Raw genomic sequence first — 115,343 nt, forward strand, 5'->3', positions numbered from 1 at the left:
TAGCTTGAGGTGTTGGAGCGCAAACGGAATGCCGATTATGGTGACAAAGCATGCTGCGGCAGAAAGTACGTGACCGATAGCTAACCAAAGGCCTGCAAACACAAACCAAAGGACGTTACCAATAACGCCGAGCGGACTCGTGCCAATGTCCATTTCATTGGTCAATTCATCGCGTGAGATGGCCTCTTTACCGAATGGGAAAAAGGAAAAATTACCCATAACGATACACGCACGCCCCCAAGGTATTCCGATGATGCTAATAAAGGCCAAAATACCAAAAAACCACCATAGCAACCCCATAAATACGCCACCAAATACAAACCAAATGATGTTACCAAGTGTTCTCATTCTATTTCCTTTATTCTTGAATGTGATGATTCAGATACCTGAGAGCACCGTAAAACAAATCTAAACCGTCTGTTTTGTCAATGTGTGCTTTTGTGCCCTCATTCACCTGATTGATAGAATAATCGCCGTAGTCTTAACAGAGAATGAATGCCTTCCTTAATGCAAGTCTTTTTAGTATAGAGCGTAATACTCAATCAAGCATATAGCCAAGAATCGCATTATCTAGAGACAACTTTCTCGAGATATTGACAAATTTGCTCTGCCAATCGATGGCTGGCAATGTTGCGTGTTACTACTTCATCAGCAATATTTCCAGACTCAACGACGCCAAACCAATCGAGCAACATCGAATGGAAACCTTTACTCGTCAGCATTGGCGTCCAGTCTTTCAAATTGATTTTTTGCTCTTGGTTAGCTTGCCATAGTTTGCCTTCAACGAAGGAGTCGAACTCAACTGCCTTGTTTGCATAACAAGCTTGAACGCGCTCTGTAGTGATACCGAAGTGGCGATTCATCGAGGCGTGGAGCAAAGTATCTCCATGTTGCCACTGAATATCTAAACGCGCCAACTGACCACCTTCAAGTTGATGAGTTACATAAGCATCTTTTAGATCGGCTTTGGCTGTGACGTTAACGCTGTCTAATGGGTGAATAAAATCATCAAATATAAAGGTACGAACATCCCCCGGTAGTTGGTGACGGTTCTTTTCCCAGCGTAGCGACTTTAAGTCATATATGTTGCCTTGCTGCACTTGTGGCATATGTTGGTTGTAAAGTGGAATGTGACGACGGTTAAAGCCCACATAGAGTGGCTGTCTCTCTTTTTCGGCAATGTCGTACAGCTTTTCCACGTCATCAGCACTGTTCGCTAATGGTTTGTCGACAAAGGTTGGAATTCCATGCTGCAGAAAAAATGCCGCTATTTGAGGGTGTACGCTTGTTGCCGCATGAATCATGACGGCATCGACGCCAAAGTGTAGAAGTTGCTGGTAGTCTTGGCAGATCTCTGAGATTCGATACTGCTTAGCCAGGCTCTCAAGTGTGTTTGGGTTGCGGGTACAAAATACAAGTTCGATATTTGGAAGCTGAGTGATAACAGGAAGGTATGCTTTCTGAGCGATATCCCCTAGACCAATAATACCAATTTTCATCCTAGTCCTTATCTCGATGTATGGGTCGCGGACTGTCAGTATAACGCTTGGCGCGGCGATGAGTTTAAATACCTTGTTAGAAAAAGCCTGATTCACACTTTGAGCCAGGCTTTATTGAATGATTTAGGAAACGGCTCGGCAGGCTTTGAATATATCTAACTTGCTATCGTAGGCTTGAGTTTGTACATCCATAATGCCTAATAAAGAGTGGAACACGTTATCATGTGAGTATTGGCCTGCATTCTGTGCTTGTTTATACAAACAGTCGGTATTGATCTGCTTCGCTTGTTTAAAGCCCGAAGACAGCCACATAATCAAAGGAACGCGTTTTTGGAAATCTGGTGCAAGGCCATAAGGCATACCATGTAAGAACAATCCGTTTTCGCCTAGTGACTCACCGTGATCCGATATATAAATTAGCGCGGTATTATACTCAGACTCTAACGCTTTAAGTTTTTTGATGGTTTCTGCCAATACATGATCGGTGTAGCGTATTGTATTGTCATATGTGTTCACTATTTGTTCGATGCTACAGTTTTCGATATCTGCACGTGGACAGTCTGGTTTAAAGAAGGCGTTGTCTCTTGGGTAACGCTGAAAGTAGGTCGGACCGTGGCTTCCTATAAGGTGCATGGCGACCACTCGGTTACCGTGCATATCCGCGACTTCCTGATCAAAATGATCTAATAGCGCCATGTCGTAACAAGTTTGGCCATTACACATAGGGCTTACTTGCTTTCGATCCACTTCGATTTTCTTGATCTTGTGGGCTACTTCTTTATCCCCACCGTCATTTTCTTTCCAAATGAGGTCAACCCCGGCGCGCTGCATTATATCGAGAGCATTGTCCTGGTTATCCGCTTTGGTGCGTTCAAACTCGTTTCGCGTGAGCTGTGAAAACATACAAGGCACAGATACAGCAGTCGCGGTGCCACAAGATGCGACGTCTTGAAATGAGATAACATCCAATTTACTAGTATAAGGGTTTGTCTCTCGTGTATAGCCATTGAGTTGGTAGTTCTGCGTTCGAGCGGTTTCTCCTACGACAAAAACCAGTAGTGTTGGTTTGTGCTGTGCTTGCTGTACGGCGCTATCTGACTGCTTTGCATCTGTGCCGATTTCTCGATATGGCTCTGGCGTGGTGAAATATTTCTCCTTCACATACCCGGTCGCGCTGTAAACGAACTGGGTGGGTATGATGATTTTTTTTAGGTGGCTATTGTTGCGCCCTACAGATGCGTAGTCTTGATAGTACACGCTGGCAATGACGGCGATGACAGCTAGCGACGACAGCATCGATACTAATTTGGTAACAGAGAAGTACAGTAATTGGTGACGTTGAGATTGCAGCTTGACCTTAAAGACAATTATCGCTGGGATAACTCCCATAATCAGCGTCCAAATTACAGAGTGAGCACTCAGGTAAGAACTCGCCTCGCTCGAATCGGTTTCAACAATATTGGCAATCATTCCAGAATCGAAAAGTGTGCCATAGTTATAGCTTGCGTAGCTCACCATACTTGAAACAATGATTAAAATTATAAAGAACGGCTTGCCGATCCAAGGCCAACTAAATAAATTAAAAAGGAAATTGAGCGCGGCAAGAAAGAAAATTGGTATTGTGATAATAAATCCAATCTTGACATTATCTAAGTGTGTAAAGATGCCGATCAGTTCTTTATAAATAGGGATATTTACGACGAGAGCGAAATACAGCGCCAACAGGAAAGTAAAGGTAACGTAAGAGATACCTCTCTGTTGTAAATCATGTGTCTTCATAATGAGTGTCTTGAATAAAAATTAGAGCAAGAACGAAGCCCAAATAAAAAGGGCAAGAGTTAACGCAACAAATACTGCTGCTGAGCCAATATCTTTGGCTCTACCACTGAGCTCGTGCCAGTCATCGCTAACACGGTCGACAACCGCTTCTACGGCGGAATTAATGAGTTCGACGATCAATACCAAGAACAGGCTACTGATCATCAGCACTCTTTCGTATGTGGTGACAGGAAGGAAAAAAGCACAGACGGAAAGCACCAAGGCGAGAATCAATTCTTGTCTAAAAGCGGCTTCGTGTGTCCATGCGGCTTTCAATCCTTGAAATGAATAGCCGGTCGCATCCATGACACGGCGTATACCTGTTTTACCTGGCTTCAAAATATGACCTTACTATTTAAGCATTGGGATGGAACACATATCCCAGAGAGGTAACGAGATTAATCGTTACAGCGTGAAACATTTGTGAATAGAATCCATCGCGCGATAATTTAAGAAAAGTGCTTATTTAATCAAGATCGTAGACGGTATAGCCTTTGTGCTGGAGGCATTTACGCAATACGAGAGATTGAGTTTTGGTTGAATCATTTGTTCCACTCAAAGCACCAGCTCCAGCTCCTACAGCACCGCCGGCAGCAGCACCGACAGCCGCTCCACCTAATCCGTCTTCTAGCGCACCAGCTGCTGCGCCGATCAATGCGCCTGTAACTGCCCCATTAGTGGCTTCAGATTTCGCTGCCTCTGATTTGTCGACATTTTCTACATAGCCTTGGCAGTAAAGAAAGTCTTGTTCATATGTACTAGGGTCGACATTGGTCATGTCGACGACAGGTTTTTGGTTGTAGGCGCAAGCTGTAAGCGTAGAAGTAAGCGCCATAATCAGGATAAAAGATTTATACATGAGTACTATCCATTTAGTGTGTGAATCTTATGGATTAAATGTACACTGTTTTATTGTTGGGCTCTGTCGCTTGAGTGTATTGAAGTGTCGTCTTCTGTAAACGGGGTAGGAAGGTTAAGTTAACTGTCTGATTTTTTGAGGCTAAGTGTGAAGCAAGCTCCTCCAAGTGGGCTATGGCAAATCGAAACTTCTCCACGTTGAAGCTCCATTATCTGTCTGACAATCGCCAAACCGAGCCCAAAGCCGCTCGTCTTTTTGTTGCGAGATTCATCCGCGCTGTAAAATGGTTCGAATAGATGAGGCCAATGCTTTTCTTCAATACCTATGCCATCATCATGAACATTGATGAAGCAGCGGTGTTGATCGTGTTTTATCTCTACTAAAATCTGCTTATCTGCGTACCGCATTGCATTGCGCAGCAAGTTATCTAAGGCTCGCTTTAACAATTTTGGGTCAGCAAACGCGAGAACGTTTTCTGAGTTTACTTCTTGAAGCGAAATACCGAGCGTAGTCTCTTTTTGCCATCTCTGTCGTAACTCTTTGACTAAGTTGAATAGGACGACTTCTTCTTGAGTTTGTAATGCTGTGTCAGGACGCTCCATCTTTGCGTAGTAAAGCAATTCTTCAACCATTTCTTCCATCTCGTCAATGTCTTCGACGATACTGTAAACATACTTTTTCTGTTGTTCAGTTAAGGTTGAATCCGATAACAAATCTGCTTGCCATTGTAAGCGGAAGATTGGGGTACGCAATTCATGTGCAACGGCGTTAGTTAGCATTTTATTGCTAGTGATCAAGCGAGATACTTTATCGGCCATCGTGTTAAAGCTTTTGTTTAACGTCCCAACAGACTTAGCGCTTGAGGTACTAGCTCGAGCCTTGAAGTTACCTGAGGCAAACTCAACGGTCACTCTCTCTAGCTCTCGAATCCGACGGCTTAAGAACCAGATCAACAATATGCAATACAGAGCAAATCCAGCTAAAAAGAACAACCAAACGATATTGTCATCAAAGTTGGCAGCTTTAACCACAGGGCTATTCGGATTATCGCTCATTTTAAAGATAGGCGTGCTCGCATCTAGGCGGAACCAGATATCCCTTTCTTCATCGTAAGCGACGTTAACGGAGGTATCACTTTCAAACGCCTTTTTGATGTCTGTTGGAAGCTCTTCAAGCGTATGAGGCACCAACAAACGATGGCTTGATGTGGCAAATTGTTCCAACTGTTGTTGAGTATATTCTAATCCGTGTTCTTTATAGATAGGGTAGATCAGATCGTGAAAAGCTTGACCCTCATGCTCTTGTAATAGGTAGTCATAATCTGTGTTGATCTCATAAACTAAGAACTCGTATCCCCACAAGCTAGCCATAAACAGAATGATAAGGCCAACAAAGCTTTCCAGATAAATCCGTCTCATTATTCATTCCATGCATCAGGCATAAATAGGTAGCCTTTGCCGCGAACGGTAATGATTTTTTGTGGTGAGCAAGAAGCATCGCCTAGCTTCTTTCTCAGTGTCACTATGCGATTATCAATGGTGCGGTCTGTTCCATCGTATTCAATACCACGCAGTGTTTTGGTCAGCCACTCGCGTGATAGTGTTTTTTCAGCATGCGTTGCAAGAACCCACAACAAATCGAACTCGCCGTCTGTCAGCGCAATTTCTTCTTGGTTCATTACGCACGATTTACGCAATCGGTTTAAACACAGAACACCAATTTGTAGGCCGTTTTCGGACTCGGTAGGCGCCGCCTCTTTTCTTCTTAATAGCATGCGAATACGAGCCAGCAATACGCGAGGTTTGATGGGTTTAGTAACAAAGTCATCTGCGCCTATTTCTAATGCGGCGACATGATCGAAGTCATCATCACTTGCTGTCAGCATCAACACTTTGCCTTTGTAGCATTCTCGGATTTGACGACATACACTCAGACCATCTTGCCCGGGTAGCATCAAATCTAACAGCACCACGTCTGGTTGTGTGTCAATAATCGCATTGGGTGCGTCCGTCCCATTGTCGATACATTTGACCTGAAAACCTTGTTCAACAAAATACTCACCCAACATAGTTTGTAATTTGGGATCGTCTTCCACAATGATTAGAGATGGTTTGATTTGTTGTGCGTTCATTTAAGTGATGTATACAATATTTAATATCAATGGAACTTAAACAAATTTACGAATTATTTCAAATAAAGCTTTCTCAGAATAAGGTTATCGGATGAGTTAATTGGATAAAATTGCCAATTAATGATTTAAATCTAATCACCAATCACATTTCGGGAGATGTAAAAAGGCGCAACGTTTGCGCCTAGGTATGGAATCTTAAAGCGAAATTACCGCTTATTCGGTGGTACACACGACGCTGTTGTCGCTGCCAAAAACATTTGGAACGTAAGCATCAGCTTGTGGGTCATTTTCCCACTTCGCATCATCGAGCAAGTAACGGAACTGAACATTCTGCGCTTTAGGTAAGCGGGTTTTAAATTTAAACTGACGACTTTTCTTCACTAATTTCATCGGTTCTGGCTGCCAGTTGTTGAAATCTCCAGCAATTTGGACAGAGTCCCACTGATCTTTATCTAGCTCGAACGTGACTTCGACTTCATCTTTTGTCTTAAAGAATCTTTTTTTAAGCATTGATCTTTCCTTGTTCGTACAAAAACTGTTCTAACTATTACTCGTGTTGCATAATGATTTCAAGTTTTATCGAATTGTTGCTGGTATCTGATGAGGGGAGTATCCGAACGGTGAATAGCTCGTTGTGCTGGTTTCGTGTACTGAGGGAGCGTTAGAGAGAAAATTCACTAGCCTAAAATAGTCAAAGAACAGAGTTTGTTAGCGAGCCGAGAGTCCGTATCTTGAAGTCAAACCGTTATCATGTATTATCTTAAATCACCATTTTCCTTGATGTAGCTATGTTGAAGTTTAACCGTACATTGTTGACTGCGATAGTTTGCTTAGTTGCTATGCTTTTGAGTAGTGTCGCTCCTGTGGCGCAGGCTTCCGCTCAGATGAAAACAATTGAAGTACGCGATCTTATTGTTCAACAGGCTGCTCTGCACAAACAACTTGGCATCAATGACGACTGCGTAGAATCACATCACGATGAGTCAGCCATCAATAAGGCACAACAATCTCACACGAGTTGTAGCTCTTCCTGCATGGTCAAAATTCCCGCCAACTTATCTCAAAACGACTTACTGCTTCTTCCTTATAGCCTTGCCTTGATTGATAGGCCTCTAGTCGAAAAAGTAGTGACAGTGATCACCAAGCTTTATCGTCCTCCGATTGTTTAATTCCTCATCTCAAATTACTTGGGGTTTACCCCTTTTTACCAAATGAAATTATTTGGCATTTGAATGCCACAAGGAAATAAACAATGAAAAAACTACTTGCCTTATGTAGTGCACTTTTACTGACTTTTACCGCTCATGCAGCGCAATTTGAAGAAGGGAAGCACTACAAAGTTCTGGATGTAAAGAAAGCATCGAAACCTGTTGTGACGGAATTCTTTTCTTTTTATTGCCCACATTGCTACAAGTTTGAGTCGCTTATTGAGCGTTTAAAACCTGCTCTGCCAAAAGAGGCAAAGTTTGAAAAGGTGCATGTGGGGTTCATGGGCGGAGATATGGCGATTCCGATGGCCAAGTCCTACGCGACGATGGTGTCGCTTGGGGTTGAAGATACAATGATTCCTGCCATGTTTGCCCAAATTCATCAAAAGCGACAAGCGCCAAAAGACGAAGCTGAGCTGAAACAACTCTTCGTTGATAATGGCGTAGAAGGTAAGAAGTTTGATGCGGCGTACAACAGTTTCGCCGTAAACTCAATGCAGAAAGGTTTTGATAAGCAATTCTCTGCTAGCACGTTAAGAGGGGTTCCGGGTGTGGTTGTGAACAATAAATACATTGTTTTGGCCAACGAAATTCGTACTTACGACGAGTACAATCAATTAGTTAATTACTTATTGACGCTGTAACTGTAAATAGCATTGATGCTTAAAAATGGCGACGGTAGAGTCGCCATTTTTTATGCTTATCACACTCGTATTATCTAAGAACGCTTGTACATGCTTGAGTCGGAACACTAGTCATAAATATGGCATGCGGATAAAACAAGCTAGCAGCAGTGATTGCAACATTACATGGCTGAGCAATCGTGGTTTTAATCACATTGGTAAGCACAGCGCCTGTATTATTTACTGTTTGAGCGGCGGCTTGTTGTGCCTGGTAAGACACGCAACCTGTCGTTGCATTGATCATCGCAGTGCTAAACAAAAGTTTGCGAAAAAACATATTCATATCCTTTGTGAATGCTTTGAATTACTTATATGTGGATTGATTCATAAATGAAACAAAACAGTGTTCAAAATATGTGTGCATTCACGAAATGAACATTGTTTTATAAAAAGACGTTTTTTTGTGATCTTAGTACTGGACAGACCAGGTTATGAAACTAAAGCCAATCCGTGCATTACGATTACGCCGAAGGTCAGTTTGCTCCTCATTCCTTGATATCCCTTGGGCTCGGCGTCTTGTTCGACTTTCCTCACGAGCTTTTCTGCATACCAAACAGCAAGGTACCCAATTGCTAAGAGTAGGGTTGCGACTGCGTAATGTTTGTGGCCCTGCAGTAATGCGCCCCAAGCCAGTAAGACAAAAAGGTTGCTGAGAATTAATATATTTTGGCTAAGGCGATGGTAGTAATGCTCAATGCCATTACCCCAAAGGATGCCGGATAAAAAACTTAATATAACGGCGCTATATGCGATGAAAAATTGCTGACCACTTAAATTGAAGAGTGAGATGTCAGTGAAAATCAGCCCTAAACTAAACACAAATGGAACCAGGCCTAAGTAACCGAGTTGTAGCATGGTTGAGCGTGTTGTCATGGTCGTCACCTTATAATTGTTGCTCTATCATATTGGTAAGCGTAGTACTTGTCGGTGATGTGGAGCTTGGAAAAGTAGCAATAACTTTACCTTCAGAGCTAATTAGAAACTTGTAGAAGTTCCATTTTGGTTTTATGCCTGCTTGGTTAGTAATCTGGTTGAAGACTGGGTTCGCATCTACACCTAATACTGAAGAGCGAGCCATCATTGGAAAGGTTACCCCGTAATCGAGATAACAGACTTTCGCTGTGTTTGTTTCGCTTCCTCTATCTTGTCGAAAGTCATTGCTCGGGAAACCGATAACGGTGAAGTTTTGGTCTTTGTAAGTTTGATAGAGGGTTTCTAACTGTTCGAACTGAGGAGTGAAGCCGCACTGGCTTGCTGTATTGACGACTAGTAGTGTCTTTCCCTTAAAGCTTTCGCATAGATCGACTTCTTCCGTTGAGTTTAACAACCTTTGCTTACCTTGAAGAATATCAGGGCACTCAGATGCAAGAGCAAGCGAATTCATGGAGAGAAAGCTAACAAGAGCGGCGAAGTTCAGTAATCCTTTCATGGTGTTGTTCCCCTTGTTTTCAATAAGTATAACTACTTAAGTGCAAAGAGGATCGATCAAAAAAGCCGCACAAATGCGCGGCTTTTTTCTAGACCTGAGATCTGACTATGCCAGTTTCAACTCGAACTGGTTCAGGTACATTACCATGTCTTCAATCGTCAGTACCGGCATGTTGTGCAGGCGACCGAATGCTACGATCTCCGGTGCCTTTGCCATCGTGCCATCTGGATTGGTCACTTCACACAGTACGCCAGCGGGTTGAAGCCCTGCCATTTGCATCAGATCAATCGTACCTTCTGTGTGACCACGGCGAGTCATTACACCACCTGGACGTGCGCGCAGAGGGAATACGTGACCCGGGCGAGCAAGATCTTCCGGTTTTGCGTGCGGGTTTGCCGCCGTTTTAATGGTCGTTACGCGGTCTGCTGCTGAAACACCCGTTGTTACACCAACTTTCGCTTCAATAGAAACCGTAAATGCGGTTTGGTTTGCGCTGTTGTTGTTTACCACCATTGGAGGCAGTTCCAGTTTGTCTGCTTGAGCATCTGTTAAGCACAAACAAACGATGCCGCTACATTCGCGGATCATCAATGCCATTTGCTCGTTAGTGAGGTGCTCGACTGAATAAATGATATCGCCTTCGTTTTCGCGATCTTCATCATCAAGAAGCAGTACGCCACGGCCTTCTTTTAAAGCGATAAGTGCGTTTTCAACGCGAGTAATTGGGTCGCCGAATTCGGCAAGTAGTGATGACTGATTCATGGTTAACTCCTAAATTTCACCAGAATCAGGGCGGTATGAGAGATCGCCGTAAAATACGATCAAAAAGAAGTGCACCAGCATTCTTAGCGATCTGACTCGCTATGCTGGTGTATTCTTATTCTCTTTCATCCGGACTATAACCGTCGGCTCTGGCATCTCACCAGATCTGCTGACCTCGACGAATCGAGCGCTCGCGGGCTCACTTGAAAAAGTATACCGCCGGTGGGGAATTTCGCCCCGCCCTGAGAACAATTAAAAATGTACCACTTCATCCAAGTTGTGAAGAAGTGGAGCTAGGATAGTACTGCGAACTGAATAGCTTGGAAAGTCGATTCCATCTGTATGATGGAAAAGTGTGCTATCGACGGAAATAATCTGTGCGAATAAAGTGATCAATCTGCTGCGGCACGAAGGTGTTGTAAATCAGGCTCGTATGCGTTTGCTTCACTTCGATATGATCTTGCATACCGTCCAGTCTTGTCTCTTCTACGGTAACGGTACCGTCCGACATGGTGTTGTCATTACGGATCAACAATGGGCGAGCGCCAATCGGCATCGTTCCTGCGATACTGCCGAGTTTTTGAGGGAAATCCCAGGCGTCATCATGTTTGTTTAATCCGTGGTGTGGCGAATTGCCTAAAATTGCACCCAATCCGAGATCTTGAATTCGGCCTACAATGGACGCGCCTTTAAGAGGCGAACCGATAGCGACAACATGAGAGATTAAGTTAGTGCTCGGTTTTCTGTTGGCGAGATAGCGCTTAATCATCAAGCCTCCCAAGCTGTGTCCCACGAGCACGTTTGTGGTCAGTGGATTAAGCGAGTGATCAATAGAATCAAACAGTGAAGACTCATCGATAGCAACAGTGTTATAGCTGAGTACTTGCGTTTCGTATCCGAGTTTTCTCAGCTTTTGGCTAAGAGGCTGCATGACCAGCCCATGCATATAAAGACCATGTAAGATGATGATTTTCATAATACCTCCTAGATTTATGACGTCGTAGATATCCTACTCTAATTGACAAGAAACTACTTGTGCTTTGTGGTGCATATTTACGTTTTGCTGCAAAGTTTGACTGCTGTAGCAAGCGACTCAGCCCAGTAAATCCTGTACTTGTTGTTGCAATTGATGACGATTTAAAGACGCAGGACTTAACACTTCACCGATAACAACATCCACTTTTGACCAAAAACGAGTCGGTCGTTTTGTGAGAGCATGTCCGCCTTTGTGGCTGAAAAAAGAACCCCAAAGCCCTTTTAACGCCATAGGGATGACAGGAACAGGGTTACGTTCAAGGATTTTCTCTACACCAGGGCGAAACTCACCCAATTGACCGTTAGACGTTAAACGACCCTCAGGGAAGATACAGACAACCTCACCGTCGTTAAGTGCTTGTTCAATCTGCTCAAATGCTCGTCGGTAAGTGTCGGCACACTTACGTGGAGAACAGATCGGGATAACACCGGCATGACGGAATACATATTTAAGAACAGGTAGCTCGCTGATGGACTTGTCCATCACAAAACGAACCGGGCGAGTAGAGGTTCCCATCAAAATCAATGCATCGACATAGCTAACATGGTTAGCCACGATTAACGCAGCACCTTGTTCAGGAATATGTTGGCGCCCCTTTACGGACACACGATACATACAATGGCTGAGTAAATAACTGATAAAGCGTTGTGTGAATTCCGGTACTTGACGATAGACATAGACTGCCACGAAGAAGTTACCTATTGCCATCATGGCAAACAGTTCCACAATAGAAAGCTCTAGTACGCTGAGTACAACGATCGAAATCAAAGCAGACACCACCATAAACAATGCATTCATGATGTTGTTAGCAGCAATGGCACGTGCACATTCCCCTTTGTTTGAACGCGATTGGATGAACGCATAAAGAGGAACAATAAAGACACCGCCGCTTACACCAACAAGGAACAGGTCAATCATGACGCGCAGATGTTTGGATTCAGCAACGAAGCTTTGCACATCATAAAAGTGCACCGGAAGCGATGGATAACTCGGGACTGCCCATAGCAAGTCGACGCCAAACACTGTCATTCCAAGGATACCGAATGGCAAAATACCAAGCTCAACGTGGTTGAAAGAGAGCTTTTCACACAACCAAGAGCCTGTCGCGATACCAATGGAAAACAATGCCAACAGTAAAGAAACGACAGTACTGTCTGCAAACAAATGTTCGCGTGCGAAGTTAGGGAATTGAGTTAGGTAAGTCGCACCCATGAACCAGAACCAACTGATGGCAAGAATAGACATCCAGATGCCTCTCTGTTTTTTTGCCACTTTTAACGTGTTCTTTAAACCAGAAATCGGTTCAAATTTCGCTTTGTCATTCGATTGGCTAGGCATCGTTGGAATATTCACGCTGCTCATGAACCCAAGCAAAGACAAGGCAATCACGGTACAAGAAGCAATCAAGGTACCATTAGGAATGGCTAGCAGCAGGCCTGCGCTAAGCGTACCTATAAGAATCGAAAGAAACGTGCCCATTTCAACCCAAGCATTTCCTTTAACAAGCTCATTTGGTTTGAGCGCTTGTGGTAACAAGGCGTATTTCACGGGACCAAAATAGGCCGATTGAGTGCCTGTCATAAACAGCAGAACCAGCATCAGCATGGCACTTTGGGTGGCAATAGCGGTTGCTGCGCAAGACATGATAGCTAGTTCGATGAGCTTTAGACGTCGGATTAATTTGGCTTTGTCCATGCTGTCAGCGACGGCACCAGCATGCGCTGAGAATAGAAAGAAAGGTAGGATGAATAAGCCTGCCGCCAAATTAACGAATAGATTGACAGATATTGGTAGGTTATCAATTTGGCTGTATGTCACCATCAATAACAGAACGTTTTTGTAGATGTTGTCATTGAGTGCGCCAAGGCATTGCGTCACAAAGTAAGGAAAAAAGCGTTTTGAGAAAAACATGCTGGCTCCGATTAAACAAAGTCGAATGAGATGGGAGCACTTTATGCTCAATGAACGATTAAACCAGCTTTCTCTTTCAAGTGACGTTGTATGCCACCAAAAGTAACGAAATTCGTTACTTTCATTTCCATTCGTTTATTGAGTTACTAATTCCGAGACTTCTGAGCAGGTTTTCTTTCCCATGGTTCAAACAGAGGGAACGTCCAGCGACGCATCGCAATAATCAGAGAGGTGCCGTGCTTTTCGTCCATATCGAGAGAGCTATCACTTTGGCAAGCCTGATAAAACTCATCGATGACCTTTTGCAGTTTCTGTTGTAGCTTCTTGTTGGTTGGTACACTCATCAATCCTGTTGCCATGGAGAACTTTTCATCTTCACCAGAAAAGTAGCTTTGAAAAAAGGCGTCTTGAACTTGCTGCTGGAAGAACCGTTGAATAGGGCCGCCCATCTGCCACTTAAATGTCGGAGATATACGCAAACGAATTTTGTTATTTGGCTGCAAGTCGATGATGTTCAGCCGATCCAAATGAGCAAGCTTTTGCACCAGTTCAAACTCATTGAAGGTGTATTGCTGAACGATTTGCTCAAACTGATAGCCATTTACAACACAGATTGCCACGAGTAGCAGGGCTTTATCATCAACCAACTGCTTTTCTTGCTCTAACGTTAGCGACTCTAGACCTTTATTGTGCGCAGCCGCGATCTTAAACAGTTCCGCCATTTCTAAACCAATCAATTGGCAAATGCGTTCTAAGCGTTCAAGACTAATGTGTTGACCTTCAGCGAGTAAACGTTTGACGCTTCCTTCACTTAAATCAAGGTGTTGTGCAACATCGGCATAATGCAGCCCAGCTAACTTTAGTTGGCGTTTAAGCTCTTTAATTAACGTATAGCTTTCTGACATTTACGCTGTTACCTCGTCGTGTAACTGCTCTAGGTACGTTTGCATAAAGGTTTTGCGTTTTTGCGCTTCGCGTCTTGCTGACTCTGTGTTCATGGTTTCAGCGATTTTGAATAACTTGGTTTGAAAGTGATCCAGAGTGAATTGTTTATCGTTAAGTTCACGTTCTTCGGCAAATATATCGCTGTCGTTGTAAAGTTGCGCGTTAAATTGAGTGCTGACTTGAATGCATCGCGTCACGCCAATTGCGCCTAAAGCGTCCAGACGGTCGGCATCTTGGACGATTTTAGCTTCCAACGTATTTGGCCTGATGTTTGCGCTAAAGCTGTGTGCCTCTATCGCATGAGCAATGGCATCATGATATTGCTGCGGATAATCGATACTCTCTAAAAATGCGACCGCTTTTTTGGCTGCGATGATTGAGCTCTCTTTGCGATTTGGGTGATCTTTCGGATAAGTAAAGCAATCATGCAAATAGGCAGCCGGTAATACAATCGCGATGTCTGCACTTTCTTCTTTGCAGAGCTGTTTCGCTGTTTTGACCACGCGTTTTACGTGTTTAAGATCATGAGCTGCATCCACTTGCATCTCTTGCTGCATAAATTCCAAAAATTGCGGTTCTATCTGGCTTAATGACGTCATGGTTCATATCTACAACTAAAATGAAGTCAGAAGTATGCCCAACGCTTAGAATAATTTCCAAGTGCGATGGTGTAATTGAGATTCAGCCACCAGAACCTTGTGCAACGTTTGGTACTGAGCCGTTTTATATGGCCTTTCAATGTGTTCAGCGGTTTATGAGACAAGAATAGACAGAGCGAGCAGTGATGTTTACCAGTAGAAAAAAGGCCTGACGATGTCGTCAGGCCTTTTTCTTTTCGCCGATCTTTTTAGCGTTTGAACGTTACTTGCTCTGCTTGTTCAAGATGAATATGAGTTGTCGCAGGCTGTGTTTCTGCGATCACTTTACCGTGACGAACAGAGTAGCGAACCGGCACTTGGCGACGTACTGCGTCAAAACCATTTTCTGCGGGAAGAATCAGTAAACTACCTGGTTTGCCTTCTTCAATGCCGTGCTTGTCTTGAATGTTCAGTGTACGTGCTGAATTGGTGCTGATCAGATCCAGTGAGTTGTTGATTTGGTCGTAACCCATCACCTGACACACGTGCAGACCCATATGCAGCACTTGCAGCATGTTTGCAGTGCCTAGTGGGTACCAAGGGTCAAATACATCATCGTGTCCAAAGCAGACGTTGATGTTGGCATTCAGCATCTCTTTCACTCGTGTTACGCCGCGACGTTTTGGGTAATCATCAAAACGGCCTTGTAAGTGAATGTTCACCAATGGATTTGCCACGAAGTTGATACCGGACATGCGTAATAAACGGAACAGGCGAGATGCGTATGCACCGTTGTAGGAACCCATCGCTGTGGTGTGACTGGCCGTGACTTTATTCCCCATATCAAACTTGTGCGCTAATGCTGCCAGTGTTTCAACAAAGCGAGATTGCTCGTCATCGATTTCATCACAATGCACGTCGATCAGGCGGTCGTATTTTTGCGCTAACTCGAATACGTAGTGCAGCGATTCAATGCCATATTCGCGTGTGAATTCAAAGTGTGGAATCGCGCCAATCACGTCCGCACCTAATTTGACGGCTTCTTCTAGCAGCTCTTTGCCATTTGGGTAAGAGAGAATTCCTTCCTGCGGGAAGGCGACGATTTGGATATCTACCCATTCTTTCATCTCTTCACGCACTTCTACCATCGCTTTTAGGGCAATTAGGGTAGGGTCTGAAACATCGACGTGGGTACGAACGTGTTGTACGCCGTTTGCTATCTGCCATTTTAAGGTTTGTTTTGCGCGCGCTTTCACGTCTTCAATCGACAGCATTTCTTTGTGCTCAGCCCAACGTTCAATACCCTCAAACAATGTGCCAGAGATGTTCCAGCTAGGCTCGCCTGCGGTTTGAGTTGTATCTAAGTGAATGTGTGGCTCGCAGAAAGGCGCAACCGCCATACCGCCTTCAGCATCGATGATGTCACCGTTATGACTAAGCTCCACATCGTTGCTTTCAATGCGCTTGAATTGACCATCTTCAATCAAAATTTGCTGCAGACCTTCTTGTCCTTTTAGCGTTACGTTTTTGATCAGTAGTGTTGTCATGATGGTTCCTTACGCTGGCTGTGTAGCCAGTGCTTTTTTGTTAAGAATAGGATTAAGAATCAGGAAGCTAATTGCGCCGCCAAGTACAGCGTTAATCGGCACTACGCCAGGCAGGAAGTGTCCCGCACCAACGCCAATCACGACAGCGATAATGCCAGCCCAGTTAACGTTTTGGAATTGGGCGGCTTCAAAGTTTGCGTAGCGTTTACGGTTCGTGAAGAAGTCAGCGATGATCACACCGCCAATCGGTGGAATTGCCAAAGATAAGAAGGTCAGCCAGCCAACAAAGTTATTGTAGAGCCAGAGAGCGCAAAGTGTGCCAACAAGACCGTTCGCCATTGAGGTGTATTTACTTGGTAAGCCTGTGATGTTGGAAAATCCAAGACCCGATGCGTAGAGCGCGTTGTCGTTGGTCGTCCAGATGTTCAAGCCAAGAACGATGATAGCTGGAATAAGAAGACCTTGCGCGATCATCACTTCAGAAATGTCTGATTGACCCGTCACCGACGCACCTGCCGCGCCAAAGATAAACATTAACGAGTTACCGATGAAAAATGCCACCATGGTGATCATCACGGCGCTGCGCGGCTTTTTACCAAAGCGTACGAAATCCGCCGTTAATGTACCAGCACTGACAAAAGAGCCGACAACCATCGCGAGAGCTATTGAAAAATCGAGTGGCTCGGTTGGTTGAACTTGTTGTAGTTCGCCAATACCACCAACGCTATTTACTGCCTCGATGACAGAGTAGCCGCCAAGTAGTGCAATGGCAGGAACGGCGATTGCTGACAACACCATCAGTGCGGAGATGCCAAAGTAAACGGTCGCGGTCATGAGCAAACCGGAGACGAGGATCAAAGTATTGGTATCGATGCCCGTTGCTTTGTGCACCGGAATCGCAAACATCGCGACACCAACTCCAAACCACCCAACTTGAGTACCGCCAAGAAGAGCAGAAGGAAGCCAAGAGCCTTTAGAACCAAAAGAGAAACGAGCAAGAAGGTGAGTAGAGAGACCAGTAGAAGCGCCGATGTAACCGAGGAAAGAAGTGTAAATACCGAGGATTAGGTTACCGATGAGAACAGCGAGGAAAAAATCATTGAAGGAGAGCCCAGTACCGAGAGAACCCCCAGTCCACATACTTGCGGAGAAAAAAGTGAGTCCTAACATCACCATTGTAAGTGATGCCACGCCTTTTCTGGCCGTGTTGGGAACTGGTCCAAGACTGTAATTATTGTCTCCAGCCATTATTACCTCCGCACATTGAAACATTAAATTATAGCACCTGATTTCAGGCAAACGGCGCGTATTATCGTGATGTAAATTTAATAGTCAATGATAAAATTGCAATTTAAACGTTTGCTTGATTTTTGTTGTGTATTTTTTCTTTTAATAACAATAGTTTGATTTTTAAATTCTAAAAGTGAAAAGTTTGGTTTTACGTGTTTTCTATGATTTATAGACAGATTTTCTATGTGAAGTTAATGTTTTGAATTGCTATTTGTTTTTATGGATTAAATTTATCTATAACTCTGAATTGTTCAGTCGATTTCTATGAAAAGAAAACGTTTTCATGATGAGGTTTTTGGTTTGGACGGTATTTGTTCTTTTCTTGGGTATGTTTTCTTGGTTTTATTTTATGTAGGTGATTTATTTTTGTTGAAGCTGACATTTCTAATGGTTTGTTGGGCGAATATTTGAATTTTATAAACAGTAAACAATCTGTTGTGGGCAAGAAAAGTACAACCGAGCTCGGTCAGAGGATAAGAGGGCAATAGCCACATAAAAAAATAGCCAACCGCAAAGAGTGCGATTGGCTTATATACATGTGAACAAAATCAAGTTCACTAACAACGTCAGTTGGCTAGGTGACCCTCGGCTTAAGAAGGGTCGATTTATATAATGCAGTTACTGTGCCAACTTTAATATGCCCTAAAATACGTAGTTTCTGTGACATGCGTTGCTTAAAGTTTGAGTATGTTTGCAATTTGCAACTGCGTTATGCAATTTGACTCTATTATGCTAATGATTGATTAATAAACAATGAACCTTTTAAAGCATGACTAAACTCGCCGTTCCTAAAAAGGCGAAAAAACCAACTACATCTGTCACTGTTGTTAGAATCACCGAGCCAGCCAAAGCGGGGTCCAATTTAAACTTATCCAGAATAATGGGAATCAGCACACCAAATAAAGCTGCGGTAATAATATTGACGATAATGGCCAGCGCGATGGTTCCCCCAAGAACCGGAGATTGAAACCACAATCCGGCGAGCCCGCCGATGATTAACGCCCAAGCAATGCCGTTCAGAGAGCCAATACCCAACTCATTTTTCAAAAGCTTGAAGCGGTTACCTGGGGTGATCTGATTAAGCGCCATCGCACGAATCATTAGAGTGAGCGTTTGGCTGCCAGCAATGCCCCCCATGGATGCAACAATTGGCATGAGCACCGCCAAAGCCACCACCTGCGCAATTACATCTTCAAATAGTCCGATAGTGACAGAAGCCAAAATCGCAGTAAGCAAATTGATGCCTAACCAAACACCGCGCTTTTGCGAGCTTTTTAATACTGGCGCAAACAAGTCATCGCCTTCATCCATACCTGTACCCGCCATCAAACGTGCTTCGTAGATTTCACGCTGTGTACTCAATGCAAACTGCCAATCGACTTCACCGATCAGTGTTTGGTCTGCATCAGTTACAGGGAGAGCGGGCAGTGTGCTGTGTTCTAATGCCTCTACCGCTTCAGGAAGCATCATTTTACTGTCTAGCACCGTCACAGCCTCAATAATGAGTGTTTTTAAGCGAGTATCGGGGTCACCACGTAAGATATCGAAGTAGTTGACCGTTCCACGATACTGTTTATTACGATTAATCAGATACACCTGTTGAGGCGTGTCGTAGCTATAGCGCTCCATTAACTGCTTAGCTGTCCCAATCGTAATGTTGAAGGGCAGGGTGATGATCTTACGTTCAGCCCAGTGGCCGAGTTCTTCATCAGCATACTCGTTTGCTTGATCGTAAAGTTCCAACTCATCTTTTTCTATCAACGAGAGCGCTTCGCTGATGATCGACTCTGGCAACGAATCGGCCCATTCGATGAGCGACAAGTTGTCGAGTTTAGCGAGAGTTAGCTTTAGCTCGACTTCAGATAACGCATTGATGATAGAGAAACGTACGTCCGCACGCATTTCCGTTAACACGTCGATATGTAGCTCTAGTGGTAAAGCTCGCCATAAGCGAACACGATCGTCGATTGGAAAGGCTTCTAGAATCAGGGCAACCGCGCCGGGCTCGAGGCCCGCTTCAATAGATTCATTGAGCGTTGCGACTTGATCCGCTTCTTCGGCTTGGCCAATTTGCTGGATTAGAGTGGAGAGATCTTGAAACTTGCTCACCGAGTACCCCGATAGTTAATTCGTTTTATGGAAGTATGGCATGTTATTGAGATGCACAACTATGCACCTTAACCTTGCTCAAGGTACTTGAAAGTAACAGAAAAACAATAGGCTATTCGCTGTTGATGGTGAGATATGGCTGTACCAATTGGCGAATGTTCACTTTTGCGCCAATACGGGCTGCCAGCAAGTACATTCCGCCGATTTTTCTGTGTAAAAATAGGGCATCTGCTGGTGGAGTATGCCAGTATTCTTGCTCCATGCTTAGAATGGTGCCAGCCTCGCGAAGCTTTTGTGCTAAGCCGCTGGCTTTAAAGTCATAAGGCTCATCAACTAACATCGGTTCACATGCCATTTTCACTAGATCGAGAATCGCTTGGCGTTGGTCTGGAAGGATGGTTTGGCTGAAGAAGCCTATTTGTTCAAGCGCATTATTCAAGCCTTGTTCGTCATTGTTAACGACAGATGCGAAAGCTTGGCGATAACCAGTGCTGAACCGCTCGCTGTACTCTCGAGTGGCCCCGAAATCTAGCAAGCCGATTTGACGAGTGTTTTCGATATATAAGTAGTTGGCGAAATTTGGGTCGGTTTGTACCATCTTAAATTCGAACAGCTCTCGAAACAGTAATTCGAGTAGGCTGTGCATGACAAAATCTCGCGTACTCTGATCATAATGTTCGATTTGCTCAATCGGGCTACCATCAATGAATTCCATCGCGAGAACGGAGTCTGAGCAACTTTCAGTATGAACCTTGGGCACCACAAAATGAGGGTGCTCCTTCAAAGCGTCATGATAACGAATGGCAAATTGTGCCTCTCGTGCGTAATCGGCCTCGTCATGTAGCTGCTTTTTCGCTTCTTCGAGTAATCCTTTGTAGTCGACAGACTCGGGAATCAACCCAACGACCTTGAGCAGTGTACCGACATTATCGACGTCGCTATCGATACTTTTCCGTATGCCCGGATATTGCACTTTGACGGCTAGGTTATCGCCCGCATCGCTGTAGGCTTGGTGCACTTGTCCTATTGATGCACTGGCGATTGGTTTGAAGTTAAATGACAGAAACTCAGCTTTCCAATTCGTTCCCAGCGAACTTTCCATTACTGCGTTGAGTTGTTTTGCAGGCATTGGGTCTGCGTTGGAACGAAGACGGGAAAGAATATCGGCAAGTTCAGGTTCTAAAACATCACCAGCATCCATTGATAGCATTTGACCAAGCTTCATTGCAGCGCCACGCAGGTGAGCAAGTTGGTCAGTTAAGCGCGCGATGTTCTGTGGCGTCAGCAAGAGGTCTTTCGCTTTTGGTTTGTTGCCTTTGGCTATCTGCTTCGTGCCTTCTGCAATCACATTGCCTGCGACACGGGTAGCAAGTGAAGCGAACTTGCTGAATCTTGAGATGCGATGGGTAGGTAGGCTTCTTTCCTTTGCCGACATGAATCTTCTCCGCTATTTACTAACTAATTGTTATACGGGAAAAGGATATGTTTGGATACAAATGAAAAGAAAACCGCCAGCGTAACTGGCGGTTTGCGAGTTTAGATAGAGTAGAAGAAGTACAGTTGAGACTTCATTCGGATGATGATCCCGCGAATCACATCTAAGAAGGCCATGAAGCCTATCGGTTTTTCACCGCTGATCCATGCGAGGCCAACAGAGCCAACAGGGATGTCGTAGCCTTCTGGCTCATCAATCTTAAGACGAACAAAGTGGTGTTTGTTCTGTAAGTTCTTTCCAGTGGTGACACGTACGGAATCATCGAAACCCAGTAGATTACCTTGTGACTCACCTGTTGCTTCAACAATGCCTTCGACGGTCGCTGAGAAGATCTTACCTGGGTAAACGGACGAAGAGAATTCCGCTGGCTGACCCGGTTTGATGTTACGAATCGCCTGGTGGTTCACTCGCATTAGTACGTACTTTTCGTTGGTGTACATGTTGATACGCGGCATCATTGATACACGCTGACCTTCACGCAGGATAAAGTTGGTGACAAAGCCATCTGTTGGGGCATGAACTTTTGTGCTATTCAAATCCCATTGCGCTTTTGCAATTTGCTCTTTCGCTTGGCGCAGTTCGGCTTGTTTGGTTTCAACTGCAAGTTCCGCTTTATGAATCGCCAGTTTTGCACGGGAAATATCGACTTGTTTCTTCTTGATTTGAGACTCAAGGGTCAACACGTTGTGACGTGCCATATCAACCGCACTCGATTGTTTGTCGATATCGCTTTCCGTGATGGTGTTGTGCACCACTCGGTTTTGCTCAACATAACGATCTAGCATTTTTTTCTGCAATTTGTAGTCAACTTTCGCCGCTTCCAACTGGCTCTTTGATGTTTCTAGATCTTGCACTAGCGCTTCGTGGTTAGCTTCTTCAATCTCGATGTCGCCTTTTGCTGTAGCTAATGCTACGCGAGCAGAATCAGCGGATACGTTCGCTTGATTTAATGCGATTTTGTATTGCGTTGGGTCAAGTTCATAAATGAGCTGACCTTCTTTAACTTGCTGATTCGGCTCAATGTAAATGTGGTCAACTTTACCTTTTACATTGGTTGAATCTGGACGCAATTGGATGTGTGGTGACTGCACGACAGAACCGCCGGATAAATCCATCGGGGTGAAGTTAATCAAACCTACCCAGACGAACATCAGCCAACTCAAACCGCCAAGATAAGCGAACGATTTGGTTGCTTTGTTCCAAGGCATGCCAACCAAACGCAGCAGATAGATGAAGAGAGCCCATACCGCTAAACCTTCTAACATTATGCTTCCTCTTTTGGCTGTGTTTCTGTTTGCGGTTTACTTTTCCATGTATCACGCAGATTGATGATGGCTTTTTCCATATCAACAAATGCAAAGATCACGGCTAGCACCCAAACCCAGTGCCAGACAAACCCTATCCAGGTCAGCGCAGTGATGAGCCCTATCTGATGATGGTCTTTGCTGTGTGCTTTATTGATAGGCAATTCATGGATTTTCCAAAAGCCGTAACACGCGCCCGCGACACTCGCAATTAAAACGACAGCAGCGACAACATGTAACGCCGTATCTGCGCCTGTACCGACAAATGGGACACTCAGTAAACTCATTAAACACTCCTCTATCAAACTGTTGGCGTATTGTGATCTGAATTTGATTTGCGGCTTTCTTTGTGACAGATTCAATCACTATAGGATTAAATTTGATGTAATTGGTTATGAAAACGGTTCGGTTTATTCGCGCGATGGGCATTCTAAACATGCATAACCTCGCGTTATCTAAATACAATTTGGACTCGGATGAGTTAGGAATCCCAGTATCGGTGTTTCGTAACCCAATGACACTGATCCCGCTAAAAGCCGTTGCGGAATGGTATCGTTGTGTTGAACAAGCCAGTGCTGACCCGGATGTGGTGTTGAGTCTCAGCCGGGGTATTGAACTGCAAAAGCTAGGGCCAGTGGGACGCTGGTTATTCTCCGGCAATGATTTAGCCAGTACCATTCGGCGAGTGAATTATGGTGTGAGCAATCTACAATCAGGGGCGTTTTTTGCTGGCGAACAGTCGGGTAAAATCATCAAATGGACTTACCACAACCCGTTTATAGAAACGTCAGTAAAGGTGCACGATAGTATCCGCTGTGCGGTATTTATGATTAAGGTGTTACGCGAATTTCTTGGCAAAGATTACCAGCCTTTACGTGTCAAGGTTTCAGGCTCGAGAAAAAATACTGAGCGATACCGGGAATATTTCGGCTGCGAGGTGGAATGGAGTCAGCCAAAAACAGAGATATGGATCCCGGGAGATGACCGATTAGCCTCCCGCCAAGTGAGCCATCGAGAAGACAGCCGTCTAGCGATGAGTTTTTCCGACTTGGATGATTTGCTTAATATGCCCGATCCAGAAGACGAGTTGAAAGTGATTTATGAAGTAGTGAACTACAGCAGCCATTATGGATTGCCAACGTTAGAGCGCGTGTCTTCTCTGCTTGATTTATCTGAACAGCAGTTTCAACGTCGTTTGCATAAATTAGGGCTCAATTTTTCGACGGTTTCTGGCTATGTATTGAGTAATATTGCAGCTGGTTTGTTGAGTAAGCGCGTGAGTATTGATGACATTGCCACGCGCCTTGGTTACACCAATGTGGCGAGCTTCAATCGTATGTTTAAGAAACATCGTGGATTAACGCCCAAGCAGTATACGGGAAGATTAGAGAAGTAGTGCTCCACTTATCTCTATGAGTACAAGCAATAAAAGCCCTCAAAGTTGAGGGCTTTGTTATTTTTTTGTGTCGTTTTATGTGGTGGCTATTTCTTAGGACGCCAACTTAGTGCACTTGCAACAGCGCCGATGGCAATTACATCCTTTTTTTGTTCGCTAAGTTCAGGGAGCATCTGTACCGCAATGGTACCGTTCGTCTGCACAGCGGCAATTTCTTGTGTGCCTTCCTTAAAGCTATAACCCAATGGAATGTCTACCGCCATCATGGCGTCAGGACTAGTATGTACAGTTTCTACATTAAATTGGGTGCTACCAATACGCACTACGCCTGTCTCTTTTTTCTCAAAGCTGATGTCGATGAGAGCGGATTTTGGCTCCATCGCAAACTCACCGACTTTTTTACCATCTTGAGTAATGTCACAGGTGTAAGGATCATTCCCACCAAAATCGACGCCCATGTAGTTAACCGACATACCGCCTCCAGTGCAGTTCAAAAGCCAAGTTTCCCCGCTGTCGATACGAGTCACTTCTGCGCCCATTGAACCTTCTTTGAAAGAGATACGGTTAAACCAACTTGAGTTAGAAGCACTGCGTGAATACTTGCCTTTGTACTTACCAGCAAAATCAAAATGGCCATCCGCACCGAATCCCCAAAAATCACCGTCGGTTTTGATCAGCATTTCTGGTTGTGCTTTTACGGCATCAGTACGATCCATGACGGCTAGGCCACCACAACCAACAAGGAGCAAGGGAGCGAATAAAATAAGTTTCTTCATGTTTTTCATTGTTTATAGCTTGGTTACATCTAGGGTTTGGTCGGTGAATTGGATGTTCTGAATGTCGTACAACTCGTCAGTGCCTGTATTTGGGCACTCAACAGAAACGCTCTTTGCTTTGATAACAGTACATTCCGCCAGTTTGTGTGGCACGATATAGGTGTTGATACCGCCTTCACCATAAATGCTGTTGTCTTTGCTGTTGCCTTCAAAAGTATTGTTTTGATCATTACCGATCACATTCATCGCGTCGTCGCCAATGATCTTCACTTTTGTTAACCACTGAGATTTGTAGGTGTACGCTTCTATCAAACCGTCTTTGTTGGGAGCCATACGGAAGGTAGGTACTGTGCCTGGATTTGTCTTTTCTGTGTAGAGCTTGACGCCCGCAGAGTCGATATTCGCGGTATATTGCAAGTATCCGTGGAATAAGCCACTGATCCAATCAACGGCTTGTGGATCTTGGGTTTGCATTTCTTCACGCGTTAACGCTTGGTAGCCATCTAAACCATGTCCGTTTGCTTTTGCTACACCCATGTAAGCTTCAAAAGCGGCAGCAAAATATTCGTGAGAATATGAAGGGCCCGTTTGTTTAACACTTTCAGGATCGAAGTCGTCCGATTTCCAATCGTCCCAGTCATACTGAGTAGGGCGCCACACCGTCGGTTTGCCCGATTTAATATCGTTATAGATTGTTAACGCATGAGCTTGAATGTCATTTTGCAGTGCCGCAGTCTCCGTGTTAGGTGCAATACCTTGCGCTTGGACCAAGTGTAAAATTTCTTCAAAAGCGGCGTCTCGTTCGGCTTTTTTGCCAAGATTGGCGCAGTAATCGGCAAAATTACTCATGTAATGGCAATCGCCTTCAACTGTCAGTTCTCGATACATTAAAGATTGGCTATTCCTTAGCCAGTTTGGTGTTTCTTTACTAGTTACTAATGTTGACGCGATAGATGTGACAAGTGTATCCATATCATCTTCGCTAAGTACCATCATGCTTACAACAAACTTTTCTAGAGAACTCGTATCAAAAGAGTGTGCTAAGCCCGAGTTTGCAACTGCATCGTTCAATTTGTCTTGGCGAATCAGTTCGTTGATAAAGATTTTGGTTAACATCTCATCATTCTGTTCGTCGTTTTCGGTCAGCATTAGTGTGGCATCACGCTCGGCTAATGTCTTAGCGATACGAGACTTGTCAGCACCGTACTTAGAGTCTGGTTGGTTTGTGAGAAGGTGTTGGATGATTTTGGCTGCACGAAAGATTTTTTCATTATTCGCACCGTCATCAACAGCCACAATGTGAAATGTATCGTTGTTGTTTGCTTCGGAAAGGGAGATTTTCACATAGTGGGTGAAGCCCGAATCAGCAGCCACTTTTAACTTGGTTGGAAACTCTGTAGAAACGACAGTTGGGATTGTGACAGTGCTCAATGTTGGCATTGGTGGTGGTGGAGGTGTTGTTTTCGATGGTTTCGGATTAGATTCACTGCCGCCACAAGCAGTTAGACTTATCGCGCAGAATATGGCTAAAGGTGTTAATTTGGAATATCTCATTTCATGTTACTCGTAGACTTTATTAGAGCAAGAAACTTAGAAGCAACATAAAGTCCTGTCTATATAAGCAAACTAAGTCATATATGTTGATATTGTTTTTTGGTAAGACCTATTATTCGATACATTTAAAAATATAGTGGATTTTTATTCCGAATTTTATTTTCTATGTGAAGCTATATTCTGATAATGAATAAAACCTCAGGTTATTGCATGGTTTTAGGGGTATAGAATGATTAGGATTATCATATATGTATGGTTTGTAAGCGTATGTAAGCCTGCGTTTTTTTAAAATTATCATTTAAGTAGGTTGCGCAGTATAGGACGAGCGATATACTCCCTCCATCATATTGGTGGAGTAAATGATTCATGGTGGGTAATACAATCTTACTGGTAGAAGACGACTCAGAGATTGCTCGATTAACCAAAATGTACCTCGAAGCCGAAGGGTATACGGTAACTGTCATCGATAACGGTCAAAATGCATTAGAAACGATTAAGGGGCTCAAGCCGGACCTAGTACTGTTAGATTTGATGTTACCAGGAAAAAATGGCGCAGAAATATGCCAAGAGGCGCGTAAGTTTTATCATGGTATTATCATTGTTTTGACTGCGACCGATGATGAAATGAGCGAGGTGAGCTTATTTAAGTTTGGTGCTGATGATTACCTTACCAAACCGATAAAAGGCAATATCCTTCTCGCCCGTATTGAAGCAGCGTTGCGTCGCTATTGTCGTCAAGTTGATATCGTTGAAGAAGAAAAGCTGAGCCGATATGGCATTAGTCTTTGTCTTCGTCGCTCCCAGGCATTTTATTTGCAAAAAGATATTGGTTTAACGAGTTCTGAGTTTGAAATTTTAGAGCTCCTGATGCTGAATGTCGATAAGCCAGTATCTCGTGAATCATGTTGCCGTCTTGCCCGAGGCATTGAATACTGTATTACTGATCGTTCGATTGATATGCGTATATCCTCGCTAAGGAAGAAATTCTCCAAGGCTCATATCCATACGGCTACCATTAAAACCATACGTCACCACGGCTACATGCTGACAGGTAAATGACGCATGTTTTCCCTGTTTACTCGTCTATATGTGGGGTTAGTAACTGGCCTTGCGCTGACTGTTGCTTTGTTTCTCTTTATGGGGGAAGAGTACATGCGCAAAACAGAAGTCGGTGTTTTTTTGAGTGACGGTGCTTATTTTGTCGATCAATACATTGAGCAACGAGGCACTCCGGATTCTCTCTACAAGAAGTTAACCGAAAACGGCAAGCAAGATTTCTTTATCTTTGATTTAACATTGGTTGAAAACTGGGACGGATCACCGCCTTGTCGAGATTGTAATCTGCTGTACCGTATGCAAGGGATACCTGTTTATCTTATTGATGGCAGTACCTATGCTGCGGTATTCCCTTTGCCTAACACTTCGAAGAGTTTAGTTTTCAAAGAAAAAACGGACTTCTTTAGCCCACACGTTGATTGGAATGAAGATTCTGAGATTGTATTTATACTTACTCTACTTTTGGTTGTTGTATGCAGTTTAGGCATTATGGTTTACATACCTGTACGACGTCTTGACCGCCAAATTCGGCAACTAACGGCTGCGCAACAACAATTTGGTTCTGGTGAGTTGAATACGCGAGTCGATCTAAAGCAATTTTCGCAACCCGTGAAAGAGCTCGCCCAAGGCTTCAACTGCATGTCTGAAGAGATTGAGAGACGAGTGCGCCAAACACACATCTTTACTCAAGCTATTCCTCATGAAGTGCGCACTCCGCTGAGTCGTATTCAGCTAGCGACGGATTTAGCTCGACGCACGAGTGGTGAAATGCAGGCAGAGTTACATGACGATATTGAACGATACGTTGATGTAGTGACGGATTTAACATCCGACATCGTCATGCTGTCTCGCTTGAGTGTGAAAAACCACTCATGGATCGATTCTGTTGAAACCATGGAACTGCCACTTTGGTGTAAAAGCCGCATGAATTACCTAGGCTTAGAGTCCGCCATGTTGAGAGCAGAAAATGAACTCGCGAACCAATTGATTCACTTTCAGCCTACTTTGGGTAACCTTGTCCTCGATAATTTACTGCAAAACGCCAAGCGTTATGGTGAGTCCTGCGTTGAGGTGACGATTCGAACGGTAGCGGATTGCTGGAGCATCGATATTGAGGACGATGGTCCGGGCATCCCTGAGGCGATGCGAGAAGAAGTATTTATGCCATTTTCGCGCTTAGACAAAAGCCGCAACGCCGACATGAAAGGCTTTGGTTTAGGGCTTGCCATCGCTACCAGTGCAGCGCGGCAACTGGGGTGGGAGCTTTCTGTCGGCGAGAGTCACTTAGGCGGCGCACGTTTTACGGTGTTTATTCCTGCCAACGATTAGAGTAGGCTCTGCGGTAGTCTGGCTCAGCGATACCTGCATACAAATCGTCACAAGCTTGCAGTGGACCTACGACGGTTCGGTAGGGTAGGACACCTGCCCAAACAGGAATGTCCATGTCTTCCGCATCGTCGTTGACGCCAAAATTGCTGATTTTCACTGATGCCTCCGTGAGCGGGATACGCAGTAGCATGGTGGCTTTGAGTTCTTTTTCATTACTCAAACGGATTTGTTCTGTTCTCCCCGGAGCGATCTGTTCAATAAAGTGATTCAGCAACCTGTCTTTCTCTTGGTTATCTTCCACCACCTCAAACTGGCCAAAGACCACAGCACTGCGATAATGCGCACTGTGGTGAAACGCACTTCGAGCCAATACCCAACCATCAAACAAAGTAAAGGTTAAGCACGTTTGCACTCCTTGTTTGAGTGAGCGTAACAGTCGACTGTTGTTGGCACCATGGATATACACGTAATCATCGACACGCCATGCCAGCATAGGGATGACCACAGGGCCTGACTCGTTGGTTATCGCAATATGAGCGATTAGGCTTTCATCTATGATGGTGTGCAGTTTGCTAACATCAGAGACGGCTTTATGTGCGCCTTTCTTAATTTCCGTTCTATTGGTGTTGGATAGCATTTTCTCTCCTTGTTTACTCACGATTATGAGCCATTGATCCTCATTCTTTGATTGCAATGTAGCGTTTAACTGGTAGCTTAAAGAGAGCCACTTTTAACTAATGGATGGATCCAGTTTGTCTTTGATTGATATCGGTGACCTACATTTAAAAGACAGTGAAGGAACGCGTCAGCAAGCGTTGTTTTTGGCTATTCGCAAGAAAATTGTTCAAGGACTGTGGGTGAAGAATGGGAAGCTGCCTTCTACGCGGAAGCTTTCACAAGAGCTTAATCTAAGTAGGAATACCGTGATTTCTGCCTACGAACAGTTAGTGGCGGAAGGGTACTTGAACAGCCAAAAAGGTTCTGGCTTTTATGTTGCCGTAGAACTGCCAGAGCAGTACTTGCCTGAACCTAGTTCAGTTCAGAGAGACTCATCACCGAAAACCAACTTTGACATCAACCGCGCATTTGCACCGGGTGTGCCGGATTTGGACGCATTTCCGATGGTGCAATGGCAAAAGTTACTCACTCGCCATATGTCTCGTACTTGCTTGTTGGGGAATCAAGATATTCAGGGTAGTTGGGCATTGCGCTGTGCTTTAGCTGACTACCTCGCATCAAGCCGTTCAGTGAATTGTTCTCCAGAGCGCATCATTATTACCTCTGGGGCGCAGCAAGCGTTGTCGATTGCGACGATGGTAGTGCTCAAACAAGGTGATAAGGTTCTGATGGAGCAACCAGGTTACGCGCAAATGCGGAAGTTGATTCAATTCCAGCAGTATAAATTTGAGCCTTTATTCGTCCGAGAGAAACTAGGCTTTGATGTGGAAGCTGTGACCACAAGCGATGCCGATGCCCTGTATATCACCCCAAGCAATCAATATCCGATGGGCACCACACTCAATACTGAGCAAAGAGGGAAGATCATCAACTGGGCAGTCGAACAGTCACGTTGGATCATCGAAGACGATTATGACAGCGAATTCCAGTTTGCTCATCGTCCCTATACCAGCTTACAGGGGCTAGCAGCTCAAATGGGTCGAGATGATCGTGTGTTGTATGTGGGTTCCTTCAGTAAAGTGATGTTTAACGGATTGCGGCTTGGCTACCTTGTAGTTCCTGAACGTTTAGTAGAGCAATGCTTAGTGGTTAAGGATGCGTTAAGTGGTGATTCGCCGACGCATACACAAGAAGCATTGGCAGACTTTATTACTGAAGGTGGGTTATTACGTCATATTCGAAAAATGCGTCGACTGTACAAAACTAAGCATGAACAGATGCATGTATCCATTCAACAGCATTTTGGCGACCGTGTTTGCGTCGTTAGCCAAGCGGCGGGGCTTCATGTTACGTTGAAATGGCAAGACGGTATGGATGAGCAGCGTTTTATAAAACTAGCAGAGCATGAAGGGATCATCTTGCGACCTTTGAGCTATTATGAACCCCCAGATTTTCAAGCACGTCACTGGCATGGTGCCGTGCTTGGTTACGGCAATATCGCGTTAGAGAACATAGACGCTGGTATCCAACGTTTAGCTCACATATTTCGAAATGGGAAGCGATGACTATTCAACTACACGTGTTTGTCGCTTATGTCGCCACTGTTTCCAAGGCAGTAAAAGTAGAGTAAAAATGCCAAGTGCATAAAACATTGACCAGCCTAAACATATAAAAACACCGGTACAAAGCAGTAGGGACAGTCCCGCAAGTGTTTTACCAAATCCTCGAAGCAATTTGAAAGCGGCTAACATCGCCAACATGTAAACCAGAACGAATACACTGTTTGCGAGTTTTAGGAAAAACTCCAGATCGAGCTGTGATAGGGTTCCGATCACACAAGAGATCAATAATATACCGCCAACTAATATGGTGGCTGAGAAAGGGACACCACGACGCGAAATCTTGGCTAGTGGACTAGAAGGACGATGTTCCCGAGCTTGAGCCCAGACCATTCGCGCTAGGCTCTGTGTGTATAAGTTAACGCTCGCGAAACAAGCGGAGAAACCTATCAAGCTGATTATCCATTTGGCTCCATCGCCTAGTAGTTGGGCACTAAGCCAGGGGATGGATGCGTTATCAAATTGAGCGTTACCATACGCGCCAAATTTTAAAATAACGACAGAGCATGCCCAATAGGTAGCCCCTGCTACAAAACAACCGACCACAATGGCAATAGGGAAATCTCTTTGAGGGTTTTTGAACTCTTCCCCCATATGGGCAAAAGCCTCTATGCCAACAAAACACCAGAACATCACGCCTAACGCTGCGGTAATAGGCCAAATTGACTCTTGTGTGATGGCGGGCATCACAAGATCGGCGCTGTTAACGTCGCCTTTCCATAAAAATGCGCCAACAAGTGCGAAGACACTCAAAGCAATAAGAGTTTGTAAATGACCTGATGATTTTGTGCCCATCAAGTTGACGAACACAAGAAGTACTACCGTGAGAACTTGTGCAAACAGATTGTTGCTAATAGGCTCTGGCAATATTTGTTGTAGGAAGCCTGCGGCGAGTGCAATCGCGGCCGGAACCCCTACCGGAATGACACTAACAAATAGCCAAGCGACACTACTTTCCAGCTTGGCGTTAAAGGCTTTGCGTACAAAAAAGGCTGTTCCGCCCGCGTTGGGGTATCGTTTACCCAGTTGAGCAAAAGTCAGCGCAATAGGACAAATCGCGATGAACAATAAAATCCAAGCCCATAGTGAAAAATAGCCAGCTATACCTGCTGCGATAGCCGGGATCATAAACAGCCCCGTTCCCATTAATGTGGTGGATAACTGTGCGATACCTGATGTGAGTGAAATGTCTTTTTTGAGCTCTTCCATGCGAATTGATTCATCCAATGTTATGAGGCTTATTACGAAAAAGCTTATAGCTTCTGATTATTTCGTTTTATGTGTTTAAGCGATGCTATTTATGTGTTGAGTGTATAAGGTGGGAATTTGATTTCAATGTGTTATCTATTTTCTGTTGAAATGGATAACAGCACTCATCTCATGCCCGCCAAATAGCATATCCAAAATGTTAATAACAAAATGATTTACTAAACCGTCAATATGACGGTTGTTTTAAATAATTCCAACAAAATGTTGGTTTCTTATGCAGTTAGAATCGGTATAGAATGAGAAAAATAAGGAAAGCTTGGTAACGGTATGGACAAGTTTGATCATAAGATTGTGGATCTGCTCAGGCACAACGCTCGGCTGTCGGTGACTGAAATTGCGGATAAAGTAAACCTTTCTCGTTCTGCGGTAACGGCCCGTATTCGCAAGCTAGAGCATGACAAAGTGATTCTAGGGTATCACGCTGAAATTGCGCCTTCGGGTGGGGATTCGATTTGCGCCTATTTTGCCTTAAAGTTCGATAAATCAACCTCTACGTATTATTGCGAATCATACGCGGACGAATTATACAAAATTGATGGCGTAAAATGGTGTCATGCGATCAGCGGTGAGACGGACATGATGGTTTTTGTCGAAGTGCCTACTATGGCTCGCTTGAATGAAATCAGAGATCAAATTCAACGATATCCAGAGCTTCGAAACCTGATGACTCATACCGTCTTAGCTGAATTCTTTAACACGACTGGGAACCTGTTTGTGAAGTGACCATGAATGGATGCCATGTTGAAAACCCTTCTGAGCGAATATGTTAAACAACATTAATTTGAATCTACTTAGATCCTTGCATGTACTTTTAGAGGAGTGTCATGTCAGCCGGACCGCAGAACGTTTGCACATTACGCAGTCTGCCGTCAGTCGACAGCTTGCACAATTGCGCGATCTGTGTGGTGACCCACTGCTTATTCGTCAAGGTAATCAACTGATACCAACGCCACGAGCAATAGCGTTAAAATCAAAGCTTGATGCATTACTGGCTGAGTTTGACCATTTACTCGATGACCAACCTTTTGAGCCGCGGCAGTGGCAAGGTGAGCTTGTTATTGCTTCTAGTGACTACGTGGCGCAATACGTATTGCCCGATATTGCCTCTCACTTGGGTGAACAAGCGCCACAGTTAGATATGGCGTACCGACTGTGGCAACCCAACTTTCTTGATAAACTTCATGAGACGGGCATCCATATCGCGTCTTCTATGTATCCAGAAAAACCACAGAGTGTGTCGAGCGTTAAAATTGGTGAGGATTCATCAGTTTGTTTGATGAAATCTTCTCATCCGTTAGCAAAGCAGGACCAGATCAGTATTGAAGACTTGATTTCATATTCACACATTAAAGTGACTGGCGGCGGAGACAAAGATTCCTACACTGATTTAGCATTGAAAGAGCTAGGGCACACCCGCCACGTTACCTTTAAGGTTCCATTCTTCTCTGCTGCGATCAATCGCTTAGTTGCAAGTGAGCACCTGATGGTGGCTCCTGAACATATTGCCGTTAACCTCGCTAAACATTGGGACGTAACCCATAAAGCATTACCACTCGAAACACCTATTCATCAATATTGGTTAATGTGGCACCCCAAATACGACACGGATCCTGCGCATAAATGGGTGCGAGAAGAGATTCGCTCAGTAATGCAAATCTCTGAGTATTCCATTCGCTAATACGTACACCGTTTAGCTATGACTTGAAGTCATGATTAGTATGAATAACTTTGATTTCTAATTATACCTCTTCCGTTGATAGAGTGAGCTTCAAAGAGGGGAGATTCTTATGACACTAACAGTTTGGTTATCACTTTTTACCGTGTGTTTATTAGGGGCTATGTCACCAGGTCCCAGCTTAGCTATTGTCGCTAAGCACTCGTTGGCTGGTGGACGTATCAATGGATTAGCTACGGCTTGGGCTCATGCGTTTGGCATTGGTATATATGCGTTTATTACCTTGATTGGGCTCGCTGTTGTTTTGCAGCAAAGCCCGATGCTGTTCAAGACGATTAGCCTTGTGGGTGCGGCATATCTTGCGTATTTAGGGTTTAATGCTTTGCGTTCAAAAGGTGGTGTGGCTGCGAAGTTGGAGTCAGGTGAGGAAACAACGGTAATCCAGTCTGCGCGAGAAGGCTTTTTTATCTCGATTTTAAGTCCCAAAATTGCTTTGTTTTTTATCGCATTATTCAGTCAGTTTGTCGCGCTCGGTAATGATTTGAGTAATCAGATGATCATTGTTGCCACGCCGTTTGTTGTGGATGGGCTTTGGTACACCTTTATTACCCTAGTGCTATCGAGCTCTAAAGTCGTTGACAGAATTCGCTCTAAGGCAGTGTTGATTGATCGTTTGTCAGGGGTAGTACTCATGCTGCTGGCTCTTAGAGTGGTCGTAACGGTATAGACAAGCTCGCAAGACAGAAATACTAAAAGCAGCCCGTGTGGCTGCTTTTCAAAAAAGCACCCTGCCATTTTAAGGACAGGGTGAAAGCAAGAAGTTTCTCAGGAGCGGTCGGGGGAGAGAAACTCATCTAAATCTTATTTACTTACCGGCGAACCTCTTCAAATTCACCTTCAATCGCATCTGCTTTACCTGTATTAAACTCATACTCTTCGTGCATTTCTCTCTGCATTTTCTTGACGCGCTTTTCAATACGTTTACCGGTAATTAATGCTGCGATGGTCAACGGAATCGCAATGATCAAGCTAAATACTAACGTAAAAAAGCCGGTAATCAGTGCTAGTGCAGTTACAATAATCCGATTCATAATCATGACCTCTCTGTAATTTATGTGCTCAGATTAATGCTGTGAACATGAACAAAACATGAATGCTGACGTTCACTTTGTCCGGAGAGTGTCAAATGAATGAAACGAAAAAACGCCTGAGGGTGATCAGGCGTATAAACGGGGAAAAATATTAGTAATGCGCATGGCGCTTATTATTTAGAACAAATATGAGATATTGTCCGCTACGCTATGTGGTTAACGTTGTGGAGCAAAGTTCACCTATCGAGGGAATGTTTGGTAACGAACACCCATCATTTGTTCCATACAGTGCACAACTTGGCAGCTGTAACCGAATTCGTTGTCGTACCAGATGTAAAGTACACAACGCTTGTCTTGTGCGATAGTCGCTTGACCATCTACGACGCCTGCATGACGAGAACCAACTAAGTCAGTTGATACAATTTCTGTTGAATCGGTGTAGTCAATCTGTGCCGAAAGCTCAGAGTTCAACGCCATTTCACGCAAGTAATCGTTCAGTGAATCACGGTCTACGTCTTCACCTAAGTTTAGATTAGCGACTGCCATAGAAACGTTTGGTGTCGGTACGCGAATCGCGTTGCCTGTTAGCTTGCCTGCAAGCTCTGGCAATGCTTTAGCAACTGCTTTTGCCGCACCTGTTGAAGTCAGAACCATGTTTAGTGAAGCACTACGTCCGCGACGGTCACCAGAGTGGAAGTTGTCGATCAAATTTTGGTCGTTTGTGTATGAGTGCACGGTTTCAATATGGCCAGAAAGAACACCATATTTATCGTTCAGAGCCTTAAGGACTGGCGTGATTGCATTTGTTGTACAGCTTGCCGCAGAGATGATGGTGTCATCTTCTTTAATTACCGACTCATTTACACCGAATACAACGTTTTTGATGTCACCTTTACCTGGTGCTGTTAGCAGTACTTTCTCTGCGCCTTGACACGCTAAGTGTTGGCTCAGGCCTTCAGAATCACGCCAAACACCTGTGTTATCAACAACTAGCGCGTTATTGATACCGAAAGCTGAATAGTCTACTTCGCTTGGGTTATTTGCGTAGATAATTTGGATGTAGTTGCCGTTAACGATCAGTGCTTTACGCTCTTCATCGATAACAATACTACCGTTGAACTGGCCGTGAACTGAGTCACGACGCAGCAGGCTAGCACGCTTCTCCAAATCGCCTTTTTTACCGCCACGAACCACAATCGCACGTAGTCTTAGTGGGTAACCTGGACCACTTTTCTCAATGAGAAGGCGAGTAAGTAGTCGACCAATGCGACCGAACCCGTAAAGAACCACATCACGCGCTTTCAGTGAAGAATCTGCGTCGCGAGCGCCATCAAGTGCAGTGATAAGGAAATCGTTTAGAGAGCTTGTATCGTCATGTTCATTCCAGTACATAGTTGCCAATTGGCCAACATCGACACGGCATGAAGAAATGCTCATTTCACAAAGCGCTTGAATAATAGGCATCGTGTGCTCAAGCGAAAGTGGGTTACCGGTATAACGTCTTGCAACGCGATGAGTTTTGAGAATGTCTATAGTAGTAGCATTAATAAGCGTTTTACCAAACAGAACCACTTCGATTCCTTTTTGACGATATAGCTTACCAATTAGAGGGGAAATAGATTCAGCAATCGTTTGGCTAGTTTGCCAGTCTTGGAGATATTTCTCTGGACTCATTGTTGTATTAGACCTTTCACGTTTTGGGGGCTAACCATACTCTCTGCTGTTGCCTCTTCGGCAGCGTGCAAGAGTGTGGTGGGTTATGTAATCGGGTTGTAATAGTTATGTGTGCGGATTCTAAGGTCGGAGTCCTTATTCTGCTAGGAAAATTAAATCCAGTGTAAAACACTACTTAAGGGGACGTTAGTGGTGGATTAATGTGACTAAAGCAGTGGTTTTCACGTATTGACATTTAGAAAGTAACTTACTTTTTTTGCGATGATAACGTTTGCTTTCAAATTAGTTTTGTTGACAAAAATGGATATTTTGCATTTTTGTGTGATTTGACTCGATAAGGCAACTCAATAGGTAAACATACAATAGATGATTTCCTGAAAAGTGATGCGACTCTTATTTGTGAGTGAAACTTTATTGTTTGCATCCAACTTTAAAATCAAAAAATATGACTTGAATCACAATTGCCACTTCATTAGCCGATGATAAAACACTCACAATAACCATAATCTAGGTAGGTGAATGTTGTTTGAAAGTAACAATGTCGTATATGCCTTTCAATGCAGGAAACTAGTCTAATATTAAATAAACGGATGAAATCAACCATTAGGCTGATGGATGTTGAGATTATCAATAAAAACACGCTTAGCACTCCTCGCACTATTACCCGCTGTGGTAATAGTGGTGTTTGCAGTTCAGCAGTTTTCTGATAATGCGTTGCGCGTGAGCCGTCTCAATCAAACGGTTAGCAATATTCAAGGTTTCCAATTGATATCCAAGGCCTCCCACTTTATTTACTCCATAGAGAAAGTACGCCGACAGCCTGATCTTCAAGTCTCTGCAGCCATTAATATTGAAGAACAAGGTGAAGTTATTTCTTCTTTGCATCAAAAGTTTGTGAGTAACCCTAATACTGCTGAGTATGCTGATGAACTGAAAGAAGCCATGCTGGGGGTATTGTCAGGTAGATTGAGTGAGATGGACGACCTGGGTGATTGGGCATTTCAACAGCTCCAAAATATGTCGCGCTCTTTGTTGCAAAATCATCAATGGTATGGCAGTGACGACGGCATTCGCATGCAAAATTTTATTGCCTACCTTGCTCAGCTCTCTTTTTGGACACAGAAAGAAGCTTGGCTGACGAACCGTTTAGTCCAAGACCCTGAGAGTCGGCTAAGTCAAAGTATGTTTTATCAGGCGATTGACCGACAGCAGCAAAATTTGGATGCGTTTTTAAACTTAGGTGGGTCATACGAGCAAGTGGATAAATTGCTTGGCTTGTTTACTTCGCCGAGATATCAGAGAAACTTGGCGTCTCGCGGACAATTAATGTCAGGAGACATGTCACAAAGTGACTACGCCGCATATTTAAAAGAACTCGATTTTCGTGTGCAGCGCTTACAAGTGCTCATTGATGGGTTCACCAAACAAACTGAGCAGTCGCTTCTCACGCAGGTTCATGAACAAAAGGCCAATATAGCGGTGATCAGTTTTGGCGTTGCCTTAGTGGTTATCCTGCTTTGTTGGCTCGGATTTAGTACTTGGTTCCGAGTTAACAGCAAACTCGATGCGATCATTCACACTTTAAACGCGTTGATCAACTCCGAAGAGAAGCAAACAAAAGTCAAAGTTGATGGAAGTGATGAACTGACCATTTTTGCTCAGCAAGTGAATCGAGTGGTTGAAGAAATGCAGAGACAAACTGAAGAAATACTGCATGCAAAAGAGTCAGCAGTATCGGCTAATCGTGCAAAATCTGTGTTTCTTGCCAACATGTCACATGAAATACGCACGCCCCTTAACGGGATCATGGGCATGACAGAAATACTCTCTCAAAGTGAGTTGTCTTCGCATCAACAAGAAGTTGTTGATGACATTGACTCCTCATCTCAAACACTGCTTACTTTACTTAACGATATATTGGATCTCTCTAAAATCGAGTCTGGACGATTGGAGCTGTCACTAGTAGAAGCGGATATCCGAGAAGTCGTGTATCAGTCGATGATTTTATTCCAATCCAAAGCAACATCTAAACAGCTAAAGTTAGGTATTAATTTAGCTGAAAATATCCCCATTCGCGTGATGGTCGATGATCATCGTGTCAAACAGGTCGTTACGAATCTGGTATCGAATGCGGTTAAGTTTACCGAAAGTGGGCATGTATGCGTTGATGTTAGTTATGAGGAGTTACTTGAGAAAGAACGTGGAGTGCTGAAGTTTAAAGTAGAAGATACCGGAATAGGCATTGATCAAGATAAGTTAACCACGATTTTTGAACCCTTTACTCAGGAAGATGAAGGAGTGTCGAGGCAATTTGGCGGTACAGGGTTGGGTTTGGCAATTTGTTGTCAGCTTGTGTCGATGATGGGGGGCAAGCTCGTAGCAACATCTACAAAAGGAGTGGGCACATGCTTTGAATTCTCGATTGAGGTTGAAGCAATTCCGGTGTTTGGCTGGCGTTCGGAGGTGATTAATAAAGGGCTTTTGATCTGCTCAAATTACGACTACGCCGACCAAGTATTAAAAGAGTGTCGCTTAGCGAAAATCAACCTCTTTGGTGTTAATAATGTGAATGAAGTGCAAGCGATAAATGATGACTTTGATGTCATATTTCTGTGCCACAGTAACGACGCTAATACCGATGAAATCTTGGATAATCTATCATTTAATTACGATCTTCGCCGTGTGATTATTTGCCAGCATCATTTATCCACTCCCTACGAAAATGCAGAAAAAGTACATGCCGTACTCACATTACCTTTCCTTGGCAATCGATTTAAGCATGTCATTGATGATTTAGCTAAGGTTGAAAAGACTATATCAAGTGACAATGTCACCAATAATGTTGTCAGCTCTGAATATCGAGTGTCGCGCTCTCATCGGAGGATCTTAATTGCGGAGGATAATTTGATGAACCAGAAAATAGCGAGTTTTTTTCTGGATAAAGCAGGTTATGACTATTTGATAACAAGCAACGGTCAAGAAGCGTTAGAAGCCATCACAAAGGGAGAAGAATTCGATGCAATTTTAATGGACTGCATGATGCCCGTGATGGATGGACTGACCGCGACGAAAGAAATTCGTCGTTGGGAAAAGAAAGCAGGACGCGAAAAAACGATGATTATCGCACTCACTGCGAGTGTTTTGGAAGAAGACATCCACAACTGTTTTGCGGCAGGCATGGATGCTTATTTACCTAAGCCGTATAAATCGAACCAGTTATTTGAGCTCTTTAGTGAATTAAAACTCGCCTAGCTAACATTTCAACTTAGACAAGGTGTCAAAACGATAAAGCCCCACTTCAGGGGCTTAGTTCTGATTATTCATTGTTGTGCGTTGGCTTGACCGCCTGCGAGTTTGCGTATGGTTTGGCGATAGGTTAGGTATGCGGAAACACCAGCTAACAGGTTGCCGATACAAGCGCCTAAGAGTAAACCTCGGATTCCATCCATTTGAGCGCCAACCCACAAGCACGGTAGGAAAAAGACAAACAAGCGCAGCGCTGAAATGGTGAGTGCGGTGTAAGATTTGCCTAATGCATTACAAAGAGAAACCATTAGCATACAAACCCCTAATGAACCCAAACTGATCGGCACTATCAGTAAATGCATTTCCAAGACTTGCTCCACTTGCACATCACTTGTCATCAATAATGCGAGTGGGTTTGCGACGGCAAATGTAATGGCAGCAATCAAAAGTTGGAAACCTAGAATGAATTTTACGGCAATGCTGACGAGCCTTTGGATATCTTCATAGTTCTTTGCTCCAAGTAAGCGTCCAACCATTGGAGGCATAGACATTGTCAGCGCCAAGACCGAAACGATAGCAAAGAACTCATAGCGTGAACCAAGCGCCCAAGCGGCGACTGCTGCGGTTCCAAAGCTTGCCAATAATTTTGTTGCTAGCATGGAAGACAACGGTGGCAGCAGTTGGCTAATCATCGCAGGGCCCATAATGTTACCGATAGATGCAACACTTTTGGCTACGTTAAGATCTTGCCATTGTGTCGTTGCCCAGTGATTCTTCTTCACGCGAGGAGCTACGACTAAAATACCAAACCCAAAAGCGACGATGGTTGCTATTGCCGCTCCGTTAATACCCAAGTCAAACGTGAAAATAAATAGCGGATCGAGTACAAGGTTCACGCCGCTGGTTATCATCATCATTGTGCCAGGTAACATTGTATTGCCATTAGCTCGGCAGATACTGTAGTAAAAATACAAAACCGCACCAGTCCATGAGCTTAATAACCACCAAGGCCAGTAACTGTCGATTATCGGCATAACAGATTCTGGAGCGCTTAATAGAGCTAAAATGGGGTAGCGCAAAAGCCAAATTAGCCCGCCAAAAATAGCGACACCAATTGAGCCGATCATCAATACCAATCCGCCAAGTTGTTTGGCATACCGACTTTCATTCGCCCCAAGAGCTTTAGAAATGACCGCTGTCGTTGCGATCCCTAGACCGACTTGAATGCCGATAATGACCATTTGCAAAGGCAGAGTGAAACCTTGAGCGGCTAACGGTAAAACGCCGAGCTGACCGATAAACGCGCTATCCACAAGCTGAAAGCTCATTAAAGACAGAACGCCAAAAAGCATTGGCCAGGTCATTGTAAATAATTGTTTTGCAAGCGTTGGTTGTGTACTTGTCGTAGTTGAAGACATAGAAAGCTGAATGCGTTAGGAATAAGAGTTAGATTGATTGTACACGGCGGTTAGTTTAGAGACAAAAATAAACCCCGAGGAAGATATTCTTGCTCGGGGTTCGAAAATCTAGCTTACGCGTTTATTTTTTGCCGCTAGTTTGCTTGTCTTCTTCAGTCAGCTCACGAATGCGACGGCTGATGTCACGACGTGCTTTAGAGATCTCAGCGCTTTTAATGATGTGGTCATCAACACGATCTTCATAGTCTGCTTTCATATTTTTGATGATTGCGACGATTTCATCGTGAGTCATTTCTGGTTTGATGTAGTCTAGAAGGTTTTCTAGAAGATCAACACGTTTACGGTTATCACGAACTTTCTTCTCGTTATCAAGAAGCTCACGTTTTAGTTTGTTTTTACGACGAGCTTGGTTAACGATTTCAAATACGCTACTCATAGTTCTCTTTCCTAATTTTATGAATATCTTCCTCGATTAAAGCACAACATCCAGTGGCATAACAGTCTTTAGATCAATAGCAATGCAGAGTTGAACATTTCTCAACCAATTGCGCTGTGTCCATATAATCGTGCTGCTTTCTTCGAGTTTTGGCCAACATCGTAGAATCCATCGATTCATTGTCATAACGTGGCCTTCACTATATTATCAACACCATTGAATGCAAAATGATGAACTTGATATGGACTCTGGTAACACTGCGGAGCAAGTAAATAGTCAAGATAATGAGCAAGTCACTCGCTCTGTGGCTGAAAAGTTAAAAACGGCGTATATCAACTCACGCGAGCAACTCGAAATCATCGAAGTTGAGCTTAATCGTTCAAAAATAATGATGGTCGACCAAGATGGCAATTTGACGAGAGTGCCGATTCTCTCGGAGCATTGATACCTGACCCTATTCGTAAGGGGTGTCAGGTCTTACGCTATGCTTTAGCCTGACACCAACACCTGAACCGCTAACGCTTCTTGCACTGCTGTGTGAATTTATGGCGTATGATTTCGAAGCGATTTAGGTACAAAGTCAAATGCAAAAATAATAAGGAAATGCATTATGAAAGTTGAGCTAACGGCAATTGAAGCACGAGTTATTGGTTGCTTGATCGAAAAAGAAGTCACTACCCCAGATCTTTACCCCCTCAGCCTAAACGCATTAACCAACGCGTGTAATCAAAAAAGCAACCGTGATCCCGTGATGTCACTCTCAGAGTCAGACGTACTCGATGCCGTTGATGCTCTTATTGAGCGCAGGCTCGTCAGTGACGAAAGTGCGTTCAACAGCCGCGTCAGCAAGTATCAACACCGTTTCTGTAATACGGAATTTGGTGATTTAAAGCTGACAGAGCAGGAGAAGGGCATTGTATGCTGTATGCTTTTGCGCGGTGCTCAAACACCTGGGGAAATTCGTACTCGTACTAATCGTCTCGCGACATTTCATGATGTAAAAGAAGTGGAAACGGTCCTTGAGCATTTAGCAAGCGAAGAGAAAGGACCATTAGTGGTCAAATTACCACGTGAGGCTGGTAAGCGGGAGTCGCGTTATATGCATTTGTTCTGTGGTGATGTTGATGCGTCCGAACTTGCAGCGCCTGTGTCTGCTGCAAGCTCGAGCTCCGATCGAGTAAGCCAGCTAGAGCTCGAAGTCGCTCAGCTGAAAGAAGAGCTGGATGAATTAAAAGCTAAGGTTGAGTCACTGCTTTCATGATGGAAAATACAACGCAGCGTTGGAGTGTCTACCTGATACGAAATAACCGCAACGCGTTGTATTGTGGTGTTACCAATGATGTTGAACGAAGATTCAATCAGCACCAAACCGGAAAAGGAGCGAAAGCTTTGAAGGGAAAAGGCCCTTTGGTATTGGAATGGTCATCGGATTTTGAGTCAAAGACGCTTGCCATGCGAGCAGAGTACTATATTAAGCAACTAACTAAAGCGAAAAAAGAGCTGCTCGTTATGTCAAAAGCAAATATTGTCGTCGACGAACATCAACAAATGATGTTAGAGATAGTGGCACTCTGATAAGCCCTTGCTACGCAAAGATACACGGAAACCGCCTATGTCACATTGGCGGTTTCTTTTTGTTTTTGGAGTACCATGTAGGAATAAACTGACGCATAATGGGCTGGTGTTCTGTTTACAGGTCCTGAGTATGAAAAGCGCGAAATGTCTCTACGTCATCGAGACAAAGGAAGCGACTCAATGTACTTTATTTGCATCCACTCAGACCAAGAACCAATTTACTATTGAAACAGGCACTAAGAGGAAGGTAGATTACAAGAGTATAGGATGACTCGGCTAGGTAATGAATAGAGCTGAATTAGGCTCATAAAAAAGCTAAAAGAGCAGTAGATGAAAAAAGCGTTAGTATTCTCCCTGATTTCAATGGCCGCTTTTGCGCCGAATGTGCAGGCCACCCAAGTTCTTAATGGGTATTGGGCATATCAAGAGTTTTTAGACCAGTTTCCACAACAGAAGCAGTTAACTAGTGCGTTGGCTGAAGTGGTAAGAGAAACCCCTGTACCCGTAGCAAAAGACAAAAAGCGTCCACTGAAAATTTCTGTTGTTTATCCAGGGCAGCAGATCTCTGATTATTGGATTCGAAACATCGATGCGTTTGAAAAACGCCTAGATAAGCTTGATATCGACTATCAACTAAATCAAGTGTTTACTCGTCCTAATGCAGATATAAAGCAGCAAAGTTTGTCTTTAATGGAGGCGCTGAAAAGCAACTCCGATTACTTGATCTTTACTCTAGATACCACAAGACATCGTAAGTTTGTTGAGCATGTCTTAGATTCAAAGAAAACCAAGTTAATTTTACAAAATATCACCACACCTGTTAGGGATTGGGAACATCATCAGCCGTTTCTTTATGTTGGTTTCGACCACGCAGAAGGAAGTCGTGAATTGGCCGTTGAGTTTGGCAAGCGTTTCCCTAAACATAGCCACTATAGTGTTCTCTACTTCTCAGAGGGCTACATTAGTGACATCAGAGGCAACACTTTTATCAACCAAGTGAACCGCGATAATCAATTTGAACTACAATCTGCTTACTACACCAAAGCAACAAAGCAATCTGGGTATGAAGCTGCAAAAGCCAGTTTGGAGAAGTATCCGGACGTTGACTTCATTTACGCGTGTTCTACCGATGTAGCATTAGGTGCTGTTGACGCTCTTAAAGAGTTAGGTCGTGATGATGTCATGATCAATGGTTGGGGCGGCGGTTCAGCAGAGTTAGAGGCGCTTTCTAAAGGGGAGTTAGACGTTACCGTTATGCGTATGAACGATGATACAGGTATTGCAATGGCTGAGGCCATTAAGTGGGATTTAGAAGGAAAGCCAGTTCCCACCGTTTACTCTGGTGATTTTGAAGTCGTTACCAAATCGGACTCTCCAGAAAGAATTGAAGCATTAAGAAAACGTGCATTTAGATACTCAGATAATTGATGACAACTACATCAAAAACAAGAAAGCGTCGCTCACTGTCGACGCTTATTACCAAAATAATTATTCTCGTACTTGCTCCGATCATTCTAGGCATCTTTGTTCAGAGTTATTACTTCTCGAAGCAGATTATTTGGCAGGAAGTCGACCGAACCAAGCAGCAGACCTCTGCCCTGATCCTGAACATTTTTGATAGCCATTTTGCAGCGATTCAGATTCATCACAACAGCAATTCGAAAAGTGATGTTGTATTGGATTTTTATACAGAACGTGATGAAGAGGCACTCAATTACTTTTTCATGAGTATTGACCAGAGTGATCCTTCCCATACACCGGAGTTTCGTTTCCTAACCGATCATCAAGGTATTATTTGGGACGATGGCAACGCGCATTTCTATGGCATCAACAACCTGATACTTAGCCGACTTGCCAGTCAAGTGACCTTTAGCAACAACTGGTATTATCTACCCTCACAGACCCCGATGGGAACTCGCCATCTGTTACTTCGTCGCGTACCCGTTTTACAACCTAAAACCGGTGAAGTGATGGGGTACTCTTACAATGTTGTTGTTTTAGATAATAACTTTGGGTTGATGGAAAGGCTAAAAAATGAAGGCAACGTCGACAATGTTGTGTTGGTCGCTAACAACACACCATTGGCAAGCTCATTAGTAGGAGATGAGGCTTATCAAATATTTGACGTACTCAAACGACGAGAGTCCCAGCACAAGCTTGACCAATTATTGATCATCAAAACCCCTATTGAGGTAAATGCCGCCGAGACTGACTTGTGCTTGCTTACTGTGCAAGACAATCAGAGCGTGGTGACATTGCAAATCCAACACCTGCTAGCAATGCTAGCCTCAGTTATCGGTATGGTCATGATTGCGCTAATGACTAAAGAATGGATCGAGAATCGAGTAGTTGAAGAGTTAGGATCCCTGATGGCATATACCCGCTCGGCTCGTGAAGAAAAAGGATTTGAGCGTTTTGAGGGGTCAGATATTGAGGAATTCGATCATATTGGTTCGACACTAGAAAACACTTTTGAAGAGCTTGAAGCACAAAAGCGCTCTTTCCGCGACCTGTTTAACTTTGCGTTATCACCTATTATGGTGTGGTCTGAATCGGGTGTGCTTGTCCAAATCAATCCGGCAGCACGCAAAGAGTTAGTCATGGAAAACGATGTTGAAACCATGCACCCAGTGTTCAAAGGTTTCAAAGAAAAGTTGATGCCACACCTTCGCATGGCGGCTCAGGGAGCTACGTTGACAGGCGTTAATGTGCCAATTGGAGATAAAGTATATCGCTGGAACTTATCGCCGATTCGAGTTGATGGAGATATTAGCGGTATTATTGTTCAAGGTCAGGATATTACCACGCTAATTGAGGCGGAAAAACAGAGTAACTTGGCGCGCAAAGAAGCAGAGAAATCTGCTCAAGCCCGTGCCGACTTTCTGGCTAAAATGAGCCATGAGATCCGAACGCCAATCAATGGAATTTTAGGGGTTGCTCAATTGCTAAAAGACTCTGTGGAAACAGAAGAGCAGAATAACCAAATTGACGTACTTCGACATAGTGGTGAGCACTTACTTGCTGTTTTGAATGATATTTTGGACTTTTCGAAGATTGAGCAGGGTAAGTTTAATATCCAAAAGCACCCGTTTTCTTTCACTGATACAATTCGAACGTTAGAAAACATTTATCGTCCTATTTGTGAAAGTAAAGGCGTCAACCTTGTCATTGAAAACAAAATAGATCCCAATGTTGAAATCTTTACTGACCAAGTTCGTCTGAACCAAATTTTATTCAACCTAGTCAGTAACTCAGTAAAGTTTACGCCCTCGGGTAGCGTGCGCTTGCATGCTGAACTTGAGCAGTTCTATGGCGCTGACAATAGCGTGCTGGTCGTGGAAATTACGGATACAGGTATCGGCATCGAGTCTGACAAACTCGACCAAATGTTCGAACCTTTTGTTCAAGAAGAAGCAACAACGACTCGAGAATACGGCGGCAGTGGCTTAGGGCTGACCATTGTGAAGAGCCTCGTCGACATGCTGGAAGGTGATGTTCAAGTCCGCAGTCAGAAAGGCTTAGGAACGACTTTTGTCATTACAATGCCAGTGAAAGATCGTGAGCGAGTACTCACCCCTCTTGATTCGAGTTTGCGAGTTAAGCCAGGTGAACTATTTGCAGAGAGTCTCAAAGTGTTGTTGGTAGAGGATAACCATACTAACGCATTCATTCTAAAAGCGTTTTGTAACAAGTACAAAATGCAGGTTGATTGGGCGAAAGATGGGTTAGAAGCAATGGAATTCTTAAAAGATCATACTTACGATTTGATACTGATGGACAACCAACTTCCGCATCTTGGTGGAATTGAAACGACCAAAGAGATCCGACAAAAGCTAAAACTAGGCACGCCAATTTATGCGTGTACTGCTGACACCGCGAAAGAAACCAGTGACGCCTTTATGGAATCGGGTGCGAATTACGTGCTTCTCAAGCCGATTAAAGAAAATGCGCTCCATGAAGCATTTGTGGATTTTAAGCAGCGGTTCTTAGTTGAGCGAACATAAGGAATTGGCTCACTACGAGATAACCCAATTATTCATTATCTGAAAAGCACAACACCATGACAGTGGGTTGTGCTTTTTTGTATCTGACCCTTTTACTCTTATACAAATCAGACTTTATTGGTCTCGACGTTTGTTGTGTACATCGCTGCATTTCAAGTTCAAACATAGTGTTGTGTTACTTAGATTTCTGCCCCTTCACTGACACACCCAACGTGATTTCAATCACAAAAAGATATTTACTTAGCGTGCTAACTATTTTATATTACTTAGCACGCTAAGTAATTGAGTAGATCTTATGATTCAAGACATCAACAGTTTGCGAGACCTTTCTCTGGCTGAAAAATTATCTCGTGTTGCTCGTTTGTGGAAAATGGTTGCAGATCGCGAGTTAGAGCCTTTAAACCTAACGTATCCGCGTTGGACTGCGTTATGGAAGCTTTATCGAATGGGTGACAACATCAGTCAGAAGCATTTGGCTGAAGCGCTTGAGATCGAGTTAGCGTCGTTGATGCGAACATTAAAATTATTAGAAGAGCAATCTCTGATCGTTCGCCATTGCTGTGAACACGATAAGCGAGCACGTATTGTTAGCCTCACAGAAGAGGGGAAAACCCTACTAAAGCAAATGGAGGCTCGAATTCTTCAAGTTCGAAGCAAGCTCCTAACGGACATCAACGACCAGGAACTTCAGCAGCTTTCATTGATTCTTGATCAGATTGCTCACAATGCGCTTGATTCACTTAGCGAATAAGTCAGAAAACCGAATAAAAAGAGAAGTAAACGCCTATGACTCCAGATCAAAAATTCGCACGTTGGATCAAATATTCTTGCGTCGCGTTTGTCCTTGTCTTTGCCTATTTTCTAGTTGCAGATCTCGCCATGCCGTTGACGCCTCAGGCAATGGCAACGCGTGTGGTAACTAAAGTGGCCCCCCGTGTGAGTGGGCAGATTACGCATCTTTATGTTGCCAACAACCAAGAAATAAGCCAAGGCGATCTACTATTTCAGATTGATCCCCAGCCTTATCAGCTCGCCGTAGAAAAGGCTCAACTTAACCTTGAGCGTGTGATTCAAAACAACGAACAACTTGATGCTTCTATTGCTGCGGCAAAAGCAGACGTTGAAGCGAGCAAAATCGTGGCGGAACAAAAAGTTCGCGAAGCAAAACGTCTTAATACTCTGTTTCACCGTAATGGTACTTCGCAACAGCAGCGCGATGACGCACAGAGCAGTGCAACGGCAGCTAAAGCGAACTTACTGGCCGCACGTGCTCGTTTAAAAGAGTTGGAAGTAAACCGCGGTGATTTAGGCGCAACGAATGTGAATATCCGCGTGGCGCAAAACCAGCTAAAACAAGCGGAACTTAATCTGTCTTACACTCAAGTCTCGGCGGAACATGATGGCGTTGTCGCTAACTTGCAGCTGGAGACGGGGGCCTATGCGGCAGCTGGTACACCTCTTGTCGCTTTAGTCTCCGATGACGTGGATATCATTGCCGACTTTCGTGAAAAGAGTTTACGACACTTTAATCAGAACAGCCGTGCGTTAGTGGCTTTTGATAGCTTACCTGGTGATGTATTTGAAGCTCGTATTACGAGTGTGGATGCCGGGGTCAGCTCGGGTCAATTCGATGCGGATGGTCGCTTAGCAACACCAACTGACTCAAACCGTTGGGTGAGAGACGCGCAGCGCTTACGTTTACATTTAGCTATCGATGAACCTCAGCAGCGCGCATTTCCAGCAGGGGCACGAGCAACCGTGCAGTTGTTGCCAGAAAACTCATTATCTGGTTGGTTAGCGAGGTGCCAGATCCAATTCTTGAGTCTTCTTCATTATATTTATTAACGAGGAGGCGATATGAAGTTATGGGACCACCCCATGTCGGAAAACGACTTCCGTCAGTGTTTGCGCATTGCAACTGGTGCGACCATTGGTTTCACTTTATGTAAAGTATTTGGTTGGAACTATGGCGTATTCTTTACTGTAACCCCGATGCTGTTACTTGGAATGGTGCCAGTCATGAGTCTACATGCCGCACGACAACTGATTTTTTCAGCGGTTGTGTGTGGATTAGAAGTTGGTGTGCTTGGTGGGTTATTTGGTGGGCACCCAGGCATGATGACAATCATTGCATTCGGGTTGTTCCTGTATAAATTCGCCTGTATGTCAAAAGGGAGCTTATTCTTATTTGGAGCGAACAGCGTACTGAGCTTAAGCATCATGCTGCACTTTGCGAGTTATCCAACCACTGACTTAAATGACCTAATCTTTAGCAATCTGCAAGCGAATGTTATTTCAGTGATCGTTGCTTATGTGGTGACATTTTTGATTCCCGATGCGGAACCTCGTCAGCCACCAGCGAAACCGTCGCAGCCTAAACAGAGTCATCGCATGCGTCATGAAGCCCTTATGGGGGCGAGTATCGCTACAATGTCTTTCCTTGTATTCCAGCTATTTGACCTCAGTGACTCTATGTCTGCTCAGGCGACAACCTTACTTTTATTGTTTCCTATGCATTGGAACGGTGCTTTAGGGTATGCGCGAAAAAGAGCAATGGGGACCTTGATGGGGGTGACCTTTGGTATTGTAGGACAACTTGTATTATACGATTGGTCGGATACCTTATTGTTTATCGTTCCATTGCTTTGGATTGGGGCTATGATGTTCAGTTATATGCACGTGAAAGAGTCTAGCGGTTCGGGAGCCGGATTTGGCGGCTTAACCACGTTAGGTATTCTTTTCGGCCAATACCTTACTCCGGATGGTGACTTAATGTTCAGTGCGCTGTATCGCGTGAGCAGTATTTTGTTTGCTATTGTTGCGACGCTGCTTGTGACCTATACGGTTCACAGAATACTCAACAGCTTTGAGGCGACGCGCTTTAGCGAGCAGTAAGTTCAGACGTTACTGGTTAGAAAGGATTGCTCCAGTAACTCTGTTTTTAGTTCGTGAGTCATCTCAATGGAACTAGCAAACTTAATTCCAACTACCCATCCCTTCACCAATTTCTTAATGTTGGCAATGACACATCGATTTTCTTCTCCGATATAGTGGCTTAACGGGCATTCGATGGTAACACTCTCACCCACGTTGAATTCGGGCTCAATCAAGGTTGATATACCAACACCTGCTAGAGAGAAATCGATAAGGCTACCGTCGTAGACATTCCCTGCATGAATAACGTTACAGTCCATTTGCAACTTGTAACGCTCATGTTCCCGAACTGGTTTGGTTGCAAATGTTCCTGGAATGCGGATAAACAAAAGGGGGGATGGTCGAACGGTCGTCGTCAGCACGCTGGACTTAAACGCAATGACATGGCCTAACTCCGTATCTGATACACCACGCACGATGACATCGGCGTTGGGGAGTTTTCTCATCACTTGCTCTTCAAGCAAACGCATTGGTATATCAAGAATCAAATAAGCATTTTCTTTCATCCCAAGATAGGTGGTGGAATACGTATATTGATCCTTAGGCCCAAATTCGAAATTAGTAGAAAGTTTCATTCCCGGTTTGAGAAACCTATGCAGTTCATCTTTAGTATGAGTGGCTGGCATCACATTGGCGTTTTAATTTTTAGTTAAGCTGAGGCTATCAAAACGCCATTTTGTTATTCAAGATAGTAAGGCATAAGTTTTTGTAAAATCATCGCTATCTGTGAAGTGGTGGGCGATAAGTTTGGTTCATTCCACCTTTCATAAAGATTTGGCTTGCCACAATACTGCCGCATGTGACCAACATCAGCGCTAACCAAGTGAGAGAATCTGGTTGTTCACCAAAAATTGGAACGGCAAGAAGTGTCGCGACGACTGGAGTTAATGAACCAAAAGCAGCGCTGGCTTCGGCACCGATGATCCTAATTGCATAAATGAAAGTGAAAGAAGCGATTAAACCTGCGCCAACACCTTGTAGCATCGCGTGGCCAAATAACTCCTCCCATGGCCACTGGCTGAACGGTGTTACCACCAAATAACTGTCTACCCACCCGAAACCAACGGCGATGATGAGCAGAGCCAAAGACGCGATTGCAACGAATCCTGCACAGACGTGTGCATTAAGATTGGCGACACGAGCGCTGATGGTGAAAGCAGCCCACATGATGCTGCCAGTTAGAAACAGGATATGCCCTTGCAACTGAGACCAGTTGTACTCTGCGCCGCTATTCGAAAGAAGAAAAACAAAAATGCCTAACAACACCGTAGAAAGCCCGATTAAGCGGTGAGCACTCAGCGACTGTTGATAACAAAGTACCGCGATAGCAGAAACAAACAATGGCAAAGTGCCAGGTACTAATGCACTGCCGTGCGCCACGGGAGCGAAATGCATAGCCGTTCCGACGACCAGAAGATAGGGAAGGCCGCTTCCAACCACAACACTAACCAGGTAGCGTTTAGGCACGACGCGCAGCGACTGTTTATGCTTAATCACAAATGGTAATAAAATTATACTTGGGATTAGAAAGCGAACTAACGCGATATCGGCTGGCTGCAAGGCAGAAATTGCGCCCCCTTTTAAAGAAATAAAGAAACCAGACCAAAGCAGTAAGGTCGTTAATATAGCTGCGTATCCCAAGATCATTATCGAAATGTCCATTTGTAAATGATGTGTTAATTGTTGAATAAAACTCTTGCCAAAGGGAGGCAAAGTTTGACGTAATTAGGCTTGATGTTGGTGATAAATTGCGTATAAATGTTAATTATTAGTGATTAAAGGCACGGAAGAATAAATGGATAAAATTGACAGGCAACTTATCAACCTAATGCAGAAGGATGCCACTTTGACAACTGCAGAACTTGCTGACCAAGTAGGGCTATCGGCATCACCTTGTGCAAGGCGCATTAAGCGTTTGGAGCAGGAAGGTGTAATTAGTGGTTATCGAGCTATTGTGTCCAGAGACACCGTAGGCATCGCGATGACTGTATTTGTTGAAGTGAGTTTAAATAACCACCAAGCTTCTTCGATTGATGAGTTTGAACATGCCGTTGTTGAGATGGATGAAGTGATCTCATGCCATGTCGTATCAGGGGCCTATGATTACCTGTTAGAGGTGGTCAGTAAAGATCTCGCTGGTTATGAAACATTTACTAGAAAGTTACAGCGATTAGAAAATGTGAAAGATATTCATACCCACCTGGCGATTAGACAAGTGAAAGGAAATGGCAGTTTGCCGATTTATGCATAAGAAAGATGAAATTTTTCGATAGACTTAAGATTGCCCACTATCATCGAAAGCGATATAGACAGTTTGGTAAAGACAGAGCCCGAACTCTGGGATGGGCAGATAAGCATAGTCAGATCAGCCGTTTTGAGGCGTTGTGCCGAGGGTTAACGTTAGACGGTTCAAGTATTTTAGATATTGGGTGCGGCTACGGAGACTTGTTAGCGTTTATCGAACTTATGGGGGGGCTTCCTCAAAGCTATATTGGCATTGATCAGCAAAAACAGTTTATCTCTGAAGCCAGAAAACGAGATTTTCGTACGCAAAGTAAGTTTATATGTGGCGACTTTTCAACGTTGGTATTGCCTCGTTGCGACTTTGTTTTTGCTTCCGGATCATTGAACTATCAATCCACCAACCCAAATCACACCATTGAAATGATTGAGAAAATGTACCGAGCGACAGAGAAAGGTTGTGTGTTTAACTTGTTGGATGAATCCAAACTACCCAGCATGAAAATGTTAGCGTCGCACAATAAAGAAGGTGTCTTTCGCTATTGTCGGTTGCTGTGTCCGAATACACGATTGATTGAGGGGTACTCCGAGCACGACTTTACGATTGCCATGATCAAAAAAGCGGAGTCCGTTTCCTGACTCCGCCTTATAAATTCTTAAGCCTTATTAGTTTTTGTATTGTGAGATTTCACAGTTACCTGTGTATCTATCAACCTTGAATGAGAAAGCGGCTGAATGGTATTCCCTCCCATCACTCCATATTGTTTCTCCGAAGATTTTACACAGATCCAAATCACTGATTGAACCGAACTCTTTTACGTGCCTAACTACTGACAAAAACTTGGCTTTGGTAGCATTAGGACATTCCCTGTTACTTAATCGATTGATAACCATGTTTGTAGCATCATCTCCAGCCAAATGTGACTTTTTATTAAATTTTATTAATGGCTAAACTAACCAAAAAATGTCCATAAGTAAAGCATTAATGTGACGTATGTCTCTATAAATTGATTGTCTTGGTCATGGTTTAGTCAAGTTTGTCAAAGGGAACAATCCCATTATTTACATTTGATATCATTCACGACTAAGGAAAGATAAAAAGCACGAATAACGTCCAATATTGGAGTGAAAAACCAACATCGTCTATTCAAAACTGGCTCTGTTTTTACTTCGAAACATCTTGAGCGTATTGAAGCGCTCGAGCTTCTTTATCATAGACTTGTGACAGAGTTTGATATTGTGAAGAGAGGCGCTTGTAATCTTCAGCAAGTTCCAAAGCGTTGGTGTTATACCATTCCGCAGTTATTTGATTGGCTGTTTTGTTTGACTCGCGGCACTTCTGGGCCAGTATCTCCCACCCATTTGCTGACCATTGGGATTGTGTGCTCAATTTAAGCAGCTGATTCGCTTTAGTTGTGAGCTCTTCTTTGTATTGAATCGATGCTTTTAATTGCGCTTTGAACACATTTTGGTTCGACTTGGCACGCCAAAGTCGCACGAGCTCATGCAGTGAAAAGGTTTCGGACAATAACTGACGCTGTTTATGTTCGGTCAAAAGTGTATTGAATACCTCAACATGCTGATTGTAATTGGACTCTAAACGATTGAATTGGGTAAGATTGTCATTCCACGACGATGGGTTACATTGAATATTGGCGTGCCCCGTTATCGGGAACAGAAGAAATAGTAGTATCCAATTGAGTCTGTTGATCATTATTGCTCGCGTTAGTTGACCTGCTCTTTTGAGTATATACCCAAATTTCTACGACATGCGTGCTGCTGGTGGGATAAGAATAAAGAATGAAAAGGAAAAGGGCATGAAGAAAATTCTCGTCGCATTGATTGTCATGCTGTTGCTCGGCGGAGCGGGGGCTGGATACTATTTCTTCTTTATGCAGAAAGATGAACCTGAAGCACCAAAGGCTACACAAGTCGAGCAATCGTCACTGCAAAAAGAAACATCCAAACCGATTCTGGATTTAGAAGCCGTTCCCCCGGAAGTTACCGAGTACTACGTTATTGAGCGTCGTGTCAATGTTTACAACAAGCCTAACCCTAATGCTTTAGTTGTCGATACGCTCTATAAGGGAGAAAAAGTATCGGTGTTAGAAAAAGTAGATGGGTGGTACCGAATCTCCGGCTATCTTGTCTATGAAGAGGGTGGAGAAGAAAAAGCCGAATGGTTGAATGCTGAAGGGTTATCGGATGCAGAGCCAGTTATTAAAGAGCAAGAGCGCTTAGAGATATTGGATGAATACCTACAGAAGTCGGATGATTTAAAAGTTCACTTGGATATTTTCCGTAAGAAAACACAGCAATTGTTAGACGATGAAACCTGTGATCCGAGTGATTTTGAGGAGCTCGGAGGCTGGGTTCGTTCTGTGACGTTCAAAAAGCGCAACGTTTACTTCATCTATTGTGGCGGTTTGGAGCAAGAGAACAAGATCTACTTAGATGTTGATAAGGGCGATATTTTTTATCGATAACTCACCACCAATTACACTAGTTTTCTAAAGACGTTTTGATAAATGCAATAACGATGCAAACCTGAAATCAGAGATTTATAACTTTTTAGTTGTGAACCATAATCAATAGGAATACTATCAACGAGTCAAGTGACCTAACTTGGCTCTTTGTGTTTTTAGTGAGTTCCTATGCCTTGGATTTACCTTAGAAAGTTGATTTTGCTGCTATTTGCAATGGTATTGCTACCAGTGCATGTATCTGCTGCGCAAATCGACCACAAGGCTCACGTACCGCACTTTTCTAAGCTACAACCTTTTGTAGCCGTAAGTGTATCGCCAAACTCTTCCGTCGATTTTTCTGAAGTTTCAGAAGAAAGCTCTCAATCTCCAGTATCTGAAGGCCATGCAAGTCTCGATTCCGTTGCTTTGTTTAACTCTCAGCGCTGGACGTCTTACTTACGGGAAGGGTTTGATGACGAGCACGTAGATTTTGTCGGCGATCTCACTACTCCGTTTTACGCTGATGCGGGTTACGCATACAGCTTGATGGACATTAACTGGCGTCACAACCAGTCCACATTTTATCATTTCACAAGCGATCATCGCATTTCTGGTTGGAAAGAGACCAATGCCATGTACGTCGCACTCAATAGTCAGTTTTCTGCCTAAACACCATCTATTTGCACCATTGTGCACTCTTAGCACGACGATTGTATTCGACAGGACGTGAGCGTTCTGAGCATTTCATACCCTGAATTTATTCTGGGAGCATCTGTCGTGTGTTAAGCCTTATTATTAAAAGCTTCACTTCATTGTGAAGGGATGATGTTTACATGAAAAAAACACCAAAGCAGCAAAAGAACAGAAAGCTGATGAATCACTACTCAGCTTGGAAATATGTCGTATTAATCACGACAGTCATTATTTTAACCCTAAGTGCTATACCAACTTGGTTTGGTGAACAGCCTTCTATCCAGTTGACGTTTGCGGATCAAAACAACAGCGAAATGTCGGTTGTTCATCTGAATCAACTGCTAAAAACCAACCATATTTCAGCCGACAAAATCATCGAAAAAGACGGCAAAACAACCATTGTATTCGATGGTGAAGATGCGCAAAGTAAAGCTCGTGCGTTGTTAAACAAAGAGCTAAATAAAGACGACAGCATCACTTTCTCATACGTATCGGTTGCGCCAGAATGGTTAAATGAGATGGGCTTTAGCCCAATTAAGCTCGGTCTTGACCTTCGTGGTGGCGTTCAGTTCTTGTTGAATGTTGATGTGAATAAAGCGTTTGAAGAACAACGTGATGCGTTGATTGATGAAATCAAAGCGAATCTGCGTGATCAACGTGTTCGTGGTGTGCAAGTTCGAGCAGAAAGCGGCAACCGAATTACGGTAAACAGTGACAGCGAGCAAGCATTGTCGGAAGTAAACAAGTTCTTGCGTCAAAACTACCCGGGCTGGATTTCAAAAAGTTCATCTCGTGGCTTTGTGCTTGAACCGAGTGAACAAAATATCCAAGAATTTCAATCGTCGACTCTTCAACAAAACCTGAAGATCATGCGTGGTCGTATTGAAGAACTTGGTATCACAGAAGCACTAGTGCAACGCCAAGGTAAAGAGAGCATTCGAATTGAGCTCCCTGGTGTACAAGATCCTGCTCAAGCGAAAAACGTTATTGGTGCAACAGCAAGCTTGGCGTTTTATGAAGTGAAAGATGCGAGCCAAGCACACAGCAGCCAAGATCTTGTTCTTCAAGATAATGACGGTCGTACTGTGATTTTGGCAAAACGACCAATTCTAACGGGCGAGCACATCGTGAACGCTCGTGCTGGTGTCGACAAAATGGGCATGTCAGAGGTAAATATTTCTCTTGACCACGCTGGTGGTAAGAAAATGAGTGACTTCTCAGCAACTCACATCGGCAAGCCAATGGCGACCGTTTACCGAGAGTACAAAACAAACGATCGCGGTGTAACTGAGCGTAGTGAGCGCGTTATCAGCGTCGCAACTATTCAATCTCAACTTGGTAGCCAGTTCCGTATTACTGGTGCAGGTAGCATGGACGATGCACAGCAGTTAGCGCTATTACTTCGAGCGGGTTCACTAACTGCGCCGGTTACTATTGTGGAAGAGCGAACAATCGGTGCTTCTCTGGGTGCAGAAAACATTGAAAACGGTTTTGCAGCACTGGCTTTAGGTATGGGTTTAACACTGACCTTTATGGCACTTTGGTACCGCCGCTTAGGTTGGGTAGCAAACGTGGCGCTTTGTGCCAACATGCTTTGTTTGCTTGGCTTAATCGCCTTGTTACCAGGAGCGGTTCTAACGCTTCCGGGTATTGCCGGTTTAGTGTTAACCGTCGGTATGGCAGTGGACACCAACGTTATTATTTTCGAACGTATTAAGGACAAAATGCGTGAAGGTCGCAGCTTCGCTCAAGCGATTGACCTTGGCTTTGACAGCGCATTCTCGACCATCCTTGATGCCAACATTACTACCATGATCACCGCCGTGATTTTGTACGCCATCGGTAATGGCCCAATCCAAGGCTTTGCCTTAACACTCGGATTAGGTTTGTTAACCAGTATGTTTACAGGCGTATTTGCCTCTCGAGCAATGATCAATTTAATTTGGGGCCGCGATGCCCGTCGTGATGTGAGGGTTTAATCATGGTCGAAATGCTAAAACAAAATATTCGTAAAATTCGCTACTTTACTACGCTAGTTTCCATCATTTTAACGGTGATCGCGATCGTCGCTCTAGGCTTTAAAGGGTTGAACCTAGGTTTGGACTTCACTGGCGGTATGGTGACAGAAGTAAAGGTAGATAAGCAGCTAACTAACCATGATCTGCTTGACGTTCTGCAACCAAAGCTTGGTGAATCTGCGTCAGTGACACGCTCTGGTGAAGATGGCCGTTGGGTGATTCGTTACTCTGCGCCGGAAGATGGACAAACGTTGCCAAGTGTAGAAGAGGTGTTGAAGCCAATCTCTCACCAAGTTGATGTTGTCAGCAACAGTATAGTTGGCGCTCAAGTTGGCCAAGACTTGTTTGAACAAGGTGGCTTAGCATTGTTGATTTGTGTGTTGAGTATTCTCGGTTACTTGTGTTTCCGTTTTGAGTGGCGTTTGGCCAGTGGTTCACTGTTTGCTTTGGCCCATGATGTGATCTTAGTGCTTGGTTTCTTTGCAATTACTCAAATGGAGTTCAACTTAACCGTTTTTGCAGCGGTGTTAGCAATTTTAGGTTACTCATTGAATGACTCGATCATCATTGCAGACCGAATCCGTGAGCTGTTGATTGCGAAACAGAGTTGGAAAACAGAAGACATCAATGATCAAGCTGTTATCGCGACGTTTTCACGCACTATGGTGACATCTGGTACGACATTGATCACTGTTGGTGCATTATGGATTATGGGAGGAGCGCCTTTGGCTGGTTTCTCAACCGCCATGTTTATTGGCGTTCTGTCGGGTACATGGTCTTCGATTTCGATTGGTACTGTGCTGCCGGAGTGGTTGAAACTGGAGCCGAAACATTATCTGCCTGTTGAGATCGACGCTGCGCCATAGCATCGTTCTTTTAAGGTAAAAGTGCTTGCGCCACTCATCTTGAGTGGCGCTTTTTTGTGCTTATTTCACGCGCATCAAGCGATGTTTCACAAGTCCCAAATCGAACTCTAAGACTTGTGAGCGCTTCATTGCTTCGACTTTATTCAACATCGACTCTTGGTAGCCTTTCTTCTTCATCCACTGAAGAGGTACAGAGAAAGCATCTTCATTAACGACATAAGACTCGCCTTTATGCTCACCGCTATAGACGTTCACAACCCAAACTCGGGCTTGAAAGTCCAATACTTCACCCATGACTTTAGCGATTTTATTCAGAATATTTTTCATTGTTTCCAGTTTGCCTTAGCTTAGTAGCAACCAGACACCAACTCCCATCATTAAAGTGCCTGCGATACGGTTCATTAGGCGTACATTCTTAGACTGACCTAATACGTGTTTCAACCCTTTACCACCAGTAGCGTACAGAGACATGCAAATGAACTCAAACAGTAAAATAATGGAGACAAGTATGATCAGTTGCGGTGCAAGTGCTGCGTTTTGGTCTATAAAAGGCGGTAAAAGAGAAATCATAAATGCCCAGCCTTTTGGGTTTGCGATTGCGGTAACGAAGCCTTGCATGATAAGTGCGATATTGTCACTCTTTGGTGTTTCTAAGTTGTCGACATTAATCGCAAGTTTCCCTCGCGACCGCCACATTTCAACTCCAAGATAGAGTAAATAACCGCCACCAATGAACTTTAACGCGATAAACATCCAAGGATAATTGAGCATAATCGCAGCGATACCTAACACCGCAGAGACTGACACCAGCGCGACACCGAGAAGTTCTCCTATCATCATCCATAACGTGCGACGATAACCGATACTCATACCTAACGTTAGGGCGAGAGTCATGCACATACCAGGCGTGATTGAGACAAAAAAGAAAGTAGGGATGAACATACTGAGCAATGCAAGATTCATATCTGTTGATGATTTAGTGATTAAAGAGAAGCCACAAAGATAGTGCAAAGTGGAAAAGGATGCTACTACAAAGCGAACGATTACTTTCGCTAGTAGCTAGTTGATGTTCTTCGAATATATAAATTTAAAATGAAATTATATTTTAATCTATGCGTCATAATAGTGCGTATTGCACCAATATGAGACAAGCTCTTATATCATTTTTAGATTAAATATATTTAATTTATTATATTTTATCGGTATTAATCATCACTGTATTAAAATAATCGAATTGATAACTAAATTATCATTAAATGCAGTAATTAAATGATATGTTTGATAATTATTTTTACTGATAATTGAATTATTATTCTAATCTCAAGTTTGTTGTAATCATATAGGCTTAAAATTCAGATCTTAAATCATGACATAATGTAACGTCTACCATTCTGTATGTAAGTGCATGATATTTAATAATTATGTTTCTATTTCTGTTGGTGTGGCTTTTGTGGAAGTGTGATTTAAAACAATGACTTATGTAAAATTAACCATTTTATAACATTTCACGGGTAATGAGATCTAAATCAATCTTATGCAATTGGGTGAGTTTTTTATTTGAAATGTAATATTTCTAGGTTAACTTAAAATAAAGGCAGCACGGGATTGGTTGTCAAAAGAATAAATAAACACGTCAGTTGGTGAACTATTTCATCAGTGTATTAAGTTTGCTTTTTAAATGCCGTTAAGAATGGAGTCTTCAATGAAGAAAGTCGCTTTGATCACTGGATCAAAAGGCGGAATTGGTTCTGCTATTTCCTCTCAATTAGTCAATGACGGTTACCGTGTAATCGCTACTTATTTCACAGGTAACTACGAATGTGCGCTGGAGTGGTTCAACAGCAAAGGGTTTACCAAAGATCAGGTTCGCCTTTTTGAGTTGGATGTAACAAACACGACAGAGTGTGCAGAGAAATTGGCGCAATTGCTTGGGGAGGAAGGAACCATTGATGTTGTTGTCAACAACGCAGGAATCACACGTGATGGCGTGTTTAAAAGGATGACTGCGCAAGCTTGGAATGATGTCATTAATACCAACCTCAATAGTTTATTCAACGTTACGCAACCCCTCTTTGCTGCAATGTGCGAAAAAGGCGGTGGTCGTGTCATCAATATCTCTTCAGTCAATGGTCTTAAAGGGCAGTTTGGTCAAGCAAACTACTCGGCGGCGAAAGCTGGGATGATCGGTTTCTCTAAAGCCTTAGCATACGAAGGTGCTCGCTCGGGTGTGACAGTTAATGTTATCGCTCCGGGTTATACGGGTACGCCAATGGTTGAGCAAATGAAGCCAGAAGTGCTGGAATCCATCACGAACCAAATTCCAATGAAACGTCTTGCGACACCAGAAGAAATTGCAGCATCAGTGAGCTTCTTGGTCAGCGATGCGGGCGCCTACATCACCGGAGAGACTTTGTCGGTGAACGGCGGCCTATACATGCACTAAGGAGAGAAGATGATGGAAAAAGTATTTATCGTAGCGGCGAAGCGTACTCCAATTGGTGCTTTTGGTGGCAGCCTGAAAAATACTTCTGCTGGCGATCTGGCAGCAGTAGCGATTAAAGGCGCGTTGGAAGCGGCAAGGTTGCCTGGCGACAAGGTTGACGAAGTGATTGTTGGCAACGTTGTTGGTGCAGGTCAAGGAATGGGTGTTGGCCGCCAAGCGGCACTGTTTGCGGGGATTCCTGAATCTATTCCTGCATATGGCGTAAACATGGTTTGCGGTAGTGGCATGAAAACGGTCATGGATGCCGTGTCCCATATCCGTAGTGGCGATGCTGAGATCGTTGTTGCAGCGGGTGTTGAAGTCATGTCTCAGATTCCGTTTGCTGCACCAAGCAGCATTCGTGATGGCAACAAAATGGGCAATCTGGAACTGAAAGATCTGCTCGTAGCGGACGGTTTAACCGATGTTTACAACCAATATCACATGGGTGTGACGGCAGAAAACGTAGCAAAACAAATCGGCTTAACTCGCCAGCAGCAAGACGAATACGCGCTGTCTAGCCAACAGAAAGCGGTAGCCGCTATCGAAGCTGGCAAATTTCAAGACGAAATTGTGCCAGTGGAAGTAAAGCAACGCCGTGAAACCGTGATGTTTGATACGGATGAATACCCAAAAGCGAACGCGACAATGGAAGCCTTAAGCAAGCTACGTCCTGCTTTTGACCGCGAAGGCACTGTGACTGCGGGTAATGCATCAGGCATTAACGATGGCGCGAGTGCGATTATCGTGGCGTCTGAAAGCGCAGTTAAAGCGCATGGATTAACGCCGCTTGCTGAGATCGTAAGCTATGCGCAATCGGGTCTTGATCCGAAGATCATGGGCCTAGGTCCTGTTGAGTCGGTCAATAAAGCACTCGAAAAAGCGGAACTCACAGTAAATGACATCGACGTTTACGAGTTAAACGAAGCATTTGCAGCGCAAGCACTTGGCGTGATTCATCAGTTGGCGGAAACAAACCAAGTTCCAGTTAACGCGATTCAAGATAAAGCGAACTTTAACGGTGGTGCTATCGCGCTAGGACACCCGCTTGGTGCATCTGGAAACCGAATCTTAGTCACGCTGGTTCACGAGCTTCATAAACAAAATGGTCAATATGGCGTTGCTTCACTTTGTGTGGGCGGCGGCATGGGCACGGCTGTGGTTGTAAAGACAGTTAAGTAATTATTTAAACGGACATTTTTAATTCTTTCTCTAGGAGACAAACCATGTACACAGATTTCTTCAAAACATTTAGCGATCAAACTGAAAAAAATCTAGAACCTTACTTGAAGTTCAACAAGCTAGTGACAAAAAACGTAGAAGTGTTGACCGAGCTTCAATTGAACGCCATTCGCACATACAGTGAAGTGGGTCTAAACCAGATGAAAGCAGCGACAGAAATCAAAGACGTAACGTCATTGACTGCTTTCAACAGTCAGCAACTAAGCGTACTTACTAAACTTTCTCAACAAATGATGGATGACAGCAACAAGCTTCAAGCGATTGCAAAAGAGTTCAAAGAAGACGTTGAGAAAATGACTTCGGAAAATCTAAAGACTGTTACTCCAGCGTAATTTGTCCGATTCTCGCCGCCCCTAGATTTGGGCGGCGTTGTTTTTTCCGAATATAGGAGTAAGACTATGTTTCAACACTTCTTTTCGGACTATCTTGTGAAGCTTCAGGAAACCAATCATCAGTGGTGGCATGATTTCGAAGTGAACAAGGCAGTCGTGAACTCTCCTTTAAACAAGGCCATGCAAGAAGTGAACTTTGAGGATACTGCCAAACTGTTCGAACAAGCTGCGAATCAGCCTGCTGCGATTTTAAAGCTGCAAGCACAGTGGTGGGAACAGCAGCTGCAAATTTGGCAGAATGTTGCATTGGCAGGGAACCAAGCACAAATCGTCGAAGCTGAAAAAGGGGATAAGCGTTTCTCAAACGAAGCGTGGCAAAATGAAGCCATGTATAGCTTCATCAAACAATCCTACCTTTTATTTAGTAAGACCTATCTGGACACCATCGAGTCTTTGGAAGGCTTAGATGAAAAGACGAAAGAACGTATTATTTTTTTCTCTCGCCAAGCCATTAACGCCCTTTCTCCTTCCAACTTCATCGCCACTAACCCAGAGCTTTTGAAGCTGACACTTGAGCAAAACGGTCAAAACTTACTGGCAGGCTTAGAGCAGTTGAAAGAAGACGTTGAGTCGAGCGCAGACATTTTAAAAATTCGTATGACGAATAACAATGCATTCCGCGTGGGCGATGACGTTGCGACGACACAGGGCAATGTGGTTTTTCAAAACGAATTGTTTGAGTTGATTCAATATCGACCTCTAACAGAGAAAGTGAATGCGACGCCGCTGCTCATCGTCCCACCTTTCATCAATAAATACTACATCCTTGATTTAACAGCAAAGAACTCAATGGTTCGATGGTTGTTAGAGCAGGGGCACAGTGTATTTATGATGTCTTGGCGTAACCCAGGCAAGGCACAAGCGCACATAGAGTTTGGTGACTACGTGACAGAAGGCGTAGTGAAAGCCGTCGCTGCAATTGAAGATATAACAGGACAAGAGCAAATCAATGCGGCTGGTTATTGCATTGGTGGTACTGTTTTAGCAAGCACGGTTGCGTACTACGCTGCAAAACGTATGAAGAAGCGCATTAAGTCTGCCACTTTCTTCACCACATTGCTCGACTTCTCTCAACCAGGTGAAGTCGGCGCGTATATCAATGACACCATTGTTAGTGCAATTGAAGCGCAAAATAACGCAAAAGGGTATATGGACGGCCGTTCCTTAAGCGTGACGTTTAGTTTACTGCGTGAAAACAGCTTGTACTGGAACTACTACGTCGACAATTACTTGAAGGGTAACAGTCCGGTTGATTTCGACTTGTTGTACTGGAATAGCGATAGCACCAACGTCAGCGCTGCATCTCACAATTTCTTGCTTCGCGAGCTCTATTTAGAGAACAAGCTGGTGCAAGATAAAGGCGTCAAAATTGGTGGAGTGTGGATTGATCTAAATAAGATCAAAATTCCTAGCTATTTTGTGTCAACGAAAGAAGACCATATTGCGTTATGGCAGGGAACTTACCGTGGTGCGCTGAACACAGGTGGCAACAAAACGTTTGTCCTCGGTGAGTCTGGTCATATTGCGGGCATCGTGAACCCGCCAGCTAAAAATAAGTATGGTTATTGGTTGAACGATAATTTGGATGACTCTGCTGATGAGTGGTTGAATAACGCGGAACACAAAGAGGGATCGTGGTGGACACACTGGAACGAGTGGTTACTCCAATTCAACCCTAAAGAGCAAGTTGAGCCTTTCCCTATTGGCTCAGAAAACCATCCGGTTATTGATGAAGCGCCAGGACAATACGTCAAACAGGTTCTGCCAGTAAAAGAATCTTAAACAACTCCCTATAGCAGTAAATCTTAGCGGCCTTTATGGTCGCTTTTTTTATGTATGATTGCTTGTTTATTTATTGTTGGCAGTACCATTGAGCAATAAATAAAAAGCGCCGAGCATTTGCTCGGCGCTCAGTGTCAACAAATAGGCTAGTTGACGAGTAGAGATGCGTTACGTTACACCTCTTTATCCTTACCAAATGACAGCAGCCAGAGAGAGATTGCTGCTACCGCCACAAAGCCGGAAAGAATAATCACTGGCATAGCACTGTAGCCAAGGATATGCCAAATTACAGATTCTAATGTACTCATGGTAAGTCTCCTTAGTGCCAGCCTTCAACGCCGCTCATGTCTGGTAGTTTGTGCGCAATACCTTTGTGACAGTCTACACATGTTTTCTCGCCTGAAGCGAGAGCGGTGGAGTGTTGTTCTGCCGCACGTGATCCTTGCTGAGAGTAATCCATGAAATCAAACTCATGACAGTTACGACATTCAAGAGAGTCATTCTTCTTCATACGTGCCCACTCTCGCTCTGCGAGGTGTCCACGACGCTCTTGGAACTTCTCTGGCGTATCGATCGTCTTCGTTACGAAGTGTGCAAATAGCTCTTTAGATGCCTGTACTTTACGAACGATCTTATCCGTCCATTCATGAGGAACGTGACAGTCTGAACAAATCGCACGAACACCAGATCGGTTGGAGTAGTGAATTGTTTCTTGAATTTCAGCAACGATCGGCGCGTGACAGCCAGAACAGAATTCTTCTGTGTTGGTTGCTTCCATACCTGTGTTGAATGCGCCCCAAAATAGAAGGCCACCAGCGAAGCCTAGAAATAAAACCACACCAGCGGCAGCTTTACTCGGGCTCGACAGTCTCTTCCAAAACGCTTTAAGTATTTTCATAAGTAACCTCTTAGTACTCGCGTTTCAATTACTGAAGCGAATCGACTGCCTTAAACTCGTTTTCCACTAGTGGTTTTGCATCCGTTTGTGGAACGTGACATTGCAAACAGAAGTAACGACGAGGAGACATATCTGCCAGTACCGCATCTTCTCTGTTTACATAGTGCGTTACGCTAATTTTAGTCGCACCTGACTCTTTTGCATTTTTCCAGCTATGACATGCAAGACACTTGTTAGCATTTAACGAAATTTCGTAGTGACGAATGCTGTGTGGGATCAACGGTGGTTGATAAACATAGCTGTCTTCAACGATTTGATCTTTAGGGAAGTCTTTGAACTCGTCTGCTGGACGCGTATCTTCCAATTGAGACATTCCACGTAAAGATTCTAGACCACCAATACCACCAGGATTATCCAACTCAGCTTGCGCAATGCCTGTCACTAACGCACCTACAGATAAAACTGCGACAAGTAATTTTTTCATCATTTCATCTCCGCCTTTATGGCTTAAATTCTTTATTAGGCCGCCATAATGACGGCCGTAGCATTCAGTATCTGAAGGTTAAGCAATCTTAGTGATTTTGACTGGGCACTTCTTAAAGTCTGTCTGTTTAGACAGTGGATCAGTCGCATCTAGGATAAGCTTGTTAATCAAAATACGTGCATCAAAGAACGGTACGAATACCAAACCTTTTGGCGGACGGTTACGACCGCGAGTTTCAACACGAACGCGTACTTCACCGCGTTTGTTTGCCATGAGTACTTCTTCACCACGACGAACATTGCGTGCTTTTGCGTCTTCTGGGTGCATGTAACACACTGCGTCTGGTACTGCTTTGTATAATTCAGGTACACGACGAGTCATGGTGCCTGTGTGCCAATGCTCAAGAACACGACCAGTACATAACCACATATCAAATTCATCGTTCGGTACTTCTGGTGGCGCTTCGTATGGCGCGGAAATGATCTTCGCTTTGCCATCAGCATTGCCGTAGAAGTCCCAACCAGAACCTTCTTTTGCGTATGGGTCTGAACCTTCTTTAAAGCGCCACTGTGTTTCTTTACCATCAACAACAGGCCAACGTAGACCACGTACTTGATGGTAGCGGTCGTATGGAGCCAAATCATGCCCGTGACCACGGCCAAATGTTGCATATTCCTCAAACAGACCCTTTTGGACATAGAAACCGAAGTGGTGAGCATCGTCATTCAGTTCACGAGCTTCTTCGATAGGGAATTTGTCGACGTTACCATTGCGGTAAAGTACGTCGTACATTGTTTTACCACGGTATTGAGGCGCTTTCGCTAGAAGCTCTTCAGGCCACACTTCTTCCATTTTGAAGCGTTTCGAGAACTCCATTAGTTGCCAAAGGTCCGATTTTGCTTGACCGACTGTGCCCACTTGTTGGTACCAAGCTTGGGTACGACGCTCTGCGTTACCGTAAGCACCTTCTTTTTCAATCCACATTGCGGTAGGAAGAATAAGGTCTGCTGCTTGTGCTGTTGCTGTCGGGTATGGGTCAGACACAACGATGAAGTTTTCTGGGTTGCGGTAACCTGGAAGACGTTCTGTGTTGATGTTTGGACCGGCTTGCATGTTGTTGTTACATTGAACCCAGTAACAGTTCAGAACGCCGTCATTCAGCATACGGTCTTGCAATACGGCGTGGAAGCCAGGTTTTGGTGGAATCGTACCTTCTGGCAGTTTCCAGATGTCTTCTGCAATCTTACGGTGTTTAGGGTTAGCAACCACCATGTCCGCTGGCAGGCGGTGAGCAAACGTACCAACCTCACGAGCGGTACCACATGCTGATGGTTGGCCCGTTAGTGAGAATGGGCTGTTCCCCGGGGTCGAGATCTTACCGGTTAGTAGGTGGATGTTGTAAACCAAGTTATTCATCCATACACCACGAGTATGCTGGTTCATACCCATCGTCCATAGAGACATCACTTTCGTGTTTGGATCCGCGTATTGCTTCGCAAGCTCGATAAGCTTCTCTTTCTCAACACCAGAGATTTCAGATGCTTTTTCTACTGTGTATGGCGCTACTGATTTCTTGTACTCTTCGAATGAGATAGAAGTGAGTTTGCCAGAGTTCGGGTTCTTCGCTGCTTTTTGTAGCGGATCATCGTCACGTAGACCGTAGCCGATGTCAGTGTCTGCTTGAGTGAAGTTCGTGTGTTTGTTCACGAAGTCCCAGTTTACTGCATCGTTTTCGATGATGTAGTTTGCGATGAAGTTAGCAATTGCAAGGTCAGACTGAGGATTGAAAATGTAGCCGTGGTCTGCCAACTCAAATGAACGATGGTAGTAAGTAGAAAGCACGTTCACTTTAACGTGAGGGTGGCTTAGGCGGCGGTCAGTAATGCGAGTCCATAGAACCGGGTGCATCTCTGCCATGTTTGAGCCCCAAAGAACGAAAGCGTCTGCGTTCTCGAAGTCATCGTAACAACCCATTGGCTCATCGATACCGAATGCGCGCATGAAACCTACAACGGCAGAAGCCATACAGTGACGAGCGTTTGGATCAATGTTGTTTGATCGGAAGCCTGCTTTCATTAACTTTGACGCAGCGTAGCCTTCCATTACTGTCCATTGGCCTGAGCCAAACATACCTACGCTTGTTGGGCCTTTTTTCTCGAGGGAAGCTTTCCATTTCTCAGCCATGATGTCGAAAGCGTCATCCCAAGAGATAGGTGTAAATTCACCATCTTTGTGGAATTTGCCATCTTTCATTCGTAGCATCGGTTGAGTTAGACGGTCTTGACCGTACATGATCTTAGAAAGGAAGTAACCTTTGATGCAGTTCAGACCTTTGTTTACTGGTGCTTCTGGGTCACCCTGTGTTGCTACCACTTTGCCGTTTTGAGTGCCAACAAGAACAGAACAGCCTGTACCACAGAAACGACAAGGTGCTTTGTCCCATGTGATTTTGGTTTGATCAGAGCTTGCAATCAGGTTGGCTGCAGATGCTGGTAGTGTCACACCTGCGACAGCAGCAGCTGATGCAGCCGCGTTTGCTTTCACAAACGCACGTCTTGTCATTTTCATACTTCACCCTCGATTTGGGAATGTTGTGTTCCAGTGTCTTCTTCATCCGTTTCTTCAAGCCCAGTTTCGATTTGGTGATAAACCAATACCGTGCTTAAGACGTTCGGTAAATTATTAATGGCATCGATAGTGTCTGTGATGAAACCTTGGTTCTCAGTTTCAAGTACGACGATAATCTTGCCTTCAGGACTGTCACCATAGATTTCCGCATTTTCGTGTGCTTCTATCTTTTGTTTGATTTCGTCCAAATGTTCCGGCAGCACATGTACTACCAAACTTGAAATATGCACTTCATTTAGTGACATATAGCTCTCTCATTTATTTTTATTGCCTTTGGCCGACGACATTCGGCTTAGGCTGTTGTATTGCTCACATTGATGGATGAAGTCGGGCACACTGAAACACAGGCGCCGCAGCCGTTACACTCATCAAGGTCTAAATTGGGTTGTGCTACTTTCCCCAGTTCTAATTTGAACTGAATTGCCATCGGGTCGCACATATCCCCACAGCTTCGGCATTCGACATTTTGTTTTGCTAAGCAGTTATCGTTGATACTTGCTTTTGCTTGCCAAGGTTGTTCTGTTTCTGGCAAGAAAAGGGGCTCAGGACAGGCGTTTGCACATTGATAGCAAAATGTGCATTCATCGATGGAAAAATCGACCGAGGGGAATCCGCCATCACTTTTGGTTATAATCTTTGTTTCACAGGCCTCAATGCATTTACCGCAGCGAGTGCAATCGTCCGTAAACTGTTGCGGTTTAGTTAACCAAGGCAAACGTACGGCGTTGTCGGGGTGCGCTTTTCTTGCAAAGAGTCTTCTTCTGGAAAGGTCTACCACTTAGTCACCTCGAAACTTGGAACCCAAACTAAGCATAGTCCACAATTTTCATTAATAAACTGTCATTTAAACTAACGAAATTGTAGTTTTTGACATATTTGTATAAATACCTCTTAGGGGGTAAATGGTATGCAATATTGTTTTGGATCAATAAATTCCGTCGCAGGTGATCACATATTGATAAAGTTGAAAGGTAATGGGTTCATTGCACGTACAAATAGGATTGTTAATGGGCGAGGAACTCAGATTGTTTAAAAATGTGAAAAAGTCGGTGACGCGCACGATTGCGTCCGCGATGCTTCTTATTTTGCTGCTCTCAGTCGCTACGACTGGTTTTGCGATTTTTACGTTAGCGTCCAGTTTGAACGATGCTGAAGCCGTCAATGTTGCTGGCTCGATGCGAATGCAAAGCTACCGTCTGGCGAATGATATTCAGGTTAAATCTGTTGACTATTCTTCACATATTGACGCATTTGAACATTCGATATATTCACCTTCAATGAAAGCGCTTCAGCATTGGTCTGTGCCAGAAGACATCACTCACGATTACTACCGTCTTATTATCAGATGGCATGAACTCAAGGCGGTGCTTAGAGGAGACAACCCGGCAGAATATCAACTCCTAGTGGCCGGTTTTGTTGAACAAATCGATGAGTTTGTATTTAAGCTACAAAGCTTTTCGGAGCAAAAACTGATTAACTTAGCCTGGATCGGCGGGTTAGGGTTGGGTGGCATTCTTTGTGTCAGTATGTTTGTCGTTCATTTTGTGCGCCTCGAAGTTGTTCGGCCTCTGCGTGCTTTAGTTTTTGCTAGCGAGCAAATTAAAAATCGCTCATTTAATATATCGCTCAATGTATCTAGCGATAATGAAATGGGAATACTGACTCGAACCTTTAATCGGATGGCGACAGACCTTGGTAAGTTGTACCGAGGATTAGAACAAGCGGTTGATGAGAAAACACGTAAATTGCAGCATGCCAACCAGTCTTTAGAGGTGCTGTATGACTCGTCAAAAGAACTCACGGCGTCGCGTATTAATCAAGACAATTTCCAGGCGATTTTGCAGCATATCGTCAGTCTTGAGGGCATTAAAGCGGTCAAACTTGAAATCGAGCAGCTGGGAGAACCGAGCTGGATATTGATGGAAGGAGAAGAATGCTGCCAAGATTGTGATGAAGATTGCCACGGTAAAGCCCTGATGCTAGATGGTGAGCACTTGGGCTATTTATATTGGAAAGCAGGGTTACCTTGTCCGAACGAGGCTCTTATTGACAACTTCGTGCAGATTTTATCACGCGCCGTGTATTACAATCGGGCGCAGCGCCAAGCAGAACAAATTCTGCTGATGGAAGAGCGAGCCACTATTGCTCGGGAGTTGCATGATTCATTGGCTCAAGCACTCTCTTACTTGAAAATTCAGGTCGCTTTGTTGAAGAGAAGCGTAAAGAACTTGCCTGACGAAAAGGCGATCGCGCAGGCTAATCAAGTTATTGCCGAGCTAGATACGGGCTTATCTGCCGCTTATACGCAGTTACGCGAGTTACTGACGACGTTTCGTCTTACGATTAAAGAGGGCAGTTTTGGCCAAGCATTGCAAGACATGGTTGAAACGCTCAGTGAACAAACTGCTGCGGACATTACGCTAAAAAATAGACTTTCATCAACTGAACTGGATGCACATCAGCAGGTTCATTTACTACAGTTGATAAGAGAAGCGGCAATTAATGCTATCAAACATGCGCAAGCAGATAATATTCACATTCAATGTCTCGATAATGATGGAAAAGTCACAGTAACCGTTAGCGACGATGGAATAGGCTTTGAACATCAAGACGAAAAATTAAATCATTACGGTATGAGTATCATGCAAGAGCGGGCCGCTAGACTGCATGCCGATCTTCACATCGAAGCATCGATAAACAAAGGTTGTACCGTAAAATTAGAATTCCAACATAGTAAGGAAGTAAACAGTGACAGTGTGTAAAGTAATGCTGGTGGATGATCATCCACTCATGCGAAGAGGTATCCACCAGCTTTTAAGCTTTGAGCCTGAGTTTGAGGTCATTGCAGAAGCAAGTAATGGCGCGGATGCAGTAGCGAAAGCGCATGAGCTGGAACTGGATCTTGTACTTCTTGATCTTAATATGAAAGGCATGTCTGGCCTTGATACTTTGCAAGCACTGCGTGCAGATGGCTGTGAAGCCAGAATTGTCATTCTAACCGTTTCGGATAGCCCAGCAGATATAGAAGCAATAGTTCGAAGTGGTGCCGATGGCTATTTATTGAAAGACACTGAGCCTGATGAGTTGGTTGAGTTGCTAAAACAAGCACATCAAGGGGACAAGGCATACAGCCAAGAAGTTTCTAAGTATTTGAGTGAACGTTCAGAGCAAGAGGACGTGTTTGATACACTGACCGATCGTGAATCGCAGATCTTAAGAGAGGTGGCAAGAGGTTTCCGCAACAAGCAAATTGCCGATCGTCTTTTTATCTCTGAGTCTACGGTTAAAGTACATATGAAGAGTTTACTTAAAAAGCTACAAGTTCCTTCTCGTACTGCAGCAACCGTCCTTTATCTTGAGCGCTTTGGCGACATCAAATAACATTGTTGGATTTGAATCTGTAATAATAAATAAAATCAACCAGTTATATTGATTCTGACGAATAAAAAAACCGCCTGTTAGGCGGTTTTTTTACTTGTCTGGGCGAATAGAGTACAAGTCACTGTTGTGCTTACCACACTCCAAATAGTACTGATAAGCCACTTTTTTGCTTTCAGCAATGACTCTCATGCAGTGCATTTTCCCCTGTTCAAAATATCGAATCTCATATTCTACACTGGTATCAAGTTGCTCAGCGGCTGCCATACTTCGCCTCCATAAACCATCCAAAAAACATCCATGCAAATTATATGCCGTTATAGGGAGCGTCGTTCGGTACGTTTTTTAGCCGATAATTGCGCTCTAACTCACTTTTTTGCGGATAGCTGTGATCAAAAAGTTAATTTCAAACTCTATATATTATTAAGGTGGCAATCAATATTTGTCACACTGGTGTAAGTTTGCCGCAATACTAAGTGATACAGGTTGAGTATAGAACTTAATCAACAGAAAAGGGAATACGAATAAGTGACTAAATTAAAGGATGTATCTAATAATGCGCTTCGTTATGGCCTTCTATTTTGTTTCGTATTTCTGCTTGCCGGTTGTGCGAAAAAGTTTTTATACAGCAATATCGATTGGTTCGTGCTCGATTACTTAGAGGACTATGTCTCGTTGCAAGGGGAACAAGAAGTCCTAGTGGAAGAGCGCTTATTATTGTTGGCAGACTGGCACAAGAAAGAGGAGTTACCATTATATATCGAACATTTAAAAGACCTTGAGAGATTAAAAGCGAGCGATATCACCTTAAATTACTTACAAAAAAATCGAGATAGAATGCGAGCGCATTACGATAGAGTGGTCAGCAAAGCAGCACCAGATCTTTTTGCGTTAAGTTTGCAATTAACGAAAGAGCAAGAACGCGAGTTTTTGAGTAATGTACAAGAACATTATCAAGAGCGAAACGCAAAATATGCCGATAAGACAGAAGACGAAGTGCGTGAAATTATTCTGGATAACACTGAAGAGTGGATGGAAGAATGGCTGGGGAATCTATCAGGAAATCAGCGTCAATTAGCTCAAAGATTTTCTCAGCAAGTTATTTTAAACAGCCCTTTATGGAGAGATTATCGAGCCACGGTATATCAAGAGCTCGAATACTTGTTCGACAACAAATCTAATGTTGTGACTTATCAAGATATATTTATGCGACTCTTGTTCGAGCCAGAGAGTTATTATAGTGAGCAGCTTTCTCTGAATATTGACTCTAACTTTGCATTGGTTGATCAACTGACATTAGATGTTTCTCGTTCGATGACCGATAAGCAATGGCGTCATTTTCGTGAAAAGGTTAAAGAGTGGCGAGTATTGGCTGAGGAACTTTTAGATTAAATTCATGCTTCAATGAGCGAAAGCAAAGCGCAAAAGCCTTTCTTATCAAAAAATGATTCAAAGCAAATTCTTATTGAGCTAAGAGCGTAACATAGCGTGAGGTTTGATGAGGCAACGTCAGCTTATCAATGCGTGATAAGGCCTCATCGTACAAAACAATGAGAATAAATATGAAACATTTAGTTGAAAGATTTCTTCGATACGTCACGTTTGATACCCAATCCAATCCACATGTGACGCTTTGCCCAAGTTCACCTGGTCAGCTTGTGTTTGCTGAGTTACTTAAAAAAGAGATGATCGAGCTTGGTTTAAGTGACGTGACTTTGGATAAAAATGGCTACTTGATGGCTAAACTGCCAGCCAATGTTGATTATGAGGTTCCTCCTATCGGCTTCATTGCCCATATGGATACCGCGCCGGATGCATCTGGCAAAAACGTAAAGCCGCAATTCATCGAAGATTACCAGGGTGGCGATATTGCATTAGGGTTGGGGGATGAAGTGTTATCTCCCGTGCAATACCCAGATTTACATCACCTACATGGCCACAATCTTATTACTACCGATGGCACTACATTACTTGGCGCGGATAACAAAGCCGGTATCGCAGAGATTCTTTCCGCGGTAGCTCTGCTACTGGAAAACCCAGACATTCCACACGGCGACATTTGTATCGGCTTTACTCCGGATGAAGAAATCGGTCGTGGTGCAGATTTGTTTGATGTTAAAAAATTTGGCGCGAAATGGGCATACACTATAGATGGTGGCCCGCAAGGTGAATTGGAATACGAAAACTTTAATGCAGCAAACGCTGATGTAATTTTTCATGGTGTTAGCGTTCATCCAGGTACTGCAAAAGGCAAAATGGTCAATGCGATGAACTTGGCTGCGAAATTTCAAGTTCAAATGCCCCAAGATCAAACTCCGGAAACAACCGAAGGTTACGAAGGGTTCTTCCATCTAAAATCGGCAGAAATGGGCGTTGCACGAAGCGAGCTAGGTTACATTATTAGAGACTTTGACCGTCAAAGACTTGAGGATCGAAAAGCCTTTATGCAGAAACTCGTCGATGAAATGAACACGGGTTTACGCCATGGTTCTGTAGAGCTAAAAATAAAAGACAGCTATTACAATATGAGAGAAATGGTTGAGCCTTACCCTCATATCATTGAGCTGGCAAAGCAAGCGATGGAAGCGTGTGATGTGGAACCGATTATAAAACCTATTCGTGGTGGTACAGATGGTGCTCGTTTATCTTTTATGGGTTTGCCGTGCCCGAATATCTTCACCGGTGGTTTTAACTTCCACGGAATTCATGAGTTTATTTCTGTTGAAATGATGGAAAAATCAGTACTCGTTATTGTCAAAATTGCTGAGCTCACAGCGAAAAAACACAGTTAAAAGACTACGTCGAGACCTCTTGCAGATTTAATAACAAAATAGCCCAGATCTTCCTGGGCTATTTAACTATTAAGATGGAATACTAGCGCACGTCTTTGTCTTCAATTTCAATGTCTTCTAGTGGTAACCAGTCGACTTTCACACCCGCTTGATCGAACATATCTTGACTGACTTGGATTTTATCTCCCCAGCGAGATAAAAAGTCTTCAGACTGCTCAGGGCAGTGTACGTGTGAGATCCCTGTTTGAATGATCTTTGCCGCGCAGTTAGGGCAAGGAAAATGCGTTACCCAAATATCACATCCGTCTAAGTCACGTTTTGAGAACAAAATTGCGTTCTCTTCCGCGTGCAGTGTTTTAAGGTATTTCAACTCGCGCTCATCGGTGTCGACACTGTCAGAAACACCATGCGGATAGCCATTAAATCCAACAGATACAATGCGATTCTGTTTAGTAATAACGGCACCGACTTGTGTTGATGGGTCCTTACTCCAAGACGCCACTAGTTCTGCCATCTGGTAAAAGCGTTTCGCCCATTTAGAAATCATAGTCATCCTCTCTGTCGAAGGCGTTGAATTAATTGAATGATAACCCATTTATATTAAAAAAATAGTCAAAATCGGGGTCTTGAGTATGAAGGCGTCACTTTTTACCTTTTTAGCCACAAAACGTTCTTATCTTGAGCACTGAATCTCACTTTACGCCCGAATACAATACTCCCGTTAGTGTTTCCACGCACACGCTAAAATTCGCGATCTCCTAAGGCGTATATTAAATGTTTATGATTGAGTTGTATGTATATTGCTCATTGAATACCACTGTTAACTAAATTACTTTATTTTCCTTTTGTTTCTCATGTTTACATTTAGAAACACCTTGGGCGCTTTTCAGTGAAGTTTTCAGTGGCAGCAAGGAGTAAGGTTGATAGGAATTCAACAATATCCTGTTCTATAAAGACGGTAAATACATGCAAAAGAAACCACTTGTCGCACTAATGGCGGCTACAGCAATCCTCGCTGGATGCGGGGAAGCTAATAATGCCCAAACGAAAGGTCAAGCGCCTCTCGTAGTGACTCAGGATGTCACGGTTATCGACTACCAACCGAGCAAGTCTTATATCGGTCGCATTGAAGCAGTAGAAGATACCAATATTACCGCGCAGATTTCTGGCTACTTAAAAGCTCGTCACTTTGAAGAGGGGCAAATGGTAGAAAAAGGGCAGCTCCTTTACTCTATCGAGCCATCTTCTTTTGAAGCCCAAGTCGCGAGTGCTAAAGCCGCATTTGCACAAGCTAAAGCGGCGCTAAAAAAAGCCGAATTAGATCATACTCGAGGTAAAAACTTGTTGCCTCGCGGTAGTATCTCTCAATCTGAGTTTGATGCTTTAACAGCTGCACTTCTTGGTGCGAGAGCAGAGCTAGAAGCGGCAAATGCTCAACTTAAACTTGCTGAAGTTAACCTTTCCTATACTCAAATCCGAGCACCTTTTAGCGGACGTATTAGTGATACCAAAGTGAGTACGGGTGATCTGGTTTCTCCGTCATCTGGCGTGCTGACAACTCTGGTGAGTTTAGATCCAGTTCATACCTCATTTAGTGTGAGTGAGCGTGAGCGTTTAGCTATGGGTATGGATCAAGTAAAAGGTGATGGCTCGGCTGAATCAAACCGCGTTGAAGTTCAGCTTGAACTGGAAAATGGACAGTTTTTTGAGCATCTTGGTAAGCTTGATTTCTTAGGTAATCGTATTGACACCAAAACGGGTACGATTGCTATGCGCGCGCTAGTGCCAAACCCAGAGCAGAAGTTACTTCCGGGTCAACACATCAAAGTGAACTTGAGAGATAAGAACACGAAAGACGTTATTGTTATCCCACGACGTGCCGTACAGACTGACTTAGAAGGTGACTTTGTGATGGTGATGGCTGAGGGAAGTGTGGCAGAGCGTCGTAACGTCGAGCTTGGCCCTCAGGTTGAACAAGGCATTATCATTCGAGAAGGGCTCGATCAGGAAGATACGGTTATTACACAAGGCCTACAACGTGTGCGTAATGGTGTAGAAGTGCGCCTTCAAGCACCTGCTGAAGATAAGCAGTAGGGGGCACTATGTTAAGTCGTTTCTTTATTCAGAGACCTAAATTCGCGCTGGTTATTTCGATCATATTAACGCTAGCCGGCGCGATCTCACTGGCGATTTTGCCAGTGGCTGAGTATCCACAGATAAGCCCGCCATCAGTAAGCGTTTCGGCTTACTACACTGGCGCGAGTGCGGAAGTTGTCGAGCAGGCCATTGCGGACCCCATAGAGACCTCAGTCAACGGCGTTGAGGATATGATATACATGTCTTCAAAGAGCGCGAACGATGGCTCTTACAGCCTAAACGTCACGTTCGATGTTGGCACCGATCCAGATATGGCGCAAGTTAACGTGCAAAACCGCGTGTCACAGATTGAGTCAAAACTGCCTCAAGAAGTTCGCATGGTTGGTGTGACGGTGAAAAAGCGTTCACCTGACTTGCTGATGGTACTTAACTTCTATTCACCTGATGGCAAATACGATGATCAGTTCTTGATTAACTACATTAACTTGAATGTAAAAGATCAGTTGGCTCGTGCGAAAGGTATCAGTGAAGTTAACGTGATTGGTGGTGGCGAATACGCAATGCGTGTTTGGTTAGATCCTGAAAAAATGGCCAACCTTAAGCTAACCACGTCAGACGTATACGCCGCTTTGGCTGAACAGAACGTTCAAGTTGCGGCAGGGCGTGTAGGTGCAGCACCATACAACAATCCGCAAGAAGTTCAGTTTAACCTTGTGACCAAAGGTCGCTTGGAAAGCGTGAGTGAGTTTGAGAACGTAGTCCTTCGAGCTAATCCCAATGGCTCTACGGTTTATCTGAAAGATGTTGCTCGCGTTGAACTAGGCAAAAAGTTCTACGATGGTAACGGTAAGTTCCGTGGCCAGGACGCGTCAATCGTTGCGTTGTCTCTTCAATCGGATGCGAATGCGTTAGAAAGTGGTCAGGCCGTCATGGAGCTCCTTGAAGGCTTGAGCAAAAACTTCCCAGAGGGAATGGAATACGAGACCAGCTACGATACAACCGTGTTCGTATCTGAATCGATCAAAGGGGTAGTAAAAACACTGATTGAAGCGATTCTATTGGTGATTGCTGTAACTTACTTGTTCTTGGGTAGTGCGCGTGCAACGTTGATTCCTGTTGTCGCGATCCCCGTTTCTCTGATTGGTACGTTTGCCATCATGCAGGCAACGGGCTTCACCATTAATACGGTTACTTTGTTTGGCTTGATCCTTGCGATTGGTATCGTGGTGGACGATGCGATTCTGGTTATCGAAAACGTCGATACTACCATGGCGAAAGACCCAAGCATTTCACCGCGTAAAGCGACGTTGCTAGCGATGAAAGAAGTAACGGGACCAATCATCACGTCGACCTTGGTTCTACTTGCGGTATTCATACCCGTCGCCATGCTGCCAGGTATCACCGGTATCATGTATCGCCAGTTCGCTTTGACCATCTGTATTTCGGTTGTGATTTCATCCATCAATGCATTGACGCTGTCTCCAGCACTTTGTTCTCTGGTATTGAAGCAGGGTGGGGGCAATACCGCTAACTGGTTCCAGGCTTTCAACAGAGGCTTAGAGCGCATCACTACGCGTTATGGCCAGATCGCTGGTTTCTTGGTGAAGAAGTCTTTACTGCTCGTGACGTTCTTTATAGTTGCTATCGCAGCGGTCACTTTCTTTGCGAAAACCACCTCTACAGCGTTTGTTCCTCAAGAAGATAAAGGCATTTTGCTGGTTAACGTACAGCTACCAGATTCAGCCTCTTTATCACGTACTGAAGAAGTCACCAATGATTTAATGAAAATGATCGGTGAAGAGCCTGGTGTGGATGGTGTGACGGTTGCGAACGGTTACTCGTTTATGACAGGCGCAGCAGCATCAAACGGTGCTTCTGTATTTATCAAATTGCATGACTGGGATACTCGTAACTCGCTGCAAGGAGAGCACGCTGCTAATGCTATCGCGGCACGTATTAACGGGCGAGCGGCGACAGAGTTACCTCAAGCGGTTGTTTTTGCGATGGGACCACCGGCGGTTCCAGGTATGGGCGCTGCGTCTGGTTTTGAGTTTGTGCTTGAAGACACGCTAGGGCGAAGTCGTACCGACTTGTCGATGGTCATGGGAGAAATGATCCAAGCGGCTAACCAAGCGCCTGAAATTGCCTACACGTTTAGCACGTTCCGCGCGAATGTTCCGCACTACTACGTTGATATCGATCGTGAGAAAGCGCAGCAATTAGGTATTTCGCTGTCGTCTATTTTCCAAACCTTGCAAGGCAACTTAGGTTCGCTTTATGTGAATGACTTCACCATGTTTGGTAAGAACTTCCGCGTAACCATGCAAGCTGATAGCCAGCACCGTAGCAGCATGGAAGATCTAGAGCGTTTCCATGTTCGTTCTTCGAACGGTGATATGGTTCCGTTAAGTACGCTAGTGAGCTACGAGCAAGTGTTTGAGCCTGATGTGGCATGGCGTTACAACATGTACCGCAGTGCTATCATTCAAGGCCAACCAGCTCCGGGTTACTCTAGTGGTGATGCGATTGCCGCAATGGAACGCGTTGCTGCTGAAGTTCTTCCGCAAGGGTACACGTATGAATGGACAGGTATGGCTTATCAGGAAGTGCTTGCGGGCAACCAAGCCATTTATGCGTTTGCGCTGGCTTTGATATTCATTTACTTGTTTATGGTGGCTCAGTATGAGAGTTGGAGTATTCCACTGGCTATTATTTTGGTGGTCCCAGTAGCAACGTTAGGTTCCTTCCTTGCGTTGAATCTAACTGGCACGCCGCTTAACTTGTATGCCCAAATTGGTCTTGTCTTGCTCATAGCCTTGGCGGCGAAAAACGCAATTTTGATTGTGGAGTTCGCCAAGCAAGAGCGTGAAGAAAAAGATGCTGATATCGATAGTGCAGCGGTTAAAGGAGGCACGTTACGTTTCCGCGCTGTGAATATGACATCTTGGTCATTTATCCTGGGTATCTTCCCGCTTATCTTTGCCGCTGGTGCGGGGCACGTGAGTCAAAACTCACTCGGCGTGTCGCTGATTGGTGGTCTATTGTGTGTGCTTCTAGCAGGTACATTCTTGATCCCAGGCTTCTACGCCCTGGTGCAAAGGCAGCGTGAGAAAGTTCATGGCGGCAACACCAAGCTGGTTCCTCTTGATGATGAATAATCACATCCGAAGTGCGCAGTAAGCACGAAGTGACAATTGAAAAAAAGCCCGAAGCGATGATTGCCTCGGGCTTTCTATTTTGAAAAGGGTTATTTTAGCGCAGTTTTGAATTGTGCAACGGCTTCATCCATATCATGAGCTTGAGCAGAGACAGAGTTCACTTCGTGCAAGCATTCCTGAGCGGATTGCATGTTATTCTCAGATATTGCGTTTAGCTCGGTGATTGAACCGCTAACTTGGTTCATAACGATACCTTGTTCTTCAATTGCTGAAGCTATGCGCTCCGAATTACCTTGAATTGAATGCATGTCAGTGATGATCTGCTGTAGGCTAGAATCCAGTTTTTCAGAAGCATTAAGTGTTTGTTGCCCTTGATCGTTACATTGATCAATATCAGCAACAACTGTAGACATTTGAGTTTGAATGTCTGCAACGACCCGCGTGATTTCCTCTGTGGATTGATGAGTTCGGCTAGCTAGGGCGCGTACTTCATCGGCGACAACTGCAAACCCGCGGCCTTGTTCGCCTGCTCGCGCGGCTTCAATTGCTGCGTTGAGAGCTAGTAGGTTGGTTTGCTCTGCTATTTCTTGGATGATGTTCACGGCACCACCAATTTTATCTACATGCTGATTCAGCGAGCCAATCGACTGCTGGCTGTTTGATAAAATCGTGGTTAGTTGACCGATGTTGGTTACCGTCGCCTCAACAACTCCTCGACCTTGTTCGGCATTATTCGCTGCCTGATGTACGCCTTCTACCGCAACTGATGTGCTTTCAGAGATTTCACCTATTGTGGCAACCATTTGCTGAACTGCCGTCGCCATTGATGCAGTGTGGTCAGTTTGAGTGTGGAATTGCTCCATAACGCCTTCTAACTCACGATGCATATTATCGGTACTTGCAGTGAGTTGCGCCGATTTTTCTTGGGTACTACTAATTAGATGCTCAAGCTTATCCAATAGGTCATTGAGGTGATGACTGATATCAAATAGCTCGTCTTGACCTTTCAAATCAGATCGAAGTCCCATATTGTTCGTTTCGCTGATACTTCGAATGGTGCCAAGTAAGCTATTCACTCGCGTATTGATTGAACGTGAAATTTGCCAAATCAATGCGAAAATAACGACTAAGATCAGAGCTGTAATGACCTGCTTTATGGTCGACATTTGTTCATCACGTTGTGCGGCAGCAGAGCTAAGGGCTGTGGAAAAGGTTTCAAATTGCTCTTCTACGGCATGAGATAATGCGCGAGTTTCACCGAGTAGGCCTTTGTCATAAGCAACCCCAACAACTTGCTTTTGGGCCGCCAATTGCTTACCTGTTTTGATAAGCTCAGGAGCATATTGCCCCTCAAGCAAGTCACTATTGAATAGTCCTGCTTTTACCGCAGAGTCAAAACGGACTAATGCCAATAACTGCTGGTGGTCTGAACGTTGTTTTGCTTCTAATAGTGCTTGTTCGTAACCAGCGAGAAGCCCACTCTTTGAATCAAGCCCGTATCGTTGGTAAGCGCTGACCAGATTCTGAAAGCCCCTTTGGTATGCGAGCAAGTCTTGCTTAAATTGTTGACTGGAAGGTAATTCATTACTCTTGAGTATATTCGCAAGCTCTTTTTCTGTGTCTATAAACTTGTCAACATTGGCGTCAAACTTATTTAGATATTTGTCATTACTACGTAGTAGGAAATCTTTTTCATTTCTGCGTAAGTTGAGTAAGCGTATTTCTAGATCACCAACGAGTTTGATGGCGTGATTAAGGTCATTGCTCTTATTTTCAAAATGGGATGACGTACCCAAAAGGGCCACGATGCCTAAAATGGCGATAACTCCGAGGAAGTAGAGTTTTTGCCTAATAGTCATATTGTTGTTTCCTGAATAAGTAACTAAAAAGAGAAATCCAATGAGATTTCCAAGGGCTAGCAAACGTTGTTCAACTAACATGTCGAGAAAACGACATGCACTAATACAGCACTTTTTTACGTTGCTGTTTTTTCGCTCCGTGCTTGTTTTTTGTATCAAGTCGTCGGCGTTGAGAAGCGCGGGTTGGTTTCGTTTTAATACGCTTCTTCTCCTGTAAAGCGGCAGCTTTTATTAATGCTTGAAGCCGATTTAGGGCGTCTTCCTTATTTTGTTCTTGTGTCCGAAATTGTTGCGCTTTGATGATGATCACGCCATCTTTACTTATACGACTATCAGAAAGTGCAAGTAATCGCTCTTTGTAAAAGTCAGGTAAGCTGGAATGCCGGATATCAAAGCGCAGGTGTATAGCGGACGCTACCTTGTTAACGTTCTGGCCACCATTTCCTTGAGCTCTAATTGGGGATAATTGAATTTCCCACTCTTGAATTGTGACGGAGTTCGAAATTTTGAGCATGATAAGTAAATGCCGGTAAGGACGATTGAAAGAGCTGATAAATTAACATTACAGATGCACAAATAGAAGAAAAGACATGAGCACGATTGATTTTAGACCCTATGAGGGATTCATATTTGATATGGATGGTACTCTAATCGATACCATGCCAGCCCACTTGGCAGCTTGGCAAGCAACTGCTGAGCGTTTTGATTTTCCGTTTTGCCAGGAATGGTTTCACAGTTTGGGAGGGATGCCGAGCTTTAAAATTGTTGAGGAACTAAATCGTGTGCATGAGCTTTTATTAGATCCTAAAACTGTCGCGACATTTAAAATGGAAACATTCGCTGCTATGGAGCTTCATGGTGACGTTATTCCTTGCACGAACATCGTGTTAGAGGAATATTTAGGCCATAAGAAAATTGCAGTCGGTACTGGCAGCCAACGAGAAAGTGCCATGCGCTTATTAAGTCATGCAGGTTTATTAGACAAGTTGGATGTTGTAGTAACCGCAAGTGATGTAGAGAACCATAAACCCTTTCCAGATACCTTTTTGATGGCCGCGGAACAACTCGACTTGGAGGCGTCACAGTGTCTTGTGTTCGAGGATACTGAGTTGGGGAAGCGAGCGGCGCATGCAGCTGGTATGGATTGCGTTATGGTGCAAGATAATGAGTTGATCTTTTTCCCAAAACCATAGTGGCAATATCCCTTAATATGAGATCAAAATGGGGTGCAAATGCACCCCATTAATTTTTACCACATCATCGATCATGAATCATAGATGCTTATTCTGGTTGAACTAGCTCTTGGTATTCAAATGAAGGTACCACAACTTCTACGCGACGGTTTTTCTCACGACCTTCGCGAGTGCTGTTGTCAGCAACTGGGTTTTCTTCACCCATACCTTTAACTGTCAAACGATCTGAACCAATGCCAGCTGCGGTTAGGTAATCAGCAACAGATTGAGCACGACGCTCAGACAGTTTTTGGTTGTATGCCGCAGGGCCTGAGCGATCCGTGTAACCAGTAATCTCTACTTGAGCTTGAGGATATTCGTTCAAGAATGAAACAAAGTTGTCCAGACGTTCAGAAACGGAATCTGTTAACTTAGCACTATCGAATTCAAACGTACCTGTACCGTACTCTTCTTTGTGCACCTTGCTCATCATCACTGGTTCTGGATCTGGCTCGATCACTTCTTCCGTTACAACTGCTGCAACAACTGGAGCTGCTGCAAATTTGTAGTTAACACCGATACCAAAGAAGTTAGCATCCATGTCGTCCCACACGTCGTCAGACATGTCTTGGTAGCGTTGGTATTCAGCGCGAACACTCCAGTTTCTATCGATCGAGTATTCAGCCCCCAAAGAACCTGTTGGGACAAAGTCTGTTTCGTCATCAGACATCATGTAAGCACCACCGATCTTAGCAAACAGATTCCAAGAGTCGTTTAAGTGCCAGTTGAATTTAGGTGCAAGTGTTAAAGCCGTTAGATTGCCGTCAATCGTATTAACCGTGTTAGCCCCTGACATCGAGTTAGCTTTGTAGTCGCCTAAGAAGTCTACGCCGTACTCTAGCCCAATGATATCGGTAAAGTCATAACCGATATGTAGTCCTGCACCGAACGCTTCATCATCACAAGGGCTATTTAGATAGCAAGCGTCGTCAAGTGTAGTCATGCCCACTTTGCCCCCGATGTACATTTCAGCTTGAGCAGAGTTTAAAAGCGCGCTACTACCAGCTACCACTGCTGCTACTGCAATTGCTACTTTGTTCATAATGTTTCCTTGTATTGATTGCATATTAACTTCTACTTCGTTTTATCAAAAAATTAGAAAAAACCAGCGTTTATAAGAAATTAGTTTAATATTCTAATCATTTCATATCAAGCAACAATATATTTGAACTTGATCAACATTTACTACCCAAAAATACCTCACAAACTTCTGATATTTCTTACATTGTAGTAAAGATTTTTTGGTGCATAAGAAAATTGATGATTATTTTGAACTTTTTTCGTAAACTTTACTTTACATTGTGCGTGGTGGTTAACAGGTGGTTTTTATTTGCATTTATTTGCAAAAACTGATTGCAAGTCTACGCCTAAGCCGATAAGTTACTTAAACGCTAGACAGAAAATGACCACAGCCCTTGATGCTGCTCGCTTTGTGAACAATGTTGCAATGAGTTCAGTTGGTAAAAATGGGGTCGGAAATAAAACCAGGAAGTAGAAGTAATGTTTCAAACTGATGATGTAAGAATAAATAGAGTAAAAGAGTTATTGCCACCTGTTGCAGTATTAGAGAAGTTCCCAGCGACTGAAACCGCTTCTTCGACCACTTTTGATTGCCGTAACGCCATTCACAATATTCTTGAAGGAAAAGACGATCGATTACTCGTGATCGTTGGCCCGTGTTCTATTCACGATCCGGCTGCCGCGGTTGAGTACGGTAAAAAGCTAAAAGTACTACGTGATGAACTGGGCGAGCAGCTTGAGGTTGTTATGCGAGTTTATTTTGAAAAGCCGCGTACAACCGTTGGTTGGAAAGGCCTTATCAATGACCCTTACTTAAATGACACCTATAAGCTAAATGATGGTCTACGTATCGGACGTAAACTTCTTCTTGATCTAACCGATATGGGCTTGCCAACGGCAAGTGAATTCTTAGATATGATCACACCTCAGTACGTGGCGGATTTGATCAGTTGGGGCGCTATCGGTGCTCGTACGACAGAATCTCAGGTTCACCGCGAGCTAGCTTCTGGTCTTTCTTGTCCTGTAGGTTTCAAAAACGGTACAGACGGGAATATTAAAATAGCGAGCGACGCGATTCGTTCTGCAAGCGCTTCCCATCACTTCCTTTCAGTAACAAAATACGGTCATTCCGCGATCGTAGAAACCGCTGGTAATCCAGACTGCCATATTATTCTACGTGGCGGTAAAGAACCAAACTACAGTGCAGCACATGTAGCTCAAATTAAAGATGAGCTGGACACTGCAGGTCTGCCGAAAAAAGTGATGATTGATTTTAGCCATGCTAACAGCTCGAAGCAGTTCAAGCGTCAAATGCTGGTGTCTGATGATGTATCCGAGCAAATCTCTGCTGGCGAAGAAGCCATTTTTGGTGTGATGATCGAGTCTCATTTAGTTGAAGGTCGCCAAGACTTAGTGGATGGCAAAGCAGCCACTTATGGTCAGTCGATTACTGATGCATGTATTGGTTGGGAAGATACGGAAACGGTACTTCGTCAGCTTTCTGATGCAGTAAAAGCGCGCCGCAACAAGTAAGCTCAACAGAAAAACTTTTTAAAAGCGAAAAGTGAATAGCCAGAGGTACTATGCCTCTGGCTCTTTTTGTTGAGAATTACTCTCATATCTTTCTATTGTTTCTGCTTTCCTATATGTTATCTGTATACGTTGTAACCAAAAGGAATTTGGAATTGAATCGTAATGTATGGCTTCTATCTCTCTGCCAAGCCTTATTAATGACAGGGAATATTTTACTCATATCTGTTATTGCCCTTATTGGCAAAACACTTGCGCCGTCATCAAGTTTTATCACATTACCAGTTGCACTGCAGTTTTTGGGACTGATGGCCGCGACAATTCCCGCGTCGCTAATTATGGGCAAGTTAGGGCGTCGCCTTGGTTTTAGCCTTGGTAATGTCATTGGCATTTTGGGTGCTAGTCTAGCGACGTATGCATTAAGTCAACAAAACTTCTATCTGTTCTGCATGTCTACGTTTTTGCTTGGTGTTGGTATAGGTTTCGGTACTCTATACAGGTTTGCTGCCATTGAAGTGTGTGAAGAGTCGGCAAGGCATAGGGCGATTTCGATATCTATGGCGGGTGGGGTGTTAGCGGCGATCCTTGGACCTAATTTGGCGGTGTACTCACAGCAGTGGTCAGGTGATGGCTTATACATTAGTGCATTTGCTGTGCTTGTCGTGCTTTATATAACCGCGTTGGTTGTGCTACAAACCATTCGTTTTCCACCTGCACACACGCAGGCGCTACACGCTAAGGCGGATAAGCTGAGACTGATTATTCGTCGACCTAATTTCATGCTGGCAGTTATCGCGGCAATGGTTGCGTACGCGGTGATGAACATTTTAATGACAGCAACTCCTTTAGCGATGATTGGTTGTGGCTTTGATTTTGATAAAGCGGCGGGAGTGATCGAATGGCACGTGTTGGGTATGTTTGCACCTGCGTTTGTCACGGGCCGTCTGATAGAGCGGTTTGGCGCTAAGAATATGATTTTAGGGGGTGGATTGCTATTTGTTGCTTGTATTGGAATTAACATACATGGAGTGTCTATCTGGCATTTTAGCCTTGCTTTAATCTTGTTAGGAATAGGGTGGAACTTTATGTTTATCGCAGCCACCGGGCTGTTTAGTCAAAGTTATGAAGCGAAAAACAGAAGTAAGGCTCAAGCGTTTAATGAATTCTTCGTGTTCAGTTGTGTCACCATTACCGCATTACTATCTGGTTGGCTTGAGTCTACCGTAGGTTGGCAGAATCTTAATTTGTATGTTCTTCCATTTGTGTTACTCGTTATCGCGATGTTTGCGTTAAAAACGAATAAAAAGCCAGAATCACAAACCGCTTAATTAAGTCTTAATATATAACCCGGCCGATCGTGTCGGGTTTGTTTATTAGCTCAAATCAACAATCTCTTCTTTATGTTTTTATCGATAATGTGAATTCCCACAATAAAAATGTCGGTTTGATAAGACTTTTTATCTAACTTTTTGTAATAAAAATAAAAATCCTGTATATATCTTGCCGAAAATCAATAAAAACTAAAGAAGTTTCGTCTATGTCAGCCAATATTTCTCATAAAGCTCAAGAAACTCTCGTGAGGGAGTCTGAGGAACTCGTCTCAACAACGAACTTACAAGGTGTTATTACATATTGTAATGAAGCCTTTTGCCGCGTTGCTGAATACACTCACGAAGAACTTGTCGGTCAGAACCACAATATAGTTCGTCATAATGATATGCCTAAAGCCGCTTTCGGTGATATGTGGGCACGCCTTAAACAAGGTAAAGCCTGGCGTGGAATGGTTAAGAATTCCACTAAGTCTGGCGGTTACTATTGGGTTGATGCTTATGTCACCCCTATCTACGAAGACAACCATGTTGTTGGGTATCAATCAGTGCGCGTGAAGCCAAAGCGAGAGTGGGTTGATATTGCGACAAAAGCCTACAAAAGCATGCGTGCTGCAGAGAAGTCTGGCCGAACTTGGTCGTTGAAAATCAATGAAACCATTCGCTATGCGATTCTACTTGGTGCACTAACCGCACCTGCAACCGCATATGCGTTGTCTGTTGAAGGGCCGTTGGCTTGGCTTGCAAGTGCGTTACCTGCAAGTGTTCTGGCTCTGTTATTCCGCCAAGAGTTAATTGATACACCTCAGCAACTTAAAAAGTTACAAAAGCAATATGACAGCGTAAGTCGCTTGATCTATTCCGGTAACACGGCATTTTCGATTGCCGATTTCCATATCAAAATGCTATCCGCAAGAATTCGAACCGTGTTAGGAAGAATGACTGACTCCGCATTGCCTTTGCAGCATTGCGCCGAAGAGCTTAGTCAAACAACGGCAGAAGTCTCGGCTGCATTAAATCAGCAAAATACCGATATTCATCGTGTGCGAGATGCTACCCAAGAGGTGGAGTCGTCGGCAAATTCGGTTTCTTCGAGTACCAATGATGCCCATATGTTGATTGATGATACATTGAAGTCATGCTTGATGGCGAAGGAGACCATCGATCAAACGCACACCAATCTAGCGAAGTTAAGCCTTCAAGCTGAAAAAGCGACGGAAACGACGTATCAACTGAGTGATCAGGCACAGAAGGTGAACCATTTGATGGAAGAGATTGGTGGGATCGCAGAGCAAACCAATTTACTGGCACTCAACGCGGCGATTGAAGCGGCAAGAGCAGGGGAGCAAGGTCGTGGTTTTGCTGTTGTAGCTGATGAGGTCCGCGCGCTTTCTGGGCGTACATCCAATGCAACTGAACAAATCCAAGCTTCTATCTCCACTATGTTGGCAACGATTCAAAGTTGGCAGAAAGATATTCTGGCAAACAAAGAGCAAACCGATGCCTGTTCTCAAGTAGCAGAACAAAGCGCGTTGCGTTTGTCTGAAGTTGAACAGATGATGCAAACCATGAGTGGGCTGATGGTTGATGTAGCAGAAGCGGCGAATAACCAGTTAAAGCTATCTAGTGATGTAAACCAGCACATTCATTCTATCGCTTCGACCGCAGAACAAAACTTGGCAGCAACACATTCAGTTGAGCAAAATAGCCGACAGTTGAAAGACCAAGTACAAGATTTCTATCAGCTCGCACTTCGATTTGAAGACAAATAGTCGTAACGAAAGTTGTGATGTTTATGCCCTGGCTGCGTTTATGCGAATAGGAGCCAGATAAAGAAAGCCCCGCCATTGCTGGTGGGGCTTTTCAGTTTTCACATTCGCAATAGAGAAAACTGACGATCTTTTTACTGCAATTACGCGAGTAGCTCTTTTGCTGTGTTCACTACGTTTTCAGTTGTGAAACCAAACATTTTGAATAGTTCGCCAGCTGGTGCAGATTCACCGAATGAAGTCATACCGATGATGCGACCGTCAAAGCCTACGTACTTGTACCAGAAGTCAGCAATACCTGCTTCAATTGCGATACGTGCTGTTACGTCTGATGGCAGTACAGCTTCACGGTAAGCGGCGTCTTGTTTGTCAAATGCGTCTGTTGATGGCATTGAAACAACGCGTACTTTCTTACCTTCAGCAGTTAGCTGTGCTGCTGCTTCTACTGCTAGTTCAACTTCAGAACCTGTTGCGATAAGGATTAGCTCAGGCTTGCCTTCGCAATCTTTCAGAATGTAAGCACCTTTCGCGATGTCTGCTACTTGTTCTGCTGTGCGCTCTTGTTGCGCAAGGTTTTGACGAGAGAAGATAAGTGCTGTCGGTGCATCTTTACGTTCAATCGCTAGTTTCCAAGCTACAGCGGACTCAACTTGGTCACATGGACGCCATGTGCTCATGTTTGGTGTTAGGCGTAGCGATGCCATTTGCTCAACTGGTTGGTGAGTTGGACCATCTTCGCCAAGACCGATAGAGTCATGCGTGTACACTTGGATGTTCTGAATTTTCATCAGCGCAGCCATACGCATTGCGTTACGTGCGTACTCCATGAACATTAGGAATGTTGCGCCGTAAGGAACGAAACCGCCGTGTAGCGCGATACCGTTCATGATCGCTGTCATACCGAATTCACGTACGCCGTAGTGGATGTAGTTACCAGAGAAGTCGCTTGCTTCTAGAGACTTAGAACCAGACCACATTGTTAGGTTAGAAGGTGCTAGGTCAGCAGAGCCACCCATGAACTCTGGTAGTAGAGCACCAAATGCTTCTAGAGCATTTTGAGACGCTTTACGTGATGCAATGTTTGCTGGGTTAGCTTGAAGATCAGCAATGATTTGGCTTGCTTTCTCTTCCCACTGTGCAGGAAGCTCACCGTTTACGCGGCGTTTAAATTCAGCTGCCAGCTCAGGGTACGCTGCTTCATAAGCTGCAAATTTCTCGTTCCACGCTGCTTCCTTAGCTGCGCCTGTTTCTTTCGCTGACCATTCTGCGTAGACTTCTTGCGGAATTTCAAAAGGACCGTGCTCCCAACCTAGTTCTTTGCGTGTTGCTGCGATTTCTTCTGCACCTAGTGGCGCACCGTGACAATCGTGTGAACCAGATTTGTTTGGTGAACCAAAACCGATGATAGTCTTAGTACAGATAAGTGTAGGACGTGGATCCGCTTTCGCCGCTTCAATTGCTGCGTTGATTGCGTCAGCATCGTGACCATCGACTGCAGGGATTACGTGCCAACCGTAAGCTTCGAAACGCTTAGGTGTGTCGTCAGAGAACCAACCTTCAACGTGACCGTCGATAGAGATGCCGTTGTCATCCCAGAACGCGATCAGCTTGCCTAGACCTAGAGTACCTGCAAGAGAGCATGCCTCGTGCGAAATACCTTCCATCAGACAGCCGTCGCCCATGAACACGTAAGTGAAGTGGTCAACGATGTCGTGGCCTTCTTTGTTGAATTGCGCTGCTAGCGCTTTTTCAGCTAGAGCCATACCAACCGCGTTAGTGATGCCTTGACCTAGCGGACCCGTTGTGGTCTCGATACCTGGCGCGTAACCATACTCTGGGTGACCAGGAGTTTTAGAGTGAAGCTGACGGAAGTTTTTCAGATCGTCGATAGACAACTCGTAACCTGCAAGGTGCAGTAGAGAGTAAATCAGCATTGAGCCGTGGCCGTTAGACAGTACGAAACGGTCGCGGTCTGCCCACTCAGGGTTTGATGGGTTGTGGTTTAGATGAGAGCGCCAAAGAACTTCAGCGATGTCAGCCATACCCATAGGTGCACCTGGGTGACCAGAGTTAGCTTGTTGAACACCATCCATGCTTAGCGCACGGATTGCATTTGCTAGATGTTTACGATCCATAGTGATTACTTCTCGATATTTGATTTAAATAGAGGGAACTCGCCGAAACAAGTTCAAATAGAATTTTTTGAAAATAGTGCTGATGGTAAAAGCGAGTAGACGGGCTACTCGCTTTTGGTAAGCAATTAAAGCTTAGCTTCGATCATCGCTTCTAGTTTGCCTTGGTCAACGGCGAAGTTGCGGATACCTTCAGCCAGCTTCTCAACAGCCATTGGGTCTTGGTTATGTTCCCATAGGAATTCAGCGTGAGTCATTGGTGCTGGACGCTCAGCTGCGCCTTTAGAATCAACTAGTTTCTCAACTACTTCACCTTCAGCTGCTTCTAGTTCTGCAAGTAGAGCAGGAGCGATAGTTAGACGGTCACAACCAGCTAGTTCTAAGATCTCACCGATATTACGGAAGCTTGCGCCCATAACTACAGTTTTGTAGCCGTATTCTTTGTAGTAGTTGTAGATCTTAGTTACAGATAGTACGCCTGGATCTTCTTGAGCTTCGAAGTCACGGCCTTCTTTCGCTTTGTACCAGTCCATGATACGACCAACGAATGGCGAGATTAGGAATACACCCGCTTCTGCACAAGCACGTGCTTGAGCGAACGAGAATAGAAGCGTTAGGTTACAGTTGATGCCTTCTTTTTCTAGGATCTCAGCTGCGCGAATGCCTTCCCAAGTTGAAGCCAGTTTGATAAGGATACGGTCGTTAGTGATGCCAGCATCGTTGTACATTTTCACTAGTTGACGAGCTTTCGCTACGCTGCCTTCCATATCGTAAGATAGACGAGCGTCTACTTCTGTAGAGATACGACCTGGGATAGTTTTTAGGATTTCTTTACCGATGTTTACTGCAAGCATGTCACAAGTATCTTGAACTTGTTGAGCTTTGTCGTTGCTCTGTGCTTTAGCGTATTCGATTGAAGCATCGATTAGAGGTGCGTACTCTGCGATTTGAGCGGCTTTAAGGATAAGAGAAGGGTTAGTTGTTGCGTCTTCTGGCTGATACTTTTTAATTGCATCAATTTCGCCAGTGTCTGCTACTACAGTCGTTAGTTTACGAAGTTGCTCTAACTTGTTGCTCATAATCGATCATCCTATTTAAATGGGCTTAAGCGTGATTTTTGTTATCACAGCTTGTGCATTTGCAAGCGAGTTAGCTAACCGTCTCATCGCATTTAATGAGACATCTGCTCAGCCAACTACGGAAAATTTCGTTACCGAACAAATGCTATGAACATTTGATCGATAGCTGAGTAAATGATGTGTCCATATTTATCCTATCTATGCTGAAAGTCAATCGCTGAAATGGACTTATAGTGAACTTCATCAACGTTTTTTTACTGTGTGTTTAGTGGTTAACCCAAATAAACGTTTGCCCTTATTGTTCAAAGCTTGAGCGTTGTCCAAGAGGGTAAAAAATTGTAGTGAGAAAATGTTATTGCGATGAGCAAATGTAGCGTTTAAATTGATAAAGAACATATGCTAAGTCAATGAGCATATGTTCACTTATTGCATACAATATCGATCCTCTTAAAGGGCGAGAGAAACCATGAGCAGTTCTAATCAAGATATTTCCATTGAAAACACGGATTTGTTGACAGAGATTTCCGTCGCGTATTATCAAGACGGTGCGACTCAGGAAGAGATATCGAGAAAATTTGCCATATCACGCGCAAAGGTCGGGCGAATGCTCAAGCAGGCGCGTGATGAAGGCATTGTTGAAATTACCGTTAAATACCATCCGGTGTTCAGCGCCAAGATCGAACAACGTTTGATCGAGCGATTCGGCGTTAAGCGCGCGCTTGTTGCTCTTGATCAACCGAATGAAGAAGCGCAACGACTACAGGTATCGGGATTGGTGTCCAATTATCTCACTAGCACGCTCAAAAACGGCATGGTGGTGACGGTCGGACAAGGGCGCAACGTATCGTCCGTCGCTCACCATATAGGTGTTATTACGCCGCGTGACTGTAAATTTGTGTGTGGCATTGGTGGTATTCACCCGCGTGGCGGTATGTATAACGCCGACCATATTTGTCGTCAGTTGGCGAAGAAGTATGGGGGAACCTCTGAAACCCTTTATGCGCCGGCATACGCAGAAAATAGAGAACAGAAGTTGGCCTTCATGCAAAATGCAACCGTGAAACAAACGCTCGACCTAGCGCGTAAAGCCGATGTCGCTTTGGTTGGTATTGGTGACATGAGCGAAAACAGTTACATGGTCGACTTAGGTTGGTTTACGCCTGATGAAGTGGTTCAGTCGAGACTTCAACAAGGTGTGGTAGGGGATTTTGCAGGTTATGACTTCTTTGATATTCACGGTAATGTAGCGAACACGGTAATGAGTGACCGAGTAATTGGACTTGGTATTGAAGAGTTTCGGCCGATCTCGGAAGTTATTGCGATCGCAGCTGAGAACAGCAAGCCACTCGCTCTACTCGGAGCATTAAGAACTGGAGCGATAGACGTGATCGCCACGAGCGTTAGCAACGCATTAACCGTGCTCAACTTAGATGAGCAAATGCACGGTAACGCGACATCTGAACGCTAACGGAAATAGTCGGCTTTTGATGTAGTCAGGCTATGAGGAGGGACAAATCACTCATAGCCAGTTTCTATTTCGAAATGACAAGTTTGGTTTAGAAGCTGCGTTTAGTTTATTGGAACACATCATCTTTAGATAAACGTAAGATACTTTGTTAAACAGACACTTGTCTTAACACTCGATAGGTAGAGAGTGGTCTGCACCCCATTCGGTCCAAGAACCGTCGTACACCGACAGGTTGTCCAGACCAATTTGATACGCCGCGAGTAATAAAATGCATGCGGTTACACCGGAACCGCAACTAAAAATAATCGAATTGTCACTATCTATCGTTAGTGCGCTAAATATCTGTTGCAACTCTGAATTTGGTTTAATGTGACCGTTGGTCAAGAGTTCTTGAAACGGTAAGCAAACCGAATTTGGAATGTGCCCACTACGTAGACCTTCTCGTGGCTCAGGCACTTCACCAAGGAAGCGAGCTTTGGCTCTGGCATCGATGATATTGGCACTTTTATTGGTTGAATGAGCAAGAACATCTTGTGCACTCAAAAAGGCATTTTGGTTGAGCTTACCCGTAAAGTTGCCTTCTTCGCTTGGTTGCGATAGGGCACTTTCGGCAGGGAGTCCTGCTTCAATCCAAGCTGGAAGACCGCCATTTAAGACTCGAACATTGTCATGCCCCATGGCTTTGAACATCCACCAAGCTCTTGGTGCCGCTAAAGTGCCTGAGTTGTCATAAACCACAATCAAGTCTTCGTTGTTCAAACCGAGTTGTTGCGCACTTTGGTTGAAGCCTTCTTCTGTTGGCATCATATGCGGTAGGGAGGAGCCGGGTAAGCAAAAGTCATTGTCGTAATCAAAGCGTAAAGTATTTGGAATCCACTTATCTTGAATCTTTTTGCCTTCAGAAGGGATTTGAAACGCAATACTAGCGTCGAGGAGCTTGACGTTAGGTTGGCCGAGAAGGCTATTGAGTTCATCAGTACTAATCAGTGCTTGCATTGTCTTTAGTTTGTTAGGTGGATAATCTTACTGTTTTACAACAAAAAAATCGCATGTTCAAAAGAACGATGCGATTTTTAAGCTTGAGATTGAAGATTTATGATGAAGGGGCGCTTTCGCTATGCCTTCAATCTATCTAGTTACATGGTCCAAGTGTTGTCTCCAGAAGTAATCACTTTCTGAATTGGGTCACTACCGTCATAGAACCAAATTTCAACAAGTAGGCTACCTTGGCTATCAGAAACATTAAAGTCGACATTTGCTGTACCATTGTTGAGTGGAACCGATGCGACTTTGCTTGGGTATTTTGCATCGTAGTTACCTGAACTGTTCTCGACAAACTCTTTGTACACGCTTAGGTGTGCTCGTTGTGAAGAGAAACCACTGATGTCTACATTGAGCGTACCTTCCGTCACTGGGTTGTAGCTAAAGCCATCTGGTACTACTAGATCATGCATGGTTGCATCTTCCACTGTTACCGTTGTCTCTTCTTCAGTAGTTTCTTCCTGCTGGGTAGTATCTTCCTCTGGCACCGTGGTTTGGGTTGGTGGAGGTGGTGTACTGTTACCACCACCGCCGCCTCCGCCACAAGCCATTAGTGCTAATCCCATGATGATTGTGATAAGTGCTTTCATAATGTTATCTCCCTATGGAATGTAGCATTTGTTAGGTGTTGGAGAGGTGTGCCAATCTGTGCTTAGTTCGCCACCAGACTCAGCCCAAGTTTGGAATTGAGGGTATGCATCGACCATGTCTACACGCTCTAGCGGCCAATCCCAATCCTCTACTATCAACAGTGCCCAAGGTAAGTTGTTTGCTGTTTTGAAGTACACACCTTGTGCAGGGTCACTGGCATCGACGCCGACACCGAAGAGGTTTTGGTCATCAAACTGTTCTGTTGGTGCTTGGTCTGCTAAGTGAACTTCCCATTTACGACCTGGTTGGAAGGTAATCCCGTCGCCATGGTAAGTCCCCGGCGTTGCGAAGATGAACGGGTCGTATGGCATGGCTTGAATGGCTGAACGGTCAGAGCCTTCGGTGAAGTACACATTCAAGGTAAAGGTGAGTGAAACGTTATCATCACAGCCAGACTCGGTACGGAAGTAGCTACAGCTGCTAGCCGCGTGTGTGCTTAAGTCTTCACTGATGATGAAAATTGCTTCATCAGAAATACTTTCCAAACCATTAGATGCTTGTTCTACACCATTGAAGGATAGCGTTGTTAATCCGTTTTCAATCGAGCTTCTCAATACACCCGGTAGTCGGATTGCGAAGCCATTTTTGTAACTTGCGCCGTAGGCCGCTAGGTCACCTGTAATCTGGATATTCTCAACATGACCAGCAAGACTGGTTTCAGTGATGCGGAATTTCACGACCACATCGTTCATGTCGTAGTCTGCGGTGTATGGCCAGTTATCTTCGTAAGCCACGGTGGCGTAATCTTCTGCACTCGGGAAATACTCCACTGAGTAACCATTACCAGTGATGGTAATTGGGTAATCTTCCACCTCACCAGACGTCGAACCACCATCGTAGTTTAATCCGGTTTGTTGGCTAAAGCGGAATCGGCTCCAGCTAGACCCTTCCGTTGCAGCGGTTGAAACTACAAACGGTAGGGGATTATTACCCGCAGACAGTAATTCGTCAGTAAAGACTTGTTCGCCTTCATCATCAAAGTCACCATCGCGGTTCCAGTCAAACCATGCTGATAGGTAGCCAGAAGTGGAAGCCGTCACATTCACAATTGAACTTAAGCCTGGGTCAAGTGCGGATACAAAACCAACACCATCTTCATCAGCTGTGCCAACAGAGTTGTCGTTTGCTTGACCGTCGGCATCACCATCTGGAGCGACTGAACCAAGCCAAGTTACACCGTCCACCTCATGGCGAGGACCGTTTGACGCAAGCGTGGTGTGGTAGCTGTCTGGAGCATCACCAAAATCAATTGGCTCGTCTTCGTCAATCACTGGAGCATTTGCACAACGTGCTCCATCATTTTGGCTTGAGCTTGGACCGTTGGATACAAACTCAACCGCAGGAACGATACCTGCTGCGATATTGGCTGCGTTACCTTCCGAAAGGTCAACACGATAGATTTTGCCGTCTTGGTTGCGTGACACGTAGTAGTTGCCGTTTACATCGAAGTAGCCAGCACCAAATGTGCCTAGCTCGCCAGTGTCACCTATCGCAGTCGTATTACCATTCGATGGGTTGAACTGGTATAGCACTCCAGAGTTATTGTCGATGCCGTAAAGGGAGCCGTCGCCTGGGTGGAATGCAAAGTCGGTTAGGTTCACTGTCGCTGTTGAGCTAATTTTCACGATGCTCAATGTCGCATTTGGATCAGAATCGAGCGGAGAAAGGTCAATGGAGAAAAGTCCTTTGCCTTTGCGGTACAAGTAGTAGACGTGGTTGTAAACGTCACCTACGTAAAACGTGTGGTCGGTAGGAAGGCCCGAAACATCAAGCGTCTCTGCTTGGAAGTCTTTACCAAGACGAACAATCTTTTTGTTTGTGGTGTCGTAGCCGTAGATATAACGGTCAGTGAAGTTAAAGCCTACACCGTTGATGCCCGAAGCCAAACCTGTGTCGTCCTCTAAAAGAGTCGTAGAGCCTGTAACCAAATTGACGCCATAGATTTGAACCGGGGTTGATTGGAACAGGTATGCTTGGCTTGGGCACGTATCAAATGGCGCCGCTTGTGCGTAAGCGCTCGCTATTAGAGACCCAAGTAGTAGTGATGTCCTTTTCATAATTCGCCCTCTCATTGGTTCGTGATATATGCAATGAAAGGAATGTGCCAAGTTTTAAGTTGTTGAATTTTATTGATTTAATATTTGTAAGAAGAAGGGTTGTAAATCTGATTGTCAAAATGAGAAAAAGCCCAACATCGAGTTGGGCTTTTTGGGAATGATTAGAGGTTTAGAACTAACTACAAACCGGACAGTTGGGCATTTTCATCAGATTCATTTCTCGCCAAGACATGCTGAGCGCGTCCAAAATCAGAATTTTACCTTTCATTGGTTGGCCGTAATCAGCAATAACTTTGATCGCTTCCATCGCTTGTACTGCGCCAACAATACCTACAACAGGCGCCATGACTCCGGCTTCGACACAACTTAACGCACCGCTGCCGAAGAGGGCACTTAAGCACTGGTAACATGGTTGCGTTGGGTCGTCGTAAGTAAACACACTCACTTGGCCTTCCATACGAATGGCCGCGCCTGAAATTAGCGGTGTTTTGGTCGCAAAACATAGGCGGTTAAGTTGATTGCGCGTATCGACGTTATCTGATGCATCGACAACAATAGTGTGCTGCTTAATCAGGCTCTCTAACGCGGTATCATCAAGACGTTTTGCGATGGTATCTACGATAATGTGCGGGTTAAGCTCACGCAGTGCATCGGCCGCCGAGTCTACCTTCTTACGACCAATATCCGCATCGTGGTGCAGCACTTGGCGCTGAAGGTTAGACAACTCGACGGTATCATCATCAATCAGCGTGATTTTACCGACACCAGCAGTCGCCAAATATTGGCTTGATGCGCAGCCTAAACCGCCAGCACCAAGCATCAATACCGATGCTTGTTTGAGTGCTTCTTGTCCTTCAAAGTCAAACTGACGAAGAATGATTTGGCGGTTGTAACGCAACATTTCCTGATCGGAAAGAATGTCCACAACGTCTTCCTAGTAAAGGGTTGAGTTGAATAGTTGAATCTGAACCGTTTCGCCCACTTCAACTCGGCCGCGTTCACGTTCTAATACAACAAAACAGTTCGCTAGGCTCATTGAGCGGAATGCACCAGAGCTTTGGTTACCGGTTGTTTCAACGACAAACTTGCCATCTTCCAATGTATAGATACCACGTTGGTAATCGGTACGACCTGGCGCTTTCTTAAAGGCGGTTTTGGTTGTCGCTGGAATAGATTCGGGTGCTTTCCATTCTGTATGGCCTGCAAGTTTTGCCAGCATTGGTTGAACAAGCACGTACATAGTAAGAACCGCAGAAACAGGGTTACCCGGCAGCCCACAGAACCAAGCAGTGCTTAGCTTACCAAACGCGAAAGGTTTACCCGGCTTGATTGCTAGCTTCCAGAAACCGATTTCACCAAGCTCTTCAAGAATGTCTTTGGTGTAATCCGCTTCGCCCACACTGACACCGCCGGAGGTCACAACCACATCTGCCAATGTTTGCGCTTGTTCAAAGGTTGCTTTTAGAGTCTCTGGGCAATCTGGAATGATGCCAAGATCAACGGCTTCACAACCGAAGTTCTCGATAAGTGGTTTAATACCGTAGCGGTTGCTGTCGTAGATCTGACCTTCGTCTAGCGGCTCGCCCAGTGGTTTAAGTTCATCACCAGTAGAGAAGAACGCAACTTTTGGCTTACGTACTACTGTCACATGGCTTATACCAAGAGACGCAATCATCGGAATATCGCGAGGTGTCAAACGTGCACCTTTTGCCAGTACGATGTCGCCTTGCTTGATGTCGTCACCTGTTGGGCGGATGTTGTTTTGTGGCTTCACGTCGGTTTGGTTGAACTGAATGTCATCATCTGTCACTTCAGTGTTTTCTTGCATGATAACGGCATCACAACCCTGTGGGATTTTTGCGCCAGTCATGATGCGAACACAGGTACCTTGAGGCCATTCACCTTCAAAAGGTTGTCCTGCAAATGATTTACCTGCCAGAGGCAATACAGAAGATGACTCAAGATCTTGAATGCGAATAGCGTAGCCATCCATTGCTGAGTTGTCGAATGGCGGTACGTGGATAGGAGACAAGATATCTTCTGCCAGTACAAAACCGAGTGCTTCAGCAAGTGGAAGAGAAAGCGTTGTTTGGATAGGTTTGATTCGCGATAACATTTTGTCCATCGCTTCTTCAATTGGCATCAAGCCAGGTGCGTCGCAGCAGCCCATTGAGAAAATCCTGTGTTCTTTTGTTTTGTGGCAACTTTACCATAAAAGGGGACTGAGTAAGAATGTCCACCTATAAAATATGGGTGTAATTATTCAAAAATCCGAGTATCCTTGTCAGCCATCCAAAAGGGGTAAAAAACCTGCGGAGCTCAAGAAAATCAGCTCAGTACCTTCATCTGATGTGACTTGGTGTAAAGACACGAACTGAGCAACTCAAAGCGAAAAGTATGAATGCAATTTTGATTGGGTTTGTACGAAGGCTGAAGTAAAACAAAAGAGGAAGTGGAATGTCAGGTCTTAGCGAGTCAGCGAAGTTAGTAAAAGAAGCGCTAGAGCAACGCGGTTTGGAAACGCCAATGCGTCCAAACAACGTAAGTCGTGAAGAGAAGAAAGAGAAGATCGAACACCACATGCGTGAGATTTTAGGTCTACTTCAACTTGACCTCACTGACGATAGCCTAGAAGAAACCCCTCACCGCATTGCTAAGATGTACGTTGACGAAATCTTCTCTGGTCTGGATTACTCCAACTTTCCTAAAATCACAGTGATTGAGAACAAGATGAACGTGAGCGAGATGGTTCGCGTGAAGGACATCACCGTAACCAGTACTTGTGAACACCACCTTGTGACCATTGATGGCAAGGCCGCTGTGGCTTACATTCCACGTGGCAAGATCATTGGCTTATCAAAGATCAACCGTATCGTTCGCTTCTTTGCTCAGCGTCCACAAGTACAAGAGCGTATGACTCAGCAAATTCTTGTTGCACTTCAAACGCTGCTTGAGTCCGATGATGTGGCAGTGACGATTGACGCAACACACTACTGCGTGAAATCTCGCGGTGTGATGGATGCAACCAGCGAAACGACAACAACTGCATTGGGTGGCATCTTCAAGAGCAACCCAGCAACGCGTGCCGAATTTCTGCACGGTTTACGCTAGGTAACTAAGCAAGTTTCTAAGAGGATGGCAAACGCCATCCTTTTTTTATGCTTGTTTAGAAAATGACTTCATGATTTCTGGCCAATACATTTTGACGTAACCTGCCGATACCCAAACAACCAATACAGTCGCGATACTGAGCTCTAGAAAACCAAAGTCGTGTAGCCAGTGCCAGTGAGGGTGCGATTCGGCAAAAAAAGAGGTTAAGCGATGCATTGCGATAGCGCTGATCACGGAAGGAAAGGTTACTGCCGCGATAGAAGGTTGAAACTTCAAGCGAAGTAAGCGGAAGTAACATAAGTAGATCAATAAAGTCATAGTGATGGCGATCCCTGCCAATGCGCCTGTTAGTATCGGATCAGGTAAGGGAAAGTTCACCAAGTATGCTGCTAATGATAAGTTTACCGGCGCGGCCATAATCGCGAGGGTCGGTCTTGCTCGCCTTGGTAGAGAGCCGAAAAACACCAAACGATACAACACGAGTGGCAGCATGAAGAAATAAATGCCGATGCACATCATCGCTAGCGTTTCGGAGAATAAGTTGTGACCTAGTTGAGAACCGGCTAGTGAACTACTGATCAGCCCCACCGGATAAAGAAACCAACTCGGTACGATATTGGACATTTTGAAGTTCATTAGCTGAAAGCTAAAAAACAGCACCATCATAGTAAAATGCAGCAAAAGCGCCATAAACCAAAGTGGATAAGCGATGATAGGCGCTACAGCGGCAAGATAATCTGCAAGGATCAGTAACGCCATACTCATTGGTGCCATTAAACTACCACTCAGCGGGTGACGAATGTCGACCATGAATAATCGTGGATTAGCGGCATATTTTATGAGTACAGGGGCGAGTAAAAGTGCGCCGAGTGACGCCAAAAATGGGCGTATCGGTTCACCAATCTCAGGAACATAGAGTGCCCAAGCTTGCCCTAAACCTATCATACCTAGTGCCAACGCGGCTTGAGACGGCGGGACACTATAAAACTGCACAAGTCTTCTCCAGTTCAAATCTACTCCATTTGATTTTTGCCTGAATGAAACAAAACATGACGATTTGGATGAAATGCTCTATTTAAGTAGCGAATACTAACAAGTATGGAGAGGGGTTTCTCATGAAAGGTGGTGAGCAAATATCAGAGAATGATAATTTTGTGAGTTTGGTATCGAATATTTGGGAAAAGATGCAAAAATGCAGCGTTTATCGCTCCAAACCCTTCGATAGTCTGGAGCGAAGTGATAACAAAGAGAATGTTATGTTGATTGATTCTCCGGTAGATCCTGTTGGCGTAACTTTTCGTTTTTGATTGTGCGATGCAGCAGCTGGCTGTAAATAGGTTGTCCACCCAACAATTGAGCAATAATCACAGCGCCCAAACAAGTAATGATCAATGGCAGGATTAAGTAGTAGTTATTCGTCATTTCAATCACTAACAGAATACCAGTAATCGGTGCACGTACCGTTGCAGCAAACAGGGCACCCATGCCCGCAATCGCAAATACACCAGGCTCGATATCAAGCGCAGGGAGCAAGACATCAGCACTTGCTCCGAACGCATAACCAAATAAGGTTCCCAGAGCAAGCATAGGTGCAAAGATGCCTCCCGGCGCACCAGAACCAAAACAGAGCAGGGTTGTAATTACACGACCAAAGAAAAGCAAAACTAAAATAGATACCGAGTAGTTACCGTTAGTAATGTCAGGAATAAGGCCGATACCACCACCAGTTAGTTGGGGGACGTACAAAAGAAGCAAGCCAAACACGCCTCCCAGTAACGAACCCACAATCAAGTAGCGCTTACGATCGTTTTTGTGAATTGCGACAAAACTGTCTTGCGCCACGGTAATCAGTTTATTGAAGATCACGCCAAACACGCCAAACAATGCGCCAAGCAATAAAAACAGCCATAGGGTTTGAAGCTCTGGCGACTGGTATTGCGGCATAGTGATAACGGCGTCTTGCCCGTTGATGGCGCGAAACACTATGTTCGCCATAATGGCAGAAATGATCACTGCGCGAATTGAGATCAAAGAGTAGCGAAACTGAGGTCGCATTTCCTCCACAACGAACATAATGCCTGCGAGCGGGGCATTAAAGGCCGCAGCCAAACCACCAGCAGCACCAGACGCGAGCAGGGAGTGGCGGGTATCGTCATCCTTTACCCGGAATATATCGGTCACCATTCGACCTACAGCACCACCCATTTGAACGGTTGGGCCTTCACGACCCAGCACCATACCTGAGCCAAGTGCGCCCATGCCGCCGAAGAATTTTACTGGTAGCACGCGCCACCAGCGCACTGGACGAATACTATCCATTGCCCCTTCGATTTCAGGAATACCAGAGCCTGCCGCTTCTGGCGCAAAGCGGTGCACAAGAAAATAGCCAATAAAAGCTAAAAGTGCGCTAATGAGAACCGCTGCCAGCCACAACGGTAGAACATTACCAATTTCGCTTCTTAACCATTCTGTTCGTGTTTCAGAAACGAAATGAACGGCAAGCTCGAAATACGTACCGACAAAACCAGCCAACGTACCCACAATGGCGGCCATAATGAGAACAGAAAATGGTGTTGACCCTCGAGAGACAAACTGGTTAATCGCATCTTTCGGGACGTGCGCCAACACAGATTTCACAATTCTCTCGCGTTTGGTCATTAAAAAGCTCTCCTGTTGCTGGGGGGAAGGGACGAAAGAAAGTATACGCTTCGCAGAGTCTAGACCTAATCAATAAAGATGCAATTTAGCTTTTCACTATTGAGTGTTCGAAGTGTCGCGATATTATTCATTCACTCAGATTGTGCTATTGCTCTCATAATTTAGGATAAAAAACTTGTTTTTTGAGAAAAATGAACCATGCTTTAAATGTAAAGCAACATGACTGCTTCAGAAGGAGGGATGTGAGGTTTTACACACAATTTGGATGGATTCAAACCCTACGGTAAGTCCTCGTTTTATGTTCGGGATGCATCAATAGACATCGCCGATTCGCACACTCACGATTGAGTAACGAGGTAGAGGCGCACGCACATGTGCGCCTTCTTAATTTCTGCGTTATAACTTTCATCACCACCTGCCACTATTTTTCTCTTGAACATTTTCTTGCAGTTAGTAATGTCTTGGTTCGATGTCAACCAACTAGAGCAGTGCATGCGCTTTTATCTTCGACTCTTACTTTCTTTATGTTGTTGTTCGGTAACGTTTCCGGCACTTTCAACGCCGAGCTGGTGGCAAGACACGTTGTCAGCAATGCCATATTCCAATCTAAAAGAACGTATAGAAAAAAGTGGAAGCTGGTATGGTTGCGAAGTGCAGTTGCGAGACAACTCAACGTTTATCAGCGCATTTTGTTTGGATGATTTTTCGTACTACCAGCAGCACTTGTATGGTGAAGTGATTTTGAGAAGAGAAAGTGCTCAGTTCTCGTTTCTCACTGAATACGAGTGGCAGCGTCTGAATGACTTACTTCTCAACTTAAGAAAGGATGGGTTAGTTTTACGCAGAGTTACTATCGGACAAGAACACTATGATGTCGTTGAAGCTCTGGAAAAGAAATCTTCCGAACTTGTCGATAAAGAAGTTATCTTGTTGATAAACCGCTATCCGCAAGAAGCGATTCGAAGTTTGCTTTGGGTAAAACCGGACGAGTTTCTGACGCCATCACCGTCCTTAAATGTGCAATTGCGCAGTGATGGCGAAATTATCGAGGTCAAAGTGACTCGTTTTTAGATTCTTTATGGAGAGATAGGAAGGTCGCCATTGCAGACTCGTCCAAAAATCCATCCGATTTTTTGTGAGCGCGCAGGTATTGATAGCCTGCGATTAGCTTGCGGTGTAGCTCTTCTGCATCGTCCGACAACGGCTGATTCATAACGTGTTGAAAGGCAAGTTTGTACGCATCCATATCCACGACTTCAGCACGGCGATATAAATAACCACATCCCGTTGCTAACCATTCGAGAGAGCAATTGGCGCGCATTGCAATTTGATTTGCTTTAGTTAGGCTAGGTTCACTGCCTTTAAGGTATTTGCGTATTAAAGCTTCAGACACATCGACGCGTCGAGCGAACCCGCTGATGCTTTCTTCTCCGATCAGGGTGGCTAGGCGTTGGGCAAAAGACATATTTCGTACTCCAGTTCGAATTGCGAAAGTTTACCCGTTGAGCCGGTACGAAAACAAGACTACGATGAATGCAGATCAATTGAAGGAGAAAACCCATGGTTGCAAAAGTAGTAACTGCACCAAAAGGCCCAGAGTTCTCAGAGCTGGTTCAAGGATATTGGCGTGCAGTTGAGTGGGGAATGACGGCTCAAGAGCGTTTGTCATTTCTTAAGCAACACATTGAGTTAGGCATTACGACAGTCGATCACGCCGACATCTACGGTAATTACGAGTGTGAGGCGTTGTTTGGTGAAGCGTTAGCTTTAGACAAGAGTGTTCGTGAGCAAATTCAGATCGTGACGAAATGCGACATCAATTTGTGTGGCGATAAAACGCCAGAGCGTAAGATCAATCACTACGACACGAGCTCAGCACATATCTACCAATCGGTGAATAACTCGCTAGAACGTTTGAATGTGGATGAAATCGACGTACTTTTAATTCATCGTCCTGACGTGTTAATGGATGCAGACGAGGTTGCAGAAGCATTTTCTGAGCTTCATAAAGTCGGTAAAGTGAAGCACTTTGGCGTGTCTAACTTCACTCCACGCCAGTTTGAACTGCTGCAATCTCGCTTAGGTAAGCCGTTGGTTACTAACCAAGTGGAAATCAACCCACTTAACTTTGAGGTTGCTCACGATGGAACGCTTGATCAAATGCAAATGTTGCGCACGCGACCAATGGCTTGGTCTTGCCTCGGTGGTGGTTCAATTTTTAGTGGTGACATTGAGCAAGCTGTTCGTGTCCGTAACGAATTAGAAGCAATTCGTGAAGAAGTGGGCGCAGCGAGTATTGATCAAGTAATTTATGCCTGGGTACGTCGTTTGCCATCTAACCCTATTCCAATCATTGGTTCTGGTAAAATCGAGCGTGTGCAAACTGCAGTTAATGCATTGAACATCGAACTTACTCGAGAGCAATGGTATCGCGTATGGGTGGCTTCTAAAGGCCATGGTGTGCCATAGAATTGATATCTTATCGATGAAATTATTATTAAAGGCATCCTCTAGCAGGGTGCCTTTTTAGTTTTAGCGCGTTACTGTTTACCCATTATGGAAATGGAAAGAATGAAATTCGAGCAAAAATGGGCTTTGGATGTTAGCTGCAACTTTTTGCTTACTTTGGGTGGAGGAGTTTTACCCATGTTTGTTTTATGTCACTAAACAGCGAATGTGATGCTTGCTTTTTAGTCATTTTGTTCACTCATTCATTCATATTGCGTATGCTTATTGAATAATAAAGAAATAAGAAACTCGTCAGTTTTCTCGTATTACATGCTGTAACAATCTGTTAGACTCCGGCGCAGATTGTGGAATATAAAAAGGTGATTGAATGTCTTTTCCCGTACTCATCTGTGATGATTCAGCGTTAGCACGCAAACAGATGGCGAGATCACTACCAGCCACATTGAATGCCGATATTACGTTTGCTATCCACGGAAAAAACGCGCTAGAAGAACTCAAAAAAAACGAGTTTAAATTGATGTTTCTTGATTTGACCATGCCAGAAATGGATGGCTTTGAAACACTAGAGCACATGCAACGGTTGGGGGATAAAACTCCGGTGGTTGTGGTGTCGGGGGATATCCAACCTAAAGCGAAAGAGCGCGTGTTCGCACTGGGTGCAAAAGCGTTTATTCAAAAACCGATCGCCAAAGATGAACTCAAGAAGGCGCTTAAAGAGTTGGTCGAGCCAGAACCTCGTCCTCAAATTATCACGCCTGTCTCTATTGAGTTACCGATTTTACGTCGTCGCGATATTTACATGGAAGTGGCTAACGTTTCAATTGGTCGAGCAGCCGATGCGTTGGCGCGTCACTTTGATGTGTTTGTGCAACTACCTCTGCCGAACGTCAATATCTTTGAAGTGAGCGAACTTCACATGGCCCTACGCGACTTGGCGTCGCATGACAACGTATCGGGTGTTTGTCAGGGGTTTTGTGGCGAAGGTATTGCTGGCGAAGCGCTAGTGATTTTGAGTGATTCAAGCGTATCTGATCTCAAAAAGTTGATGAAAGTACCAGCAGACAGCGAAGAGCTAGAAGAGCTTGAGCTGCTAATGGATATTTCTAATATTTTGGTGGGGTCGTTCTTAAATGGTTTAGGCGAGCAGTCTGAAGTCCGATTCTTCCAAAGTCCACCAGTACTCCTTGGTCAGCATATCTCAATTGACTCGATCATTGAATCTACAACTGGAGCATTCAGCCGCACGATGACATTCGAAGTGAGCTACAACATTGAAGGGACGTCGATTCGTTGTGACTTGTTGTTTATGTTTGTGGATGAATCCTTGCCGCTGCTTGATAACAAACTGTCTTATCTAATGGAGGAGTTCTAATGTTGAATATGCCAGCAGAGTTTGAACAATTCCATTGGATGGTGGATATGGTACAAAACGTCGACATGGGCTTAGTGGTCATTGATCGAGATTACAATGTACAGGTCTGGAATGGGTTTATGACTCATCACAGTGGTTTGCAGTCTCATGATGCGATTGGTCGTTCTATATTTGATATCTTCCCTGAAATCCCAAAGGAGTGGTTTAAATTAAAAACAAAACCAGTGTATGACCTAGGCTGCCGCAGCTTCATCACATGGCGACAACGACCTTACTTATTCTGCTGTCGCAATGTTCGACCAGTCACGCAGCAAGCGGAGTTTATGTACCAGAATGTTACGTTGAACCCAATGCGCACACCGACTGGAAAAATCAACTCGTTGTTTTTGTCTATACAAGACGCGACGGCTGAAGCTCTGATGTCTCAGAATCAATAGCGATAAAAAACTTTCTCAAAAGCCAAGGTCCGCCTTGGCTTTTTTGTATACTTATAACTGTGTTTCCCAATGCGTAGAACGTGAACATGGACTTTAATCTCGCCCTAAAACTCTACACCGCAGAGCAAGTAAAAAACGGTGAAACACTGGCTGCGCAAATGGCTGGTGTTTCTATGTATAGCTTAATGCAACGCGCTGGTATGGCCGTGTATGAGCGCTTTTTACATCTGTATCCTAAATCAAAAAATATCTTAGTGATTTGCGGTAAAGGGAATAACGGTGGCGATGGTTACGTATTTGCATCTCTTGCGAAACAAGCTCAACTCAATGTACATGTTTTCCAAATTGGTGATGTATCTGTGCTAAAAGGTGATGCTTTGCGCGCATACCAAGACTGGCAGTCAATCGACGGTGTTAACAATGATTGGGATGAATGGAATACCGCATTGCTAGAAGCAGATGTGATCATCGATGCCATGTTAGGCACTGGTTTAAGCGGTGAGGTTCGTTCGGAGTATCGTCGCTATATTGACCAAATTAATCAAATTCATACCCCTGTGATTGCAGTCGACGTTCCTTCTGGTCTGTGTGCTAATACAGGTGCAGTTTTAGGTGATGCTATTCGTGCCGAGCATACTGTAACCTTCATTGGGGTTAAGCAAGGCTTATGCACTGGACAAGCGAGAGATCGAGTTGGCGAGCTCTACTTTTGTGGTTTAGGCGTCAATACTAAGTTTGATACTATCGAAGTAGAAAGTGCATTAGGTATTGATCATCAGGTTGTTTCAAGATTAATGCCCAAGCCAAATCCAACGGTCCATAAAGGTGACAACGGGAAGTTGCTTTGTGTTGGTGGCAACCAAGGGATGTCTGGAGCGATTCGTTTATGTTCCTCCGCTGCGATTAGAGCCGGAGCGGGTTTAACTGCCGCAATTACTCACACGAGTAGCCTTATTCCACTGCAGGTTGGTTGCCCAGAAGTAATGAGCCAGAGCATCACCGCTGACTTACTCAGGGATACTGAGAACGACTTAACTAAACGCATTCGCTGGGCTGATGTATTCGTGTTTGGTCCTGGCTTTGGAGATGATGAGTGGGCTTATCAAGCCTATCAATATCTGGCTCAAGAGCAGAAACCTAAAGTTGTTGATGCTGATGGCCTCAATATTCTAGCGATGCTGAGCCAGCGATGCGATAGCACTCTGGTGTGCGACAACCATCGAGTGATCACGCCGCATCCTGGAGAGGCAGCTCGACTACTAAATGTAACCATTCAACAAATAGAAAGTGACCGATACTCTGCTGCAAGACAACTGCAAGAGCGTTATGGCGGTGTAGTGGTTTTAAAAGGCGCGGGGACGCTTGTTTACGATGGAACGAGAATGTACGTCTGTCTAGCGGGTAACGCCGGAATGGCGACGGGGGGAATGGGAGATGTGTTATCTGGAGTCATTGGTGCATTACTAGCCAAAGGTTTACCAATTTCTGTTGCCGCACGTTTAGGTGTGGTACTTCACAGTCATGCTGCCGATATAAACGTGAGTCAGCATGGTCAAATTGGTCTTTTGGCAAGTGATGTCGTTAGCACTCTTCGTACCGCTATCACCCAAGAGCTCTATCGAGTTTAATTAGATTTCATGCATTTTTGAGAAAATTGGTCGATTTTTTTGAGTACTTTTTTACGAATTAGCAGGGCATCTTAGTATTAGGTGATTGAGTTTTAGGCAGATTTGAGAGGTGATGCGTTTTAATTTTTAAGATATGACGCAAAGGTTTGCGCAATGGGTTAACTTAAGTGCTTTCTCAAGTTGTTGATAGTTATAAATAATAAGAGGTTTTGGTGACTTGGGGAGCGTTTTTGATATGCGATTTTCAAGATGGTATCACAAAAAAAATTCAAATATCAGACTTGTAGGAAATAAATCACAGCCTATAATGCTGAAAACCGGAGCGTCTGCCAACGCTCCGGTTTTTTTGTGTCCGAAGAACAGTGAACTCGTCTGCCAACGAAATCACTACGCACTCTGAAATGACACATATACATATGAATCAAGGAATTACACAATGCGTATCGAACAAGAACTTAAGTTAGGTTTTAAAGATGTACTGTTTCGCCCGAAACGTTCTACCCTTAAGAGCCGTTCTCAAGTAAATTTAACCCGCGATTTTACATTCAAGCATAGTGGTCGTCAATGGTCTGGTGTGCCAGTAATCGCAGCAAACATGGATTCGGTTGGTAGCTTTGCAATGGCTAAAGCGCTGGCTGAGCATGGTGTAATGACCGCTGTTCACAAACATTACACGGTAGAAGATTGGGCTGAGTTTGCTAAATCAGCAGATAAAGTAACCATGAATAACGTTATGGTGTCTACTGGGACATCTGACGCAGACTTCCAAAAAACCAAAGACATCATGGCGCTTTCAGATGAATTTATTTTCATTTGTATCGATATTGCAAATGGTTACTCAGAGCATTTGGTCGAGTATGTTGAACGCGTGCGAGCAGAGTTCCCAGACAAGGTCATTTCTGCAGGCAACGTGGTTACTGGTGATATGTGTGAAGAGCTAATCCTAGCTGGTGCAGACATCGTTAAAGTGGGTATCGGACCAGGCTCTGTATGTACAACTCGTGTAAAAACGGGTGTTGGTTACCCGCAGCTTTCTGCAATCATCGAGTGTGGTGATGCAGCCCACGGCCTTGGTGGCATGATCGTCGGTGACGGTGGCTGTTCTTGTGCGGGTGACGTAGCGAAAGCATTCGGTGGTGGCGCGGATTTCGTAATGCTAGGTGGGATGCTAGCGGGTCACGAAGAGTCAGGCGGCGAAGTGATCGAGAAAGACGGCGAGAAGTTCATGAAATTCTATGGCATGTCGTCGAAGAGCGCGATGGACAAGCACTCAGGTGGTGTCGCTGGCTACCGTGCGGCCGAAGGTAAAACCGTATTATTGCCATACCGTGGTAGCGTTCACGGCACTATTCAAGACATCCTTGGCGGCGTTCGCTCAACATGTACATACGTAGGTGCAGCAAAGCTTAAAGAGCTAACCAAGCGTACTACATTCATCCGCGTTCAAGAACAAGAGAACAACGTGTTCGGTAAAGAGTAAATCGACTGTATGTAACAAGTGTAAAAAGCAACCATACGTTATATCTATAGCAGATAAAACTATACTATATGCAGCTATGAGCCAGAGTGAGATTGATTTCTTACTCTGGCTTTTTGCTTCTCATTTGTTTGCGCTTCAAAATTAACTCTAAGCGATTTTAATAGTTTGTCGAGATTCGACTTGTTCAAACGGTAATGATGTTGTAACTGGCATGAGCTGTAAAACGCTTGAAATCTGACAGTCTCTATTTAACCCAATATAGTCTTTGACATTAGCGACTCGCCAAGTCATGTCTCCGTAAGTACGCAGATAGAACGCGGGTGATTGATGACTGTTATGTCTAATAACGCTCCATTGGGTAATATCACTAAAAAAGACTTCAGGGTTATCGGATGTCTCAAACTCATTCGCCATGATGCCCAAAGGTATATCAACGCGATTAAGTAGCTTTTGTCCGAGTGAGAAGGCTTCGTCGAAGTTAGTTGGTTGTTCGCTTAACTGCTTAATTGCATAGGTTTGTACAAATCGAGACGGCGGTGTTGGGTCGGCGGGTAGACCCATCAAGCCAGCGCCATTGATTGATTGAAGTGGGCCAGGCACTTGGACATGACGTTGCATGGTTGCTTCATTGTTCGGTTCTGGGTTGTAGTTGCGCAAATTGGAAAAATAAGAGAGGTGATTGACATGCCAATGGTAATTTGGGCAGTTAGTCATTACTCCAACGTAGGAGTGGTCCACAACCACTTTATAATCATCAAAGTCGTATTCGGTACATTGATAGCGTGCTTGCTGATTTTCCTCTTTGCTCAACATATCGCTTTCTTTGAATGCTCGATAGATATGCATATTACCGTTAAGAAACTCAATGACGGCACTGTCATTATTTGCATCGTGAATCACGAAATGCTGGTCCAAAGCCATGTTGTCACTCTCTGTTTCACCAGTTGAAATAGTCGAGTTAAACACGTAAACGGGGTGGGTGGTGAAGTAGGTCACCATCTCGTCCACAGTATTAAACGTAGACAAGATAAAAGTACCAAACAGGCCGCTGCCTAATGCAAAGGCATCATCAGGGATGTGAGAGGTCGATACATTTTGATTGAGAATGGGCAAGTACAGTGACCCAACAGAAAGGCCAGATTCATTAATGCCATCAGCTGTTAAAAGAGGGTTATTATACCGGGTAATGGCATTGCAGTGTATGAAGCTCAACTCTCCCTGCCAATTTGCTCGAAACTCACATTCTTTACTGTGAAGTTTTGGCGGCTGACCATTGAAAACACGGTCGGCTTTTCCGTCGGAAGTAAAGGTCGTAATTTGGTAAGTTTGTTGGGCTCTAAACCAAATCTCGGTCTGAAGGTTAACTGCAAACTCCATGGTTCTAGCGGATAAGGTTTGGTTGTTGCAACCATAATTGATATTAACATCTGTACACATAGCCATGCTTTCCGTTGTTTATCTTGAATGATGAATATCCAAGAAACCCTCTGAATCAAATGCTTAGAGATTACGTGGATATAGATGAATTGCGCTTTAGTAATGGTTTTAGCCATTGAGATAAGCGCATGCTATTAAGTTAAGCATTCAATCAAAAAACGTCAGTAGCAGTTTAGTATCAGTTGATAGAGTTAAAATAAAAAGTGATGTATTAAGTAAAACTCTTTGATCTTAGAAATTAATAATATATTTATTTTTTCAATCTTGGTTACTCTAGATTTAAAGTTTATTTTAAAAGTGATTTGTATTTATTCGATTATCTTGCAGTGGTGATATAAAGTGAGAACATAAAGTTAACAATTTCAGATTGTGATTGAAAATGGGGAGAGTCTTCAATCCAAATACCGAGAAATGAAACTGCCCGAGAAGTTGTGCAACTGTCTCGGGCGAAGTGATGAATCAGGTGAGCAGCTATAAAGTTTTCTCACAAGAACCGCTAAGTGGTGGAGATATTTTTAAATTATCATTAAAGATTTCTACAACGACGGGGCCTTTATTTTCATCTTTTGCATAGTATGCACAGGACTTGTCCCCAGTATAGGTTTTACCTGCCTTTTTGAAACTGTAATACCAGGAGTCATGGGTAGCGGCACCGGATTCAAAACTAGCAGATTCAGATTGTTCGCCAATATTCAAGTCGAAATGAACCTCCATTTCCGGAGAGTCTTTAAATCTCACATATCCGGTGATTTTATCGTTGGAGTTATTTTTAACGTAAAATGAACCCTTAGTTGTCATAATTTTTCCTCTTTTTTAATTTCTATACGTGATAGAACGGCCAAATGACGTTCTGTTAATATATGCTTTTTAAGATGCATATTGATGTTAAATGATGGTCTTATTAGTTCTAAGGTGATTAAACTTATCCTTAGCGTATTTTTCTTTTATACCGATTAAGTCGCGGTAGCTTCGATCAAAATAAACGCTTGTCGGAATTGCCGGATCTTTAAAGCTGATGAAGGCACCATAGGTTCCCGGTATATCAGCTTCTCTGGCTTTATCAATCCAGTCCATGGCTCTGTTTACATCAACAAGTACTGGGTTATTTTGTAGTTCTAGTTTTTGCTTTATCTCTTCATTCCACCAGGTTTGGTATTGGACTGTATATTGACACTGGCGGTAGGGGAAAGATATGTCTTCAAGGTCGTCTGAGTGATGATAAAAACCGCCAGTGATCGCCCCTAAGGTTACGTAACTAAATAGCCCTTGATAGCGGTTTTCTGGCTTTATCAAAGGTGAAGTTAAGCTTTGCAAAAGTGCAGTATAGCCTTCTGGTTTAAGACCTCGCTCTGACACCAATCGCGAAGTGATTTTGTGAGGTGCTGGGGCGTCATAATCGGGAGGGAAAGGAGAACCGTTTTGACACAAAGAATCGCGCCCCCATGTGCTCATCAGGGAGTGATCGTATTTCTTCCCGTCAAAGTCAGTGCCATGTGCTTCATAGACTTGAACTAAATCAGGGAAGCAAGCGCCAAATTGAACGGCTATAAATTGGTGAAGATCTTGTTCTGTTCCTTCCCAGTAGCCATACATGGTGCAGTGATGGCTGATGGTTTCAATATCACAGTGGTTAGATGATTCAGGCAGAGCATCAATTTGCAAGTTGGTGCCAAGAAGTTTAGGCGTATCGAGGCTTTTTATAGCCTGCTCCCAATTTTTTAGCACATCTATGGTAGGGTGCGTTGGTATTGGCTGAAGCATACCGTTGATTTTTGGATAGAGGTTCCACTGAAGCTCGAAGCGGTGGATCTCTTTGGGTAAAGGGAATGTTTTTACGCGTAGCTCGGTAACAATGCCATAGCTCATGCCTCCGCCGCCTCTTAGTGCCCAAAATAGGTGAGGGTTGGACTCTGCTGAGACTTCTGTGATCGTACCATCACCCAATACCACGGTTGCACTCACTAGGTGCTCACAACACATGCCGTATTTTCGCGTCCAAGGGCCCCATCCTCCGCCTTGAATATAGCCAGTCAACCCAACTGTGGCACAGGTTCCATGTGCAATCATTCGATCATGCTCTGCAAGTTTTGGTGTCAGTTGATAGAAGCGATAGCCAGCACCAATGGTGGCAATATTGTCACACAATTGGAAGGTCTTAATTCTGCTCACGTCAATCAAAATGACGTTGTCACCACTGCATTCACCTGCGTGATCATGCCCTCCTGAGCGAACACGAATCGGGAGATTGAATTGAGTTGCTGTTAGATAGGCTTGCTGAACTTCTTGCGTACTTTCGCACATGACAATGACAAAGGGTTGGTGTTGATAGCGAGTATTGAAGATGAGTGACTCGACTTGATATTGGTTCAAACCGGGAACCGGTGAAACCGTGTTTTCAAGAGGTGTCAGTAATCGTTCTTTAGGAAAACCGCACTTATCCATTTTCTGAATAAACAGTTTGGCATTATTGACTGAGATTGAGTACGCGCTAAGTACAGCGAGGCGTTGTATTTGAGGGTTAGGGTGCTGTTCTACCACTTGGTTTTCTTTAGTTCCCTGCATCCATTCATGTTCCATTATTTTTTCCATTTGGCTTATGTATTGAATAGTTGTTCAAATATTAAACCAAATGCATATATTCACCATATCAGTTTGGTATCAGTTGTTCTGTACAAATCGCCAAAAGCATCAGCGAGAGAGCAACAATATCTGGTTGATGAAAAGAACGATCGGCATCTGCGTGACCGTGGATAATTTATGTAGTCAAGTAGATCTGAGCCTAAATTGATACTGAACCAGAATGACGTGTTATCTACATTGAATGGGTCACTAACGACAATAAATTCAGTTGGAGAACACAATGAAAATGGACTCAAAAGAATCACAAGCAATTTTTACTGCTCATTATCAAATTGGTAACGGCTTACCTGGAGGAGTGAGCTTCGATGTTAATCTACTCGTGGCCAGCGAAGACAAATCAATAGTGGGTAAAGGACATATCTTTCAGGCCGTTAACCCACCGTTAAATGTGGTGTCTGATCTCAATGGTAGTTTCAACTATCAATGCACGATGCGTGATTGTCATATCATGGTGACGTTGCAGGGCTACCAGCCTTATCTAGGCATTGCTCCTTTAGGAGCTGATCTTCATAACGTAACGCTCAACCTCCTACTTAATGATGATTGGAAGTCAGGCGTGGCATTCTATCGATATAAAAATAGTTCAGGTAAATGGATTGAAGCAGCAAATCAACGCGTTACTCTACTTTTGCCTGAGCATGTTCCTAGCATCGAGAACTTTAAGGTGGAGCAAAATGATCTTGCGCCAGCATAAATCTCATCAGCGATGACACTGTGCCAAAACACAGATATTCGATGGTTTCGAATATCTGTGTTTGACGAGGTAAATCGAGTAAACACGATGACTTGACGGTGCAATTAATCGACTTTCTTCGTTTATTGAATATTTCATGGTTGAGTAGATGTGGAGAGCCAATGGTCGAGCTCATCAACACTTATTTGAGCCTGATTCAGTTGATGCTTACGCGCCGCCTGATTGAAGTTTAACAACTCAGAGACGGAGCTGGACTGGTCGAGTAAGGCAAGCATCAGATTCGCTTGTTCAATATAAAAATCACCCCATGGATGCGGATCTTCTTGGGTGAAGTTAGACAGCTTATCGCGATATTTTCGAA

At 44.2% G+C, this 115,343-nt stretch carries 107 protein-coding genes and 1 riboswitch (2 of these 108 cut by a window edge); of the genes, 47 read left to right on the forward strand and 60 right to left on the reverse strand.

The window, feature by feature from the left end; all coding sequences use genetic code 11:
• From R7E00_RS01345 to R7E00_RS01380, 8 genes are all read right to left on the reverse strand, one after another.
• Positions 1-348, reverse strand: the 5' portion of a protein-coding gene (locus tag R7E00_RS01345; RefSeq protein WP_005373685.1) for a YccF domain-containing protein. The gene continues 84 nt to the left of window position 1, outside the view; only the first 348 of its 432 coding nucleotides appear in the window; the start codon lies at positions 346-348; the stop codon falls past the left edge of the window.
• Positions 349-566: 218 nt separating this feature from the next.
• Positions 567-1,499 carry a Gfo/Idh/MocA family protein gene (locus R7E00_RS01350; RefSeq protein ID WP_042522689.1) on the reverse strand — a complete coding sequence of 311 codons (933 nt, stop codon included), beginning with the start codon at positions 1,497-1,499 and terminating at the stop codon, positions 567-569.
• Positions 1,500-1,622: 123 nt separating this feature from the next.
• The gene (locus R7E00_RS01355) at positions 1,623-3,278 is read right to left on the reverse strand and encodes a phosphoethanolamine transferase (protein WP_171342622.1); all 1,656 of its coding nucleotides are present in this window, start codon (positions 3,276-3,278) and stop codon (positions 1,623-1,625) included.
• A 21-nt stretch (positions 3,279-3,299) separates the two neighbouring features.
• Positions 3,300-3,656, reverse strand: a complete 357-nt coding sequence (locus tag R7E00_RS01360; protein WP_017635149.1) for a diacylglycerol kinase — start codon at positions 3,654-3,656, stop codon at positions 3,300-3,302.
• A gap of 127 nt (positions 3,657-3,783) precedes the next feature.
• Positions 3,784-4,176, reverse strand: a complete 393-nt coding sequence (locus R7E00_RS01365) for a glycine zipper family protein (protein WP_262606156.1) — start codon at positions 4,174-4,176, stop codon at positions 3,784-3,786.
• A 119-nt stretch (positions 4,177-4,295) separates the two neighbouring features.
• On the reverse strand, positions 4,296-5,594 hold the full coding sequence (locus R7E00_RS01370; RefSeq protein WP_017819858.1) for an ATP-binding protein: 1,299 nt from the start codon (positions 5,592-5,594) through the stop codon (positions 4,296-4,298).
• Positions 5,594-6,307, reverse strand: a complete 714-nt coding sequence (locus R7E00_RS01375; protein ID WP_005373673.1) for a response regulator — start codon at positions 6,305-6,307, stop codon at positions 5,594-5,596. The genes R7E00_RS01370 and R7E00_RS01375 overlap by 1 nt, the downstream gene beginning before the upstream one ends.
• Before the next feature lie 213 nt (positions 6,308-6,520).
• Entirely contained in the window at positions 6,521-6,817 is a 297-nt protein-coding gene (locus tag R7E00_RS01380; protein WP_017635151.1) for an isoamylase early set domain-containing protein, read from the reverse strand.
• 278 nt (positions 6,818-7,095) lie between these two features.
• On the opposite strand from R7E00_RS01380, the gene R7E00_RS01385 reads away from it, so the two are divergent.
• Both R7E00_RS01385 and R7E00_RS01390 read left to right on the forward strand, forming a co-directional pair.
• Positions 7,096-7,476: a hypothetical protein gene (locus R7E00_RS01385; RefSeq protein WP_171342621.1), complete on the forward strand. Its 381-nt coding sequence runs from the start codon at positions 7,096-7,098 to the stop codon at positions 7,474-7,476.
• A gap of 83 nt (positions 7,477-7,559) precedes the next feature.
• The gene (locus tag R7E00_RS01390; protein WP_005373667.1) at positions 7,560-8,159 is read left to right on the forward strand and encodes a thiol:disulfide interchange protein DsbA/DsbL; all 600 of its coding nucleotides are present in this window, start codon (positions 7,560-7,562) and stop codon (positions 8,157-8,159) included.
• Positions 8,160-8,229: 70 nt separating this feature from the next.
• Here the strand turns inward: R7E00_RS01390 and R7E00_RS01395 are convergent, their stop codons facing one another.
• The 14 genes from R7E00_RS01395 to R7E00_RS01460 all read right to left on the reverse strand — a co-directional run bounded on the left by R7E00_RS01395 (position 8,230) and on the right by R7E00_RS01460 (position 22,891).
• Positions 8,230-8,475, reverse strand: a complete 246-nt coding sequence (locus R7E00_RS01395; RefSeq protein ID WP_005373664.1) for a hypothetical protein — start codon at positions 8,473-8,475, stop codon at positions 8,230-8,232.
• Between the two features lie 152 nt (positions 8,476-8,627).
• Positions 8,628-9,071 carry a DUF3429 domain-containing protein gene (locus R7E00_RS01400; protein ID WP_171342620.1) on the reverse strand — a complete coding sequence of 148 codons (444 nt, stop codon included), beginning with the start codon at positions 9,069-9,071 and terminating at the stop codon, positions 8,628-8,630.
• A gap of 10 nt (positions 9,072-9,081) precedes the next feature.
• Entirely contained in the window at positions 9,082-9,627 is a 546-nt protein-coding gene (locus R7E00_RS01405; RefSeq protein ID WP_025767949.1) for a glutathione peroxidase, read from the reverse strand.
• A 105-nt stretch (positions 9,628-9,732) separates the two neighbouring features.
• A complete protein-coding gene (gene ribB / locus R7E00_RS01410) occupies positions 9,733-10,389 on the reverse strand; it encodes a 3,4-dihydroxy-2-butanone-4-phosphate synthase (RefSeq protein ID WP_005373655.1) in 657 nt (218 codons plus the stop codon).
• A gap of 113 nt (positions 10,390-10,502) precedes the next feature.
• Positions 10,503-10,643, reverse strand: a riboswitch (FMN riboswitch).
• 104 nt (positions 10,644-10,747) lie between these two features.
• A complete protein-coding gene (locus R7E00_RS01415; RefSeq protein WP_005373653.1) occupies positions 10,748-11,365 on the reverse strand; it encodes a hypothetical protein in 618 nt (205 codons plus the stop codon).
• 117 nt (positions 11,366-11,482) lie between these two features.
• Complete coding sequence (locus tag R7E00_RS01420) at positions 11,483-13,336, reverse strand: MFS transporter (RefSeq protein WP_262606155.1); 1,854 nt, start codon at positions 13,334-13,336, stop codon at positions 11,483-11,485.
• Between the two features lie 146 nt (positions 13,337-13,482).
• Complete coding sequence (locus R7E00_RS01425; protein ID WP_213907769.1) at positions 13,483-14,241, reverse strand: helix-turn-helix domain-containing protein; 759 nt, start codon at positions 14,239-14,241, stop codon at positions 13,483-13,485.
• Positions 14,242-14,880 (reverse strand): HD domain-containing protein, encoded by a 639-nt coding sequence (locus R7E00_RS01430; protein ID WP_115386528.1) that lies wholly within the window; start codon positions 14,878-14,880, stop codon positions 14,242-14,244.
• 248 nt (positions 14,881-15,128) lie between these two features.
• Positions 15,129-16,406: a cytosine deaminase gene (locus R7E00_RS01435; RefSeq protein ID WP_262606154.1), complete on the reverse strand. Its 1,278-nt coding sequence runs from the start codon at positions 16,404-16,406 to the stop codon at positions 15,129-15,131.
• Between the two features lie 9 nt (positions 16,407-16,415).
• The gene (gene codB, locus R7E00_RS01440; RefSeq protein ID WP_318124398.1) at positions 16,416-17,654 is read right to left on the reverse strand and encodes a cytosine permease; all 1,239 of its coding nucleotides are present in this window, start codon (positions 17,652-17,654) and stop codon (positions 16,416-16,418) included.
• A gap of 804 nt (positions 17,655-18,458) precedes the next feature.
• Complete coding sequence (locus tag R7E00_RS01445) at positions 18,459-19,805, reverse strand: magnesium transporter (protein WP_186585461.1); 1,347 nt, start codon at positions 19,803-19,805, stop codon at positions 18,459-18,461.
• Positions 19,806-19,917: 112 nt separating this feature from the next.
• Complete coding sequence (locus tag R7E00_RS01450; RefSeq protein WP_186585460.1) at positions 19,918-21,240, reverse strand: ABC1 kinase family protein; 1,323 nt, start codon at positions 21,238-21,240, stop codon at positions 19,918-19,920.
• 101 nt (positions 21,241-21,341) lie between these two features.
• Positions 21,342-22,565: an HlyD family secretion protein gene (locus R7E00_RS01455; protein ID WP_186585459.1), complete on the reverse strand. Its 1,224-nt coding sequence runs from the start codon at positions 22,563-22,565 to the stop codon at positions 21,342-21,344.
• Positions 22,565-22,891: an MFS transporter gene (locus R7E00_RS01460; RefSeq protein ID WP_017635162.1), complete on the reverse strand. Its 327-nt coding sequence runs from the start codon at positions 22,889-22,891 to the stop codon at positions 22,565-22,567. Before R7E00_RS01460 ends, R7E00_RS01455 begins: the two co-directional genes overlap by 1 nt.
• Before the next feature lie 107 nt (positions 22,892-22,998).
• On the opposite strand from R7E00_RS01460, the gene R7E00_RS01465 reads away from it, so the two are divergent.
• A complete protein-coding gene (locus R7E00_RS01465) occupies positions 22,999-24,000 on the forward strand; it encodes an AraC family transcriptional regulator (protein WP_005373633.1) in 1,002 nt (333 codons plus the stop codon).
• Between the two features lie 86 nt (positions 24,001-24,086).
• On the opposite strand, the gene R7E00_RS01470 is transcribed toward R7E00_RS01465, so the two are convergent.
• Together R7E00_RS01470 and R7E00_RS01475 are read right to left on the reverse strand one after the other, a co-directional pair.
• Positions 24,087-24,776, reverse strand: coding sequence for a hypothetical protein (locus R7E00_RS01470; protein ID WP_053307228.1), 690 nt, complete (start codon positions 24,774-24,776; stop codon positions 24,087-24,089).
• Positions 24,777-24,788: 12 nt separating this feature from the next.
• Complete coding sequence (locus R7E00_RS01475; RefSeq protein ID WP_053307229.1) at positions 24,789-26,330, reverse strand: hypothetical protein; 1,542 nt, start codon at positions 26,328-26,330, stop codon at positions 24,789-24,791.
• A gap of 366 nt (positions 26,331-26,696) precedes the next feature.
• Between R7E00_RS01475 and R7E00_RS01480 the strand changes: the two genes are divergently transcribed.
• A complete protein-coding gene (locus R7E00_RS01480; protein ID WP_005373624.1) occupies positions 26,697-27,389 on the forward strand; it encodes a response regulator transcription factor in 693 nt (230 codons plus the stop codon).
• Between the two features lie 3 nt (positions 27,390-27,392).
• Positions 27,393-28,715 carry an ATP-binding protein gene (locus R7E00_RS01485; protein WP_064376224.1) on the forward strand — a complete coding sequence of 441 codons (1,323 nt, stop codon included), beginning with the start codon at positions 27,393-27,395 and terminating at the stop codon, positions 28,713-28,715.
• On the opposite strand, the gene R7E00_RS01490 is transcribed toward R7E00_RS01485, so the two are convergent.
• Positions 28,696-29,352 (reverse strand): pyridoxamine 5'-phosphate oxidase family protein, encoded by a 657-nt coding sequence (locus tag R7E00_RS01490; protein WP_064376225.1) that lies wholly within the window; start codon positions 29,350-29,352, stop codon positions 28,696-28,698. The genes R7E00_RS01485 and R7E00_RS01490 overlap by 20 nt on opposite strands.
• A gap of 100 nt (positions 29,353-29,452) precedes the next feature.
• Here R7E00_RS01490 and R7E00_RS01495 point away from each other — a divergent pair, with 100 nt between their 5' ends.
• Positions 29,453-30,898, forward strand: coding sequence for a PLP-dependent aminotransferase family protein (locus tag R7E00_RS01495; protein ID WP_262606153.1), 1,446 nt, complete (start codon positions 29,453-29,455; stop codon positions 30,896-30,898).
• On the opposite strand, the gene yjeH is transcribed toward R7E00_RS01495, so the two are convergent.
• The gene (gene yjeH / locus R7E00_RS01500) at positions 30,899-32,161 is read right to left on the reverse strand and encodes an L-methionine/branched-chain amino acid transporter (RefSeq protein WP_042522677.1); all 1,263 of its coding nucleotides are present in this window, start codon (positions 32,159-32,161) and stop codon (positions 30,899-30,901) included.
• 327 nt (positions 32,162-32,488) lie between these two features.
• Between yjeH and R7E00_RS01505 the strand changes: the two genes are divergently transcribed.
• The 3 genes from R7E00_RS01505 to R7E00_RS01515 all read left to right on the forward strand — a co-directional run bounded on the left by R7E00_RS01505 (position 32,489) and on the right by R7E00_RS01515 (position 34,623).
• Entirely contained in the window at positions 32,489-32,944 is a 456-nt protein-coding gene (locus R7E00_RS01505; RefSeq protein ID WP_005373615.1) for an Lrp/AsnC family transcriptional regulator, read from the forward strand.
• A 40-nt stretch (positions 32,945-32,984) separates the two neighbouring features.
• Positions 32,985-33,899: a LysR family transcriptional regulator gene (locus R7E00_RS01510; RefSeq protein ID WP_042522676.1), complete on the forward strand. Its 915-nt coding sequence runs from the start codon at positions 32,985-32,987 to the stop codon at positions 33,897-33,899.
• Positions 33,900-34,008: 109 nt separating this feature from the next.
• A complete protein-coding gene (locus tag R7E00_RS01515) occupies positions 34,009-34,623 on the forward strand; it encodes a LysE family translocator (RefSeq protein WP_005373611.1) in 615 nt (204 codons plus the stop codon).
• Positions 34,624-34,765: 142 nt separating this feature from the next.
• Here R7E00_RS01515 and R7E00_RS01520 read toward each other — a convergent pair whose 3' ends face one another.
• Both R7E00_RS01520 and R7E00_RS01525 read right to left on the reverse strand, forming a co-directional pair.
• A complete protein-coding gene (locus R7E00_RS01520) occupies positions 34,766-34,987 on the reverse strand; it encodes a hypothetical protein (RefSeq protein WP_005373607.1) in 222 nt (73 codons plus the stop codon).
• Between the two features lie 240 nt (positions 34,988-35,227).
• Positions 35,228-36,661, reverse strand: a complete 1,434-nt coding sequence (locus tag R7E00_RS01525; protein WP_005373606.1) for a glyceraldehyde-3-phosphate dehydrogenase — start codon at positions 36,659-36,661, stop codon at positions 35,228-35,230.
• 615 nt (positions 36,662-37,276) lie between these two features.
• Here R7E00_RS01525 and R7E00_RS01530 point away from each other — a divergent pair.
• A complete protein-coding gene (locus tag R7E00_RS01530) occupies positions 37,277-39,913 on the forward strand; it encodes an ATP-binding protein (protein ID WP_262606152.1) in 2,637 nt (878 codons plus the stop codon).
• Positions 39,914-39,981: 68 nt separating this feature from the next.
• On the opposite strand, the gene R7E00_RS01535 is transcribed toward R7E00_RS01530, so the two are convergent.
• Complete coding sequence (locus tag R7E00_RS01535; RefSeq protein ID WP_054576122.1) at positions 39,982-41,325, reverse strand: MATE family efflux transporter; 1,344 nt, start codon at positions 41,323-41,325, stop codon at positions 39,982-39,984.
• Between the two features lie 121 nt (positions 41,326-41,446).
• Positions 41,447-41,761 carry a DUF496 family protein gene (locus R7E00_RS01540; protein WP_005373603.1) on the reverse strand — a complete coding sequence of 105 codons (315 nt, stop codon included), beginning with the start codon at positions 41,759-41,761 and terminating at the stop codon, positions 41,447-41,449.
• Positions 41,762-42,002: 241 nt separating this feature from the next.
• On the opposite strand from R7E00_RS01540, the gene R7E00_RS01545 reads away from it, so the two are divergent.
• From R7E00_RS01545 to R7E00_RS01580, 8 genes are all read left to right on the forward strand, one after another.
• On the forward strand, positions 42,003-42,206 hold the full coding sequence (locus R7E00_RS01545) for a hypothetical protein (protein ID WP_253819668.1): 204 nt from the start codon (positions 42,003-42,005) through the stop codon (positions 42,204-42,206).
• 165 nt (positions 42,207-42,371) lie between these two features.
• Positions 42,372-43,022 carry a YceH family protein gene (locus R7E00_RS01550; protein WP_005373594.1) on the forward strand — a complete coding sequence of 217 codons (651 nt, stop codon included), beginning with the start codon at positions 42,372-42,374 and terminating at the stop codon, positions 43,020-43,022.
• Positions 43,019-43,336: a GIY-YIG nuclease family protein gene (locus R7E00_RS01555; RefSeq protein ID WP_053304534.1), complete on the forward strand. Its 318-nt coding sequence runs from the start codon at positions 43,019-43,021 to the stop codon at positions 43,334-43,336. The genes R7E00_RS01550 and R7E00_RS01555 overlap by 4 nt, the downstream gene beginning before the upstream one ends.
• 330 nt (positions 43,337-43,666) lie before the next feature.
• Positions 43,667-44,764 carry an autoinducer 2-binding periplasmic protein LuxP gene (locus tag R7E00_RS01560; protein WP_005385634.1) on the forward strand — a complete coding sequence of 366 codons (1,098 nt, stop codon included), beginning with the start codon at positions 43,667-43,669 and terminating at the stop codon, positions 44,762-44,764.
• The gene (gene luxQ / locus R7E00_RS01565; RefSeq protein WP_017635176.1) at positions 44,764-47,340 is read left to right on the forward strand and encodes a quorum-sensing autoinducer 2 sensor kinase/phosphatase LuxQ; all 2,577 of its coding nucleotides are present in this window, start codon (positions 44,764-44,766) and stop codon (positions 47,338-47,340) included. The genes R7E00_RS01560 and luxQ overlap by 1 nt, the downstream gene beginning before the upstream one ends.
• 295 nt (positions 47,341-47,635) lie before the next feature.
• Positions 47,636-48,091: a transcriptional regulator SlyA gene (slyA, locus tag R7E00_RS01570; RefSeq protein WP_017635177.1), complete on the forward strand. Its 456-nt coding sequence runs from the start codon at positions 47,636-47,638 to the stop codon at positions 48,089-48,091.
• Between the two features lie 35 nt (positions 48,092-48,126).
• Entirely contained in the window at positions 48,127-49,185 is a 1,059-nt protein-coding gene (locus R7E00_RS01575; protein WP_017635178.1) for an HlyD family secretion protein, read from the forward strand.
• A 12-nt stretch (positions 49,186-49,197) separates the two neighbouring features.
• On the forward strand, positions 49,198-50,235 hold the full coding sequence (locus R7E00_RS01580) for a DUF2955 domain-containing protein (protein ID WP_017635179.1): 1,038 nt from the start codon (positions 49,198-49,200) through the stop codon (positions 50,233-50,235).
• 2 nt (positions 50,236-50,237) lie between these two features.
• On the opposite strand, the gene R7E00_RS01585 is transcribed toward R7E00_RS01580, so the two are convergent.
• Entirely contained in the window at positions 50,238-50,900 is a 663-nt protein-coding gene (locus R7E00_RS01585; RefSeq protein ID WP_005373585.1) for a flagellar brake protein, read from the reverse strand.
• A gap of 94 nt (positions 50,901-50,994) precedes the next feature.
• Positions 50,995-51,921: a DMT family transporter gene (locus R7E00_RS01590; RefSeq protein WP_054729663.1), complete on the reverse strand. Its 927-nt coding sequence runs from the start codon at positions 51,919-51,921 to the stop codon at positions 50,995-50,997.
• A 148-nt stretch (positions 51,922-52,069) separates the two neighbouring features.
• Between R7E00_RS01590 and R7E00_RS01595 the strand changes: the two genes are divergently transcribed.
• Both R7E00_RS01595 and R7E00_RS01600 read left to right on the forward strand, forming a co-directional pair.
• Positions 52,070-52,525 carry an Lrp/AsnC family transcriptional regulator gene (locus R7E00_RS01595; protein WP_005373581.1) on the forward strand — a complete coding sequence of 152 codons (456 nt, stop codon included), beginning with the start codon at positions 52,070-52,072 and terminating at the stop codon, positions 52,523-52,525.
• A gap of 5 nt (positions 52,526-52,530) precedes the next feature.
• On the forward strand, positions 52,531-53,154 hold the full coding sequence (locus R7E00_RS01600) for a class I SAM-dependent methyltransferase (RefSeq protein WP_213986360.1): 624 nt from the start codon (positions 52,531-52,533) through the stop codon (positions 53,152-53,154).
• Positions 53,155-53,680: 526 nt separating this feature from the next.
• Here the strand turns inward: R7E00_RS01600 and R7E00_RS01610 are convergent.
• Complete coding sequence (locus tag R7E00_RS01610) at positions 53,681-54,229, reverse strand: ATPase (RefSeq protein WP_213986361.1); 549 nt, start codon at positions 54,227-54,229, stop codon at positions 53,681-53,683.
• A 103-nt stretch (positions 54,230-54,332) separates the two neighbouring features.
• Here R7E00_RS01610 and R7E00_RS01615 point away from each other — a divergent pair, with 103 nt between their 5' ends.
• From R7E00_RS01615 to secF, 4 genes are all read left to right on the forward strand, one after another.
• On the forward strand, positions 54,333-55,001 hold the full coding sequence (locus R7E00_RS01615) for an SH3 domain-containing protein (protein ID WP_005385650.1): 669 nt from the start codon (positions 54,333-54,335) through the stop codon (positions 54,999-55,001).
• 168 nt (positions 55,002-55,169) lie between these two features.
• Positions 55,170-55,649, forward strand: coding sequence for a hypothetical protein (locus tag R7E00_RS01620; RefSeq protein ID WP_213986362.1), 480 nt, complete (start codon positions 55,170-55,172; stop codon positions 55,647-55,649).
• A 164-nt stretch (positions 55,650-55,813) separates the two neighbouring features.
• A complete protein-coding gene (gene secD, locus R7E00_RS01625; protein WP_258481910.1) occupies positions 55,814-57,652 on the forward strand; it encodes a protein translocase subunit SecD in 1,839 nt (612 codons plus the stop codon).
• 2 nt (positions 57,653-57,654) lie between these two features.
• The gene (gene secF / locus R7E00_RS01630; RefSeq protein WP_005373567.1) at positions 57,655-58,557 is read left to right on the forward strand and encodes a protein translocase subunit SecF; all 903 of its coding nucleotides are present in this window, start codon (positions 57,655-57,657) and stop codon (positions 58,555-58,557) included.
• A gap of 60 nt (positions 58,558-58,617) precedes the next feature.
• Here the strand turns inward: secF and R7E00_RS01635 are convergent, their stop codons facing one another.
• Together R7E00_RS01635 and R7E00_RS01640 are read right to left on the reverse strand one after the other, a co-directional pair.
• The gene (locus tag R7E00_RS01635; protein WP_017635186.1) at positions 58,618-58,884 is read right to left on the reverse strand and encodes a hypothetical protein; all 267 of its coding nucleotides are present in this window, start codon (positions 58,882-58,884) and stop codon (positions 58,618-58,620) included.
• A 15-nt stretch (positions 58,885-58,899) separates the two neighbouring features.
• Positions 58,900-59,520 carry a LysE family translocator gene (locus R7E00_RS01640; protein ID WP_021035942.1) on the reverse strand — a complete coding sequence of 207 codons (621 nt, stop codon included), beginning with the start codon at positions 59,518-59,520 and terminating at the stop codon, positions 58,900-58,902.
• A gap of 739 nt (positions 59,521-60,259) precedes the next feature.
• Between R7E00_RS01640 and R7E00_RS01645 the strand changes: the two genes are divergently transcribed.
• The 4 genes from R7E00_RS01645 (at position 60,260) to phaC (ending at position 64,455) form a co-directional block, all read left to right on the forward strand.
• A complete protein-coding gene (locus tag R7E00_RS01645; RefSeq protein WP_025767929.1) occupies positions 60,260-61,000 on the forward strand; it encodes an SDR family oxidoreductase in 741 nt (246 codons plus the stop codon).
• A gap of 12 nt (positions 61,001-61,012) precedes the next feature.
• Entirely contained in the window at positions 61,013-62,221 is a 1,209-nt protein-coding gene (locus R7E00_RS01650) for an acetyl-CoA C-acetyltransferase (RefSeq protein WP_258456933.1), read from the forward strand.
• 44 nt (positions 62,222-62,265) lie between these two features.
• A complete protein-coding gene (locus R7E00_RS01655) occupies positions 62,266-62,613 on the forward strand; it encodes a phasin family protein (protein ID WP_005373550.1) in 348 nt (115 codons plus the stop codon).
• 66 nt (positions 62,614-62,679) lie between these two features.
• Complete coding sequence (gene phaC, locus R7E00_RS01660; protein ID WP_017819891.1) at positions 62,680-64,455, forward strand: class I poly(R)-hydroxyalkanoic acid synthase; 1,776 nt, start codon at positions 62,680-62,682, stop codon at positions 64,453-64,455.
• Positions 64,456-64,628: 173 nt separating this feature from the next.
• On the opposite strand, the gene R7E00_RS01665 is transcribed toward phaC, so the two are convergent.
• The 6 genes from R7E00_RS01665 to napF form a co-directional block, all read right to left on the reverse strand.
• Positions 64,629-64,763: a TIGR02808 family protein gene (locus R7E00_RS01665; RefSeq protein WP_005373546.1), complete on the reverse strand. Its 135-nt coding sequence runs from the start codon at positions 64,761-64,763 to the stop codon at positions 64,629-64,631.
• Positions 64,764-64,774: 11 nt separating this feature from the next.
• Entirely contained in the window at positions 64,775-65,353 is a 579-nt protein-coding gene (locus R7E00_RS01670; RefSeq protein ID WP_005373542.1) for a NapC/NirT family cytochrome c, read from the reverse strand.
• A gap of 28 nt (positions 65,354-65,381) precedes the next feature.
• Positions 65,382-65,837 (reverse strand): nitrate reductase cytochrome c-type subunit, encoded by a 456-nt coding sequence (locus R7E00_RS01675; protein ID WP_005389061.1) that lies wholly within the window; start codon positions 65,835-65,837, stop codon positions 65,382-65,384.
• Between the two features lie 78 nt (positions 65,838-65,915).
• Positions 65,916-68,405 (reverse strand): periplasmic nitrate reductase subunit alpha, encoded by a 2,490-nt coding sequence (napA, locus tag R7E00_RS01680; RefSeq protein WP_005389060.1) that lies wholly within the window; start codon positions 68,403-68,405, stop codon positions 65,916-65,918.
• Positions 68,402-68,710 carry a chaperone NapD gene (locus tag R7E00_RS01685; RefSeq protein WP_005373535.1) on the reverse strand — a complete coding sequence of 103 codons (309 nt, stop codon included), beginning with the start codon at positions 68,708-68,710 and terminating at the stop codon, positions 68,402-68,404. The genes napA and R7E00_RS01685 overlap by 4 nt, the downstream gene beginning before the upstream one ends.
• Before the next feature lie 47 nt (positions 68,711-68,757).
• Positions 68,758-69,243 carry a ferredoxin-type protein NapF gene (napF, locus tag R7E00_RS01690; protein WP_005373529.1) on the reverse strand — a complete coding sequence of 162 codons (486 nt, stop codon included), beginning with the start codon at positions 69,241-69,243 and terminating at the stop codon, positions 68,758-68,760.
• 247 nt (positions 69,244-69,490) lie between these two features.
• Here napF and narQ point away from each other — a divergent pair, with 247 nt between their 5' ends.
• A complete protein-coding gene (gene narQ, locus R7E00_RS01695) occupies positions 69,491-71,227 on the forward strand; it encodes a nitrate/nitrite two-component system sensor histidine kinase NarQ (RefSeq protein WP_025767926.1) in 1,737 nt (578 codons plus the stop codon).
• A gap of 4 nt (positions 71,228-71,231) precedes the next feature.
• The gene (locus tag R7E00_RS01700; protein WP_031777156.1) at positions 71,232-71,846 is read left to right on the forward strand and encodes a response regulator; all 615 of its coding nucleotides are present in this window, start codon (positions 71,232-71,234) and stop codon (positions 71,844-71,846) included.
• Positions 71,847-71,936: 90 nt separating this feature from the next.
• Here R7E00_RS01700 and R7E00_RS01705 read toward each other — a convergent pair whose 3' ends face one another.
• On the reverse strand, positions 71,937-72,110 hold the full coding sequence (locus tag R7E00_RS01705) for a hypothetical protein (protein WP_005373524.1): 174 nt from the start codon (positions 72,108-72,110) through the stop codon (positions 71,937-71,939).
• Between the two features lie 261 nt (positions 72,111-72,371).
• On the opposite strand from R7E00_RS01705, the gene R7E00_RS01710 reads away from it, so the two are divergent.
• Together R7E00_RS01710 and pepT are read left to right on the forward strand one after the other, a co-directional pair.
• Positions 72,372-73,235: a DUF6279 family lipoprotein gene (locus R7E00_RS01710; RefSeq protein WP_262606151.1), complete on the forward strand. Its 864-nt coding sequence runs from the start codon at positions 72,372-72,374 to the stop codon at positions 73,233-73,235.
• A gap of 170 nt (positions 73,236-73,405) precedes the next feature.
• The gene (pepT, locus tag R7E00_RS01715; protein ID WP_031781280.1) at positions 73,406-74,635 is read left to right on the forward strand and encodes a peptidase T; all 1,230 of its coding nucleotides are present in this window, start codon (positions 73,406-73,408) and stop codon (positions 74,633-74,635) included.
• Positions 74,636-74,717: 82 nt separating this feature from the next.
• On the opposite strand, the gene R7E00_RS01720 is transcribed toward pepT, so the two are convergent.
• Entirely contained in the window at positions 74,718-75,182 is a 465-nt protein-coding gene (locus tag R7E00_RS01720) for a dCMP deaminase family protein (RefSeq protein WP_005373515.1), read from the reverse strand.
• Between the two features lie 419 nt (positions 75,183-75,601).
• Between R7E00_RS01720 and vmeY the strand changes: the two genes are divergently transcribed.
• Positions 75,602-76,729, forward strand: coding sequence for a multidrug efflux RND transporter periplasmic adaptor subunit VmeY (vmeY, locus tag R7E00_RS01725; protein WP_213915843.1), 1,128 nt, complete (start codon positions 75,602-75,604; stop codon positions 76,727-76,729).
• Positions 76,730-76,737: 8 nt separating this feature from the next.
• Positions 76,738-79,890: a multidrug efflux RND transporter permease subunit VmeZ gene (gene vmeZ / locus R7E00_RS01730; RefSeq protein ID WP_262606150.1), complete on the forward strand. Its 3,153-nt coding sequence runs from the start codon at positions 76,738-76,740 to the stop codon at positions 79,888-79,890.
• Between the two features lie 89 nt (positions 79,891-79,979).
• On the opposite strand, the gene R7E00_RS01735 is transcribed toward vmeZ, so the two are convergent.
• Positions 79,980-81,749 (reverse strand): methyl-accepting chemotaxis protein, encoded by a 1,770-nt coding sequence (locus R7E00_RS01735; RefSeq protein WP_025767924.1) that lies wholly within the window; start codon positions 81,747-81,749, stop codon positions 79,980-79,982.
• A 100-nt stretch (positions 81,750-81,849) separates the two neighbouring features.
• Entirely contained in the window at positions 81,850-82,263 is a 414-nt protein-coding gene (gene arfB, locus R7E00_RS01740; RefSeq protein WP_017635196.1) for an alternative ribosome rescue aminoacyl-tRNA hydrolase ArfB, read from the reverse strand.
• 76 nt (positions 82,264-82,339) lie between these two features.
• On the opposite strand from arfB, the gene R7E00_RS01745 reads away from it, so the two are divergent.
• Positions 82,340-82,942, forward strand: a complete 603-nt coding sequence (locus R7E00_RS01745; protein ID WP_031778829.1) for a beta-phosphoglucomutase family hydrolase — start codon at positions 82,340-82,342, stop codon at positions 82,940-82,942.
• An 88-nt stretch (positions 82,943-83,030) separates the two neighbouring features.
• Here the strand turns inward: R7E00_RS01745 and R7E00_RS01750 are convergent, their stop codons facing one another.
• Entirely contained in the window at positions 83,031-84,023 is a 993-nt protein-coding gene (locus tag R7E00_RS01750; protein ID WP_262606149.1) for an OmpA family protein, read from the reverse strand.
• A 458-nt stretch (positions 84,024-84,481) separates the two neighbouring features.
• Here R7E00_RS01750 and aroG point away from each other — a divergent pair, with 458 nt between their 5' ends.
• From aroG to R7E00_RS01765, 3 genes are all read left to right on the forward strand, one after another.
• Positions 84,482-85,534 (forward strand): 3-deoxy-7-phosphoheptulonate synthase AroG, encoded by a 1,053-nt coding sequence (aroG, locus tag R7E00_RS01755; protein WP_017635200.1) that lies wholly within the window; start codon positions 84,482-84,484, stop codon positions 85,532-85,534.
• A gap of 152 nt (positions 85,535-85,686) precedes the next feature.
• Entirely contained in the window at positions 85,687-86,859 is a 1,173-nt protein-coding gene (locus tag R7E00_RS01760) for an MFS transporter (protein WP_171342610.1), read from the forward strand.
• 209 nt (positions 86,860-87,068) lie between these two features.
• Positions 87,069-88,631 carry a methyl-accepting chemotaxis protein gene (locus tag R7E00_RS01765; protein WP_171342609.1) on the forward strand — a complete coding sequence of 521 codons (1,563 nt, stop codon included), beginning with the start codon at positions 87,069-87,071 and terminating at the stop codon, positions 88,629-88,631.
• Between the two features lie 140 nt (positions 88,632-88,771).
• Here the strand turns inward: R7E00_RS01765 and tkt are convergent, their stop codons facing one another.
• Positions 88,772-90,763: a transketolase gene (gene tkt / locus R7E00_RS01770; protein ID WP_042522667.1), complete on the reverse strand. Its 1,992-nt coding sequence runs from the start codon at positions 90,761-90,763 to the stop codon at positions 88,772-88,774.
• A 125-nt stretch (positions 90,764-90,888) separates the two neighbouring features.
• On the reverse strand, positions 90,889-91,839 hold the full coding sequence (gene tal, locus R7E00_RS01775; protein WP_005373488.1) for a transaldolase: 951 nt from the start codon (positions 91,837-91,839) through the stop codon (positions 90,889-90,891).
• 466 nt (positions 91,840-92,305) lie between these two features.
• Here tal and R7E00_RS01780 point away from each other — a divergent pair, with 466 nt between their 5' ends.
• Positions 92,306-93,307, forward strand: a complete 1,002-nt coding sequence (locus R7E00_RS01780) for a sugar-binding transcriptional regulator (RefSeq protein WP_005387670.1) — start codon at positions 92,306-92,308, stop codon at positions 93,305-93,307.
• Between the two features lie 165 nt (positions 93,308-93,472).
• Here R7E00_RS01780 and R7E00_RS01785 read toward each other — a convergent pair whose 3' ends face one another.
• The 5 genes from R7E00_RS01785 to moeA form a co-directional block, all read right to left on the reverse strand.
• Positions 93,473-94,303: a sulfurtransferase gene (locus R7E00_RS01785; protein WP_206953445.1), complete on the reverse strand. Its 831-nt coding sequence runs from the start codon at positions 94,301-94,303 to the stop codon at positions 93,473-93,475.
• A 140-nt stretch (positions 94,304-94,443) separates the two neighbouring features.
• Positions 94,444-94,938, reverse strand: coding sequence for a hypothetical protein (locus R7E00_RS01790; RefSeq protein WP_169629067.1), 495 nt, complete (start codon positions 94,936-94,938; stop codon positions 94,444-94,446).
• A gap of 12 nt (positions 94,939-94,950) precedes the next feature.
• A complete protein-coding gene (locus tag R7E00_RS01795) occupies positions 94,951-97,056 on the reverse strand; it encodes an LruC domain-containing protein (protein WP_262606148.1) in 2,106 nt (701 codons plus the stop codon).
• A 175-nt stretch (positions 97,057-97,231) separates the two neighbouring features.
• Positions 97,232-97,981: a molybdopterin-synthase adenylyltransferase MoeB gene (gene moeB / locus R7E00_RS01800; protein ID WP_158173417.1), complete on the reverse strand. Its 750-nt coding sequence runs from the start codon at positions 97,979-97,981 to the stop codon at positions 97,232-97,234.
• Between the two features lie 9 nt (positions 97,982-97,990).
• Positions 97,991-99,226 (reverse strand): molybdopterin molybdotransferase MoeA, encoded by a 1,236-nt coding sequence (moeA, locus tag R7E00_RS01805; protein WP_262606147.1) that lies wholly within the window; start codon positions 99,224-99,226, stop codon positions 97,991-97,993.
• A 287-nt stretch (positions 99,227-99,513) separates the two neighbouring features.
• Here moeA and folE point away from each other — a divergent pair, with 287 nt between their 5' ends.
• Positions 99,514-100,167, forward strand: a complete 654-nt coding sequence (gene folE / locus R7E00_RS01810; protein ID WP_005373478.1) for a GTP cyclohydrolase I FolE — start codon at positions 99,514-99,516, stop codon at positions 100,165-100,167.
• Between the two features lie 45 nt (positions 100,168-100,212).
• Here the strand turns inward: folE and R7E00_RS01815 are convergent, their stop codons facing one another.
• Positions 100,213-101,160 carry a TDT family transporter gene (locus R7E00_RS01815; protein ID WP_005373475.1) on the reverse strand — a complete coding sequence of 316 codons (948 nt, stop codon included), beginning with the start codon at positions 101,158-101,160 and terminating at the stop codon, positions 100,213-100,215.
• 261 nt (positions 101,161-101,421) lie between these two features.
• The gene (clcA, locus tag R7E00_RS01820) at positions 101,422-102,825 is read right to left on the reverse strand and encodes a H(+)/Cl(-) exchange transporter ClcA (RefSeq protein WP_186585438.1); all 1,404 of its coding nucleotides are present in this window, start codon (positions 102,823-102,825) and stop codon (positions 101,422-101,424) included.
• A gap of 456 nt (positions 102,826-103,281) precedes the next feature.
• Between clcA and R7E00_RS01825 the strand changes: the two genes are divergently transcribed.
• Positions 103,282-103,896 (forward strand): hypothetical protein, encoded by a 615-nt coding sequence (locus tag R7E00_RS01825; RefSeq protein ID WP_262606146.1) that lies wholly within the window; start codon positions 103,282-103,284, stop codon positions 103,894-103,896.
• Here the strand turns inward: R7E00_RS01825 and R7E00_RS01830 are convergent.
• A complete protein-coding gene (locus R7E00_RS01830; RefSeq protein WP_005387686.1) occupies positions 103,877-104,290 on the reverse strand; it encodes a helix-turn-helix domain-containing protein in 414 nt (137 codons plus the stop codon). The two genes, R7E00_RS01825 and R7E00_RS01830, sit on opposite strands and share 20 nt — an antisense overlap.
• A 95-nt stretch (positions 104,291-104,385) precedes the next feature.
• On the opposite strand from R7E00_RS01830, the gene R7E00_RS01835 reads away from it, so the two are divergent.
• From R7E00_RS01835 to R7E00_RS01855, 5 genes are all read left to right on the forward strand, one after another.
• Complete coding sequence (locus tag R7E00_RS01835; protein ID WP_262606145.1) at positions 104,386-105,294, forward strand: aldo/keto reductase family oxidoreductase; 909 nt, start codon at positions 104,386-104,388, stop codon at positions 105,292-105,294.
• A 367-nt stretch (positions 105,295-105,661) separates the two neighbouring features.
• Complete coding sequence (locus R7E00_RS01840; RefSeq protein ID WP_262606144.1) at positions 105,662-106,666, forward strand: response regulator; 1,005 nt, start codon at positions 105,662-105,664, stop codon at positions 106,664-106,666.
• A complete protein-coding gene (locus R7E00_RS01845; protein ID WP_262606143.1) occupies positions 106,666-107,103 on the forward strand; it encodes a PAS domain-containing protein in 438 nt (145 codons plus the stop codon). The genes R7E00_RS01840 and R7E00_RS01845 overlap by 1 nt, the downstream gene beginning before the upstream one ends.
• Before the next feature lie 86 nt (positions 107,104-107,189).
• A complete protein-coding gene (locus R7E00_RS01850; protein ID WP_017819911.1) occupies positions 107,190-108,731 on the forward strand; it encodes a bifunctional ADP-dependent NAD(P)H-hydrate dehydratase/NAD(P)H-hydrate epimerase in 1,542 nt (513 codons plus the stop codon).
• Positions 108,732-109,167: 436 nt separating this feature from the next.
• Positions 109,168-110,211 (forward strand): GMP reductase, encoded by a 1,044-nt coding sequence (locus R7E00_RS01855; RefSeq protein WP_005373458.1) that lies wholly within the window; start codon positions 109,168-109,170, stop codon positions 110,209-110,211.
• 147 nt (positions 110,212-110,358) lie between these two features.
• On the opposite strand, the gene R7E00_RS01860 is transcribed toward R7E00_RS01855, so the two are convergent.
• The 3 genes from R7E00_RS01860 to R7E00_RS01870 form a co-directional block, all read right to left on the reverse strand.
• A complete protein-coding gene (locus R7E00_RS01860; protein ID WP_262606142.1) occupies positions 110,359-111,648 on the reverse strand; it encodes a linear amide C-N hydrolase in 1,290 nt (429 codons plus the stop codon).
• 471 nt (positions 111,649-112,119) lie between these two features.
• A complete protein-coding gene (locus R7E00_RS01865) occupies positions 112,120-112,446 on the reverse strand; it encodes a hypothetical protein (RefSeq protein WP_005373454.1) in 327 nt (108 codons plus the stop codon).
• An 87-nt stretch (positions 112,447-112,533) separates the two neighbouring features.
• The gene (locus tag R7E00_RS01870) at positions 112,534-114,225 is read right to left on the reverse strand and encodes an FAD-binding oxidoreductase (protein ID WP_262606141.1); all 1,692 of its coding nucleotides are present in this window, start codon (positions 114,223-114,225) and stop codon (positions 112,534-112,536) included.
• 283 nt (positions 114,226-114,508) lie between these two features.
• On the opposite strand from R7E00_RS01870, the gene R7E00_RS01875 reads away from it, so the two are divergent.
• Positions 114,509-114,982, forward strand: a complete 474-nt coding sequence (locus tag R7E00_RS01875; RefSeq protein ID WP_005373450.1) for a DUF1842 domain-containing protein — start codon at positions 114,509-114,511, stop codon at positions 114,980-114,982.
• 134 nt (positions 114,983-115,116) lie between these two features.
• On the opposite strand, the gene R7E00_RS01880 is transcribed toward R7E00_RS01875, so the two are convergent.
• Positions 115,117-115,343, reverse strand: the end of a protein-coding gene (locus tag R7E00_RS01880; protein ID WP_017819913.1) for an AAA family ATPase. It continues 2,947 nt past the right edge of the window; the window shows 227 of its 3,174 coding nt (coding positions 2,948-3,174); its start codon lies off the right edge, out of view — the gene reads right to left on this strand; it ends in the stop codon at positions 115,117-115,119.

This window comes from Vibrio sp. Vb1755 (assembly GCF_033338635.1).
In the GTDB taxonomy this organism is placed as follows: Bacteria; Pseudomonadota; Gammaproteobacteria; order Enterobacterales; family Vibrionaceae; genus Vibrio; species Vibrio alginolyticus.

Bases quoted from the DNA above. Each gene is read 5' to 3' on its own strand.
- R7E00_RS01550 (WP_005373594.1), top strand. From the start codon at position 42,372: ATGAAAGTTGAGCTAACGGCAATTGAAGCACGAGTTATTGGTTGCTTG.
- R7E00_RS01405 (WP_025767949.1), bottom strand. From the start codon at position 9,627: ATGAAAGGATTACTGAACTTCGCCGCTCTTGTTAGCTTTCTCTCCATG.
- arfB (WP_017635196.1), bottom strand. From the start codon at position 82,263: ATGCTCAAAATTTCGAACTCCGTCACAATTCAAGAGTGGGAAATTCAA.
- ribB (WP_005373655.1), bottom strand. From the start codon at position 10,389: ATGAATCAGTCATCACTACTTGCCGAATTCGGCGACCCAATTACTCGC.
- R7E00_RS01735 (WP_025767924.1), bottom strand. From the start codon at position 81,749: ATGACTATTAGGCAAAAACTCTACTTCCTCGGAGTTATCGCCATTTTA.
- yjeH (WP_042522677.1), bottom strand. From the start codon at position 32,161: ATGGAAGAGCTCAAAAAAGACATTTCACTCACATCAGGTATCGCACAG.
- napA (WP_005389060.1), bottom strand. From the start codon at position 68,405: ATGAAAATGACAAGACGTGCGTTTGTGAAAGCAAACGCGGCTGCATCA.
- R7E00_RS01395 (WP_005373664.1), bottom strand. From the start codon at position 8,475: ATGTTTTTTCGCAAACTTTTGTTTAGCACTGCGATGATCAATGCAACG.
- R7E00_RS01415 (WP_005373653.1), bottom strand. From the start codon at position 11,365: ATGAAAATCATCATCTTACATGGTCTTTATATGCATGGGCTGGTCATG.
- R7E00_RS01515 (WP_005373611.1), top strand. From the start codon at position 34,009: ATGACACTAACAGTTTGGTTATCACTTTTTACCGTGTGTTTATTAGGG.
- R7E00_RS01385 (WP_171342621.1), top strand. From the start codon at position 7,096: ATGTTGAAGTTTAACCGTACATTGTTGACTGCGATAGTTTGCTTAGTT.
- vmeY (WP_213915843.1), top strand. From the start codon at position 75,602: ATGCAAAAGAAACCACTTGTCGCACTAATGGCGGCTACAGCAATCCTC.
- R7E00_RS01745 (WP_031778829.1), top strand. From the start codon at position 82,340: ATGAGCACGATTGATTTTAGACCCTATGAGGGATTCATATTTGATATG.
- R7E00_RS01485 (WP_064376224.1), top strand. From the start codon at position 27,393: ATGTTTTCCCTGTTTACTCGTCTATATGTGGGGTTAGTAACTGGCCTT.
- R7E00_RS01645 (WP_025767929.1), top strand. From the start codon at position 60,260: ATGAAGAAAGTCGCTTTGATCACTGGATCAAAAGGCGGAATTGGTTCT.
- R7E00_RS01720 (WP_005373515.1), bottom strand. From the start codon at position 75,182: ATGATTTCTAAATGGGCGAAACGCTTTTACCAGATGGCAGAACTAGTG.
- phaC (WP_017819891.1), top strand. From the start codon at position 62,680: ATGTTTCAACACTTCTTTTCGGACTATCTTGTGAAGCTTCAGGAAACC.
- R7E00_RS01480 (WP_005373624.1), top strand. From the start codon at position 26,697: ATGGTGGGTAATACAATCTTACTGGTAGAAGACGACTCAGAGATTGCT.
- R7E00_RS01830 (WP_005387686.1), bottom strand. From the start codon at position 104,290: ATGTCTTTTGCCCAACGCCTAGCCACCCTGATCGGAGAAGAAAGCATC.
- R7E00_RS01665 (WP_005373546.1), bottom strand. From the start codon at position 64,763: ATGAGTACATTAGAATCTGTAATTTGGCATATCCTTGGCTACAGTGCT.
- R7E00_RS01525 (WP_005373606.1), bottom strand. From the start codon at position 36,661: ATGAGTCCAGAGAAATATCTCCAAGACTGGCAAACTAGCCAAACGATT.
- R7E00_RS01655 (WP_005373550.1), top strand. From the start codon at position 62,266: ATGTACACAGATTTCTTCAAAACATTTAGCGATCAAACTGAAAAAAAT.
- R7E00_RS01375 (WP_005373673.1), bottom strand. From the start codon at position 6,307: ATGAACGCACAACAAATCAAACCATCTCTAATCATTGTGGAAGACGAT.
- R7E00_RS01420 (WP_262606155.1), bottom strand. From the start codon at position 13,336: ATGTTTTTCTCAAAACGCTTTTTTCCTTACTTTGTGACGCAATGCCTT.
- R7E00_RS01545 (WP_253819668.1), top strand. From the start codon at position 42,003: ATGGACTCTGGTAACACTGCGGAGCAAGTAAATAGTCAAGATAATGAG.
- R7E00_RS01370 (WP_017819858.1), bottom strand. From the start codon at position 5,594: ATGAGACGGATTTATCTGGAAAGCTTTGTTGGCCTTATCATTCTGTTT.
- secD (WP_258481910.1), top strand. From the start codon at position 55,814: ATGAAAAAAACACCAAAGCAGCAAAAGAACAGAAAGCTGATGAATCAC.
- secF (WP_005373567.1), top strand. From the start codon at position 57,655: ATGGTCGAAATGCTAAAACAAAATATTCGTAAAATTCGCTACTTTACT.
- R7E00_RS01450 (WP_186585460.1), bottom strand. From the start codon at position 21,240: ATGTCGGCAAAGGAAAGAAGCCTACCTACCCATCGCATCTCAAGATTC.
- R7E00_RS01380 (WP_017635151.1), bottom strand. From the start codon at position 6,817: ATGCTTAAAAAAAGATTCTTTAAGACAAAAGATGAAGTCGAAGTCACG.
- R7E00_RS01350 (WP_042522689.1), bottom strand. From the start codon at position 1,499: ATGAAAATTGGTATTATTGGTCTAGGGGATATCGCTCAGAAAGCATAC.
- R7E00_RS01425 (WP_213907769.1), bottom strand. From the start codon at position 14,241: ATGTCAGAAAGCTATACGTTAATTAAAGAGCTTAAACGCCAACTAAAG.
- R7E00_RS01700 (WP_031777156.1), top strand. From the start codon at position 71,232: ATGCTGGTGGATGATCATCCACTCATGCGAAGAGGTATCCACCAGCTT.
- R7E00_RS01355 (WP_171342622.1), bottom strand. From the start codon at position 3,278: ATGAAGACACATGATTTACAACAGAGAGGTATCTCTTACGTTACCTTT.
- R7E00_RS01520 (WP_005373607.1), bottom strand. From the start codon at position 34,987: ATGAATCGGATTATTGTAACTGCACTAGCACTGATTACCGGCTTTTTT.
- R7E00_RS01535 (WP_054576122.1), bottom strand. From the start codon at position 41,325: ATGTCTTCAACTACGACAAGTACACAACCAACGCTTGCAAAACAATTA.
- R7E00_RS01585 (WP_005373585.1), bottom strand. From the start codon at position 50,900: ATGCCAGCCACTCATACTAAAGATGAACTGCATAGGTTTCTCAAACCG.
- R7E00_RS01390 (WP_005373667.1), top strand. From the start codon at position 7,560: ATGAAAAAACTACTTGCCTTATGTAGTGCACTTTTACTGACTTTTACC.
- R7E00_RS01685 (WP_005373535.1), bottom strand. From the start codon at position 68,710: ATGTCACTAAATGAAGTGCATATTTCAAGTTTGGTAGTACATGTGCTG.
- vmeZ (WP_262606150.1), top strand. From the start codon at position 76,738: ATGTTAAGTCGTTTCTTTATTCAGAGACCTAAATTCGCGCTGGTTATT.
- R7E00_RS01855 (WP_005373458.1), top strand. From the start codon at position 109,168: ATGCGTATCGAACAAGAACTTAAGTTAGGTTTTAAAGATGTACTGTTT.
- R7E00_RS01580 (WP_017635179.1), top strand. From the start codon at position 49,198: ATGAAGTTATGGGACCACCCCATGTCGGAAAACGACTTCCGTCAGTGT.
- R7E00_RS01620 (WP_213986362.1), top strand. From the start codon at position 55,170: ATGCCTTGGATTTACCTTAGAAAGTTGATTTTGCTGCTATTTGCAATG.
- R7E00_RS01640 (WP_021035942.1), bottom strand. From the start codon at position 59,520: ATGAATCTTGCATTGCTCAGTATGTTCATCCCTACTTTCTTTTTTGTC.
- R7E00_RS01455 (WP_186585459.1), bottom strand. From the start codon at position 22,565: ATGTTAGAAGGTTTAGCGGTATGGGCTCTCTTCATCTATCTGCTGCGT.
- R7E00_RS01705 (WP_005373524.1), bottom strand. From the start codon at position 72,110: ATGGCAGCCGCTGAGCAACTTGATACCAGTGTAGAATATGAGATTCGA.
- R7E00_RS01540 (WP_005373603.1), bottom strand. From the start codon at position 41,761: ATGAGTAGCGTATTTGAAATCGTTAACCAAGCTCGTCGTAAAAACAAA.
- R7E00_RS01765 (WP_171342609.1), top strand. From the start codon at position 87,069: ATGTCAGCCAATATTTCTCATAAAGCTCAAGAAACTCTCGTGAGGGAG.
- clcA (WP_186585438.1), bottom strand. From the start codon at position 102,825: ATGACCAAACGCGAGAGAATTGTGAAATCTGTGTTGGCGCACGTCCCG.
- R7E00_RS01465 (WP_005373633.1), top strand. From the start codon at position 22,999: ATGAAAACGGTTCGGTTTATTCGCGCGATGGGCATTCTAAACATGCAT.
- R7E00_RS01595 (WP_005373581.1), top strand. From the start codon at position 52,070: ATGGATAAAATTGACAGGCAACTTATCAACCTAATGCAGAAGGATGCC.
- R7E00_RS01670 (WP_005373542.1), bottom strand. From the start codon at position 65,353: ATGAAAATACTTAAAGCGTTTTGGAAGAGACTGTCGAGCCCGAGTAAA.
- R7E00_RS01650 (WP_258456933.1), top strand. From the start codon at position 61,013: ATGGAAAAAGTATTTATCGTAGCGGCGAAGCGTACTCCAATTGGTGCT.
- R7E00_RS01430 (WP_115386528.1), bottom strand. From the start codon at position 14,880: ATGACGTCATTAAGCCAGATAGAACCGCAATTTTTGGAATTTATGCAG.
- pepT (WP_031781280.1), top strand. From the start codon at position 73,406: ATGAAACATTTAGTTGAAAGATTTCTTCGATACGTCACGTTTGATACC.
- R7E00_RS01850 (WP_017819911.1), top strand. From the start codon at position 107,190: ATGGACTTTAATCTCGCCCTAAAACTCTACACCGCAGAGCAAGTAAAA.
- tal (WP_005373488.1), bottom strand. From the start codon at position 91,839: ATGAGCAACAAGTTAGAGCAACTTCGTAAACTAACGACTGTAGTAGCA.
- R7E00_RS01870 (WP_262606141.1), bottom strand. From the start codon at position 114,225: ATGGAACATGAATGGATGCAGGGAACTAAAGAAAACCAAGTGGTAGAA.
- R7E00_RS01615 (WP_005385650.1), top strand. From the start codon at position 54,333: ATGAAGAAAATTCTCGTCGCATTGATTGTCATGCTGTTGCTCGGCGGA.
- folE (WP_005373478.1), top strand. From the start codon at position 99,514: ATGTCAGGTCTTAGCGAGTCAGCGAAGTTAGTAAAAGAAGCGCTAGAG.
- R7E00_RS01840 (WP_262606144.1), top strand. From the start codon at position 105,662: ATGTCTTTTCCCGTACTCATCTGTGATGATTCAGCGTTAGCACGCAAA.
- R7E00_RS01780 (WP_005387670.1), top strand. From the start codon at position 92,306: ATGAGCAGTTCTAATCAAGATATTTCCATTGAAAACACGGATTTGTTG.
- R7E00_RS01590 (WP_054729663.1), bottom strand. From the start codon at position 51,921: ATGATCTTGGGATACGCAGCTATATTAACGACCTTACTGCTTTGGTCT.
- codB (WP_318124398.1), bottom strand. From the start codon at position 17,654: ATGGCTGGAGACAATAATTACAGTCTTGGACCAGTTCCCAACACGGCC.
- R7E00_RS01495 (WP_262606153.1), top strand. From the start codon at position 29,453: ATGGATGGATCCAGTTTGTCTTTGATTGATATCGGTGACCTACATTTA.
- R7E00_RS01510 (WP_042522676.1), top strand. From the start codon at position 32,985: ATGTTAAACAACATTAATTTGAATCTACTTAGATCCTTGCATGTACTT.
- R7E00_RS01845 (WP_262606143.1), top strand. From the start codon at position 106,666: ATGTTGAATATGCCAGCAGAGTTTGAACAATTCCATTGGATGGTGGAT.
- R7E00_RS01505 (WP_005373615.1), top strand. From the start codon at position 32,489: ATGGACAAGTTTGATCATAAGATTGTGGATCTGCTCAGGCACAACGCT.
- R7E00_RS01530 (WP_262606152.1), top strand. From the start codon at position 37,277: ATGTTGAGATTATCAATAAAAACACGCTTAGCACTCCTCGCACTATTA.
- R7E00_RS01675 (WP_005389061.1), bottom strand. From the start codon at position 65,837: ATGAAAAAATTACTTGTCGCAGTTTTATCTGTAGGTGCGTTAGTGACA.
- R7E00_RS01555 (WP_053304534.1), top strand. From the start codon at position 43,019: ATGATGGAAAATACAACGCAGCGTTGGAGTGTCTACCTGATACGAAAT.
- R7E00_RS01460 (WP_017635162.1), bottom strand. From the start codon at position 22,891: ATGAGTTTACTGAGTGTCCCATTTGTCGGTACAGGCGCAGATACGGCG.
- R7E00_RS01435 (WP_262606154.1), bottom strand. From the start codon at position 16,406: ATGACAACACTACTGATCAAAAACGTAACGCTAAAAGGACAAGAAGGT.
- R7E00_RS01610 (WP_213986361.1), bottom strand. From the start codon at position 54,229: ATGATCAACAGACTCAATTGGATACTACTATTTCTTCTGTTCCCGATA.
- slyA (WP_017635177.1), top strand. From the start codon at position 47,636: ATGATTCAAGACATCAACAGTTTGCGAGACCTTTCTCTGGCTGAAAAA.
- aroG (WP_017635200.1), top strand. From the start codon at position 84,482: ATGTTTCAAACTGATGATGTAAGAATAAATAGAGTAAAAGAGTTATTG.
- luxQ (WP_017635176.1), top strand. From the start codon at position 44,764: ATGACAACTACATCAAAAACAAGAAAGCGTCGCTCACTGTCGACGCTT.
- R7E00_RS01875 (WP_005373450.1), top strand. From the start codon at position 114,509: ATGAAAATGGACTCAAAAGAATCACAAGCAATTTTTACTGCTCATTAT.
- R7E00_RS01600 (WP_213986360.1), top strand. From the start codon at position 52,531: ATGAAATTTTTCGATAGACTTAAGATTGCCCACTATCATCGAAAGCGA.
- R7E00_RS01785 (WP_206953445.1), bottom strand. From the start codon at position 94,303: ATGCAAGCACTGATTAGTACTGATGAACTCAATAGCCTTCTCGGCCAA.
- R7E00_RS01865 (WP_005373454.1), bottom strand. From the start codon at position 112,446: ATGACAACTAAGGGTTCATTTTACGTTAAAAATAACTCCAACGATAAA.
- R7E00_RS01575 (WP_017635178.1), top strand. From the start codon at position 48,127: ATGACTCCAGATCAAAAATTCGCACGTTGGATCAAATATTCTTGCGTC.
- tkt (WP_042522667.1), bottom strand. From the start codon at position 90,763: ATGGATCGTAAACATCTAGCAAATGCAATCCGTGCGCTAAGCATGGAT.
- R7E00_RS01475 (WP_053307229.1), bottom strand. From the start codon at position 26,330: ATGAGATATTCCAAATTAACACCTTTAGCCATATTCTGCGCGATAAGT.
- R7E00_RS01490 (WP_064376225.1), bottom strand. From the start codon at position 29,352: ATGCTATCCAACACCAATAGAACGGAAATTAAGAAAGGCGCACATAAA.
- R7E00_RS01365 (WP_262606156.1), bottom strand. From the start codon at position 4,176: ATGTATAAATCTTTTATCCTGATTATGGCGCTTACTTCTACGCTTACA.
- R7E00_RS01470 (WP_053307228.1), bottom strand. From the start codon at position 24,776: ATGAAGAAACTTATTTTATTCGCTCCCTTGCTCCTTGTTGGTTGTGGT.
- R7E00_RS01825 (WP_262606146.1), top strand. From the start codon at position 103,282: ATGTCTTGGTTCGATGTCAACCAACTAGAGCAGTGCATGCGCTTTTAT.
- R7E00_RS01400 (WP_171342620.1), bottom strand. From the start codon at position 9,071: ATGACAACACGCTCAACCATGCTACAACTCGGTTACTTAGGCCTGGTT.
- R7E00_RS01750 (WP_262606149.1), bottom strand. From the start codon at position 84,023: ATGAACAAAGTAGCAATTGCAGTAGCAGCAGTGGTAGCTGGTAGTAGC.
- R7E00_RS01860 (WP_262606142.1), bottom strand. From the start codon at position 111,648: ATGTGTACAGATGTTAATATCAATTATGGTTGCAACAACCAAACCTTA.
- moeA (WP_262606147.1), bottom strand. From the start codon at position 99,226: ATGGGCTGCTGCGACGCACCTGGCTTGATGCCAATTGAAGAAGCGATG.
- R7E00_RS01795 (WP_262606148.1), bottom strand. From the start codon at position 97,056: ATGAAAAGGACATCACTACTACTTGGGTCTCTAATAGCGAGCGCTTAC.
- R7E00_RS01635 (WP_017635186.1), bottom strand. From the start codon at position 58,884: ATGAAAAATATTCTGAATAAAATCGCTAAAGTCATGGGTGAAGTATTG.
- R7E00_RS01790 (WP_169629067.1), bottom strand. From the start codon at position 94,938: ATGAAAGCACTTATCACAATCATCATGGGATTAGCACTAATGGCTTGT.
- R7E00_RS01835 (WP_262606145.1), top strand. From the start codon at position 104,386: ATGGTTGCAAAAGTAGTAACTGCACCAAAAGGCCCAGAGTTCTCAGAG.
- R7E00_RS01560 (WP_005385634.1), top strand. From the start codon at position 43,667: ATGAAAAAAGCGTTAGTATTCTCCCTGATTTCAATGGCCGCTTTTGCG.